This window comes from Streptomyces sp. NBC_00996, from assembly GCF_045162675.1.
GTDB lineage: Bacteria > Actinomycetota > Actinomycetes > Streptomycetales > Streptomycetaceae > Streptomyces.
The window spans coordinates 10309910-10424230 of the sequence record NZ_CP108723.1 but is presented as its reverse complement, the minus strand read 5'-3'; the positions used below and the strand labels follow the sequence as shown (position 1 = coordinate 10424230).

The 114321-nt window shown below is 69.5% G+C and carries 100 protein-coding genes and 10 pseudogenes (1 of these 110 running past the window's edge); 64 read left to right on the top strand and 46 right to left on the bottom strand.

Annotated features, from left to right (window positions below):
* Positions 1-19 carry the 5' portion of an SDR family NAD(P)-dependent oxidoreductase gene (locus OG390_RS48310; protein WP_406177010.1) on the bottom strand. Its footprint begins 773 nt before the window's first position, so the window shows 19 of its 792 coding nt (coding positions 1-19); the start codon lies at positions 17-19; its stop codon lies off the left edge, out of view.
* A gap of 365 nt (positions 20-384) precedes the next feature.
* Here OG390_RS48310 and OG390_RS48305 point away from each other — a divergent pair, with 365 nt between their 5' ends.
* The gene (locus OG390_RS48305) at positions 385-990 is read left to right on the top strand and encodes a TetR/AcrR family transcriptional regulator (protein ID WP_406178307.1); all 606 of its coding nucleotides are present in this window, start codon (positions 385-387) and stop codon (positions 988-990) included.
* 672 nt (positions 991-1662) lie between these two features.
* Entirely contained in the window at positions 1663-2898 is a 1236-nt protein-coding gene (locus OG390_RS48300; protein ID WP_406178305.1) for an MFS transporter, read from the top strand.
* Here OG390_RS48300 and OG390_RS48295 read toward each other — a convergent pair.
* Positions 2853-3094 (bottom strand): annotated as a pseudogene (locus OG390_RS48295) (hypothetical protein); the annotation flags it as partial. The gene OG390_RS48300 and the pseudogene OG390_RS48295 overlap by 46 nt on opposite strands.
* Positions 3095-3424: 330 nt before the next feature.
* On the opposite strand from OG390_RS48295, the pseudogene OG390_RS48290 reads away from it, so the two are divergent.
* Positions 3425-3578, top strand: a pseudogene (locus tag OG390_RS48290) (IS701 family transposase); the annotation flags it as partial.
* 497 nt (positions 3579-4075) lie between these two features.
* Here OG390_RS48290 and OG390_RS48285 read toward each other — a convergent pair.
* Both OG390_RS48285 and OG390_RS48280 read right to left on the bottom strand, forming a co-directional pair.
* The gene (locus OG390_RS48285) at positions 4076-4972 is read right to left on the bottom strand and encodes a YegS/Rv2252/BmrU family lipid kinase (RefSeq protein ID WP_406177008.1); all 897 of its coding nucleotides are present in this window, start codon (positions 4970-4972) and stop codon (positions 4076-4078) included.
* Positions 4973-5044: 72 nt separating this feature from the next.
* Positions 5045-6643, bottom strand: a complete 1599-nt coding sequence (locus OG390_RS48280; RefSeq protein WP_406177006.1) for an FAD-binding oxidoreductase — start codon at positions 6641-6643, stop codon at positions 5045-5047.
* 73 nt (positions 6644-6716) lie between these two features.
* Between OG390_RS48280 and OG390_RS48275 the strand changes: the two genes are divergently transcribed.
* From OG390_RS48275 to OG390_RS48255, 5 genes and pseudogenes are all read left to right on the top strand, one after another.
* Positions 6717-7316, top strand: coding sequence for a TetR/AcrR family transcriptional regulator (locus tag OG390_RS48275; RefSeq protein WP_406177005.1), 600 nt, complete (start codon positions 6717-6719; stop codon positions 7314-7316).
* Positions 7313-8926, top strand: coding sequence for a glycerol-3-phosphate dehydrogenase/oxidase (locus OG390_RS48270; protein ID WP_406177003.1), 1614 nt, complete (start codon positions 7313-7315; stop codon positions 8924-8926). Before OG390_RS48275 ends, OG390_RS48270 begins: the two co-directional genes overlap by 4 nt.
* 112 nt (positions 8927-9038) lie before the next feature.
* Positions 9039-9506 (top strand): MarR family winged helix-turn-helix transcriptional regulator, encoded by a 468-nt coding sequence (locus tag OG390_RS48265; protein WP_406177002.1) that lies wholly within the window; start codon positions 9039-9041, stop codon positions 9504-9506.
* A gap of 168 nt (positions 9507-9674) precedes the next feature.
* A pseudogene (locus OG390_RS48260) lies at positions 9675-10025 on the top strand (MFS transporter); the annotation flags it as partial.
* A gap of 2 nt (positions 10026-10027) precedes the next feature.
* Positions 10028-10678, top strand: a complete 651-nt coding sequence (locus tag OG390_RS48255; protein ID WP_406177001.1) for a cysteine hydrolase family protein — start codon at positions 10028-10030, stop codon at positions 10676-10678.
* Here OG390_RS48255 and OG390_RS48250 read toward each other — a convergent pair.
* Both OG390_RS48250 and OG390_RS48245 read right to left on the bottom strand, forming a co-directional pair.
* Positions 10627-11238, bottom strand: a pseudogene (locus tag OG390_RS48250) (PAS domain-containing protein); the annotation flags it as partial. The gene OG390_RS48255 and the pseudogene OG390_RS48250 overlap by 52 nt on opposite strands.
* The gene (locus OG390_RS48245; RefSeq protein ID WP_406176999.1) at positions 11129-12148 is read right to left on the bottom strand and encodes an aldo/keto reductase; all 1020 of its coding nucleotides are present in this window, start codon (positions 12146-12148) and stop codon (positions 11129-11131) included. The pseudogene OG390_RS48250 and the gene OG390_RS48245, both read right to left, overlap by 110 nt.
* 171 nt (positions 12149-12319) lie before the next feature.
* On the opposite strand from OG390_RS48245, the gene OG390_RS48240 reads away from it, so the two are divergent.
* Positions 12320-12910, top strand: a complete 591-nt coding sequence (locus OG390_RS48240) for a TetR/AcrR family transcriptional regulator (RefSeq protein ID WP_406176997.1) — start codon at positions 12320-12322, stop codon at positions 12908-12910.
* Here the strand turns inward: OG390_RS48240 and OG390_RS48235 are convergent.
* Positions 12882-13253: a hypothetical protein gene (locus OG390_RS48235; RefSeq protein ID WP_406176996.1), complete on the bottom strand. Its 372-nt coding sequence runs from the start codon at positions 13251-13253 to the stop codon at positions 12882-12884. The two genes, OG390_RS48240 and OG390_RS48235, sit on opposite strands and share 29 nt — an antisense overlap.
* Positions 13254-13926: 673 nt before the next feature.
* A complete protein-coding gene (locus OG390_RS48230) occupies positions 13927-14628 on the bottom strand; it encodes a nitroreductase (RefSeq protein ID WP_406176995.1) in 702 nt (233 codons plus the stop codon).
* A 146-nt stretch (positions 14629-14774) separates the two neighbouring features.
* On the opposite strand from OG390_RS48230, the gene OG390_RS48225 reads away from it, so the two are divergent.
* Positions 14775-15425 carry an FMN-dependent NADH-azoreductase gene (locus OG390_RS48225; protein WP_406176994.1) on the top strand — a complete coding sequence of 217 codons (651 nt, stop codon included), beginning with the start codon at positions 14775-14777 and terminating at the stop codon, positions 15423-15425.
* 172 nt (positions 15426-15597) lie between these two features.
* On the opposite strand, the gene OG390_RS48220 is transcribed toward OG390_RS48225, so the two are convergent.
* The 3 genes from OG390_RS48220 to OG390_RS48210 form a co-directional block, all read right to left on the bottom strand.
* Complete coding sequence (locus OG390_RS48220) at positions 15598-16083, bottom strand: MarR family winged helix-turn-helix transcriptional regulator (protein WP_406176992.1); 486 nt, start codon at positions 16081-16083, stop codon at positions 15598-15600.
* A gap of 167 nt (positions 16084-16250) precedes the next feature.
* Positions 16251-17333, bottom strand: coding sequence for a sugar ABC transporter substrate-binding protein (locus OG390_RS48215; RefSeq protein ID WP_406176990.1), 1083 nt, complete (start codon positions 17331-17333; stop codon positions 16251-16253).
* Entirely contained in the window at positions 17330-19879 is a 2550-nt protein-coding gene (locus OG390_RS48210) for a SpoIIE family protein phosphatase (RefSeq protein ID WP_406176988.1), read from the bottom strand. Before OG390_RS48210 ends, OG390_RS48215 begins: the two co-directional genes overlap by 4 nt.
* A 1057-nt stretch (positions 19880-20936) precedes the next feature.
* On the opposite strand from OG390_RS48210, the gene OG390_RS48205 reads away from it, so the two are divergent.
* The 3 genes from OG390_RS48205 to OG390_RS48195 are packed head-to-tail and all read left to right on the top strand — an operon-like array spanning position 20937 to position 24122.
* Positions 20937-22025 (top strand): substrate-binding domain-containing protein, encoded by a 1089-nt coding sequence (locus OG390_RS48205; RefSeq protein WP_406176986.1) that lies wholly within the window; start codon positions 20937-20939, stop codon positions 22023-22025.
* 37 nt (positions 22026-22062) lie between these two features.
* The gene (locus OG390_RS48200) at positions 22063-22845 is read left to right on the top strand and encodes an ATP-binding cassette domain-containing protein (protein ID WP_406176984.1); all 783 of its coding nucleotides are present in this window, start codon (positions 22063-22065) and stop codon (positions 22843-22845) included.
* A gap of 14 nt (positions 22846-22859) precedes the next feature.
* Entirely contained in the window at positions 22860-24122 is a 1263-nt protein-coding gene (locus OG390_RS48195) for a sugar ABC transporter permease (RefSeq protein WP_406176983.1), read from the top strand.
* A gap of 64 nt (positions 24123-24186) precedes the next feature.
* On the opposite strand, the gene OG390_RS48190 is transcribed toward OG390_RS48195, so the two are convergent.
* Complete coding sequence (locus OG390_RS48190; RefSeq protein WP_406176981.1) at positions 24187-25104, bottom strand: hypothetical protein; 918 nt, start codon at positions 25102-25104, stop codon at positions 24187-24189.
* 292 nt (positions 25105-25396) lie between these two features.
* Here OG390_RS48190 and OG390_RS48185 point away from each other — a divergent pair, with 292 nt between their 5' ends.
* Positions 25397-26578 (top strand): PP2C family protein-serine/threonine phosphatase, encoded by a 1182-nt coding sequence (locus OG390_RS48185; RefSeq protein ID WP_406176979.1) that lies wholly within the window; start codon positions 25397-25399, stop codon positions 26576-26578.
* Positions 26579-26642: 64 nt separating this feature from the next.
* Here the strand turns inward: OG390_RS48185 and OG390_RS48180 are convergent, their stop codons facing one another.
* From OG390_RS48180 to OG390_RS48170, 3 genes are all read right to left on the bottom strand, one after another.
* Entirely contained in the window at positions 26643-29105 is a 2463-nt protein-coding gene (locus tag OG390_RS48180) for a SpoIIE family protein phosphatase (RefSeq protein ID WP_406176977.1), read from the bottom strand.
* A gap of 501 nt (positions 29106-29606) precedes the next feature.
* Positions 29607-29825, bottom strand: coding sequence for a hypothetical protein (locus OG390_RS48175; RefSeq protein ID WP_406176976.1), 219 nt, complete (start codon positions 29823-29825; stop codon positions 29607-29609).
* Between the two features lie 951 nt (positions 29826-30776).
* Entirely contained in the window at positions 30777-30911 is a 135-nt protein-coding gene (locus tag OG390_RS48170; RefSeq protein ID WP_406176974.1) for a hypothetical protein, read from the bottom strand.
* Positions 30912-30972: 61 nt separating this feature from the next.
* Between OG390_RS48170 and OG390_RS48165 the strand changes: the two genes are divergently transcribed.
* From OG390_RS48165 to OG390_RS48130, 8 genes and pseudogenes are all read left to right on the top strand, one after another.
* Positions 30973-31572 (top strand): cation transporter, encoded by a 600-nt coding sequence (locus tag OG390_RS48165; RefSeq protein WP_406176972.1) that lies wholly within the window; start codon positions 30973-30975, stop codon positions 31570-31572.
* A gap of 366 nt (positions 31573-31938) precedes the next feature.
* Positions 31939-32186 (top strand): annotated as a pseudogene (locus tag OG390_RS48160) (DNA primase); the annotation flags it as partial.
* Positions 32187-32205: 19 nt separating this feature from the next.
* Positions 32206-32358, top strand: coding sequence for a hypothetical protein (locus tag OG390_RS48155; protein ID WP_406178409.1), 153 nt, complete (start codon positions 32206-32208; stop codon positions 32356-32358).
* The gene (locus OG390_RS48150; protein WP_406176970.1) at positions 32358-33125 is read left to right on the top strand and encodes a GvpL/GvpF family gas vesicle protein; all 768 of its coding nucleotides are present in this window, start codon (positions 32358-32360) and stop codon (positions 33123-33125) included. Before OG390_RS48155 ends, OG390_RS48150 begins: the two co-directional genes overlap by 1 nt.
* A pseudogene (gene gvpJ, locus OG390_RS48145) lies at positions 33122-33250 on the top strand (gas vesicle protein GvpJ); the annotation flags it as partial. The gene OG390_RS48150 and the pseudogene gvpJ, both read left to right, overlap by 4 nt.
* A gap of 52 nt (positions 33251-33302) precedes the next feature.
* Positions 33303-33580 (top strand): annotated as a pseudogene (locus OG390_RS48140) (gas vesicle protein K).
* A 219-nt stretch (positions 33581-33799) separates the two neighbouring features.
* The gene (locus tag OG390_RS48135; RefSeq protein ID WP_406176968.1) at positions 33800-33991 is read left to right on the top strand and encodes a CsbD family protein; all 192 of its coding nucleotides are present in this window, start codon (positions 33800-33802) and stop codon (positions 33989-33991) included.
* A gap of 363 nt (positions 33992-34354) precedes the next feature.
* Positions 34355-34531, top strand: coding sequence for a CsbD family protein (locus tag OG390_RS48130; RefSeq protein WP_399081946.1), 177 nt, complete (start codon positions 34355-34357; stop codon positions 34529-34531).
* Between the two features lie 56 nt (positions 34532-34587).
* Here the strand turns inward: OG390_RS48130 and OG390_RS48125 are convergent, their stop codons facing one another.
* Positions 34588-35127 (bottom strand): CinA family protein, encoded by a 540-nt coding sequence (locus OG390_RS48125; RefSeq protein ID WP_406176966.1) that lies wholly within the window; start codon positions 35125-35127, stop codon positions 34588-34590.
* A gap of 132 nt (positions 35128-35259) precedes the next feature.
* On the opposite strand from OG390_RS48125, the gene OG390_RS48120 reads away from it, so the two are divergent.
* Positions 35260-35628 (top strand): low affinity iron permease family protein, encoded by a 369-nt coding sequence (locus OG390_RS48120; protein WP_399081952.1) that lies wholly within the window; start codon positions 35260-35262, stop codon positions 35626-35628.
* Positions 35629-35701: 73 nt separating this feature from the next.
* Here OG390_RS48120 and OG390_RS48115 read toward each other — a convergent pair whose 3' ends face one another.
* Positions 35702-36682 carry an SRPBCC family protein gene (locus OG390_RS48115; protein WP_406176964.1) on the bottom strand — a complete coding sequence of 327 codons (981 nt, stop codon included), beginning with the start codon at positions 36680-36682 and terminating at the stop codon, positions 35702-35704.
* Between the two features lie 3 nt (positions 36683-36685).
* The gene (locus OG390_RS48110; protein WP_406176962.1) at positions 36686-37558 is read right to left on the bottom strand and encodes a histone protein; all 873 of its coding nucleotides are present in this window, start codon (positions 37556-37558) and stop codon (positions 36686-36688) included.
* Positions 37559-37812: 254 nt separating this feature from the next.
* On the opposite strand from OG390_RS48110, the gene OG390_RS48105 reads away from it, so the two are divergent.
* The 14 genes from OG390_RS48105 to OG390_RS48040 all read left to right on the top strand — a co-directional run bounded on the left by OG390_RS48105 (position 37813) and on the right by OG390_RS48040 (position 46737).
* A complete protein-coding gene (locus OG390_RS48105) occupies positions 37813-38160 on the top strand; it encodes a gas vesicle protein (RefSeq protein WP_406176960.1) in 348 nt (115 codons plus the stop codon).
* A 28-nt stretch (positions 38161-38188) separates the two neighbouring features.
* Positions 38189-38683: a gas vesicle structural protein GvpA gene (locus OG390_RS48100; protein WP_406176959.1), complete on the top strand. Its 495-nt coding sequence runs from the start codon at positions 38189-38191 to the stop codon at positions 38681-38683.
* Between the two features lie 3 nt (positions 38684-38686).
* Positions 38687-39400, top strand: coding sequence for a GvpL/GvpF family gas vesicle protein (locus tag OG390_RS48095; RefSeq protein WP_406176957.1), 714 nt, complete (start codon positions 38687-38689; stop codon positions 39398-39400).
* Between the two features lie 10 nt (positions 39401-39410).
* The gene (locus OG390_RS48090) at positions 39411-39653 is read left to right on the top strand and encodes a gas vesicle protein GvpG (protein ID WP_406176956.1); all 243 of its coding nucleotides are present in this window, start codon (positions 39411-39413) and stop codon (positions 39651-39653) included.
* A 40-nt stretch (positions 39654-39693) separates the two neighbouring features.
* Positions 39694-40101: a gas vesicle protein gene (locus OG390_RS48085; RefSeq protein ID WP_399081973.1), complete on the top strand. Its 408-nt coding sequence runs from the start codon at positions 39694-39696 to the stop codon at positions 40099-40101.
* On the top strand, positions 40094-40903 hold the full coding sequence (locus tag OG390_RS48080; RefSeq protein WP_406176954.1) for a GvpL/GvpF family gas vesicle protein: 810 nt from the start codon (positions 40094-40096) through the stop codon (positions 40901-40903). The genes OG390_RS48085 and OG390_RS48080 overlap by 8 nt, the downstream gene beginning before the upstream one ends.
* Positions 40900-41142 (top strand): gas vesicle protein, encoded by a 243-nt coding sequence (locus OG390_RS48075; protein WP_406176952.1) that lies wholly within the window; start codon positions 40900-40902, stop codon positions 41140-41142. Before OG390_RS48080 ends, OG390_RS48075 begins: the two co-directional genes overlap by 4 nt.
* A complete protein-coding gene (locus OG390_RS48070; RefSeq protein ID WP_406176950.1) occupies positions 41132-41542 on the top strand; it encodes a gas vesicle protein K in 411 nt (136 codons plus the stop codon). Before OG390_RS48075 ends, OG390_RS48070 begins: the two co-directional genes overlap by 11 nt.
* 127 nt (positions 41543-41669) lie before the next feature.
* Complete coding sequence (locus tag OG390_RS48065; RefSeq protein ID WP_406176948.1) at positions 41670-42128, top strand: SRPBCC family protein; 459 nt, start codon at positions 41670-41672, stop codon at positions 42126-42128.
* Positions 42129-42399: 271 nt separating this feature from the next.
* Positions 42400-43389, top strand: a complete 990-nt coding sequence (locus OG390_RS48060; RefSeq protein ID WP_406176947.1) for an iron-containing redox enzyme family protein — start codon at positions 42400-42402, stop codon at positions 43387-43389.
* Positions 43390-43439: 50 nt separating this feature from the next.
* A complete protein-coding gene (locus tag OG390_RS48055) occupies positions 43440-44153 on the top strand; it encodes a HemK2/MTQ2 family protein methyltransferase (protein ID WP_406176945.1) in 714 nt (237 codons plus the stop codon).
* Positions 44086-44337: a CDGSH iron-sulfur domain-containing protein gene (locus OG390_RS48050; RefSeq protein WP_406176943.1), complete on the top strand. Its 252-nt coding sequence runs from the start codon at positions 44086-44088 to the stop codon at positions 44335-44337. Before OG390_RS48055 ends, OG390_RS48050 begins: the two co-directional genes overlap by 68 nt.
* Before the next feature lie 331 nt (positions 44338-44668).
* Entirely contained in the window at positions 44669-46339 is a 1671-nt protein-coding gene (gene ctaD / locus OG390_RS48045) for a cytochrome c oxidase subunit I (protein WP_406176941.1), read from the top strand.
* Positions 46336-46737 (top strand): cytochrome c oxidase subunit 4, encoded by a 402-nt coding sequence (locus tag OG390_RS48040; RefSeq protein ID WP_406176939.1) that lies wholly within the window; start codon positions 46336-46338, stop codon positions 46735-46737. Before ctaD ends, OG390_RS48040 begins: the two co-directional genes overlap by 4 nt.
* On the opposite strand, the gene OG390_RS48035 is transcribed toward OG390_RS48040, so the two are convergent.
* The 7 genes from OG390_RS48035 to OG390_RS48005 all read right to left on the bottom strand — a co-directional run bounded on the left by OG390_RS48035 (position 46655) and on the right by OG390_RS48005 (position 57708).
* Positions 46655-48160: a cytochrome bc complex cytochrome b subunit gene (locus OG390_RS48035; protein WP_406176938.1), complete on the bottom strand. Its 1506-nt coding sequence runs from the start codon at positions 48158-48160 to the stop codon at positions 46655-46657. The two genes, OG390_RS48040 and OG390_RS48035, sit on opposite strands and share 83 nt — an antisense overlap.
* Positions 48161-48441: 281 nt before the next feature.
* On the bottom strand, positions 48442-48654 hold the full coding sequence (locus tag OG390_RS48030; RefSeq protein WP_399082005.1) for a hypothetical protein: 213 nt from the start codon (positions 48652-48654) through the stop codon (positions 48442-48444).
* Between the two features lie 99 nt (positions 48655-48753).
* The gene (locus OG390_RS48025) at positions 48754-49764 is read right to left on the bottom strand and encodes an SDR family oxidoreductase (protein ID WP_406176936.1); all 1011 of its coding nucleotides are present in this window, start codon (positions 49762-49764) and stop codon (positions 48754-48756) included.
* A gap of 34 nt (positions 49765-49798) precedes the next feature.
* On the bottom strand, positions 49799-51583 hold the full coding sequence (locus tag OG390_RS48020; protein WP_406176934.1) for a glycoside hydrolase family 15 protein: 1785 nt from the start codon (positions 51581-51583) through the stop codon (positions 49799-49801).
* 12 nt (positions 51584-51595) lie between these two features.
* The gene (locus tag OG390_RS48015) at positions 51596-52723 is read right to left on the bottom strand and encodes an enolase C-terminal domain-like protein (RefSeq protein ID WP_406176932.1); all 1128 of its coding nucleotides are present in this window, start codon (positions 52721-52723) and stop codon (positions 51596-51598) included.
* Positions 52723-54564, bottom strand: coding sequence for a thiamine pyrophosphate-requiring protein (locus OG390_RS48010; RefSeq protein WP_406176931.1), 1842 nt, complete (start codon positions 54562-54564; stop codon positions 52723-52725). The genes OG390_RS48015 and OG390_RS48010 overlap by 1 nt, the downstream gene beginning before the upstream one ends.
* A 99-nt stretch (positions 54565-54663) precedes the next feature.
* Positions 54664-57708, bottom strand: a complete 3045-nt coding sequence (locus tag OG390_RS48005) for an FAD-binding and (Fe-S)-binding domain-containing protein (RefSeq protein WP_406178303.1) — start codon at positions 57706-57708, stop codon at positions 54664-54666.
* Between the two features lie 1148 nt (positions 57709-58856).
* Between OG390_RS48005 and OG390_RS48000 the strand changes: the two genes are divergently transcribed.
* From OG390_RS48000 to OG390_RS47990, 3 genes are all read left to right on the top strand, one after another.
* Positions 58857-59090, top strand: coding sequence for a hypothetical protein (locus tag OG390_RS48000; protein WP_406176929.1), 234 nt, complete (start codon positions 58857-58859; stop codon positions 59088-59090).
* 396 nt (positions 59091-59486) lie between these two features.
* On the top strand, positions 59487-59984 hold the full coding sequence (locus OG390_RS47995; protein WP_406176928.1) for a phage holin family protein: 498 nt from the start codon (positions 59487-59489) through the stop codon (positions 59982-59984).
* 281 nt (positions 59985-60265) lie between these two features.
* Positions 60266-60529: a DUF6158 family protein gene (locus OG390_RS47990; RefSeq protein WP_399082032.1), complete on the top strand. Its 264-nt coding sequence runs from the start codon at positions 60266-60268 to the stop codon at positions 60527-60529.
* Between the two features lie 927 nt (positions 60530-61456).
* Here the strand turns inward: OG390_RS47990 and OG390_RS47985 are convergent.
* Positions 61457-61612, bottom strand: a complete 156-nt coding sequence (locus OG390_RS47985; RefSeq protein WP_406176925.1) for a DUF6131 family protein — start codon at positions 61610-61612, stop codon at positions 61457-61459.
* A gap of 255 nt (positions 61613-61867) precedes the next feature.
* Positions 61868-62710 carry a LysR family transcriptional regulator gene (locus tag OG390_RS47980; RefSeq protein WP_406176923.1) on the bottom strand — a complete coding sequence of 281 codons (843 nt, stop codon included), beginning with the start codon at positions 62708-62710 and terminating at the stop codon, positions 61868-61870.
* A 124-nt stretch (positions 62711-62834) separates the two neighbouring features.
* Here OG390_RS47980 and OG390_RS47975 point away from each other — a divergent pair, with 124 nt between their 5' ends.
* Positions 62835-63725 (top strand): NAD(P)H-binding protein, encoded by an 891-nt coding sequence (locus OG390_RS47975; RefSeq protein ID WP_406176921.1) that lies wholly within the window; start codon positions 62835-62837, stop codon positions 63723-63725.
* A 259-nt stretch (positions 63726-63984) separates the two neighbouring features.
* Here OG390_RS47975 and OG390_RS47970 read toward each other — a convergent pair whose 3' ends face one another.
* Both OG390_RS47970 and OG390_RS47965 read right to left on the bottom strand, forming a co-directional pair.
* Complete coding sequence (locus OG390_RS47970; RefSeq protein WP_406176920.1) at positions 63985-64479, bottom strand: hypothetical protein; 495 nt, start codon at positions 64477-64479, stop codon at positions 63985-63987.
* A gap of 422 nt (positions 64480-64901) precedes the next feature.
* The gene (locus OG390_RS47965; RefSeq protein ID WP_406176918.1) at positions 64902-66020 is read right to left on the bottom strand and encodes a PP2C family protein-serine/threonine phosphatase; all 1119 of its coding nucleotides are present in this window, start codon (positions 66018-66020) and stop codon (positions 64902-64904) included.
* A 270-nt stretch (positions 66021-66290) separates the two neighbouring features.
* Between OG390_RS47965 and OG390_RS47960 the strand changes: the two genes are divergently transcribed.
* Positions 66291-69050, top strand: a complete 2760-nt coding sequence (locus tag OG390_RS47960; RefSeq protein ID WP_406176916.1) for a SpoIIE family protein phosphatase — start codon at positions 66291-66293, stop codon at positions 69048-69050.
* 171 nt (positions 69051-69221) lie between these two features.
* Here the strand turns inward: OG390_RS47960 and OG390_RS47955 are convergent, their stop codons facing one another.
* Both OG390_RS47955 and OG390_RS47950 read right to left on the bottom strand, forming a co-directional pair.
* Complete coding sequence (locus tag OG390_RS47955; protein ID WP_406176915.1) at positions 69222-70061, bottom strand: TIGR03943 family putative permease subunit; 840 nt, start codon at positions 70059-70061, stop codon at positions 69222-69224.
* Positions 70058-71107, bottom strand: a complete 1050-nt coding sequence (locus tag OG390_RS47950; protein WP_406176913.1) for a permease — start codon at positions 71105-71107, stop codon at positions 70058-70060. The genes OG390_RS47955 and OG390_RS47950 overlap by 4 nt, the downstream gene beginning before the upstream one ends.
* 728 nt (positions 71108-71835) lie before the next feature.
* Here OG390_RS47950 and OG390_RS47945 point away from each other — a divergent pair.
* Positions 71836-72891 (top strand): glycoside hydrolase family 5 protein, encoded by a 1056-nt coding sequence (locus tag OG390_RS47945; RefSeq protein WP_406176912.1) that lies wholly within the window; start codon positions 71836-71838, stop codon positions 72889-72891.
* A 99-nt stretch (positions 72892-72990) separates the two neighbouring features.
* On the opposite strand, the gene OG390_RS47940 is transcribed toward OG390_RS47945, so the two are convergent.
* The 3 genes from OG390_RS47940 to OG390_RS47930 all read right to left on the bottom strand — a co-directional run bounded on the left by OG390_RS47940 (position 72991) and on the right by OG390_RS47930 (position 74507).
* On the bottom strand, positions 72991-73314 hold the full coding sequence (locus OG390_RS47940) for an antibiotic biosynthesis monooxygenase (RefSeq protein ID WP_406176910.1): 324 nt from the start codon (positions 73312-73314) through the stop codon (positions 72991-72993).
* A 101-nt stretch (positions 73315-73415) separates the two neighbouring features.
* Positions 73416-73589, bottom strand: a complete 174-nt coding sequence (locus tag OG390_RS47935; protein ID WP_406176909.1) for a hypothetical protein — start codon at positions 73587-73589, stop codon at positions 73416-73418.
* Between the two features lie 201 nt (positions 73590-73790).
* Complete coding sequence (locus tag OG390_RS47930; protein WP_406178302.1) at positions 73791-74507, bottom strand: YqjF family protein; 717 nt, start codon at positions 74505-74507, stop codon at positions 73791-73793.
* A gap of 213 nt (positions 74508-74720) precedes the next feature.
* On the opposite strand from OG390_RS47930, the gene OG390_RS47925 reads away from it, so the two are divergent.
* The 3 genes from OG390_RS47925 to OG390_RS47915 all read left to right on the top strand — a co-directional run bounded on the left by OG390_RS47925 (position 74721) and on the right by OG390_RS47915 (position 81765).
* Positions 74721-79622, top strand: a complete 4902-nt coding sequence (locus OG390_RS47925; protein ID WP_406176908.1) for a beta-ketoacyl synthase N-terminal-like domain-containing protein — start codon at positions 74721-74723, stop codon at positions 79620-79622.
* Entirely contained in the window at positions 79619-80389 is a 771-nt protein-coding gene (locus tag OG390_RS47920; protein WP_406176907.1) for an alpha/beta fold hydrolase, read from the top strand. The genes OG390_RS47925 and OG390_RS47920 overlap by 4 nt, the downstream gene beginning before the upstream one ends.
* 179 nt (positions 80390-80568) lie before the next feature.
* The gene (locus OG390_RS47915; protein ID WP_406176905.1) at positions 80569-81765 is read left to right on the top strand and encodes a PP2C family protein-serine/threonine phosphatase; all 1197 of its coding nucleotides are present in this window, start codon (positions 80569-80571) and stop codon (positions 81763-81765) included.
* Positions 81766-81855: 90 nt separating this feature from the next.
* On the opposite strand, the gene glpK is transcribed toward OG390_RS47915, so the two are convergent.
* The 3 genes from glpK to OG390_RS47900 all read right to left on the bottom strand — a co-directional run bounded on the left by glpK (position 81856) and on the right by OG390_RS47900 (position 84915).
* On the bottom strand, positions 81856-83373 hold the full coding sequence (gene glpK, locus OG390_RS47910) for a glycerol kinase GlpK (protein ID WP_406176903.1): 1518 nt from the start codon (positions 83371-83373) through the stop codon (positions 81856-81858).
* Between the two features lie 24 nt (positions 83374-83397).
* Positions 83398-84243 (bottom strand): MIP/aquaporin family protein, encoded by an 846-nt coding sequence (locus tag OG390_RS47905; RefSeq protein ID WP_406176901.1) that lies wholly within the window; start codon positions 84241-84243, stop codon positions 83398-83400.
* Positions 84244-84483: 240 nt separating this feature from the next.
* Entirely contained in the window at positions 84484-84915 is a 432-nt protein-coding gene (locus OG390_RS47900) for a hypothetical protein (RefSeq protein WP_406176899.1), read from the bottom strand.
* 320 nt (positions 84916-85235) lie between these two features.
* Here OG390_RS47900 and OG390_RS47895 point away from each other — a divergent pair, with 320 nt between their 5' ends.
* Entirely contained in the window at positions 85236-86336 is a 1101-nt protein-coding gene (locus OG390_RS47895) for a hypothetical protein (protein WP_406176898.1), read from the top strand.
* A 162-nt stretch (positions 86337-86498) separates the two neighbouring features.
* On the opposite strand, the pseudogene fusA reads toward OG390_RS47895, so the two are convergent.
* Positions 86499-88599 (bottom strand): annotated as a pseudogene (fusA, locus tag OG390_RS47890) (elongation factor G).
* Positions 88600-89167: 568 nt separating this feature from the next.
* On the opposite strand from fusA, the gene OG390_RS47885 reads away from it, so the two are divergent.
* Positions 89168-91954, top strand: a complete 2787-nt coding sequence (locus OG390_RS47885; RefSeq protein ID WP_406176897.1) for an alpha/beta hydrolase family protein — start codon at positions 89168-89170, stop codon at positions 91952-91954.
* 179 nt (positions 91955-92133) lie between these two features.
* Positions 92134-92463: pseudogene (locus OG390_RS47880) on the top strand (LLM class flavin-dependent oxidoreductase); the annotation flags it as partial.
* Between the two features lie 219 nt (positions 92464-92682).
* Here OG390_RS47880 and OG390_RS47875 read toward each other — a convergent pair.
* From OG390_RS47875 to sthA, 3 genes are all read right to left on the bottom strand, one after another.
* The gene (locus tag OG390_RS47875) at positions 92683-93963 is read right to left on the bottom strand and encodes an epoxide hydrolase family protein (protein WP_406176896.1); all 1281 of its coding nucleotides are present in this window, start codon (positions 93961-93963) and stop codon (positions 92683-92685) included.
* Between the two features lie 40 nt (positions 93964-94003).
* The gene (locus OG390_RS47870; protein WP_406176894.1) at positions 94004-94450 is read right to left on the bottom strand and encodes a MarR family winged helix-turn-helix transcriptional regulator; all 447 of its coding nucleotides are present in this window, start codon (positions 94448-94450) and stop codon (positions 94004-94006) included.
* A 103-nt stretch (positions 94451-94553) separates the two neighbouring features.
* Positions 94554-95957, bottom strand: a complete 1404-nt coding sequence (sthA, locus tag OG390_RS47865) for a Si-specific NAD(P)(+) transhydrogenase (protein WP_406176892.1) — start codon at positions 95955-95957, stop codon at positions 94554-94556.
* 307 nt (positions 95958-96264) lie between these two features.
* Here sthA and OG390_RS47860 point away from each other — a divergent pair, with 307 nt between their 5' ends.
* Positions 96265-96714 carry a hypothetical protein gene (locus tag OG390_RS47860; RefSeq protein ID WP_406176890.1) on the top strand — a complete coding sequence of 150 codons (450 nt, stop codon included), beginning with the start codon at positions 96265-96267 and terminating at the stop codon, positions 96712-96714.
* A gap of 361 nt (positions 96715-97075) precedes the next feature.
* Positions 97076-98977: an AMP-dependent synthetase/ligase gene (locus OG390_RS47855; RefSeq protein WP_406176888.1), complete on the top strand. Its 1902-nt coding sequence runs from the start codon at positions 97076-97078 to the stop codon at positions 98975-98977.
* A gap of 214 nt (positions 98978-99191) precedes the next feature.
* On the opposite strand, the gene OG390_RS47850 is transcribed toward OG390_RS47855, so the two are convergent.
* On the bottom strand, positions 99192-100238 hold the full coding sequence (locus OG390_RS47850) for an ATP-binding protein (protein WP_406178300.1): 1047 nt from the start codon (positions 100236-100238) through the stop codon (positions 99192-99194).
* 176 nt (positions 100239-100414) lie between these two features.
* The gene (locus OG390_RS47845) at positions 100415-101047 is read right to left on the bottom strand and encodes a DUF6629 family protein (protein WP_406176886.1); all 633 of its coding nucleotides are present in this window, start codon (positions 101045-101047) and stop codon (positions 100415-100417) included.
* Positions 101048-101211: 164 nt separating this feature from the next.
* Between OG390_RS47845 and OG390_RS47840 the strand changes: the two genes are divergently transcribed.
* From OG390_RS47840 to OG390_RS47790, 11 genes and pseudogenes are all read left to right on the top strand, one after another.
* Complete coding sequence (locus OG390_RS47840; RefSeq protein WP_406176884.1) at positions 101212-101679, top strand: ATP-binding cassette domain-containing protein; 468 nt, start codon at positions 101212-101214, stop codon at positions 101677-101679.
* The gene (locus OG390_RS47835; protein ID WP_406176882.1) at positions 101577-102491 is read left to right on the top strand and encodes an ATP-binding cassette domain-containing protein; all 915 of its coding nucleotides are present in this window, start codon (positions 101577-101579) and stop codon (positions 102489-102491) included. The genes OG390_RS47840 and OG390_RS47835 overlap by 103 nt, the downstream gene beginning before the upstream one ends.
* A gap of 584 nt (positions 102492-103075) precedes the next feature.
* Positions 103076-103291, top strand: a complete 216-nt coding sequence (locus OG390_RS47830) for a DUF4177 domain-containing protein (RefSeq protein ID WP_406176880.1) — start codon at positions 103076-103078, stop codon at positions 103289-103291.
* A gap of 196 nt (positions 103292-103487) precedes the next feature.
* Positions 103488-104291: a VOC family protein gene (locus tag OG390_RS47825; RefSeq protein WP_406176878.1), complete on the top strand. Its 804-nt coding sequence runs from the start codon at positions 103488-103490 to the stop codon at positions 104289-104291.
* A 358-nt stretch (positions 104292-104649) separates the two neighbouring features.
* The gene (locus OG390_RS47820; protein ID WP_406176876.1) at positions 104650-105102 is read left to right on the top strand and encodes a cyclic nucleotide-binding domain-containing protein; all 453 of its coding nucleotides are present in this window, start codon (positions 104650-104652) and stop codon (positions 105100-105102) included.
* A gap of 55 nt (positions 105103-105157) precedes the next feature.
* On the top strand, positions 105158-105964 hold the full coding sequence (locus OG390_RS47815; protein WP_406176874.1) for an N-formylglutamate amidohydrolase: 807 nt from the start codon (positions 105158-105160) through the stop codon (positions 105962-105964).
* A gap of 465 nt (positions 105965-106429) precedes the next feature.
* Positions 106430-106657 (top strand): annotated as a pseudogene (locus OG390_RS47810) (amidohydrolase family protein); the annotation flags it as partial.
* Positions 106658-106730: 73 nt separating this feature from the next.
* Positions 106731-107981 carry a DUF4032 domain-containing protein gene (locus OG390_RS47805; protein WP_406176873.1) on the top strand — a complete coding sequence of 417 codons (1251 nt, stop codon included), beginning with the start codon at positions 106731-106733 and terminating at the stop codon, positions 107979-107981.
* A 122-nt stretch (positions 107982-108103) separates the two neighbouring features.
* Positions 108104-109780 carry an FAD-dependent oxidoreductase gene (locus tag OG390_RS47800; protein WP_406176872.1) on the top strand — a complete coding sequence of 559 codons (1677 nt, stop codon included), beginning with the start codon at positions 108104-108106 and terminating at the stop codon, positions 109778-109780.
* Complete coding sequence (locus OG390_RS47795) at positions 109777-111219, top strand: ATP-binding protein (RefSeq protein ID WP_406176870.1); 1443 nt, start codon at positions 109777-109779, stop codon at positions 111217-111219. The genes OG390_RS47800 and OG390_RS47795 overlap by 4 nt, the downstream gene beginning before the upstream one ends.
* Positions 111216-111566, top strand: a complete 351-nt coding sequence (locus OG390_RS47790) for a UBP-type zinc finger domain-containing protein (RefSeq protein WP_406176869.1) — start codon at positions 111216-111218, stop codon at positions 111564-111566. The genes OG390_RS47795 and OG390_RS47790 overlap by 4 nt, the downstream gene beginning before the upstream one ends.
* Before the next feature lie 57 nt (positions 111567-111623).
* Here the strand turns inward: OG390_RS47790 and OG390_RS47785 are convergent, their stop codons facing one another.
* Positions 111624-112115: a VOC family protein gene (locus tag OG390_RS47785; protein WP_406176868.1), complete on the bottom strand. Its 492-nt coding sequence runs from the start codon at positions 112113-112115 to the stop codon at positions 111624-111626.
* A 641-nt stretch (positions 112116-112756) separates the two neighbouring features.
* Between OG390_RS47785 and OG390_RS47780 the strand changes: the two genes are divergently transcribed.
* A complete protein-coding gene (locus OG390_RS47780; protein ID WP_399082165.1) occupies positions 112757-112972 on the top strand; it encodes a hypothetical protein in 216 nt (71 codons plus the stop codon).
* Between the two features lie 173 nt (positions 112973-113145).
* Here OG390_RS47780 and OG390_RS47775 read toward each other — a convergent pair whose 3' ends face one another.
* On the bottom strand, positions 113146-113316 hold the full coding sequence (locus OG390_RS47775; protein ID WP_406176866.1) for a hypothetical protein: 171 nt from the start codon (positions 113314-113316) through the stop codon (positions 113146-113148).
* Between the two features lie 107 nt (positions 113317-113423).
* On the opposite strand from OG390_RS47775, the gene OG390_RS47770 reads away from it, so the two are divergent.
* Positions 113424-113720, top strand: a complete 297-nt coding sequence (locus tag OG390_RS47770; RefSeq protein WP_406176864.1) for a hypothetical protein — start codon at positions 113424-113426, stop codon at positions 113718-113720.
* Here OG390_RS47770 and OG390_RS47765 read toward each other — a convergent pair.
* Complete coding sequence (locus OG390_RS47765) at positions 113707-114174, bottom strand: hypothetical protein (protein WP_406176862.1); 468 nt, start codon at positions 114172-114174, stop codon at positions 113707-113709. The two genes, OG390_RS47770 and OG390_RS47765, sit on opposite strands and share 14 nt — an antisense overlap.
* Between the last annotated feature and the right edge of the window lie 147 nt (positions 114175-114321).

Genomic DNA, 114321 nt, shown 5'->3' with positions numbered 1-114321 from the left:
TTGCCCCAGCAATGTGCACGACTACCCTCCAGTCCTGTTCGTTCGAACGAACAATAGGGAGGACGGATGGTCCTGTCCACCAGTGGTCTCACCGAAGAGTCCGAATCGGCACAGAAGTTGAGAGGGCGTCAGTCCCACCGACGGTGCCGCGGCGTCCTACGCCTTCAGGTGCACCCCATGGACGTCATTCCGGTGCCCATTCAGCGACGTCTAGGTGAGCCGGAGAGCGACCGCAGCACAGTCCCCCGCCACCGCCACCGCCACATCGCAGCGAACCGGGATCGTCTCGTTGACTCGGCCTGCGCCGCCCGTGCGACGCTGATGAGAACGCGGCTCCCCCGCCCCGGTCAGAGGCCGGACAGCTCCGGTGGAACAATGAGCGACATGCCCAAGGCCGCCCTCTCCGCCCCGACGCGTCAGCGCATCATCGCAGCCGTCCTGCAGATCATCGGCGAAGGTGGGATCGCGGCGCTCACCAACCGAAGGATCGCCAAGGAAGCCGGTGTCTCACTCGGCTCCGTCACGTACCACTTCGAGACCCAGCACGATCTGCTGCGCGAGAGCCTGCTGCACTTCGTGCGCGAAGAGGCCCGGCACTTCACCGAGCTGGCCGACCAGTGCCAGACCGAAGGCCTCGACATAGAGGACGCAGCGTCCCTGGCCGGCCAAGTAGCCTGCGGCACAGCGCTCGACAGCGCGCACCTCGCGCCCTTCGAACTGTATCTGCACGCCGGGCGCGACGAACGACTGCGCGAGGCGGCATCGAAAGCGTTCACGGCCTACGACCGGCTCGCCACCCAGATCCTCACCGCCCTGGGCGTCCCGGACGCAGAACGCCTGGCGGCCACGACAGTTGCCGTGGTGATGGGTCTGCAACTCCGGCGCCTGGCGACCGGCAGCCCAGCAGACGACCTGGTCGACGCTCTCCTGCTGCTGACACGGGGAGCTGCCCCCCAGTCACCCGAACAAGGACAAGGTCTCCTGGCGTAACCGAGCACCACTCGCCCGACCCGCCGCAGGCGCAGACCACACGCCTGCAGCGACCCCGCCGCGGGCTGGACTGCCCTCCTCTTCCGGAGCAGAGAGACCCTCGAACAGACCCTGTGCCCCCGAATCCAGGAGGGCCACGGCATACGGTGCGCACAGCAGGCACCGTGCATGTTGATCCATCGACCGACGGATGAGCAAGATCTGCAAGCCGTCACTCGTGGCTCGAGCGGCGCTGGATCATGCCGTAAATCGGTGTCAACGAGACGGCGTGCTCAAGAACATGAGGAAGAAGTCCAGCAAGAGCGCCGAACGCGAGGAGCTGTGGGCCGCGCTCGGCTGCCTCCGGCCCAAGGACACGCTCGTCGTCCCGTCGCCCGGCTCGGCCGCTCCATCAGGGCCCGCGTCGCGATCGTCTCCGGGCTGCGCAAGCCCGCCATCGGCTCACATCGCTCCACGAAGCACTCGACACCACGACCCGCGGCGGACTGCTGGTTTCCACGCCTTCGCCGCCCCGACCCGGAACCCGGGCCACGACCCGGGGTTGATCCTCGCCCAGCACCTGCCCATGCCCTCCACCGGTTCGCAGGAGTACCAACGACGATCAGCAGACGACGGCGGCCGAGCCTCTATGATGTTTGCGTGAACATCCGACGGGACGGGGACGCGCGGAGGATGCCCGTCGGGTTGGTCGCGCTCGCGCTCGGCAGCTTCGGGATCGGCCTGACCGAGTTCGTGATCGCGGGCCTGCTGCCCCAAGTGAGCAGCGACCTGGACGTCTCCGAGGCCGCAGCCGGGTGGCTCATCTCGGGATATGCCCTGAGCGTCGCGATCGGTGCGATCCTGCTGACCGCTGCCACCACCCGCATCCCCCGCAAGGCCGTCCTCGTCGGGTTGGTGGCGTTGTTCGTCCTCGGCAACCTGCTGTCCGCCGTCGCGCCCACCTACACCGTGGCGCTGCTCGGCCGCGTCGTCGCCGCCCTGTGCCACGGCTCTTTCTTCGGCATCGGCTCGCTCGTCGCCCGCCGCATGGTCCCGCCGGAGCGGGCCTCGCGCGCGGTCGCCGTGATGTTCGCCGGGCTGACGGTCGCCAACGTGCTGGGTGTGCCGTTCGGCGCCCTGGTCGGCGAACGCTGGGGCTGGCGCGCCACGTTCTGGGCAATCACCGGGTTCGGCGTGCTGGCCGTGGCCGCCATCGCCGTGTGGGTTCCGGCCTGGGCGGGCGCCGTGGACGAGGCCCACCGGGCGGCCGGCCTGCGCTCCCAGCTACGCGCCTTCCGCTCCCGGCAGGTCTGGCTGACCCTCGCCGCCACCGCCCTCGGCTACGGCGGCATGTTCGGGGCGTTCAGCTACATCGCGTACACCTTCACCGAGGTCACCGGCTTCTCCAGCACCGACGTCGCCTGGCTGCTCATCGTCTACGGCAGCGGCCTGGTGATCGGCAACGTCGTCGGGGGCCGAGCGGCCGACCGCGACCGCGACCGCACGCTGATCGCGTCTCTGGCGGGACTCACCGCCACGCTCGCGGCGTTCGGGCTGCTGGCCGACGGGCGGGTCGCGTCGGTGGTCCTGGTCTTCCTGATGGGCGTCTTCGGGTTCGCCAGCGTCCCCGGCATGATCACCCGCGTCACGGACGCCGCCGGCGGCGCGCCGCTCGCCGCCAGCGCCAACGTCTCGGCCTCCAACGTCGGCAACGCCCTGGGCGCCTGGCTCGGCGGCCTCGCGATCAGCGCCGGCCTGGGCTACTCCGCGCCCCTGTACGTGGGCGCCGCGGTCGTGGCGCTCGGCCTCGCCGTGATGGTGGTCACCGTGCGCACGGGGCGTGCCGTCTCACCTCCGCCGGCCGGCCCTGACCAGGCGGCTGGTTACGCCTGGTTGGACCAGGAACGCCCGCACAGCACGAGCCAGTAGACGGCCGGGGCGGCGGCGGTGACGAAGCGGGCTTCGGCGCGGATGAGCGCGACGAGGTGTGGTGCGTTCACGGCTCGCCGGCGAGCCTGGCGGAACCGACCAGCTCGAAGACCATGCCCAGTCCGGTGGCCCGGCGGCCGGCGCCCTTGGTGACTTTCGTCCGCAGGCGCACCGACGCGAAGGTCGACTCGACAGGCTCTCTTCAAGCCAGGCGCCCGGGGGCGCGCCGACGGCCCGCCCAGCACTTCGAATCCAGGGCGATCGCACGGTCGTCAATGGGGTTCGGAGTCAGGGTGGGCCGCTTCGAGCGCCGCCCGGGGGAGCAACTCCCCAAGCGGTGACAGGAGTACAACACCCAGATGGGGTTGGTGGTCTGCGGGTGGATCCAGTGCTCGGCGGGGAAGTCGAAGAACGCCAGCAGTTCGTCCTCGTCGTCGGTGTTCTTCGGGACGGCCTCGGAGTTCCTGTCGCCTGGCGGGATCCGAGACTGGATCCCGCCTGGTTGCAGTCGCTGTGCGAGGGCCTGATGGCCGACGTGGCGGGCCGGTTCGCCCGAGTGGAACCGCGCCGTCGGGCAAGGCCGTTCGTGCTGGGGCTGCTCGAAGATCTGCCGCGCAAGAACTGCGGGACGCTCGCCGAGCAGGCCGGTGACGCGAGTCCAGTCGGCATGCAACACCCTCAACAGCAGATTCGGAGAGGCAGCCCGAAGGCACCGGGTGAACAACGGGGCGGTACGCGAGTCACGGGCGAAGAGGTCCTTCAGCATCGCGCGGTGCTCACGGTACGGCCGGGAAGGAGTCTCGGTTGTGCTGCTCGGCCATGTCGAACTCTCCGTACCCATCAGGACGCACGCCCGAGCATCGTGGCGGGGCGCGCCCTATAACGTGTCCGATGCCTCGGCACCGGCAAAGTGCGCGCAGAACTGGGCGGAATGCCCAGGATCTACGCGCGCACCGGCCGCCGCCCGCGCCAGGGGGCTCGGCGACGGTCAGCGTCCACGCCGTGAACAGGGTCCTCACCCAATCGGAACACCTCCCCCGACATCCGTGACCGCGCGGAGAGTAGTGGCGATGCGAGGCGCAGTCAACCGCCACTCACCTTCCCCAAGAACTGGGGCGTGGGACAGGCCACAGACGCAGCACCCCAACCACTGGCGCCCGTTGAGCAAGCCCGGTCTTCAGTCCCGGGTCGTTGTACACAGGACGTTGAGCGCCCCGGGCAGCACCCTCGCCGTGACGGGGAGGACGGCTTCGACTTCGCCGTCGGCGCCGTAGGGCACTTCCCGGTCGGCCTCGATACGGATTTCCCGGCCCCGCAGGATCCGGACTTCGGGCCGGCTGACGTGCGCGCCCGTCTCGAGTTCGTTCATCATGGCGAAGAACAGGCGACGCGGGGCCTCGCGGATCATGACAACGTCGAGCAGCCCGTCGTCCACGCGGGCGTCGGGTGCGATGAGGCGACCGGAGCCGTAGTAGCCGGAGTTGGCCGCGACCACCGTGTATCCGCGGTGCGCGTGTTCCTGGCCGTCGACGGTGACCCGGTAGTCCGCCGGACGCCAGGTGGTGACCGCCCGCAGTCCGCCTGCGTAGTAGGAGGCGGCGCCACGCAGCAGTCTCGCACTGTTGGCGTGGCGGTTGGCGAGCGCGTCGACGCCGGCGTACACGCTGCCGAGTACGACGGTGCGATGGTGGACGGCGGACTCCACCTCGATGGTATCGACCGGCCGCGGCTCGTTGAGGAGCAGCACCCGGGCCAGTTCGTCGGGGTCGGTGGGCAGTCCCAGTGCCCTGGCGAAGTCGTTGCCGCGGCCGGCCGGGACCAGGCCCAGCACCGAGCCGGTGCCGCTGAGGGCTCCTCCGATGCCACCGGCGATCCCGTCTCCGCCGACGGCGAGCACCACCCGCCCTCGCTCTCCGGCGCTGCGGGCGAGCTCCTGGGCGTGTACAAGGCTGCGGCTGTACTCGGTCTCCAGCTCGGCCCCCGCCTCCCGCAGCGTTCGGGCCACTCGCAGGAGGGCCGCCGCACCGGTGGATCCGCCCGCGGTGGGGTTGACGACGGCGGTGAACTGTCGCATCGGGGTGCCTCCGAGGCCGTGACGGTTGGGTGGTGGACGGGATCGTGCCGGGAGGGGCGAGGGCGGTTCGGGTCAGTCGGTGGGCAGCAGCACGCCGGGGTTGAGCAGTCCGGTGGGGTCCAGCCGTCGTTTCACGGCCCGCAGGGCCTCGATGCCGAGCGGGCCCGCTTCGCGGACGTACCAGTCGCGGTGGTCGGTGCCCACGCCGTGGTGGTGGCTGATCGTGCCGCCCGCGGCGAGGATCGCCCGGTTGGCGGCGCGCTTGGCCGGGGCCCAGTGCGCCACCGGATCGTCGCCCTGCGCGGAGACGACGGTGAAGTACAGCGAGGCTCCGTTCTCGTAGACGTGGGAGATGTGGCACATGACGAGGGGCGGGGTGCCGGCCTCGGTGAGTGCGGTGGTGAGTGCGTCGCGGACGGACGTGTACAGCTCCGGCACGCCGGACCAGAAGGTGGCGGTCTCCAGCGTCTCGGCGAAGGCTCCCGCGTCCAGCAGGGAGTCGCGCAGGTAGGGGGCCGAGTAACGGCCGTGGGCCCACTTCTCCCCGGGCTCCGCGCCGAGGTATTCGCCGCCGCAGTCGCGCAGTACGGCTGCGGCCCGCTCCCGGCGATAGGTGGTGTCCTCCGCGGTGCCCTCGAAACCGACGATCGCCTGGCATCCGGCGGACTGCTGCGCTCCGGAGCCGCCGATGGCATCGGGCTGGGCGAGGCCGATCAGTGTCTCGGTCTCGTCGGAGAGCCTGAGCACCGTCGGCCGGGGCCCGTCCTGGGCGAGGCGGCGCAGGGCAGCGGTCCCCTCCTCGAACGAGGCGAAGTGCCAGCCTTCGTAGACACGGGTTTCGGGGATGGGACGCAGGCGCAGGGTGACCGAGGTGATGACCCCGAACGCGCCTTCGGAGCCGAGGATGAGCTGGCGCAGGTCGGGGCCGGCCGCCGAGCGTGGGGCGCGGCCGACGTCGATGGTGCCCTCGGGGGTGGCGAGGGTGAGGCCCAGGACCATGTCGTCGAAGCGGCCGTATCCGGCGGACGCCTGTCCGCTGGAGCGTGCGGCGGCGAATCCACCGATGGTGGCCCATTCGTAGGACTGGGGGAAGTGGCCGAGGGTGAAACCGTGTTCGACCAGGAGGGCCTCGGCATCCGGGGCGCGCAGTCCGGGTTGCAGGGTGGCGGTGCGCGAAACCGGGTCGAGGGCGAGCAGGCCGTTCATGCGGCGCAGGTCCAGGGCGACGAAGGGCCTCTGCTGTTCGGGGGCGAGGCCGCCGACGACGGAGGTGCCGCCGCCGAACGGGACGACGCTCAGGCCGTGTTCGGCACACGCACCGAGGACGGCGAGCACTTCGTCATGGCTTGCCGGGAGCACGACGGCCGCGGGGATGTCCTCGACGTCGCCGGCCCGGATGCGCAGGAGGTCAGGGGTGGACTTGCCGCGGGTGTGCCGGACGCGGGGTTCCGCGTCGGTGAGCACATGCGCCTCGTCGCCGCCGACGGCGGCGAGCAGGGTCCGGTGCGCCGCGGAGCCCAGCGGGGAGGCGGGCACGTCGATGTCGGTCAGACCGACCGGTCCGCCGCCCTGCGGTTTCACCCCGAGCAGATCGCGCAAAAGCGAGATCACGGTGTCGGGCAGCGGTGCCGCCTTGGCCGGGTCGCCCCAGCCACTCCACAGTATGTCCATGGCGGTTGTCCTCACCGGTTGTTTCGAGGGATGCCGTCTCCTGCTGCCTCGCAGGGGCGTTACACTGTTACACATGACGCCTATTCGTCACAACCGCGAGGACAGCGATCCGGTGCTCGACGCAGTACGCGACTGCGTCCTGGCCGTCGGTGTCCGGCGCACCACCCTGACCGACGTGGCCCGCCGCGCGGGCGTCTCCCGGATGACCCTCTACCGGCGCTGGCCCGACGTACGTTCCCTGGTGGGCGACCTGATGACGCGGGAGTGGGTGGACGTGGCCACCCGGGCGATGCCCGAGCACCGGACGGGGACCACGGCGCGGACCCTGATCGTCGACGGACTCGTGGCCGGAGTGAAGGCCTTCCGCGCCCATCCCCTCTTTCGCAAGATCATCGACGTCGACCCCGAACTGCTGCTCCCCTACGTGCTGGACCGTCGCGGGGCCAGCCAGGAAGCCCTCCTCGGGCTCATCGCCGAGGGCGTACGGGAAGGCCACGCAGACGGATCGGTGCGGCCCGGTCACCCCGAGCGCCAGGCCCGGTCCCTGTTGCTGCTCGTCCAGTCCTTCACCCTGTCGCTGCGCACCATGACCGACGAGGACGATCCCGACCTGACCCCCGCGGCCTTCCTCGGGGAACTGCGGACCATTCTGGAGAGGACCCTGACCCCATGAGCCCCACCGGCAGCCCGGCCTCCACCACGCCCCCCGCCCCGGCGTCGTCACTGTCCGCCGCCCGCCGTGCCCGCGAGCTGGCCGAGACCTCGGACGGCCCGATCGCCGACGTCCTGGTCGTCGGCCTCGGCGCGACCGGCGCCGGCGCCGCCCTGGACGCCGCCGCCCGCGGGCTGACGGTCGTCGCCATCGATGCGCACGATCTGGCGTTCGGCACCTCCCGCTGGAGCTCCAAGCTCATCCACGGCGGGCTGCGCTATCTCGCCTCCGGCCAGTTCGACGTCGCCCACGAGAGCGCGGTCGAACGCGGCGTACTCATGGAACGCACCGCACCCCACCTGGTGCGCGCCCAGCCGTTCGTCCTCCCCCTCACTCCCCTGGTCTCCCGCGGCCAGGCCGCCCTGTCCTGGGCCGGCTTCCGGGCCGGCGACGCCCTGCGCCTGGCGGCCCGTACGGGCCGAGCCACCCTGCCCGCACCCCGCAGGCTGTCCTCGGTGGAAACCCGGCACCTCGCCCCCGCGTTGCGTACCACCGGGCTCCGCGGCGGGCTGCTGTCCTGGGACGGCCGGGTCACCGACGACGCCCGCCTGGTGACCGCCGTCGCCCGCACCGCCGCAGCGCACGGTGCACGGATCCTGACCCGGGTGCGGGCGCTGCACCTCACCGCGTCCGGGGCCCGGATCCGAGACGAACTCACCGGCGAGGAGGGCACCATCCGAGCCCGCACGGTGATCAATGCGTCCGGCGTCTGGGCCGGCGGCCTGGTCGACGGCATCCGAGTGCGGCCCTCCCGCGGCACTCACCTCGTGCTCCGCTCCGAGTACCTCGGCCCGATGCCGGCCGGCCTGCACATCCCGATCCCCGGGGAGACCAACCGCTTCGTCCTCGTCCTGCCCCAGGGCGACGGCCGGATCTACGTCGGGCTCACCGACGAGCCCGTCGACGGGGAGATCCCCGACGTGCCGGCGGTACCCGAGACCGACATCGGCTTCCTGCTCGACGTCCTGGGCTCCGCCCTGGACGTCCCCGTCCACCGCGACGACGTCGTGGGGGCCTTCGCGGGGCTGCGCCCCCTGCTGGACACTTCGGCGGGAGGCTCCGGCGCGGGCACCCGGACCGCCGACGTCTCCCGCCGGCACGCGGTCCTCACCTCGCCGGACGGCGTGATCACCGTCATCGGCGGCAAGCTCACCACCTACCGGCGGATGGCCGAGGACGCCGTCGACGCCGCCGTCGCCGCTCACGGACTCGGGGCGGGCCCGTCCCGTACCACTTCCGTCCCCCTTGTCGGCGCCGCACCGCAGCACAGGCTCGGCGCGCTGCGGGCACCCGGGCGGCTGATCCAGCGATACGGCATCGAGGCACCGGCCGTCCACGCCCTCGGCGAGCACGACTCCCGCCTGCGCGAACGCGTACTGCCGGGCCATCCCGTCACCCGTGCCGAGCTGCTATGGGCGGCCCGCCACGAGGGCGCGCTCGACGAGTCCGACCTGCTCGACCGGCGCACCCGCATCGGGCTGGTGCCCGACGACCGCGACGTGGCGCAGGACGCGGCACGGGACGTACTGCACGAGGCCCTGGCCGAGCGGAGCACGGACGAACGGACCTGAGGCAGGTCGGGGCGGACCTGAGGCACGTCGGGGCGCGACCTCTGCGGCCCGACGCTCATCATTACTGACATTTGATTGAACAGTCCAGACTGATAAACGTAGCGTTACTACCATGAAGGTGGACGCAGACACAGGCGACGATCACCCCTACTCCTCGGAGTGCGCCGCCGGACTCGCCTCCGCCCTGCGACTGGCGGTGGCCCGGATCACTCGGCGGCTCCGCCAGGCGCATGCCGTGGGCGACGTGTCGCTGTCCGGCGTCTCGGTACTGGCCCGGCTGGCCGCCGACGGGCCGGCCTCGCCCGGGTCACTGGCCGACCTCGAACGCGTGCGCCCCCAGGCCATGGCCACCACGCTCGCCGTGCTGGAGCAGCGCGGGTTGCTCCGGCGAACCCCGGACCCGACCGACGGACGGCGTTCCATCGTGACGGTCACCGACGACGGCCGCGCCATGCTCGCGGCACGGCGCTCCGAATCCGTTCAGCGCCTGGCCGACGTGCTCGACGAGTTCACCCCACAGGAACGGGCCACGCTCGCCGCCGCGCTTCCCCTGCTGGACCGGCTGGCGGAACGCCTGTGAGCGCGCACGGTCCCCAGCACGACGGCGGGCACGCGGACCGCCTCCGCAGTGACGTCTGCGGCTCCGTCCACGGCAGCACGCGCCTCGCCCGCCGCAGCGCCATCCCCGGGCCCCGGCTACAAGTGGGTTGCCCTGTCCAACACCACGCTCGGCGTACTGATCGCCACGATGGACGCCTCCATCGTGATCATCTCGCTGCCCGCTATCTTCCGCGGCATCGGGCTCGACCCGCTCGCGCCGGGAAACATCGGCTATCTGCTGTGGATGATCCTGGGCTACCTGCTGGTGTCGGCCGTGCTCGTCGTCGCCCTCGGCCGACTCGGCGACATGTTCGGCCGAGTCAGGATCTACAACCTCGGATTCCTCATCTTCGCCGGCGCCTCGGTCGCGCTCTCCCTCGACCCGTTCCGGGCCGGAGCCGGAGCCCTGTGGCTGATCCTGTGGCGTGTGGTGCAGGCGTTCGGCGGATCCATGCTCACTGCCAACTCCGCCGCCATCCTCACCGACGCCTTCCCCTCGTCATGGACGTCCAACGCGGAATCGTCGACCGATTCACCGAGGACCCCGCCTACATCCGGCGGCTGCGCCGGGCCGTCGACGCCGCGCACACCGCCGGCATCCCGGTGATCTACGTGGTCATCGGCTTCCGCCCGGGCCACCCCGAGATCAGCCCCCGCAACAAGACCTTCGCGCAGCTGGCGAAGAGCGCCCGAGGCACAGCCGGCGGGTTCACCGAAGGCGATCCGGGAGCCGACGTACACCCGGACGTGGCGCCCGGCCCGCACGACCTGATCGTCACGAAGAAGCGGGTGAGCGCGTTCACCGGCAGCGGCTTGGAGACGGTGCTGCGCGCCGCGGACATCGACTCGCTCGTCCTCACCGGCATGGCAACAAGCGGCGTCGTCGGGGGTGATGACCGCAGGCGGAGGGTGTCCGGCGCAGGCGAACCGGCAGGTGCCCGTGGTGGCATCGACCATCGCCGTAGAGGCAGGTGGTCAACAGAGGGCTGTCCAGTTCCTGCACGGCCTGGTCGAGCTGGGACCAGGAGCTGGGCGGGGGGCAGGTCGAGGTGGGCAAGGGCGCGGACCGTGGTGCGCATCTGGCCCATGACGTCGATGACCGAGACACTGACGCCCACCGGATGGCCGAACCGGTCCTCCATACGGAAGTAGGAGCAGGACCAGACCCGGTCGCGGCCTGGGCCGGCGGGGGTGCCGGCGATCCGGTGGAAGTTCACCACCGGATCGCCGGTCTCCAGCACCCGGCGCATCGCCGCCTCCATCTGCTCGGTGTTCACCCCGGGCAGCACCTCGGCCAGCCGCCGCCCCACATGCCGGGCCCCCGGCAGCCCGTTCATGGCCTCCAGGGCTGGGTTGACCTGTCGAAAGCGCAGCTCGGTGTCAAAGACCGCCAGACCACCGGAGAGCGGGCGAACAGCCCATCCAGCAGCGCATCGGTCCCGCGAGCCTGCCGCACGGCACGGGCGTCGGCGGCCAGCCCCAGAATCACCTCCTCTGCGGGTGCTGGCGAGATGGAGGAAGAGCACCTTCTCGCCGGGCACCTGCGCGATTCTCGCGAACTCGGGAGCTGCGGGAGAGGATGCGGACGCTTCCCTCGGACGATCAGCGGCGCCGCAGTGACGGGTCCAGCAGCGCGGGCGGAGTGTCGTACTTCTCGTGCGCGGCCATGTCGACACCGGGGGCGACGATCGCGTCGAGCGCGTCGAGCACATCGGCGGAGAGCACGGTGTCAGCGGCGGCGAGTTGCGAGTACAGGTGGTCCGGCGTTCGGGGACCGATGATCGCGCTGGTCACGGCAGGGTGCGCGGTCACGAAACCGAGCGCGAGCTGGATCATCGTGAGGCCGGCCTCGTCGGCGACTTCGGCCAGCTGCTCGACGGCATCGAGCCTGGCCCGGTTGGACGGAATGGTGGTGTCGAAGCGTTGCGGCATGAACGTTGAGCGGCTCGTGGTGATGTCCTGTCCCTCGCGGATCGCACCCGACAGCCAGCCCGAGGCCAACGGGCTCCACACCAGCACGCCAAGTCCGTACTCCTCAGCCACGGGCAGCACATGGGTCTCGATCCCGCGCTGCAGGATCGAGTAGCTGGGCTGTTCGGTGACGTATCGGCTCAGGTGATACTCGCGGGCGGCCCACTGCGCTTGCACGATGCGGTATGCGGGAAAAGTTGACGAGCCGAAGTAACGGATCTTCCCGGCGCGCTGCAGGTCGGTCAGAGCCGCCAACGTCTCCTCGTCACTGGTCCTCGGGTCCCACCGGTGGATCTGGTAGAGGTCGACGTGGTCGACACCGAGACGGCGCAGGCTGTCGTCGAGTGCGGTGACCAACCAGCGGCGCGAACTGCCCTGATGGTTGCGCTCGTCGCCCATCGGCATGCTCGCCTTCGTGGCCAGCACGATGTCGTCGCGTCGGCCGGCGATGGCCTTGCCGACCATCTCCTCGGACTGGCCGTCGCTGTACATGTCGGCGGTGTCGATGACGTTGATCCCGCCCTCGAGCGCGGCGTCGACGATGGCGGTGGCCTCGTCCTGGGTGGTGCGCCCGATCGCGCCGAAGTTCATCGCGCCGAGTGCGAGCGAGCTGACCTGCAGACCGGTGCGGCCCAAGGTGCGGTACTGCATGACCGTGTTCCTCCATTGCGGGTGAAGCGTGATGGAAAGGCGTGGCTTGGTGAAAGGTGTGGCTTGGTTGTCGCGCCCCTGCTCTGGCATCATGAGCAAACGGAACCCTGTTCCGGAAACATACGGAACGTTGTTCCGTTTGACAAGCTCGTTTGCGGAGGGAGCGGCGCGGTGAAGGACAAAGACGAGGGCGCAGGACACGCAGCCCAGTCCAAGCGGGCGGACGCCCGGCGCAACAAGGAGACGCTGCTCGACGCGGCCGCAGCGGTCTTCGTCACGTCAGGCGTGGAAGCGCCGGTACGCGACATCGCGGCCAAGGCCGGCGTCGGGCTGGGCACGATCTACCGCCACTTCCCGACACGAGCGGATCTCATCATCGCCGTCTACCGGCACCAGGTCGACGCCTGCGCCGAGGCCGGTCCAGCCCTGCTGGCGACCAGCGCAACCCCTCACGCTGCACTGGGGCAATGGATCAACCTGTTCGTTGATTTCCTGGTCACCAAGCACGGCCTCGCCGCCGTGCTGCAGTCCGACGACGCCGGCTTCGACACGCTGCACACCTACTTCCTCGACCGGCTCGTGCCCGTGTGCGCCCAACTGCTCGAAGCCGCAGCCGGCGTCGGCGAGATCCGCTCCGACATCGATGCATACGCACTCATGCGCGGCGTCGGGAACCTCTGCATCGGCGCGGAGAACAATCCCCGCTACGACGCACGTCGACTGGTCGAACTCCTCATCGCAGGACTACGCCGACCGCACTGACAACCGGCCGGACAACTGATGAGGGCCGGCCGCCTCGGGGCGCGATCAGCGCGGGAGGCGCCACTGCGCGCAGTAGCTCCCGCAGCAGCTGCGATCCCGCCGCCCGGACACCGAGCAGGCGACGGTCGACCAGGTGAGGCCGCTGCCGCTTCGTGAAGTCCCGCCCCGGATTCGTGATGCGCCCGTCGGTCGCCATGACCACCACGTCCGCCTTGTACGCGCGCCGCGCCGTGCCGCCGAGCGCCTGCAGATCAGGCGTACCCGCCGCGGAGCCGCGGTCCCCGCCACGGCGGTACTTCCACGGGATCACCCCGCGGCGCCCGACAGGATCCGTGACCTTCATATCCGCCCGAGACCGCCCCCGACACCGACCCGCATCGCGCCCCGACAACCGTTGCGCCGCAACAGCTTCCGGACCGCGTTCTCGAACTCGCGATGGTGCAACGCGTCGAACTGCGCCAGCACGTACCGCAATTTGCACGCCCGCACCCGCTGCCGACGCGACGGCGCTGAAGACGCCGGTACAGCCAGCCACCGCCAGACCGCCGTTGCTCCGGAAAGCGTCGCCCAGGGATCAGGCCTGTTGGGGGACTCGGAACAGATACCCATGGGCGCGGGTGACGTGGTCGCCGTGACCTGGCCGCTGGGCGACCTGTCCCGCGCGGGCGAGCCGACCCGGGCCGGTCAGCGCCTGCTGATCAAGGACAAGGACCTGACACGGGTCAAAGCGGCGGCCCGCACCGCGAGTTCGGGTTCATGGACCGATGGCGCGGCCACGTACCAAGTGACACCGCGCCCCCTGCTGCCCGGAGAGAAGTCGTGCACGGACGTCTCCTCCCGACACCGGCTTCGGCTTCGGCTTCGGCTTCTTGGGCACGGACGCCGGCCATATGGGCCAGGGCCGCCAGGGTGATGCGCCGGGCGGCGGTCCAGGCGTGCGGCCCGACCGTCCTCTCGGACCACGAATCGACCTGCTCGACCGTCAGCTCATCAGTACGCAGTCCCACCCACGAGCATCAGCCCACCCCTGCACGCCACAGGCGGTGGCCGCACTGGCCCTCGACGAACGTGACTGTCTCGTCGAGCGACGCCCGGCCCGTGCGGGCGTAGTCCACCGTGACGTCCTCGAATCCGATCGACATGCCACAGAAGAGGATGAGGTCGTCCGGAGGTGAGAGGACCTCCGCGACGGTCTTGTGAAACTTCGCCCATGCCATCTGCGGGCAGCTGTGCAGACCTTCGGCGCGGAGCAGCAGCATGACGGTCTGCAGATACATGCCGGCGTCGGCCCATTGGGCCGGGCCCAGGTCGCGGTCGATGTAGCAGAACAGGGCGGTGGGCGCGCCGAAACAGTCCCAGTTCGCGGCAGCGGCCCTTTGGCGCGCCTCGATGTCCTCGCGCGCAATGCCGAGTGCGCCGTAGCGCTGCTCGCCGAAGGCGGATCGGCGCTCGCGGTACGGGGACTTCAGTGCGGGAGGGTACATCTCGTACTCCGGCTCGTCCCAGGGGTCGCCGGTGACCAGGCGCTCGCCCGCGCGCTTCTTGACTTCGGCCAGCGGCGCGCCGGTCAGCACGTAGGCGTGCCACGGCTGGAGGTTCGATCCGGACGGTGACCAAGCCGCGGCGGTCAGCACGCGCTCCAGCACCTCCCTCGGGACAGGCCGGTCGGTGAATCCGCGCACCGCCCGTCGGCTCGTGACCGCCTCATAGGCGTCCAAGATTGCCCACCTCCACTGCTCAACGCGTGCGACTTTGTTTCACTCACGATAGTATCATTCAATACCATCTCGTGTTTGACTATCGTCGAGTACGAATCCTCAGCCCCTGGTTCCCCGCCTCGGGCACCACGTTTTGGAGAAAGTCCATGGCCACGTTGCTGCACATCGACTCGTCCGCATTCCCCGGCGAGGCCTCGTCGTCCCGTTCGATCGCGAGCGCCTTCCGCAGGGCCTGGGAGGAGCAGCACCCTGAGGGCACGGTGATCTACCGCGACCTCGCCGCCACCCCTGTCCCGCACATCACCGCCGACGCCTGGTCCGCCGGTTACACCGCCCCGTCCGAGCGCACGCCGGAGCAGTCCGCCGCATTCGCCGCGCGCGTGAAGCTCATCGAGGAGCTGGAGCAGGCGGACGCCGTCCTGATCGGCGCCCCCATGTACAACTACGCGATTCCGTCGACCCTCAAGGCGTGGCTGGACAACGTGCTCCTGCTGGGCCGCACCGCGGGCGAGACCCCCTCCGCCCAGGGCACCCCGGTCATCGTCGTCGCCAGCCGCGGCGGCTCCTACGCGCCGGGCACCCCGCGCGAGGGCTACGAGTTCGTACAGAACTACCTGGAGGCCGTCCTCAAGGGCACGCTCGCCCTGGACCTCGAATTCATCGTCCCGGAACTCACCATGGCTCCCCGCAACCCGGCCATGTCCGAACTGGTCCCCCTCTACGAGGCCTCTCGCAAGCGTGCCTTCGAAGACGCAACCATCAAGGCCAAGGAAATCGCGGAGCGCTTCGCCGCGTAACCCCCGGGCCATGGACGCCGTGTGACGCCTCGCCCCAGGACGTCACACGGCATCCTCGTCGCCTGCACCCTCTCCGACGGTGACGGTGGCGCACCCCTGGGGGCCGGCGGCTTGGCGCGGAAGACGGCGACGAAGCGTGCCCACGCGGCAGGCAACCGGAACACGGGCGTGCTTACGCCTCACTGTCTGCGGGGTAGGCGAACCGGGTCAGCAGGTCCGTGAGCTGCTCGGGCTCGCCGGGCCCCAGTTCGGCAACCAGGCGCTCAGCCAGCGGCTCGGCCGCCACATGGGCTGCGTCGAAGAGCTCGACGCCCTCAGGTGTGATCTCCACCGCCCGCACCCGCCGGTCCCCCGGAACGCTCTTGCGTACGGCCAGCCGCTTACGCTCCAGGTCGTCCACGACCCGCATGATTCCCGCCTTGTCCGACCCCGTCGCCGAAACCAAGTCCCGCTGCACGGTGGGCCCACGGTCGACCAGCACGATCAGCACGGCAAAATGCCGCAACTCGATGCCGAGCGGCCGAAGCGCCTCCTCCATCACCGCGGCCGCGCGCCAGTGCGCCCGGCGCAGCAGCAGGCCGAGAGCGAAAGGCGAGGCATCCCCGGGGCGGTCGGTCACGCGCGAGGCGGTGGTTCTGCGGGGTACGTCGGCGGGCATGACGGCATATTACCAGCAATCCTTTCATTCGATACGGTATCGTTTGAAATTAAATGCGGCTACGTCTACCGCGGCCGGCCCATGCGACCGCCGTCCGTGCACCTCGCCGCTCACCCCAGGGCGGACGTCGTCTGCCGCGATCGGGCCGTCCCGGCGACCGGTCCTCGTTACCGGGCGAGTCCGGCTTTGTAGCAGGCGGGCCTGAACTCGCGGGTGCAGATCCGGTTGATGGTGTACACGCCATCCTTGACGAGTGTCTGCTTGATGTTGCCGACCGTCACCGCGCGCGGAGTGAGCAGGACGGACGGGATGCGCTTGGTGGTGGGGCTGTCGATCGTCGTCGTGGCGACGTCGCGGAGATCCTCGCCTCGCCCCAGGGCGACGGCCATGGTGACGGCTGCGACAGCTTCTGCCCGGAACGGTTTGTACACCGTCATGTACTGCTCACCCTTGATGATGCGCTGCACAGCGTCGAGGTCGGCGTCCTGGCCGGTGACGGGAGGGAGCTTCCCGACACCAGCGCCCTTGAGAGCGGAGATGACACCTGCGGCTATGGAATCGTTGGCCGCCAGGACACCGCCGATCCTGTCCGGGCCCAGGGCCGCGATGGCTGCGGACATATTGGCATGGGCTTTCTCCGAGCTCCAGTCCACCGTGTCGTACGACCTGGCGATCTTCACCTTGCCTGTGATGACGGACATGGCGCCCCTCCTGAACGACGCTGCGTTGGCGCTGGTCGGATCGCCGTTCATCATGACAACGTTCCCGCCGTTCGCCTTGTCGCCCATGCCTTTCAGGAGCGCCTCGCCCTGGAGCCTGCCGACCTGCGCACCGTCAAAACTGACATAGCCCGAGATCGGGCCTTCGGCGAGCCGGTCATAGGCGACGACGGGAATACCCGCCTTGTCCGCCTCCTGGACCGAGGAGCGGAGTGCCCTGGTGTCGGCGGCGTCGAGGATCAGGACCCTGACCCTCTTGGTGATCATGGACATCACCTGTTGCTGCTGCCGCCCCGCGTCGTTCTCGGCGTTGGCGTACTCCAGGGTGCAGCGGGGACACAACTCCTTCAGCCGCTTCTCGATCAGCGGCTTGTCGGATTGCTCCCAGCGGGGAACCGCTCGGCTCGGGAGCAGCAGACCGACGGCGAAGCTGTCCGTTTCCGCTCGGCCGTCTCCTCCGCAGGCGGCCAGGGACATCGTCATGAGCCCCGCGACGATCGCCGCGACGGCGGGGCCCGTACAGGTCCTCATCGCAGACCCCCCAGCGCCAGGCGGGGCCCCGGGTCCGCGGGAGTCGGCTCGCGCTGCGGCACAACGAGTTCGCTCCACACCTGCTTGCCGCCGGCCACCGGCACCGTGCCGAAGGATTCCGACATGGCTTCGACCAGAAGCAGGCCGCGGCCGCCGGTCGACTCCCAGTCCACGATCACGGGCTTGGCAGGCGCACGCGGCGAGGAATCGCTCACGCAGACTCGCACCCGGTCCCCACGGAGCGTCAGGTCGAGGCGGACCGGTCCCTGGGTGTGCACCAGGGCGTTGGTGACAAGTTCGGACACGACCAGCAGCACCGCATCGGCTGCTTCTTCGACTTTCCATCGCCGCAGAGTGCGCGCGGTGAAACGGCGGGCGTGCATGACGGCGTCGGGCAGCCGCCACACCACCCAACCGGCCCGTATCGGCCGGGTCTTCATGCCGTCGTAGCGCAGCAGCAACAGTGCCACGTCGTCCTCGCGACGGCCGACGTCGCCGAGCAGTTCGTCGGCCATCAGCCCTGGATCCGCCGGATCCGCCGCAGCGAGCGCGGTGCGCGTCCGATGCATACCCTCGTCCAGGGGCAGGTCGACGGCCTCGACCAGGCCGTCGGTGACCAGGGCCAGCACACTGCCGGGGGCCAGTGCGACGGCGGTCATGGGGAATTCCGCCTCCGCGGAAACGCCCAGCGGGAGCCCACCCTCGACCTGCAGCTCCTCCGTGGTGCCGTCGGGATGACGCACCAGCGGTGACAGATGGCCGGCCCGGACGAACAGGATGTTCCCCTCCTCCATGTCCAGTTCGGCATAGCAGCAGGTGGCGAACAGATCGGTCTCCATACCGATAAGGAGGCGGTTGGCGTGCGAGAGGACCACGTCGGGCGGGTGCCCCTCCACCGCGTATGCCCTGACCGCGGTACGCATCTGACCCATGATCGTCGCGGCTCCGGCACTGTGTCCTTGCACGTCACCGATGACCAGCGCCACCCGATCCTCGGAGAGGGCGATGACGTCGTACCAGTCGCCGCCCACCTGCAACCCCCGCCTGGCGGGCAGATAGCGGGCGACGGCGGTCCCCCCGGGCAACTCGGGGAGGCTCCGGGGCAACAGACTGCGCTGCAGCATCGTCGCGAGCTCCTGCTCGGCATCGTGCGCGTGCGCACGTTGGAGGGCCTGCCCGACCACCGCCGCGGTAGCCGTCAGCAGGGACCTCTCCTCGGGGACGAATTCGTGCGGCTGATCCCAGCCGACCAGGCACACGCCGACGACCCGGCCCTTGGCAGGAAGCGGCAGGACGGCCAGACCTCCCGTGCCGATGCCTGCGAGTCCGGGCTCAAGGGCTGTGCCTGCGGGCCACAGATCCATGCGCCCGTCCCGCAGAGCCAGTTGAAGGGTGGGCAGGGCGCTGACCGGTACGTCGGGCCACTCCGAACGCCACGCGGAACGCCACTGGGAACGCCATGTCTCCGGCCAGGCGGCGGGCTGTGGCGGGTCGAGCACGCTGATCACGAGCCGGTCGTCCTGCAACTCGGCGAGCGCCACCCGGTCGGCGCCCAGCGGCTCACGCAGCACGGTGACCACCACTCGGCTGACGTCAGAGATCGTTGCGGCATCATCGAGTGCGGCAGTCAGCCACTGGATCCTGGAAACGTCATCGGCACCCCGGCGCAGGAGCGAGGTCGCCGTCACCATGCCCAGCACCTGCACCGGCCGGTCGTCGGTGCTCTCCACCACCCGGCAACTCAGGCTCAGCCAGCGCATTTCGCCAGTGGGACGGCGGACTCGGAACTCCAGCTCCCGCCGGCCGAACGCCTCGGTGGACGGCCCCAGGACCGACATCAGCGTGGGCATGTCCTCCGGGAGGGCGTGCGCGAGCAGGGTGTCCGCCTTGCCGTCGAAGTCGTGCGGCGTGATACCGACCAGCTCGAGCAGGGTCTCGTCCACCTCGATCAGGCCGGTGTCCGGCACCAGGACGAACGAGCCGACGCGCAGACTCCGCAGGGCGGAACTCAGCAGCGACGACGGCATGGGCCGGCCGGCCTCGGCCTGGAGTACACCGGTAACCGCGTCGGCGTAGCGCTCCAGGAAGCGCCGTTGCTCGGCCTCGAAGGCGTCCTTGGAAGCGCCCACGACGACGAGGCAGCCCAGCCGCCTGCCCTCCCTCCGGAGTGGCAGCGCACCGAGCGACGCCTCCGCTCGCAGCGGCGTCGGCCCGCCCTCGGAGAAGGAGGCGAGTGCCGCGGGACTCAGCCACAGAGGCCGGTCGGTGCGCAAGGCGTGCGCCGCGGGTGACCTACCGGAGAGAGGCAGACGCTCCGGAAGGCCGTACTCGGGAGAAGCGGCGCCTCCGGCCGTTTCCACCAATCGCAGCACTTCATTCCCGACGCCGACGACATAGACCGCTGCCAGCGCCACTCCGGCGAACGTCAGAGCCCGATCACTCGCGGCGGCCCCTGACACCGGAGGCGATGAACCGGTGTCTGCGGCTTCGGCCTCGTTTGCCCGCGGATCCGAGACCTCGGCCCGGGCACGGCCGTCATGAGGCATGTCCGCAACCAACCTCCCGTCCATGCCGCAGGTGCGACAGGTTGAGATCGGGGCACCCTTCAGGTGGAGATCGGGCACCCTTCTTCCAGGGTGGCATACAAGGGCCAACCGGACAGATCCGCTTGATTGCCCTCGACACCAGGCCCGGGCGCCGGATCCGGGGTCCTCGTACGTCGAGCCGAACGGCGAGGGTCCCCTCGGTGCAGGGCGGAACGACCCTCGAAGTGGCGTTGCATGCGACGCCAGGACGCCCCCGTCCGTCCCCTCGGATGTGTCAGATGGTGCAGTGCGGACGGCGGTGCTGCCGATGACCCGGCCGCGAGGCAGCAACCCGCTCCGGTGGAGGGTGACCCACTGCGGCAAGATCGCTTCGGGGCCCCGAGTAGAGCCACGTTCGGAGGATGTACGGGCCCAACAGCGCTGGTCGGAGCCGCTGCGTTCGCAGATGACCGCAGCCGGTGCCACACTGACGACGTGGTCGTCTTGCGACGTCCGCGCGGTCCGTTCGGCGAACGTCGGGCGTCGGCACCGCGGCCGGCTGTCGGCTGCTGGATTTCTGGCCGACACGCGTGGCCCGGTGAGAAGGCCGGGTTGTCGCCATGCTCAATGAGGGATCCACCGGTGCCGGGCTGGTCGGGCCGAGTCTCCGCCTCGCCAGGGCGGGCGATGCCGCCCCGCAAGCGCCGGAGCCGCAGCTGCCCGTGAAGGCAGGGACAGGTGTGCGCCTGGATCTCCATGCCGACGCGGGCACCCGGCACTCAACACGGCCTGAGCCGTCGCGCCACGTAGTACGTGGCCCAGGCGGTCCGACCCCCCGCACACGCACCTTGACACCCGCGATGCACGTCGAGCGGCCTCCCCACGCGCGCACCGTGCCGGCCGGCCCCGACGGGAGACGCCGGTGTGGCCCCGCTGGTCCTCCATCAACCGGCCGCCCACCACCCGGCGTACGCCGACGGGCCGCAGCACCCAGACCCCATACCCGATGCGGGCCAGGCACGGACAACCGTGCGCGCTCCCTGACCACACGCAGGGGAAAGACAAGGGAGGTCTCTCCATGAAGACCTTCATACGAGACGCGGCCATCGCCATGACCGTCGCCTCGACGGCCGTTGCTCTCGCGGCCTGCGGGTCGGGCGCAGGGAACGACCCCCACGGGGGAAACACGCCGAGAATCGGGCTGCTGCTGCCGGACGCCATCACGGCTCGCTGGGAGACACAGGACAGGCCCCTGCTCGAGAAGAAGATCAAGGAGCTGTGCGACGACTGCACGGTCGAGCACGCCAATGCCAAGAACGATGTGGCCACCCAGCAGGGGCAGATGGACTCGATGATCACCAAGGGGGTCGATGCCATCGTGCTCGTGCCCGTCGACGCCAGATCGCTCGGCCCCTCGGTCAGGAAGGCGCACGCGGCAGGCATCCCGGTCATCTCCTACGACCGTCTCGCCGAGGGCCCGATCTCGGGTTATGTCTCCTTCGACGGCGAGGAGGTCGGCCGCCTCCAGGGCAGGGCACTGCTGAAGGCCATGGGCGACAAGGTGCCCGGCGCCCAGATCGTCATGATGAACGGCGATCTCAGCGACCCGAACGCGGTGTCGTTCAAGAAGGGCGCACTGTCCGTGCTCAAAGGGAGAGTGAAGATCGGCAAAGCGTACGACACGCTCCGGTGGAGGCCGGCGACTGCGAACATGAACATGTCCGGCGCGATCTCCGCCCTCGGCGCCGACAACATCGACGGGGTCTACTCCGCCAACGACGGCCTCGCCACCGGCAGCATCTCCGCCCTCAAGGCGAACAAGGTCCACCCGCTGCCCCCCGTCACCGGGCAGGACGCCGAACTCGGAGCCGTGCGGCATATCGTCGCCGGCGATCAGTACATGACCGTCTACAAACCCTTCAGACTCGAGGCTTCCGCCGGCGGCGCCATGGCCGTGGCCGCGGCACGCGGTGAAAACCTCGACCGGGTTGCCACGGGCACGGTGAGGACCCCCAGTGTGAAGGCGGTTCCGGCCGTCATGCTCACCCCGGTGTCCGTGACCGTCGCCAATATCAAGGACACCGTGGTGAAGGACGGCGTGTACACGATCCAGCAGATCTGCACCCCCCAACTCAGGGCCGCCTGCAACAAGGCCGGGCTCACCTGACAGGCCGTTTTGACCAGGTCCGTACCCCGGGAAGGAGATGGTTTCCGTGCCGACTCCCCCGTTGCTGGCGCTGCACGGCGTGTGCAAGCGCTTCGGTGTCGTCGAGGTCCTCACGGACATCGAGCTGGAGATTCACGCGGGCCAAGTCGTCGCACTTCTGGGCGACAACGGGGCCGGCAAATCCACCCTGGTCAAAGTGATCTCCGGCGTCGCTCCCGCGGACAAGGGCGTCATCCAATGGGAGGGGCGGACAGTCAACATCAGGCGCCCCCACGACGCCCGGGACCTCGGTATCGCCACCGTCTACCAGGACCTCGCGCTGTGCGGGAATCTCGACGTCGTCGGCAATCTGTTCCTCGGTCAGGAGATCCGCAGATTCGGGTTCCTCGACGATGTGGAAATGGAGCGTCGCACAAGACGCCTGTTGGAACGCCTGACCAGGAGCGTCCCCGATCTGCGCGACCCCGTCGTCTCGCTGTCCAGCGGCCAGCGGCAGACCGTCGCCATCGCTCGCTCGCTTCTCGGCGAGCCGCGCCTCCTCCTCCTGGACGAACCGACCGCAGCGCTGGGAATCGAGCAGACCACCGAGGTCCTGGACATCGTCGACCAACTGCGTGACCGCGGCCTGGGAGTCCTGCTCATCAGCCACAACATGGGCGACGTGAAAGCTCTCGCGGACCGGGCCGCCGTACTGAGGCTCGGTCAGAACAACGGCTTCTTCGACGTGAACATCACGTCTCACGAGCAGATCATCTCCTCCATCACCGGCGCGGCGGAAAACGTGCCTCGCCGGATGGCCCACCAGGAGTCGGGGTGGTGAAAGAGGTGCACAACATGGCGGACGACACACGGGCTGAACCCGCCACACCCACCACCGAGGCCCGTCAGCCCCACCTCGCGCGGACCATCGCCCGTGCCGTGGAGGGCTGGGTCGCCGTCTTCCGGCGCAAGCTGAGCGCCGGTGAACTGGGCGCGCTCCCCGTCGTTCTGGTCCTCGCCGCGGTCTGGATCGTCTTCCAGGCCCTCAACCAGAACTTCCTCTCGCCCCGGAACCTGTCCAATCTCAGTGTGGACATCGTGGGCACGGGTCTGATCGCGGTCGGCATCGTCTTCGTGCTGCTGCTCGGTGAGCTCGACCTGTCGGTCGGCTCGATCAGCGGCCTCGCGGCGGCTGTCTTCGCTGTTCTGAACGTGAACAGCGGCGTGCCGGAATGGCTCGCCCTGATCGTCGCGGTGCTCACGGGTACCGCGACGGGAGCCGTCCAGGGCTTCTCGTTCGCCAGGACCCGGGTGCCGGCCTTCGTCGTCACACTGGCGGGGCTGCTCACCTGGAACGGCCTCATGCTCTACATCCTCGGGAACAGCGGCACCGTCAACCTCGACGAGAACGGGCTCGTCGCCAAGCTGACCAGCTATTACTTCACCAACAGCGCCGCTGCCTACGCAGTGGCGGCGGTCGCCACGAGCATGGTCTTCCTCGTGTCCTACCTGGGCAGGCGGCGCCGCAAGGCCTTCGGCATGCCGTACCGCTCGCTTCGGGGAATCACCATCCGCACGGGAGCGGTCGCGATGATCGCGTTCGCCACCGCGTATGTGCTCAACCAGTTCCAGGGCCTGCCGCTCGCCCTCCTGATCTTCCTCGTGGTGGTGGCCGGCCTCGACATCGTTCTCCACCGCACGCACTACGGGCGGCAGATCTACGCACTCGGCGGCAGCGTCGAAGCAGCCCGTCGTGCCAGCCTCAGTGTGACGCGGGTGCGGACCGCGGTGCTCGCGGTCTCGGGCACCATGGCCGCGATCGGCGGCCTGTTCCTGGCCTCGCGCATCACCTCGGTGAGCCAGAGCTCAGGCTCGGGCGTCCTGCTGCTCAATGCCATCGCAGCAGCCGTCATCGGGGGCACCAGCCTGTTCGGAGGACGCGGTACGACGTGGTCCGCCGTGCTCGGCATGCTGGTCATCCAGTCGAACGCCTCAGGCATGGCCCTCACGGACACCCCCGCTGCCGTCCAGTTCGTGATCACGGGCGGGGTGCTCTTCGCCGCAGTGGTCATCGACTCACTGTCGCGACGCTCGCAGGAGGCACATGGCCGGGCCTGAGGTGAGACAGCCTGGGTGACGGGGGGACAATGCTTGATGTTGAGCAGGATCCGGTCGGTGCCGCTCAGGTCCTGGCTTTGGTGCGGCCATGGCCAGGATCTTGTGCGGTGAGGCGTTCAACCTGTGCCGCACTGGCCTCAGCGCGGCGCCGGGCCTCACGGACCTGCCGGTCGACCACCCGTACGCGCTCGCGCGCCTTCTGAGCCGCTGCCCGAGCCTGCCGCTGCTGGCTCTGCAGTCGCTGCAGTTCATGGGCGAACTCGCCAACCCGCTGCTGGAGGCTGTTCTCGGCTTCGTCGGCTTCGTTGGCCTCCTGGCCCGCTGTCGCCGCCTCGTCCTCGAGGGCGCGAAGCTCCCGTTCGCTGTCGGCCGCTTCCTGCCGTGCCTGCTCGACAAGGCGGCGGCGCTCCTCGTCGGCTGCGCGGTCCCTGCGCGCCCGGGCAGCGGGGCATGGCGCGGTCGAGGGAGTGGATGCGGCAGGGGCGCGGCGCGGGGCCGTGTCCTCGACTGTGGGGAAGCCGAGTGCCTGGCTGAAGGGCTTCACCAGCCGGCCCGCGGCCCACTCCTGGGCGGCCGATGGGTCGGCGAGGACGGCATGGAGGATGCTTTCGACCTCACGCTGAACGCCGTCACTGATCGGGTGGCCGGCCTCCTTCGCCAGTTGACGGGCCTGCCGCGACAGCGCGTTGATCAGCAGGTGCTGCCGGCGGCTCAGCTCGCGCAGCTGCTCCCCGTCCAGGTCGTGGTGCGCTTGGCGCAGGGCCTGGCCGAGCTGGAGCAACGGCTGGATCTCGTCGGGCCGTTCGCGTACCAGGAGGTTGGCCGCCCAGGCCGACGAGCTGGGGCGACGCAGTTTGCGAATCTTCTCCGCGAGGGGGCGGTCGCCGGCACTGCGGGCCGCGGCCGCACGGGCATCACGGGTGGCGGTGAAGTCCTCCGGCGGCAGCCCGTACAGGTCGTCCGCGACAGCGTCCAGGTTCACTGGTGCCCCCTTCCACGCCATGCCGCTTTTTCAAGTCTCACACCATCCAGGGCACGTATGCCTCGGCGCCCGGCCTCGACCGCCAGACCTGTCCCAGTGTGCGGTGGACCACTCCGGCGCGGATGCGCGCGTCTCGCGAGGGTCCGCTCGTGACGCCCGCGACAAGGTGCGGCACATGCCTCGTGGTTCAAGGCCGGTAATTGATCGTCACGCGGGCTGCGGCTTCGCTCGACCCGAGGCCCGGCCGTGACACGCGTTGGTCAGCGATGCCCGAACGGTGCACGCTGGAGACGTGGACTCCCGGCAGCGTCTGGCCGGACTGCGGCAGCCATGGCAGTCGAGCCACGCCCTGCTGCTGATCCCTCTTGCGCTCATCGTGGTGATCACGGTGGTGGACCTGCTGGTTCCGGCCGATGTCCACCTCGGTCCCCTGTTGGTCATCGCACCTGCTATCACTGCGTCTTTTGCCGGCCCCCGCCTGACCGCGCTGATTGGGGCCCTGGCAGTGCTGGCCCAGGCATTCATCGGCTGGCACTTCGGCGCGCTGTTCACCCGGAATGTGCTGGTGCAGGTCCTCGCCCTGGCGGTGCTGTCCTCGCTGACCGTGTTCTACTGCGTGGTGCGCGAGCGGCACCGTAAGGAGCTGGCCCAGGTGCGCTCGGTCGCCGAGGCCGCACAGCATGTCCTGCTGTGGCCGCTGCCGGAGGAGATCGGCCCGCTGCGGGTTGCCTGCCTCTACCTGGCTGCGGAAGACGAGGCTCAGATCGGCGGCGACCTGTACGCGGCCACCCGCATCGACGGCGGGACCCGCGTGATGATCGGCGACGTACGGGGCAAGGGCCTGGACGCCATCGGGGAAGCCGCCCTCCTGCTCGGCGCCTTCCGCGAGGCCGCCCACAAGCACACCGCCCTTCCCGGACTGGCGGTCGCCCTGGAACAGAGTGTCGCTCGCTATCTGGACGACTTCGAGCCGGAGGAGGAGGCCGGGGAACGCTTTGTGACCGCCTTGCTGATGGAGATCCCCGACGAGGACCCCATCACCCGGATGACCAGCTGCGGCCATCCTCCGCCGCTGCTGCTCAGCCACGGCGACGCCGTCACCGTTCCCGTGCACCCCACACCCCCGCTGGGGGTCGGTCGGACAGGGCCGGCGGACTACACCGTAGATGTGTTCTCCTTCGAAGCCGGAGACACTCTCCTGCTGTACACCGACGGCGTCATCGAAGCCCGCGGCCCGGGCGGCCGCTTCTACCCGCTCACTGAACGGGCTGCCCAGTGGACCGGCCACAGCCCGGAGACTCTGCTGCACCACCTCCGGCGCGATCTGCTCGCCCACGGCGGCGGACGTCTCGGCGACGACGCCGCTCTGATCGCGGTGCGCCGCACGTCGACCGCATGCCCGAGCGCCCCGCCGCGGAAGGGGCATGCGCGCCGACGGGTTCTGCACCACTCCGAAAACGAACCGTCGCACTGATCGCACCGGCCATCCGTTCGGGGCCGCTCGAGAGGGTCACCCGCATGTGGGGATGCCGTGGTGGTTACGGGATCTCCTGTTCGGCCCAGATGACCTTTCCTCCGGGCGTGTACCGGGCACCCCAGCGATGGGCGAGCTGGGCTACGAGAAACAGGCCACGGCCGCCTTCGTCCATGCTCCGGGCATGCCTCAGCCGAGGCGCGGTGCTGCTGGCATCGGCGACCTCACAGGTCAAGCGAGAGTCCCGAAGCAGCCGCAGCCGTACGGGCGGTGCGGCATAGCGGATCGCGTTGGTGACCAGCTCGCTCACGATGAGCTCCGTCGTCATGGCCAACTCCTCAAGGCCCCAGGCTGCCACCTGGCGAGTCGCCCGGGCCCGGACATCACCGACGGCGGCCGGGTCCGAAGGCACATCCCACGAGACGACGTGGTCGGCCCCCAGAGCGTGCGTGCGCGCCAGGAGAAGGGCGATGTCGTCGAGTTGAGGCACGGGCACGAGCTGCTTCGTGGCGGACGCGCACAGTGACTCGAGGTTGGAGATGCGCTGGGACAACACCTGGCTGAGACGAGACATGCCCGGATCCATGGCGCGGTCGGCTCCCTGGATGAGGCCGTCGGTATAGAGACCGATCAGGCTGTTCTCGGCGAGCTCGATCTCGCTGGCTTCGAACGCGAACCCTCCCAGCCCGAGCGGAGGCCCGGCGGGAAGCTCCAGGAAGTGGGCGTGCCCGTCGGGGGCGACGACGACCGGGGGCGGATGCCCGGCCCGGGCCATCGTGCAACGTCGCGTGACCGGATCGTAGACGGCGTACAGGCAGGTTGCTCCGAGGAAAGCCGTGAGAGCCTGGTTGGCCGCCTCGTCGCCGGTCTCCTCCTCGGTCAGCCGAAGCACGAGGTCGTCGAGGTGGGCCAGCAACTCGTCAGGGGGCAGGTCCATGTCGGCCAGGGTCTGCACCGCAGTGCGCAGCCGGCCCATGCTCGCGGCCGCGGTGATGCCGTGGCCGACCACATCGCCGACGACAAGACCCACGCGGGCGCCGGACAGAGGGATCACGTCGAACCAGTCGCCGCCGACCCCGCCCGTGGCGTCCGCCGGCAGATAGCAGGAGGCCACCTCCAGCGCTGTTCCACCCGTGAGGGCGTGGGGCAGCAGACTGCGCTGAAGGGTGACTGCTGCCGTGTGTTCCCGGGTGTAGCGGCGAGCGTTGTCGACGCACAGCGCCGCTCGCGCCACCAACTCTCGGGCCAAGAGGACATCGTCCCGGTGGAAAGAGACGGGATTGAGCGAACGGGCGAACGTGGCGAGGCCCAGAACCGTGTTCCGCGCCCGCATCGGCACGGCGATGAGGGAGTGCAGTCCGAACTCCCGCATGCTTGCCACCCTGGCAGGCTGTTCGGCGATCCACAGCTCGTCGGCCGCGTCGAGCACCGGAATGAAGATCGGATCGCCGTTGATGAGCAGGTTCACGTCGTGCGGCGGGGGGAGGAAGTCGACCTTGGCCCCGATCGGCGCCACAGCCTCTGGGCAGCCCTCGCGCACTGAACTCATGCCGGCCCGGCGCATCGCAGGCTTGGCGGAGGGCGGTCCGGCATCGGTCAACCACGTTCCATTCCCCTCGGCGCTGAGGACCGGCTCCAACAGATCGACGATGACGAAGTCCGCGAAGCGCGGGACGGCGAAGTCGGCGAGCTCCTGAGCCGTCCGCATCACGTCCAGAGTCCTGCCGATGTCGGTCCCGGCCTCATTGACCAGCGACAGGAGCTGGCGGGCGTGCCACCGCTCGGTGACATCCAGGACCATGTAGCAGACCCCGGTGACGGAGTTGCTTGCGTCCACCAGGGGGAAGAAGGAAGTGGAGTACGCGTGTTGACGGTGCGGATCGGCCCAACTCCATCCCGCGTACTCGTAGTCGGTGACCGGGAGTCCGGTCGCCAGCACCTTGCGCATCAGGCTCTCGAGGGTCTCCGCCTGCAGCCCCGGCAGCAGCTCGCTCAGACGATGGCCCAACCGCTGCTCACGGGGCACGCCGCCGAGGCGTTCCAGGGTGTCGTTCAGCCAGACGTAGCGCAGTTGCAGATCCATCACAGCCATGCCGACCGGCGCGCGGGTCAGGAAGCCGTCGAGGATGGACTGGCCCACCGTCCATTGCTGCTTCTGCTCCCGTGCCGAGATCAGAAAACACTCGTCTCCGCCGATGCGGAAGGACGCGGACAGTCTCAGGTCTACTTCGATACGGCCGCCGTCGCGGTGCCGTACAGGGATGAGACCGCTCCACCCCATGCCCGCGCGACACCGCTCCGCGATGCGGGCCACACGCACCGGATCCCCCGGCATCGCCAGCAGCCGCACGGCGGAGCCGCCGACGACCTCTTCGACGGGGTAACCGAGAAGCGCTTCAGCGCCTCTGGTCCAGCCGACCACGACGCCGTCTGCGGACACCACCGCTACCGCGTCAACTGACGCGTCGAACAGATCGCGCGGTTCTGAGGAAGTGGGCCAGTCGGAACCATTGCGCACAGAAGCCATCGTCTCCATCCCTTACACGTGACCATGTTCCTGCTTGGCCGCCCGATGTGCACGGTCTGGGCGCATGGCGGCCGCGACGTCGCGGGCCGACACCCACCGTGCTTCCGAACCCACGCAGAGGCCCGGGACCGGCTCGATGTGATCCACGCAGTTGCCCCTGCCGTCATGACAGCGGGCGGATGCGCCAGGGGCGACTCGCGTTCCGCGGGGGTGCCGTGCCGACCGAGGCCGGCATGGCGGGTCGAAGCCGGAGGGATAGCTGGGAGGATTGAATCCTTCCACGTCAACGGCGCCCGCCCTCCGGGCAGCCTCGACGGGCCGGTCTGCCGAACGTACTCATACGTGGCGAAGATGGAAGGCCGCCGGTGCCTCCACACGCGTCCAGGGCTCCGAACAGGGCACCGCGGAGGTGCCGCGGGAGACGAGCGCCGTCTGCCTCCGTGCACGGGGGCGCCGCCAACGGCCTGCAGTCGGCGGCGGCCTTCGCGGACGTGCTGGCGGCTATGCGGAGTTGTTCCAGTCGTACGGTCCGCCGCCGCGCCACTCGATCAGGTCGGGGTCATCGATGGCCCTGTCCTCGGCGGGCAAGTCGGCGCGATGGAGGAAGTCGAGCACGTCGAAGAGGCTGTAGGCAGTGCCCACATCCTCGCCGTGGATCGTCACTCGCCGCCCACCGTCCGATGAGGGCGGAGACACGACCACAGGGGGGCGATCGTCCATGGCAGCACCATGCACCGCAACTGCTCGTTGTGCAGCTCGACGGCCACGAAGGCGCTCATATCGCGTCACTCGAAGGCACCAGCGGCCCAAGAGGGCGTCGGTAGCCTCGTGCAGGGCAGCAGGGAGAAAATCCCCGCCGTGTCAGTGACGCAGGATCCCCCGTGGGCAGCCGGTGAAGAAGGTCCACGCGGGACCGCCGAATGGGAGATCAGCGGCCCTGACACATCGGTACAGGGCCTGGCCGGGGGGACCGGCCCCAGGCCTCTCAGCCGACTGCGGCGCCGATCCCGTCGGCTACCTGGCCGAGGGCCCGGTCCTCACCACCTTCGCGCTCGGCCGCCGCGACTCGTATCCGGCCTGGCGTGTCCCACGATGGGGTGATGTGACGGTGAGGGGACGCGCGCAAGGAGCGTCCCAGGCTGGTGGGAGCGAAGCGGTTCAGCACCACCTCGCGGTCCCGTTCGTCCGCCGGCATCCATTGCATACGGCGGTGCAGAGATAATCGAACACATGCTTGAATTTCTGTGATGACACACGGCACGTTCCCCGACGATCTGATCGAGACTCAGCGAGACTGGAACCGGACCTACGAAGCCCTCGCGCGCCGCAGTCCAGCGCGCTCAACGGTGCTACGTCGCCGACTTCTGGCACTGTCGTGCCGACTCGTGGGCCATCCGTTTTGGTCGACCCCGACAGGGGGTTCACGGACGTCCTGGGTGGAACTACGGCGTCTGGCACGCTCCCCCTCAGATTCGGAGAGGACGTGACCTGCGCGCTTCGCCCAACGGCCCAGGGCCCCGCCACGCCGTGGGGAACGGATGCCCCGGGTGTTCTTCCGCCGTGGCGCCTGTCCCGATCACACTCCCAGACTGACCAGACTTTCTCCGGGGCGGTGCATGTGACGAGAGGCGAAGTTGAGTAACGGTGCGCGGCCGGGACGCGCACCGGCAATCACGGGATGAGGACACCGGCGCCCAGGTAGGCGCCGTCGGCGTCGACCGGGCTCCGTGGCAGCCCGGTCGCGCCGGACTCGGTGCACGCCCAGCAGCCGTTGCGGCTGCCACGCAGCGGGACGCCGATCGCCACGCGGCGCCCGGGAGATCGAGGCTTCTGCCGGCTGCCTGTGACGGTCTGGGACAATCGTGCGGTGAACGAGGTGAAGGAGATCTCCCGCACGGTTCTGCTGCGCCGCGGCTTCGCGCTGGAATATTTCACCCTGGGCTGGAACGTGGTGGGCATCGTGGTGCTCGCCGTGGCCGCCATCTCCGCCCGATCGGTTGCGCTGGCCGGGTTCGGCCTGGACTCACTGATCGAGGTCGCCGCCTCCATCGTCGTCATCTGGGAACTGTCCGGTACCGGCGAAGCCCGCCAGCGCAGGGCCCTGCGACTGATCGGTGTCGGCTTCGCCGCTCTCGCGCTCTACTTGCTGCTGCAGTCCACCTGGGTGCTGACCACCGGCTTCCGCCCCCACCACTCGCCTTTGGGTATCGGCTGGACCGCGGTGACCGCGGGTGTGATGTTCGCCCTGGCGGCGGGCAAGGCCCGCACCGGAGCGGCGCTGGACAATCCCGTGCTCAAAACCGAGGGCCGCGTCACTTTGATCGACGGTCTGCTGGCCGCCGCCGTCCTGCTCGGCCTGGTTCTCAACGCCACGCTCGGCTGGTGGTGGGCCGATCCGGCCGCCGGCTATGTGCTGGTCTACTACGCCGTCCGCGAGGTGCGGGAGATCTTTTCCGGCGACCGCTGAACCGGCGGGCGGGCCCTCATCACACCGGGCCTTCGCTGAGGCTCTCACGCCACGACGACGATGCCCCCGTGGGCCGGCACAGCGCGCATGCGGCCGCCACGTCGGCGACCGCGAAGTGCGCGAAGTACGGAGTCCCGGCGACGGCCACCTGCGGCACCTAATCGCGGTTCTGGATCACCCTCCGTGCCAGTGCCAGTGCCAGTGCCAGTGCCAGTGCCACGGAGGGTGAGCGACGCGATCGAGCAGGCGCGCACACGACCCTTGGGCAGAAGTGATGAGCAGCGCACGCGACTTCCGCCAGTCCTCGCGCAGGTGACCGCCCCTTCGGGGACCGAGGCGCTCACACCGAAGGTTTGGCCAACAGGCGTGGGGCCACGCGGAGTTCGAGGGGGCCAATGTCGAACACAACAGCTGTGGGACAACCCGCAGTTCAAGGAGACGGGGACCAGCTGCGCGAGGACCTGCGCGGTGTGGGGAAGGCCGCCTCCGGCGCGCTCGTCGAGCGGCAGATCGAGGGCCTCGCCGACCGGCTGCACGGCAGGACCGCTGAGGTACGGGACCAGCTTGCGGGGGTGGTGCCGGATGTGCCGGGGCTCGGCGATGAGGAAGAGGAGAACGGCTCATCGTTGACCCGTGGACAAGACCGAGGAGATGGGCATCGACTGGTGGGAGGACGACCGCGCGCTGTCGTCGCGCGCGAACCACTCACAACTCAAGTGTGAGAACAGGGAGTTGCGCGAACGGCTCTCCGAGTTGGAACGCGCGAGTCCGAGGGAGGAGACCTAGTGAGCGGTCTGCGCTCCATATACGCGATCTGCCGACCCTTCACGGCCGCCCTGCAGGCGCAGCTGACCGGCGTCGCGGGCGTCCCGCCGAAGCTGCTGCACCACGGTGACCTGGTCGCCGTGGTCGGCGCGGTCCCGAAGGAGGACTTCGCCGAAGAACCGCTGCGGGCTCGCCTGGAGGATCTGGACTGGCTGAGCGAGACCGCCTGCGCGCATCAGAGCGTGATCGACGCACTCACCGCTGTCACCAGTCCACTGCCGCTGCGGCTCGCCACCGTGTTCCGGGACGACAGTGGAGTACGCACGATGATGCAGGAACGGCGGGAACAGCTCCTGCGGACCCTCGAGCGGCTCGAGGGGCGGGTGGAATGGCGCGTGAAGGTGTGCGCGGAGGATTCCGGTACCGATGAGCGCCGGGTGCATACGGGTGAACCCGAGAAGGCCGCGACGGGGCGCGACTATCTGCGGCAGCGGCGTATGCGCAATGGTGCCCACGAGGACGTGTGGGAGCGCGCGGAGAAATTCGCCCGACAGTTGCACGACACGCTTTCCGAGTGCGCGGAGGACACCAGGATCCCCGCGCCGCAAAACGCCGCGCTGTCCCGTGCGCCGGGCCGCAACGTGCTCAATGCCGCCTATCTCGTGCCGCGTTCGGACTCCGAGGGATTCGTGGAGCTGATCGAGCGCACGAGGGACGAGGCTCAGGGGATGCGAGTGGAACCCACCGGCCCGTGGGCGGCCTACTCGTTCAACGGGGAGGGGCGATGACCGTCGTGGAACACCGCGAGGTCGCACTGGTCGACCTGCTCGACCGGCTGCTCGCGGGCGGGGTCGTGATCGCCGGGGACATCACTCTGAGGATCGCCGACGTCGACCTCGTAGGCATCGACCTGAACGCCCTCATCAGCTCGGTGAACGCGAAAGTACCCCTTGGCGGGAGTCGATGTGACCGCGAGGAACCGACTGGACCTCGATCCCGACACGGTGGAGCGCGACCTCGTCAAACCGTGCTGACCGTCGTGGAGCTGCTGCGCCAGTTGATGGAACGCCAGGCGCTGCGGCGATTCGAGACGGGAGAGTTGACGGACGACCAGGAGGAGCGAATCGGGCTCACCCTCATGCTGCTCGACGACCGCATGACCGAACTGCGCGAGCGGTACGGACTGCGGCCCGCGGACCTGAATCTGGACCTCGGCCCGCTCGGACCTCTGCCTCCCAAGTAATAGGCTCACCGCCCGTACCGGCGACCCTGTGCGGTTGCCCGGCAGCCGGGTGGTGGACGTCGGTGTGGCGCCGTACGCCTCTGTGCCGTATGACCCCGCCGACCCGCGTGCCTGCCCCCACCCATGATGGCTACGCAACGTGACGACTCGGCGGGCGACGTCTCCCGCAGCCGCTTACGTTGGGCGGGCAAGCGACCTCACCCCCCCAAAGGAGGAACCATGGCCGGCAAAGGCGGCATGGACAAGGCTAAGGGCAAGGCCAAGGAGATGACCGGGAAGGTCACGGGCGACCGCGAGACGGAGATCGAGGGGAAGCTCGACGAAGCGCGCGGCGAAGCCAAGAAGGCCACCGGCAAGACCCGCGAGCACATCGAGGAGACCGGCCGCTCCGCCAAGCGCGACCGCACCTGAGCATGTGTGGGTGAGGGGGCCCCGCAGTCGTGGGAACCCCCTCACCAGCAGGCGGGCTCGTACCTGCCACCGACGGCGGCAGAGCGGCTTGCTCTCAGCGGTCTCAGCGCCGCGCGGACAGACACACACGGCAGCTCACATCAGACCCATCCCACCGCGCAGCCGTGATCAGCGGACCGATCGGCTACGGCTGACGTGCTTCCCGGTCGGGGCATGACCGCCCCGCGAGTGGCCGGCACCGACGCCGCTGACGGCGACATGCTCCCGGTTGCCGCGCCCCGGAGACAGGCGCACGGTGAACAAAGAGGTGGCGGTCCCGGACGGTCCGCGGTCCCCGGCGTCTTCGAGAGGACGACGATTCCGATGGCGAAGAGCACGGCGAAGGTGCAGCAGATCAGGGGCAAGATGAAGGAATCCCTCGGCAAGGCCCTGGGGAACAAGTCAATGCAGCGGTCAGGCCGTGGAGATATGGTGCGCGGCAAGGCACACGAGATCACCGAGAAGATGGCTCACCGGGTCCACAAGCGGATCGGGCACTGACCTGTGGCGTACGGCCGGCCCGGCGCGTCTTCCGAGGACTGCCGCTGCCAGTGCCGTCACTGCGACGGACGGACGTGATCGCGGAGCAGTTCCAGGGCCGCGACCACGGCCGTCTGGCATATGGCCTCTCTGACGTCAGCACCCTCGGTGTCCGGCTCGTCGACGACCGTGCCGGTCGGCCCGCAGACGGCGACGAAGAGCGTCCCGACCTCTTGGCCGTCCTGCGGGGCCGGACCGGCGACACCGGTCGTGGCCAGGCCGTACGAGGCGTCCATCAGGCGCCGCACGCCCTGCGCCATCTGAGCGGCCACTTCGCCATGGACAGCGCCCTGCGAGGCCAGCAAGCCACGCTCCACACCGAGCACCGACGCCTTGACTTCGGTGTCGTAGGCGATCACGCCGCCACGGAAGGTCTGCGACGCACCGGGCGCGGCCGCCAGTGCGGCGCCGAGCAGGCCCGCCGTGAACGACTCGGCCACCGCGACGGTGTGCCCGGACGCTGCCAGGGCGGCGTGCAGCTGTCGCGCGAGCAGTTCCTCGCGGGTCAGGCCGCGGTCCTCGTCCGCAGGGCCGGAGGGGAAACGGTTGCTGTCCACCTTCACATGGTGAGGTCCGTACTGACGTCTCGCCTGCTGGAGCCCACTCGTAGGGCCTTCCGACACTGCCCAGATGGTGACCGCCTGTCAGCAGCACCTCGGCACGCAACGAGCAGTGGAGGATGCGAGCCCATGGCTCTTCAGCATCCCGCCGACCGCGGCGGAGACAAACGCGGAAGGTTCGAACGGCTTGCGGGCTCCGTCTCGAACTTCACCAGTTCAGCGGCATTCTTCGTGTTCTGCCTCGGGCTCGTCGCGCTGACGCTCGCCGTCCATGTCGCCGGACTCGGGTCGGCGTGGCTACTCCTCGCCGGCGATGCCATGACCGCGGTCACCCTGCTGCTTCTAGCACTGCTGAAGAACTCGGAACTGCGGGCCGAGCGGGCCATCCAGCGCAAGCTGGATGCCCTCGCCGCCGCCCTGCTGGAAGCGCAGGAAGGAGAGCCTGGGAAGGCACACGAAGACCTCAAATCGGTGATCCGCATGGAGGACGAGATCTGAGAGACCGGGGCCACCGGCCGCATCGCGGGGCGCGTCATGTCGAGGGTTCGCTCCTGGCTCCGCGGCGGCCGCGTCAGCCCTCCTCTTCGTCCTCCTGGTACTCGTCGTACTCCTCTTCGTCTTCCGGCCCCTCTTCTTCGTCTTCCTCTTCGTCGGCGCCCTCTTCCTCGGCGCCCTCTTCCTCGGAACCCTCTTCGTCGTACTCCTCCTCCCCCTCGTATTCACCTGCCGCCTCTTCCTCTTCCAGCGCTTCCTCGTGGCTCCGGACCACCTCACCATCGCGGATTTCTCCGCGCCAGCCCTCAACTTCCTCGTCAGCAAACGTGACATGCCGTTGGAAGTTCTTGAAGTCCAGCCGCAGGCGACGCCCTTGGGCGCGCCACAGGTTGCCGGTCTTTTCGAAGAAACCCGAGGGGTAGTACTCGACGACAAGCACAACGCGCGTCAGGGTGGGCGTGAGTTCATGGAAACTGACACAGCCGTGGGTAGTGCCCTTGGCGCCCTCGGAGGACCACACGATGCGCTCGTCAGGTACTTGTTCCTGAACGGTTGCCTTCCAGCCACGCGTCGAGGGGCCGACCTTCACCTTCCAGTCGCTGGTGGCCTCGTCGTTACGGGACACACTGCGTACCCCTTTGGTGAAGCCGCTGAACTCTTCGTACTGAGTCCAGTAGTTGTAAGCCGTGCGGATGGGCACACCCACATCCAGCACTTCAACGATGTTCATCACCTTGGTGCTGCCGGCCTTGCCTCGTTTACCCCCGCCGAACACGTTCTTGACCTTGTCCATCACGTTGTCTTTGAGATCCTTGGTCTTCTCGCCGACGAACGCTTTCAATGGGGAGTCTCCTTGGAGAATGCGTCCGCCAATGCGGGGAAGGGGTCCGCCGTTCTCGGCGGCGTCAAGGAGTTGGTCGGTGACATCCCCCAACTTCTCCCCAGCTCTGTCGACCAGATGCTCCACTTGAGCACCGAGATAGTCGGCGAGCTCATCGCGCAGAAGTTCCAGACCCGAACCATCTGCGAGGTTGGTGACACGCTCTTTGCTGGCCATGACCTACCTCCGCCGCGCGGCAGTCTTCTTGGTGGCCGTCTTCCTCGCCGAGGCCGTCTTCTTGGCCGGGGCCTTCTTCGCGGCCGCCCTCTTGGCCGTTGTCTTCTTCGCGGCCGTCTTCTTCGCTGCCGCCTTCTTCGCAGGGGGCGGAGACTTCTTCGCGGTCTTCTTCGCCGGCGCCGCCTTCTTGGCGGCCGTCCTCTTGGCCGCGGGCCTCTGCGCTGCGGCCTTCTTCCCTGGAGCCCTCTTCCTGGCGGGAGCGGCCTTCTTCGCAGCCCTCTTACGGGGAGCGGGTTTGGCCACGCGCTTCCTTGCCGTGGTTCCAGCCGGGCGCCGGCGACGCCGTGGCGGTGCTTCCTCAGCCTCTTCCTCGGGTTCTTCCTCTTCGGCTTCTTCTTCGGGTTCCTCCTCTTCTGGTTCCTCCTCTTCGGGCTCTTCCGCTTCGGGTGCTTCCCCCTCGGGCTCCTCCTCTTCGGGCTCTTCCGCTACTTCCTCCTCCTCTTCTTCCTCCTCGTAGCCCTCCTCGCCGTCCCCCGGCTCTTCCTCCTCCTCTTCCTCCCGCTCCTCACCTATGCGAAGCGTGCGCTCGTGGAGGGAATCGGCGAGATCGGCGAGGCGCCGATCGGCGGTGGCGGCCAGAGCCTTACGTCCGGCGTCCAGTAGCTCGCCGCGCACCTGCTCGTTCAGCTCGGAGACCCCTGGAACGTCGCCGAGTTTGCGCAGGCCTGTCGTCATCAACTGCTGCGGATCGAGCCCAAAACGACGCCCGGCGAGATAGGTTGCCATGCCGAATGCGAGACGGCCTTTCTTCGTACGCCCCAGCACGTAGCCAGCTGCGACCGCGGCGGCGAGGCCGATCTTGGTCGTGTCATTCATGAGCCGGTTCCCTTCGGAATAGGCAGGTGAACACGCCCGAACACGTGCCAACGCCCCCTGCCCAAACCGCGATTGACACACCATGTGGATCGCACGCGCGGAGTTGCACAGTCCGCCCCGCCCCGCACCTGCCGCGCAGCCCCCTCGGACAGTTCACGTGAAGGCATCCACCGCTCGGGTGATATGTCCCTATATGATGGAATTATAGTGTTCACCCGTGGAATATGGCGCCCGCTCCGACCACCGGAGAGACCATGGCCGCAGCAGAACCCCGGCGACGGTCCAGCAGTAGCCGCAGCACCGACCGAGGTCCCACAGACGGCCCCCGGCGCCGCTCCGGCAAGGCCAAAGCCGCCTGGGCCATCCGTTCCGCCGCCGAACAACTTCAGGAGTTGCTCGGGCGGGCCCCCGAGTCCGTCTCGGCACTAAAACCGACGGAGGACGGTTGGGAGGCTGACGTGGAGGTACTCGAGGTCGAGCGCGTCCCGGAAACCACGAGCGTTATGGCTACCTACCGCGTGACGCTGGACAAGGAAGGCGATCTGGTGGCGTACGAAAGGACGCGTCGCTATACCCGAGGCCAGATCGACCGGCGGGGCTGAGACGGCACGGCCGGTGAAGGGAGGCACCATGACAGTGGTGCCGCAGGGTGGAGGCGGTGTCGCCCGAGGCGGCGGAACCGGCAACCTCTACGACGTCCTGGAACTCATTCTTGATCGCGGACTCGTCATCGACGTATTCGTCCGCGTGTCGCTGGTAGGGATCGAAATCCTCAAGATCGACGCTCGCATCGTCGTGGCCAGCGTCGACACCTATTTGCGTTTCGCCGAAGCCTGCAACCGCCTTGACCTCGAGGCCGGGAGAAAGGCACCCACCCAATTGACCGACATCGTCGGAGAGTCGGTGGAGAGCGGAGCAAGAGGCAAATCCAAGGGAGCCCTCTCCGGCGCCGTGGAAGCGGTGACGGATTCCCTCAAAGGCGTCACCGACCGTGACAACGGCGACGAAGAGTCCGAGGAAGAAGACGAGGACAAGGAAAGGGAACCCGTGGAGAGGCGACGGCGGCCGGTTCGGCGCACCCCCCGACGTGAGCGCGAAAGGGGCTCGCCCCGCGAGAAGGAATGAGCCATGGCCGTATACATCTACTCCATCACCGGCAAGCAGCACCCGCTCCACATCGACGACCTCAGCGGTGTCGGTGAGTCATCGGCCGGCTTGCGGACAGTGACTGCTGGACCGCTGTGCGCTGTGGTGAGCGACGCCCCGGAGGATTTGCGCCCCAAGCGCCGCGACATCATCGCCCACCAGGAAGTGCAGCAGCACCTCATGGCAGACGGCACTGTCCTGCCTATGCGGTTCGGCCTCCTGGCCGCGGACGACGAGGCCGTACGACTTGCCCTGGAGCAGAATTCCGAGGACTACACGGACAGGCTTCATGTGCTGGAGGGGTGCGTCGAATACAACCTGAAGGCATCGCAGGAAGAGGACGCTCTGCTGCGTCAGATCCTTCGGGAATCGAATGTGGCACGAGAGCTCAATGACGAGATCCGCCGCGGGACCGCAGGGCCTGACGCGTCAATGCGGCTCGGCGAGCTGGTCGCCCAGGAGGTACAGGCACGGCAGGAGGCGCTGGCCACGGGTGTGCGCGAAGCACTGCGCCCCTTCGCCCGACAGATTGAATCCTCCCACCCGACAGGTTCCGACTTCCTCAGTGTGTCGTTCCTGGTGTCCGAGGACCAAGAAGAGGCATTCCTCACTACGGAGTTGAGCGTCGCCCACCAGTTGGGTGACGACTTCGACTTCCGGCTCAACGGTCCCCTTCCTCCCTACAGCTTCGTCTGAAGGAGTTCTCATGGGCCTGTTCACGCAGCTGGTCACCCTTCCCATAGCGCCCGTGCGTGGCGTCGGCTGGGTCGTGGAGCGCGTCCTGGAGGAAGCCGAGAACGTGTACTACGACCCCGCACCGGTGCACCGCGAACTCGCCGAGCTCGAGCGGCGGCTTGTCGCGGGAGAGATCGACGAGGAGACGTTCGACCGGCGTGAGGACGAACTGCTCGACCGGCTGGAGGAGATCCGAGCCCGACAGCAGGGCTGACATCCCGGCATCCGGCACGAGGGAACATGAGGCCGCCACCGTGACTGAACCCCTGGCCAACAGGCTTGGTTCCTACCCGTCCAGAGCCGCGCCGCCGTACGGGCAGGGCTCCTCCGCCAATCTCGCCGACATCCTTGAACGGGTGCTCGACAAAGGCATCGTCATCGCAGGCGACATACAGATCAACCTGCTCGACATCGAGCTGTTGACCATCAAACTGCGACTCCTGGTCGCCTCCGTCGACAAAGCGAAGGAAATGGGCATCGACTGGTGGGAGCACGACCCCGCGCTCTCTTCCCGGAGCAGGGACGAACACTCTCTCGCCGAGGAAAACCGCCGTTTGCGGGCCGAGATCGACGCCCTCCGCGAGGGAACCGAACTCCCCTCGCACGAGGAAGCGCACCGGGACACCGGAAGCCGTCGCCGGGGAAGTGCTCGCGATGAGTGACCTGATGACCTACGCGTATGCCGTGGTACCCCGGGCCGAGGGACTGCGGGAGGCAACCACGACGCTGCGGGGTGTAGCCGACGCCCCCGTCCGCCTCGTCGCCGACGCGCGCGACGACCGGGTGATGCTCGTGGTGAGCCATGTACCCGCCCAGGACTTCCAGGAGGGCGCTCTCAAGCAACATCTCGAGGATCTGGAATGGCTGGAGGCGGTCGCCCGCGCCCACCACGGTGTCATAGAGGCGTTGGCCGCGCGCACCACCGTCCTTCCGCTGCGCCTGGCGACCGTCTACCTCGACGACAACAGAGCCCGGGACGTGCTGGAAGCGGGCCGGAACATGTTCGCGGAGCGTCTGGCCCGACTCGCCGAACATGTCGAATGGGGGGTCAAAATCTATGTCGAGCCCTCGGCGGCCCCAGCAGCCCCGGCTGCTCCGTCGGCAGACCTGCCCCCTGGGCGCGCCTACCTACGCGACCGCAGGCAACAGCAGAGTGTGCGCGACAGTGTGTACCAGGCGGCGCAGCAGGCCGCCGAGCGAGTGGAGACCGCGGGGCGCAAGCACGCCGCCGAGCGGGTCCGGCATCGTGTGCAGCAGGGCGCTCTCGCCAACGCGGCCGGCGGGGGCGAGAACGTCGTCAATGACGCGTACCTCGTGTCCCTGACGCGTTGCGAAGAGTTCCTGGCCGATGTGACACACGCCGCCGACGGGCTGCCAGGGGTCCGAGTCGAGGCCACCGGTCCCTGGGCGCCGTACTCATTCGCCATGCCCCTCAGCGGTGCCGCGGAGAGCGTGCCGCCATGATCACGCCTGGCCCGCCGCCCCCGGCAGAGCGCCTGCCTCAGCGGCAGGTCGCTCTCATCGATCTGTTGGACCGACTCTTGAGCGGTGGGGTCGTACTCACCGGTGACGTGATGCTGTCCATCGCAGACATCGATCTCGTACGTGTTTCGCTGCGAGCCCTGATCGTTTCCATCAGCGCGCGGAATCCCTCACCATGGGCGGGGACGGACCCGCTGCGAGGCGGCGACCATGACGCTTGATGGGGACAGCCGGCCGCCACGTCGCGCCGACGAGGTCGCGGAGGCCGCCGCACGTGCTTTCCGGCTGCTCCCTGCCGCCCCACGCGACTTGGGCCCGCCCGCCGGCAAGGGCTCGCGTTCCCCGGCTCGGCGGATCAGCTCCGATCCCGACACGGTGGAACGGGACCTCATCAGGCTGGTCCTCACTCTCGTGGAGTTGCTGCGCCAGCTCATGGAGCGACAGGCATTGCACCGCGTCGACCAGGGAGACCTCAGCGACGAGCAGGAGGAACGCCTGGGAGCGACGCTCATGCTGCTCCACGACCGCATGAGCGACCTGTGTGCTCAGTACGGACTGACCATGGAGGACCTCAACCTGGACCTCGGGCCGCTGGGCACATTGCTCCCGCCCTCCGACTGAACGCCGGATTTCGGGATGAGGTGCCATCCGGGCCGTACTGTCCCCGACAACGGGTACTCGCCTTTCCGTGCCAAGTCCGCGCGGCGGTACCGCGTCCGTGCGGTGGATACGCGAAGGAGGCGCAGCGATGAGCATGGTGAAGGAATCGGTCGAGGTCGATGTCCCTGTCCGTACCGCGTACAACCAGTGGACGCAATTCGAGGAGTTCCCGAAGTTCATGGAGGGCGTCGAGAAGGTGACACAGCTCGACGAAACCCACAACCACTGGACCACCAAGATCGGCGGCGTGCGGCGGGAGTTCGACACCGAGATCGTGGACCAGCTCCCGGACGAAAGGGTCGCCTGGCGCACGATCAGCGGCGACATCCAGCAGATGGGCATGGTGCGATTCCAGAGCCTGGACACCACACACACCCGTGTGGAGCTCGTCATGGACATCGAACCGAGTGGGGCGGCCGAAAAGACCGCGGACGTGTTCGGAATGATCGATCGTCGCGTCAAGGGCGACATGCGGCGCTTCAAGGAATACATCGAAGAGCACGGCGGCGAATCCGGTTCGTGGCGCGGCCGTGTCACCCCGGGATGACCGCTCCATTCGTGTCACGCTCCATAAGCCCTACCATCTCTTCTCACGCTCCCTAAGCCCTCCCGTCGGAGGTGTTCCCGGCGCGGGGCCTTCGGCGCGATGAGCCGCATCGCGCGAGGGCTTGGGGATCGATGGCGCCGCCTCCGGCGGTCGGCCACGCGGAACCCCCACGAGGACACCGCGCCACTTTTGCAGGGCGCGAGTGTCCTCGCCCCCGTCGCGGATGAGAGCGGCCATGTGAGACGTTCTGGATCGCGGGTACTTCGTACCCATGGATTTCTGGCCGAAAGAACCACCGTTGCCGCCGAGCCGAGGCAGAATCTCTGCGGCGATCACCGAATACTTGAGGAGTACAGGGCCGCCCCCCGATGACAAGACGATTGCCGACGCATTCCCCTTTGGCGATGACTGGCAACTCGGCCTGTATCTCTGTTACGAACTGCATTACCGAGGTTTCGCGGACGTAGCCGCCGCTCGGGAATGGGACCCCGACCTGCTCAGGGTCCGTGCAGCACTGGAGCAGCCGTACCTCGAGGCCCTGCGCGACAGGGCGGCATGGCACGAGCGCGCCGACGAGGCACTGGACGAGCTGGTCGTCGAGCCCGTCGCCGGCAAGGGTGTCACGCACTTCCTCCAGGACGACGGCGAGCTGTGGCAGCTGCGCGAGTACGCAGCCCAGCGATCGCTGTACCACCTCAAGGAGGCCGACCCGCACGCCTGGGTACTGCCCCGATTGTGGGGCCGAGCAAAGGCGGGCATGGCTGCCGTCGAGTTCGACGAGTTCGGGGGCGGCCGGGCCGAGCGCGTGCACGCGCGACTCTTCGCCGACCTCATGGCGGACCTCGGCCTGGACACGGCCTACGGGCACTACCTCGGCGCCGCATCCGCCGAGGCCCTCGCCGTCGTGAACCTGATGTCACTCTTCGGCCTGCACCGCGCACTGCGAGGCGCCTTGGTGGGTCACTTCGCCACCGTCGAGATCACCTCGTCGCCCGGTTCGCGGCGGCTCGCTCAGGCCATGCGGCGCACCGGCGCGGGACCGGCCGCCGAGCACTTCTACGACGAACACGTCGAGGCCGACGCCGTGCACGAACAGGTCGTCCGCCGTGAGGTCGTCGCGGGCCTCCTCCAAGAGGAACCCCACCTCGACGGCGACGTCGCGTTCGGCGTGGACGCCACCGGCTACGTCGAGGACCGCCTCGCCGACCAACTCCTCCACGCCTGGCGGGCAGGCAAGTCATCTCTGTACGCACCCGTCTGACCAGCCGACCGCCGAACAGCTTTACCGACACCGAGCGAGACGAAACATCCATGATTCCCCTGTCACTTCCCGTTGCACTTCCCGGGGTCTACACCCCCCAGCGCGACACCGAGTTGCTCGTCCGAACGCTGCGTCACGAACCTCTTCCCCCGCTGGCTGAAGTCCTCGATGTCGGCACGGGAACAGGCGCTGTCGCTCTGGCCGCCGCGCGGCTCGGCGCGCACGTCACAGCCGTCGACATTTCCTGGCGAGCGGTTCTCAACGCCAGGGTCAACGCCGTGCTGGCGCGCCTCCCACTGCGCGTCATGCGCGGCGACCTGCTGGCTCCGGTGTGGGGCCGGTCTTTCGACCTCATCTTGACGAACCCGCCGTACGTGCCGACCCCCGACGCCTGCTGCCCCCGACGGGGGGCGGCCCGGGCCTGGGATGCCGGATACGACGGCCGCCTCGTACTGGATCGTCTCTGCCAGGACGCTCCCGCGTTGCTTCGGCGGGGCGGGGTGCTCCTCCTGGTCCAGTCCACCCTGAGTGGTGCGGAAAGGACGCTGAGGCAGTTGCGGGCGGCGGGCCTGAGCGCGGGCATCGTAGAACAGCACCGCATCGCTTTTGGGCCGGTCCTGCGCGCACGGAGCGCTTGGCTGCGCAACCACGGCCTGGTGGACGGCAATGAGGAGAAGGAAGAGCTGGTGATCATTCGTGCAGAACGACCCCGCGGCACGACGCCGCCGCATCACAGCCCCACGCGCTGGGCCCCTGCTCGTTGAAGGTCCGGTCGACGTCACCCTCGACGACGGCACCACCATGTCGTCCGACCGGTTCTGCGTGGCCCTGTGCACCTGCCGCCGCAGCCGCATCTACCCGTGGTGCGACACCAGCCATCGGCGGTCCGCGAGGCCGAGCCGACCGGACAGCCCAAGGTCCGAACCGGCATCTGAACCACCTCCCTGATCCGCGCCGATACCGTCCGCGTTCCCCGGTGTGCGGCGGAGCTCGAATCGAGCGGGCGCCGACCCCGCCGGGGTTCCCGACAGCAGACGGTAGGGCGTGGCGTGGGCGACTGGCGATGCGACGCCGGTAGCGTCGCCACCGACGATCACGATCCGTACTCGGCCGATGACGTCATGTACGGAAGGGTCGTCGGAAGAGTCGAGGGCGTATCCCGCGTCACGGGGTCCGGATTCCCGGCCGAGGCGAGGGCACTCGCAAGACGCTTTTCCGTCGTCCGGCCCGTACCCCCGTACACCATCGGGCCGGGGCAGGCGGTCCGCGTAGGAGGACGATGACCGAGCTGTCAGAACGGGGCGCCGGCACCGAACAGGCCGTCTCCCGGCCCTCTCTGGGGCGAACGCTGCTGCGCTGGACGTCGACGACCGATCACAAGGTGATCGGCAACCTGTACATGGTCACGGCCTTCTGCTTCTTCCTTTTCGCCGGCCTGCTCGCGCTGGCCATGCGGGCCGAACTGGCCCGCCCTGGACTGCAGTTCGTGAACGAGTTCACCTACAACCAGTTCTTCACCATCCATGGCACCATCATGATGCTGCTCTTCGCGACGCCCATGTTCGCCGGTTTCGCGAATGCCGTGATGCCCCTGCAGATCGGCGCACCGGATGTGGCCTTCCCCCGGCTCAACGCCCTGTCGTACTGGATGTATCTGTTCGGCGGCCTGATGGTGGTCTCGGGTTTCGTGGTGCCCGGCGGGGCCGCCGCGTTCGGCTGGTTCGCCTATGCGCCGCTGAACAGCGCGTACTACTCCCCGGGCGCCGGGGGTGATCTCTGGGTGATGGGACTGGTGGTCACAGGCGTCTCCACGACGCTCGGCGCCGTCAATTTCATCACGACGATCCTGTGCCTGCGCGCCCCCGGAATGACCATGTTCCGGATGCCGGTGTTCACCTGGAACGTGCTGTTCACGTCGATTCTGGTACTGCCCGCCTTCCCCGTTCTCACCGCGGTGCTGCTGGTCCTTGAGGCGGACCGAAAATTCGGGGCGCACGTCTTCGATGCCGCCAACGGCGGCGCCATTCTGTGGCAGCACCTGTTCTGGTTCTTCGGGCATCCGGAGGTCTACATCGTCGCCCTGCCGTTCTTCGGGATCATCTCGGAGATCATTCCGGTGTTCTCGCGCAAGCCGTTGTTCGGCTATCTGCCCATGATCGGCGCGACGATCTCGATCACCATGCTGTCCGCCATTGTGTGGGCCCACCACATGTTCGCCACCGGCGCGGTGCTCCTCCCGTTCTTCTCCGTGATGTCGTTCCTGATCGCCGTGCCCACGGGCATCAAGTTCTTCGCCTGGATCGGGACGATGCACAAGGGGTCCCTGTCGTTCGAGACACCGATGCTGTGGGCGATGGGGTTCTTGGTGTCGTTCCTGCTGGGCGGGCTGAGCGGGGTGCTCATCGCCTCCCCGCCGCTCGACTTCCACGTCACCGACTCGTATTTCATCGTGGCGCATCTGCACTACGTGCTGTTCGGCACGGTGGTCTTCGCGATGTTCGGCGGTTTCTACTTCTGGTGGCCCAAGTTCACCGGGAAAATGCTCGACGAGCGCCTTGGCAAGGTGCATTTCTGGCTGCTGTTCCCGGCGTTTCAGCTCACCTTCCTGGTGCAGCACTGGCTCGGAGAAGAAGGGATGCCACGCCGGTACGCCGACTATCTTCCGGCGGACGGCTTCACGCTCCTCAACACCCTGTCGTCCGTCGGAGCGTTCTTGCTCGGTGTCTCGACGCTGCCGTTCCTGTACAACGTGTGGCGCACGGCCCGGTACGGACAACATGTCACCACGGACGATCCCTGGGGTTACGGGCGCGGACTGGAATGGGCGACGTCGTGTCCGCCTCCGCGCCACAACTTCCAGGCGCTGCCGCGGGTGCGGTCCGAGGCCCCGGCCTTCGATCTGCACCACCCCCGCATCACCAAGCAGGCGCAGGAGGAGGGTCTGCGATGAAGGTCGAAGCACTGCTCTTCGGCGGCGTCGCGGCGTTCTTCGCGGGTGCCGCCGCACTCTACGCCGCCTGGTCCGGCGATCCGACCGGTACGGCGGCCCTGATCGTCGCCTTCGCGATGGCCGCCCTGGTGTCGTTCTTCTGCACGATGCACTACCGGCGCAAGGGGCGCCGCCCCCAAGACCGTACCGATGCCGAGGTGGCGGACGGCACCGGGCCGGTGGAGTTCTTCCCCGCCGAGAGTTCGTGGCCCGTCATCACCGCGCTGGGATTCGCTGTCGCCGCCATCGGAGTGGTTTACGGTCTGTGGCTCTTCCTCATTGGTTTCGGTGTGCTGGTGCGTGGTGTTCTGGGGATGACGTTCCAGTACGTGGACCGGGGGAGTCATCAGCAGGGGTGAGCGGGGACCGGGGCGCTCCCGGCCGGAACCTCTCGACCGGCCGGTGGCCACTTTCGTAGCCCCCCTCGACCGTCTGCCGCACGTCGCCCGTCTCCTCGCCCTGCGCCAGGCGTTCCCGCTCGGCGCGCACGAGGGCCTGACACAGCCGCCGGGTCAGCATGAACGCCAGGATGGGCGCCACCACGAGGGAGATGCGCAGCAGCCAGGTCAACGTGTTGAGCGAGATCCTGAACGTCTGGGCCACCACGTCGTTGCCCCCGGCCAGCACCAGCACACCGTAGAACGTGATGCCGGCGACGCCGAGGCCCGTCCGCACGGGCCGTTCACGCGGCCGGTCGCACAGGTGCTGCTCCTCCTGCGCTTCGCCCGTCAGCCGCTGCTCGACGAACGGGTACAGGTACAGGACGAGGAAGAGCAGTCCGGGCAGGACCAAGGCCGGGAGCAGGACGTTCCACATGATGGTGTGTCCGAGGACGTTCGTCTCCCAGGGCGGCACGAGCCGCAGCGCCCCCTCCAGGAACCCCACGTACCAGTCGGGTTGCGAACCGGTCGACGCCTGGTCCGGGCGGTAAGGCCCGTACGTCCACACCGGATTGATCTGGGCAAGACCGCCGAGCAGCGCCATGACGCCGAAGACGGTGAAGAACAGGCCGCCCGAAGACGCCATGAACTGGGGGAAGAGGGGCTTGCCGCGGACGTTCGCGTTGGACCGGCCCGGTCCGCGCCACTGGGTGTGCTTCAGGTAGAAGACCAGGATCAGATGCACGGTGAGCAGGGCGATCAGCGCACCGGGCAGCAGCAGGATGTGCATGCCGTAGAGGCGGGTGACGATGTCCTCGCCCGGGAACTGGGATCCGAACGCGAACATGCTCACATAGGTGCCTACGACGGGGATCGACAACATGATGCCCTGGGCGATACGAAGTCCCGTCCCGGAGAGAAGGTCGTCGGGCAGCGAGTAGCCCGCGAAGCCCTCGGCGAGCGCCAGGACGAACAGAGTGAGGCCGAAGACCCAGTTCAGTTCGCGGGGCCTTCGGAAGGCGCCCGTGAAGAAGATCCGCAGCAGGTGCAGACCGATCGCGCCGATGAAGACCAGCGCCGCCCAGTGGTGCATCTGCCGCATGAGCAGACCGCCGCGTACGTCGAAGCTGATGTGCAGCGTGGAGTCGAACGCCTCAGACATGAGCACACCGCGCAGCGGCAGATACCCTCCGGCATACGTCACCTCGCGCATCTCCGGCTTGAACCAGAACGTCAGCCACACGCCGGTCAGCACCAGGACGATCAGGCTGTAGAGCGCCAACTCGCCCAGGAGGAACGACCAGTGGTCGGGGAAGGCTTTGCGGAGCAGTTTGCCGCCGCCGTCCGTGGTGGGCAGTCTGGCATCGACCGCGTCGGCGAAGCGTTCGCCGCTCGAGCTCACGGATGCCTCCCTCCGCACGGACTCACGGAAGCCTGTCAGTGCACGGATCTGTGCACGGGCTGAGCCCAGCTTTCCGGTCCTCCCTGCCCCCAGTCAGCCGGCGAGTACTCACCCCCGCGAAAAACGCGCCTTCGCGGGTCCTCTCCCCCCACCATCACCCGAGGCCGTGTCGCACGACATTGCTGCGCGTCCGAACGGGCCCGCACCGGCGTGCGTGCCGCGGCCCCGGGCGTGCGGCACCGCGTCATGAGGTCCGAGGGTTTCCGGCGAGCTGCACGGGCTCAATCGGGGTGGTACTCGTGCGGCCGACCGCCCTTCCACTCGACCCACACGGGATCGTCGAGGACGTCCTTGCTCAGCGCCAGGCCGGCGAGGCGTATGTACTCCACGACGTCCCCGTCGGTGTGCGCCAGGCCGATGACCTCGCTGCGCACGACGACGGGGCGGCCGCCCGACGCGATCGGCCGATGCACGACGATCGGCACTCCTGCCACTCCTCCAGCGTGCGACGCATCCGTGTCGTCTGTCGAGTCGCGCGCTCACCCGCCACGCCTCATCCCGGTGATCCGGATGTCTGAGGCCGACGGTGTGCGCTACCGGAGACGCCTGCGGCGCACAATCGCTGTGAGAGCCGCGGCCACCGCTCCTGTCAAGGCTGCCGACACGAGCACCGGGTGCCGCGCGAGCGCGGCTTCGGGAGACAGTGCGTGGGACGTTTCGTCGAAGACACCGTGAGCTCCGTGGTCGTATTCATCGGCGTCGTCCACCGGTTGCCAGAGGTTGCTTGCACGGTTGTCGGCGACGCCGTCGTCCGTCTGCTGCGACGCATAGCCGGTGCGGGCGAGGTAGCGGTCGAGCAAGGCGGGAGCCAGCTTGTCGGCGAGGATGGTCGCGGCCGTGGACGCGCCCACGTAGTACTGCTTTCGGTTCGGATGGTCCGCCGCGTGCAGGACAGCCCGGGCGGCCACTTCCGGCTGGTAGATCGGCGGGACGGGCTGGGGATGCTTCGGAAGCCGGGACTTCACCCATGAGAACTGCGGGGTGTTCACCGCCGGCATCTGCACCATGGTGATGCATACCCGGCTGCGTTCGTGCAGGAGCTCGGTGCGCACGCTCTCGGTGAAGCCGTTGACGGCGTGCTTGGCACCGCAGTAGGCGGACTGCAGCGGGATGGCGCGGTCGCCGAGGGCCGAGCCGACCTGCACGATCGCACCGGCGTCGCGCGGCAGCATGCGCTTGAGCGCGGCCCTCGTGCCGTGCACGAAGCCCAGATAGCTCACCGCGGTGACCCGCCGGTACTCATCGGGCTCGATCTCCATGAACGGTGCGAACACCGACGTGAAGGCATTGTTGACCCAGACATCGATCGGACCGAAAGCTTCTTCGGCCGCCGCCGCGGCCGCTTCGACCTGCGTATAGACGGAGACGTCGGTGGGCAATGCGAGCGCACGGCCGCCCAGTGCCTCGACATCGGCGGCCGCGGCGTCGAGGCCTGCTTTACCTCGAGCCAGCAGGACGACGTTCGCACCGCGCTGGGCGAAGAGCCGTGCGGTGGCTCGGCCGATTCCGGCGCTGGCACCGGTGACAACAACGGTCTGGGTCATGATGCTCCTCTTCGTCGTGCGAAAGGGTGCCGCGTCAGGTAGGGGCGCCGCGGCCGAGGCCTACCGCGGTCTCGAGCATGAGCGCGTGGACGAAGGCCTGGGGCAGGTTGCCGCGCAGCTGCCGTTGGGCGATGTCGTACTCCTCGGAGTACAGGCCCGCCGCCCCGCACGCGTGGCGGTTGCGTTCGAACCAGCGGTAGGCCTCCACCTCTCGTCCCTGGTGGTACTCGGCCAGTGCCATCACAAAGCCGCAGAGCAGGAAGGCTCCCTCCGCTTCCTCCAGCGGCCGTTCGTCGTGCCGGAAGCGGTAGGCGTAGTGGCTACGGGTGAGCTGGTCGGTGTAGACACGCAGGGTGGCGCGGGTGCGCGGATCGTCGGCGGCCAGCAATCCACGCACCGGGGGCAGCAGCAGGGCCGCATCCGATCCGGTGTCGTCCGGGGCGCGTTGCCAGTGGCCGTCGGGGTGCACCGCGTTCGCCGCGGTGTCGGCGAGGATCGTGGCAGCCAGGTCGGACCACTCCCGGCAGCGGGGGCCGCCGGGTGCCGCCTCCGCCATCCCCCGGAGTCCTGCGGCGCAGATCAGACGACTGTGCGTCCAGGCCCGGGCGTCCAGTTCCCAGATGCCCGCGTCCGCTTCCCGCCAGCGGCGGGCGATGGCGCCCGCCGCGATGTCCGCGGCCTGCCGGCCGTCCTTGTCGAGTCGGTCGTGACGTGCGGCGGCCGCGAACAGCAGCAGTGCTTCACCGAATGCGTCGAGCTGGAACTGGCGATTGACATGGTTCCCGATCCGGTCATGGCCGCCGGGGTAGCCGGGCAGGTCGAGCTTCCGCTGATCGGGGACAGGACCACCACTGACCGTGTACGCCGGTCTCAGCTTCGGCCCGTCCTCGTGCAGGCGGGCGCCGACGAAGCGGACGGCCTCGTCCAGCAGGGGATGAGGACCTGCCGCTGCCACGGCCTGACCCGCATAGCACTGGTCACGGATCCATGCATAGCGGTAGTCGTAGTTGCGTCCTTCTTCGGCTCGCTCCGGAAGGCTCGTGGTGGCCGCGGCGACCATGCCTCCAGCTGCGCTCGTCATACCGCGCAGCACGGCGTACGCCTGCCGCGAGTCGCCGGCGGCGACCGTGCAGTCCAGGGCGGGTACGGCTGCGGACCAGGCCCCTTCGGTCTGCGACCAGGCCTTGGACGGAGCGAGGGGCGCGTCGTCGTGCGGGGGTGTTTCGCTGAGCTCGAGCATCAGGTCGTGCCGCTCACCGGAGGCCAAGGACAAGTCGAGGGTGAACCGCGCGCCCAGAGAGTCGGCTTCGGACAGGGAGGCGTTGCCGCCGCCGGTCCAGCGCAGGTGCAGATCGCCCAGCCGTGCGGTCCATACGCCGGTCTCATCGCGCTGCGCATCGCGCACTGGCTCGGTTCCGTATCCGGCGAGTGGGTGCAGTACCACGCGGACCCGAGCGGGTGCGTCGAGGGCCAGCACGCGCCGCAGCAGCACGAGTCGACTTGCGGCGCCTGGAAAGGCCAGCGCTTCGCGGCACTCGACGATTCCGGTTTCGGTGACCCAGCGGCTGCGCCAGATCAAGGAGCCCTCCTCGTAGTAACCGCCCGGCACGAAGCGCCCCCTCGGTGTCACCGCGTAGAGGCCCGCCCCGCCGATGAGCGTGGAGAAGACGGCGTCGTCGGCCCAGCGGGGTGCGCACAGCCAACAGATCTCCCCGCGCGGGCCGATGAGTGCGCCGCGCTCACCGTCGGCGAGGAAGGCGTAGTCGTGCAGGGCCTGAGGCGGGTAGGCGCCGTGCTCGCTTGATTCGACCGTGCTCATGGCTCTTCGTCCCTACCCGGTGCGATACCGCTCCGCCTGCTCGGTGCGCAGCGTCAGACCGTGGCCCGGTGTGCCGTCACCGCCGGGACGGACGCTGCCACCGCTCGGGTCCAGGGCCCCGTCGAAGAAGAGGCCTTCGATGCGCACGTGATCGTGAAACCACTCCAGATGGCGCAGGTTGGGGACCGCGGCCGCGGCGTGTGCGTGGACGTGCGGGGCGCAGTGGCCGGAGATCTCCAGTCCCGCGGCCTCCGCCAGGGCGGCGACCCGCGTCCACACGGTGATGCCGCCGCAGCGGGTGGCATCGGCCTGAAGGCAGTCCACCGCACCGGCGCCGAGCATGTGCCCGAAGTAGGGAAGGGTGTAGCCGTACTCGCCTGCCGTCACCTCGGGCAGGACAGCGGCCCGGATCCGCGCCAGGCCGTCCAGGTCGTCGGAGGAGACCGGCTCCTCGAACCAGGTGACGCCCTGGTCGTGGAGGTGCCGGGCGAGCCGGATCGCCTGTTTGCAGGTGTAGGCGCCGTTGGCGTCCACATACAGTTCCGACGCGTCGCCGACGCTGCGGCGCGCCCATGCGATCCGCTCCAGGTCGCGCTGCTCGGCCCGGCCCCAGGACTCCCCGATCTTGATTTTCACGCGTGGGATGTCCTGCTCCTCCACCCATCGACGCAGCTGACGGTCCTGCTGTTGCTCGTCGTAGGTGGTGAAGCCGCCACTGCCGTACACGGGCACGCTGGTGCGGCTCGCACCGAGCAGCCGCACAAGCGGTACGCCGAGGAGGCGGGCTTTGAGATCCCACAGGGCGATGTCCACGGCCGAGATCGCTCCGGCGATCAGGCCAGGGCGACCGGCGTTGCGCACCGCCCGGTTCATTGCCTCGTTGGCGGCGGGGACATCCCACACGCACCGTCCGCCGACGACGTCGGCCAGCTGCCGTTCGACGACTTCAGCGGTTGCGGCCGCGCCGTAGGTGTAGCCCAGTCCCGTGGCATCGCCGGAGCGCGCTTGGACGATGACCATGGTGGTCGAGTCCCAGGCGAGTGTGCCGTCGCCTTCCGGCGCGTCGGTGGGAACGGTGTACACCGCGGTCCCGAGCCCGTCCACGAGGGGCTCGGTCCCGTCGGCGGTGCGAGAGGCCATCAGCCTTCCTGATCCGGCGTACTCGGTCTGTCGTCGCGGTGCTTACCACCAGGGAGCAGTTCCTGCACCTTCGCCTTCAGTCCTTGCCGGATCATGCCGACACGATCGCTGTCCCCCTTCACAATGGCGGAGGCCGCGGCCTCGATCTGGTCGAGACTGGCGTGCGGAGGGACCGGCGGTACGGCGGGATCGGTGCGGAAGTCGATGACGAACGGCCGGTCGGCGCCGAGCGCCTGCTGCCAAGCGTCCTCCACCTCCCCCGGCTTCTCCACCCGTACCCCGCCGAGGCCGATGGAGCGCGCGAAGTCGGCGTACGGCACGTCCGGGAGTGCCTGGGAAGGCAGGAACTGCGGGGCGCCGGACATAGCACGCATCTCCCAGGTGACCTGGTTGAGGTCCTGGTTGTTGAGGACGGCGACGATCAGCCGCCGGTCCTGCCACTCGGGCCAGTACTTGGCGGCGGTGATGAGTTCGGCCATACCGTTCATCTGCATCGCTCCGTCCCCCACGATCGCCAGAACCGGACGGTCGGGGTGGGCGAACTTGGCACCGATGACGTACGGCACACCCGGCCCCATCGTGGCCAGCGTGCCGGACAGGGAGCCACGCATGTTTCCGCGCATACGCAGGTGCCGTGCGTACCAGTTCGCCGCGGAGCCGGAGTCGGCGGCCAGAATCACGTTGTCCGGCAGAAGTGCGTCGAGGGCGTGCACGACGTACTCCGGGTTGATCGGGTCCGCGTCCACGGCTGCGCGACGTTCCATGACCTCCCACCAGCGAGCCGTGTCCTTCTCGATCTTCTTGCGCCACTTGCCGTGCTTCTTCCGCTTCAGCTGAGGCAGCAGAAGCTTGAGTGTTTCCTTCGCGTCGCCGACGAGGTTGACCTCGAAGGGATAGCGCAGCCCCACCATGAACGGGTCGATGTCGATCTGTACGGCACGGGCCTGCCCGAACTCCGGCAGGAACTGTGTGTAGGGGAAGCTGGAGCCGATGACCAGCAGGGTGTCGCACTCCTGCATCAACTCGTACGAGGGCCGGGTGCCGAGCAGCCCGATCGAGCCCGTGACGTACGGCAGGTCGTCCGGGAGGGCATCCTTGCCCAGCAGGGCCTTGGCCACCCCCGCGCCGAGCACGTCGGCGAGTTCCTCGACCTCGGCGCGTGCGCCGCGCGCTCCCTGACCGATCAGGATGGCAACCTTCTCCCCCTCGTCGAGCACCTGGGCGGCACGAGCGATGTCCGCGGCGGCCGGGACCGGGGCGTAATGAGCCATGCCGAGACTGGAGGGGACCATCTTGAAGGCGTGTGTCGGCGCGGAGTAGTCGAGCTCCTGCACGTCGGCGGGGATGACGACCGCGGTCACGGTCCGCTTGGCGTAGGCGGTGCGCATGGCCCGGTCGATGACGTTCGGAAGCTGTTCCGGGACTGTCACCATCTCGCAGAACTCGGAGGCGACGTCCTTGTACAGGCTCAGCAGATCGACTTCCTGCTGGTAGGAGCCACCCATGGCGCTGCGGTTGGTCTGCCCGACGATCGCCACGATCGGGACATGGTCGAGCTTCGCGTCGTAGAGGCCGTTGAGGAGGTGGATCGCTCCCGGACCGGAGGTCGCGGCGCAGACGCCGACCTTGCCGGAGAACTTGGCGTATCCGACGGCCTCGAAAGCGGACATCTCCTCATGCCGTGACTGGACGAACTTCGGCTTGTTGTCGGCTCGTCCCCAGGCGGCGAGGAGACCGTTGATGCCGTCGCCGGCGTAGGCGAAGACATGGTCGACATCCCACTCGCGCAGTCGCTGGAGGATGTAGTCGGACACCTTGATCGACACAGGAGTTCCCTTCATTGCACCGGTCGTCGATTCCGGCACCGGTAGTCGTAGTGGTTCCTCGGAACGGTCAGCGAGCCGCGCACGCCGTCCTCCGAGGTGATTCGCCCGTCCGGCTCATCTGCGCCACCGCCGTGTCCTCCAACAGGCTCCGGCTGCCGCCGCTGCGAGGACGGCGGCGGTGCTCGCGGTCAGCAGTCGGCTGTCGAGGGTGGAGGCCTCGGGGCGGTCTGCGAACTGTTCCGGGTAGTCGGCCGGCAGGTGCTCATCCATGCCCATCGCGAGAACTTCGGCCAGGTGCACGGCCCGTCGGCCGGTGCCTCCCTGGTCGATCTGGGTGCGGCAGCTGAACCCGTCCGCGATCACCAGGGCACTGGGGGCGGCCTCCCGTACCGCGGGCAGAACGCCCTGCTCCGCCACGGTCATCGAGAGATCGTGATGGCCGCGTTCGAAGCCGAAGTTACCGGCGAGCCCACAGCATCCGGCGTCCAGGACATGGGCGTCGATCCCGGCACGCTTCATCAGTTCGCGGTCGGCGCCGTCCTTCATCACCGCGTGCTGGTGACAGTGCGTCTGAACCGTGGCCGGCCTGGTGAGCGGTCGAGGCCGCCAGCCGTCCGGCACATGGTTCAGAAGCTGCTCGGAGAACGTGCGGAACTGCCGGGCCAGCCGTTGGACGTCTTCGTCGTCGGGCAACAGCTCGGGGGCGTCGGCGCGGAATACGGCGGTGCAGGACGGTTCGAGGCCGACAATGGGCGTGCCGGCCGCGAGCCAGGGGCGGAGTACATCCAGGGTTCGGCGCAAGACCCGTTCGGCCGTGGCCAGTTGACCGGTGGAGATCCAGGTCAGACCGCAGCAGACGGCCCGGGTGGGCACGGCCACGTTGAATCCGGCGTCCTCCAGCACACGGATCGCGGACTTCGCGACATGCGGGTGGAAGTACGTGCTGAAGGTGTCAGGCCACAGCAGGACGGTGCGAGGATCGGCCGGGTCGGGTTCGGGGGTCCCCCGCGCGGCCCACCACTGGAGGAAGGACTCCTGGGCGAAGACCGGCGCGTCCCGCTCCGCCGCCACGCCCGCCAGGCGCTTTCCGAGGCGCGCGAAGCCTGGCGCATCGAGTGCCGCATTGACCAGCCGCGGAGCCAACCGGGACAGGCGCGCCCACAGGGGCAGCCAGCCCATGGAGTAGTGCGCGGCGGGCCGTAGCCTGCCCGCGTAGTGGTGGGAAAGGAACTCCGCCTTGTAGGTGGCCATGTCGACACCGACCGGGCAGTCGGACTTGCAGCCCTTGCAGGCCAGACAGAGGTCGAGGGCGTCGCGGACTTCGGTGGAGCGCCAGCCGTCGGTGATGGCCGAGTCCGCATGCCCGTCCAACATCTCGAACAGCAGCCTGGCCCGGCCGCGGGTGGAGTGCTCCTCCTCACCGGTCGCGCGGTAGGAGGGGCACATCACCCCGCCCTCGTGCGTACGGCAGTTGCCGACGCCGACGCACCGCATCACCGCCCGGGTGAACGAGCGGTCGTCGTCGGGATAGCCGAAGTGGGTGTGGTGGCTCCGCGGGCGCCAGTGGGGACCCAGGCGGAGATTCTCGTCCACTCGATACGGGGAGACGACCTTGCCGGGGTTCATCCGGTCGCCCGGGTCGAAGAGGGCTTTGACCTGACCGAACGCGGCCACCAGATCCTCTCCGAACATGCGCGACAGGAGTTCACCCCGAGCTTGTCCGTCACCGTGCTCGCCGGACAGGGACCCTCCGTAGGACGCCACCAGGTCCGCGGCCCGGAAGAGGAACTCCCTGAAGGCCGCGATGCCTTCGGCGCTCTTGAGTTCGAAGGGGATACGGGTGTGTACGCAGCCCTGGCCGAAGTGCCCGTACAACGAGGGGTGGTCGTAGCCGAAGTCGGCGAAGAGCTTCTTCAGGTCACGCAGGTAGTCGCCGAGCCGCTCCGGTGGCACGGCTGAGTCCTCCCAGCCCTCCCAGGTCTCGCGGCCGTCCGGCGGCCGAGCGGTCACTCCGAGCCCGGCCTCCCGCGCCTTGAGCATCTTGTGCTCGCGTGCGGGATCGTCGGAGAACGCCACCGTCGCGTCGTCTTCGCCGCGTCCGAGAGCCCGGAGCAGCTGATGGCCCTGCTCGTCGACTGCCTCCTGGCTCTCCCCCGTGAACTGCACCAGCAGCCAGCTCTCGCCCTCCGGGAGCTCGCGCAGCGAGTCGAGGTAGGCGCCTTCCTCGCGCATCAGGTGCGCCATCCGGCCGTCCAAGGCCTCCAGTTGGGTCGGAGTGCTGTGCTCCAGCAGCCGCGGCACATCATCGGCAGCCGCACAGATGTCGCCGTAACCAAGAACGAGGAGGGCCTCGTACGGCGGAACCGGCACCAGATCCAGCTCGGCGTGAAGAACAGTGACGAGCGTGCCCTCACTGCCCACGAGCGCACGAGCGAGGTCGAACCGGTTCTCGGGGAGCAGCGAATCCAGGTTGTACCCGGAGACCCGCCGTGGGATGCGCGGAAAACCGCGACGGACAGCAGCCATGGTGCGGTCGATGATCTGCCGCAGCCCCTGGTAGATCTCGGCCCGACGTCCGCCGCCGGCAACGATCTCCTCGTACTCGTCGTCCGACGTGGGCCCGACCCAACACCGTGTCCCGTCGTACGTCAAGATCTCCAGACGCCGCACGTTGTCCACCGTCTTGCCGTACGCCTGAGCCGAACCCCCGCACGAGTTGTTCCCGATCATCCCGCCCAGCGAGCAATGGCTGTGCGTGGACGGCTTGGGTCCGAACTGGAGCCGATGGTCGGACAGTTGCCGGTTGAGCTCGTCCAGCACGATGCCCGGCTCCACCACACACGTCCGCTGCGCCACGTCGACCGACACCAACCGATGGCAATACTTGGTCCAGTCGATGACCACAGCTGTATTGGTGCATTGGCCGCCTAGGCTGGTCCCGCCACCCCGGGACAGCACCGGCGCCCCGAACTCGGCGCACGCCGCCACAGCATCCGCGCCGGCCTCGACAGTCCTGGGGACGACCACCCCGATCGGTACCTGCCGGTAGTTCGAGCCGTCCGTCGCGTAGGCGCCCCTGCTTCCCGCATCGAATCGCACTTCACCCTCGACACGCTCACGGAGCGCTTTCTCCAAGGCACGCGCATCCCATCCGGTCAGCCCGTTCGATGCGACAGATCCTGCGCCATGCCCCGTTCCCGATTGACGCGCCGTGGCCACGACCGACTCCCTCCGCACCCTCGGTGGCTGAGCGACGGTCGGATCCACTGGCCCGCAGCACAGCCGACGAAGTGCGCCTCGACGAACGCGCCCGTCTGCGGATCGCGGGACATGAGCGAAGTCAGCCTCGCGGCGCGGCCGGTACGCCTGGTTGCCAAGGGACGAGTTCCCGAGAGTCGGAGCCGCTAACGTCTCATCCGGGCGGATTGGGCCGGATGCCACCAAAACCCGGCGCACTGACCGCTGCTGGCGCGCGCCCGAAGGCCGACGCGTCCGGGCGCGACCAGCGACTCGAACGCGCGGCGCCCCAGGCTCGCGTACGGCGTGCCCTGCCCTTCCAACCCGGTTCCGACGGGGATCACGCAGTCCTGCGGGCACCGCTCCGCACTGGTCGCCGGCCTGGAGCTCGTGCCACTGTTCGCGCCCTCGCGGTGATCGCTCCGTTCCGAGCCGGATCACAAGCCAGGCTGGGGCCCGCCTGCCCGCCACCGCCGGGCTGTGCGCGGCGGCGGGGCCGGCGCTGCTGAGGCGGGCCGAGCCCCACTCCGGCTACGGGGTGCTGCCCGCGCTGTTCGATGGCGACGTGCTGTATGAGGCGATCAGCACATACCTGCAGGCCAAGACCCCCCTGCCTCAGCAGGAGACGCAGGCCGAACGTCTGAGCGCTGCGGCTTATGGCGAAGCGACAGGGGCACCCGGGGCAGGAGCCGAGTGTTCAGGAGAAGTGAGGCGGCCAAGGCCGCGGTCGTCGATTCCCGTTCTGAACAGTGGCCGCACCCCGTCCGGGGTCATCAGGCCCTCGACATGCTCAGCCCTGACCTGAGCCTCGTTCACGCCCGCGACGTCGAAGGGCGAGAGCTACATCCACCTTCCCCAGCAGGGACACCACAGCACTACAGCCGGAGATCGTTCAAAGTGATCCGGCGGGGGCTCATGATGAGCCTCAGGCGGTGCGAGCTGCGGGCAGTCATCGGTTTCCCCGCGGCCGGCTCGCACGGCCGATAGGCGGGCCGGCAGGAGCGGGACGTTGCGGGGCAGGGACGTCGGACTCCTGGGGAGGCGAGTAGCTGGAGAAGGGAGCAGTTGGCATGAACGAGAAGAGCGCGAAGCAACCGGGCACCGCCGCCAAAGTGCCGAGGGACTTGCCTGAGCCGTCGGATGAGGCTGCCCTTGAGGACGAGTTGGTCGAGGTTCCGGCGGGTGATGACGAACCTCCCGAGGTCTATCCCGACCCGGACGAGGCCGGCTCCGGGCCGCGCCAGGGTACTGCCCATGACGACTCCCCCGACGAGGAGTCCACACCTCAGGAACAGCCGGATTGACAGCAGGCGCGGGCCACAAATGGGTGCCCGGGGATCAACCGCAATCTGAACTCGGGGCCAGGAACGACATCCGGAAAACTGCCCCGCAGGGAGCTTCGCGACGACGTGCGCCGCGGCAAACGACGGCCCGGACAGATCCGGTCAATGTCGGCCAGGAACGAGATCGCTTGAAGGGGATCCCGCCTCCGACCCGCCTCGATGGCTGCCACCTCGTCGAGCAGTTCGCGGATCCTCGAGTGCTGCGGCTTCAACAGCTCCACGACGTCGGTGGGTTCGGCATCCTCGCTACTCTCCCTCTGTGCAGGGGGTGGTGCGAAGCCGGGCGGGGTCCCTCGGCAGCGGCACAGGGCACTACGTACGGCGTTACGGCCGTGACCGGTCGGGTACCCGCCCACCATGGACCGCTTGGATCATCTGGAACATCTGGACAAGGACCTGGTCGACGAGCTGGCACAGGTTGCTCGTGAGACCGTACGAGACGAGCTGCGGGAGCAGACCCGCAAGCAGCGCCGTACGGCCACGCTGTATGCCGCATCCGGTGCCCTCGCCCTGTATGCGGGCGCCGCACTGGCGCTCGCCCTCGGTTTGGCACTCGCGCTGGGCTTGCCCGGCTGGGCCGCTGCGCTGATCACCGCCGCGGTGCTCGGCGTAGCCGCGTACGTGCTGCGGGGCATGGCCCGGCCGTCCGCGACCGGGACCGCGCCGACACCCACGAGCGAGGCGACACCGATCGGCCACGACCGTGTCATCGGCGGGACCGCCCCGGCAGCGCCGCCGAGCGGCCTCGGCATGCCCTACCCGCCGGTTCCGCCGGTCGCGCCCGGTGTCCCGGGAACGGGCGCGACACCTCCGAGCGACGCGGACCCCGAGGCACCGCACCATCGAGCCCGGTGAACCGTGGCCCGGGCGCCGCAGGCCCGTCGTGGTGACGGAGCCGGCTGCGCCTTGGGCCGGGCCACGGCCCTGCCCCCCGCGCCACCTGCGCCGGAGCTCGCGGGCCACGACGACTGGCGACTGCTTGTCAGCCTCCGCTCGTGGGTCGTGGCCTTCGCATGGCGAGGCGTCGACGTCTGCGGAGGCTCAGAGCTCCGGATGTTCGTACAGTGGAGAAAAGTGACATCCATGGCTCCCTCCCGGATGCCGCTTCGGGGCAACGATCACCGAGCGGGTACCGCATGGAGGAAGACGACGAGCGGGGTATCACCATGAACGGAGTCGCGCCGGGCCGCTTGGACGACCAGCAGCTCATGATCGAGCTGGAGACGATACATCGCACGCGCCACGACACCCTGCTGCATGGGTCGAACGACGCACTGCGGGCCCACAATGAGCGCATGGCACAGCTGGAGGGCGAGTACCTGCGCCGCCACCCACGCCGCCCGGTCGCGGCGGCCCGGACGCGTGAAGGAGCCCGGGAGCGAGCCTCCAGCAGCACATGACGCCATGTGCAGGACAACCCCGGCACACAACAACCCGGTGCCCACCCGGTACGCGGAGGCACCGACCTGTTCTGGGGCCACACCGTCCAGGACGGTCGGTTGGACGCGCCGACACTCTGCACCAACTGGTGCGTGACCTCATCAATCATCTCGTGTCCGAGCCGCTGTATGGGCCCCCCGCTGCTCCGGGACGGCGCCATGATCGACGCAATCGGTGACACCGACGGCGACAGGCTGGGTCGCTGCACGGCCGCCCCGTGGGGCACAGCCGCCCGCTCCGTGCGTGACGCGTTCGCCGCCCCTGGTGCTCTCGACGGCAAGGTCCACCTTTCCTACGGCCATGCGGCGACCATCAAATGCTGCTCCCAGATGAGCATCGACCTCGTCGTGCGCTGGTGCGCCCCCCCCCACGATCGGCGTCGACAAAGCAACTCCCGCGTGGGTCGAGGTGCCGACCGTGGTTCCCCACCGCCGACCGGCTCCCCTTTTCAGGGCCCTGATGTGGGAGGAGTCGACCACGCAGCGGGACCATTCCGGCTTCGCCGCGGCGTTCGGCTCGGCGTGCAGGACTTCGTACGGCGACTGCCAGACGCCACCGTCGTTGCAGTCCCGCAGCCTGCGCAGGCACGTCATGCCCGAGCCGAAGCCCCCCAGACGACGCGACGGTGGGGCCGAGTTCCCGCAGGGGCGTTTGGGAGTGGCGGCCCCGAGGCACGACAGGACCTCGAGCAGGTAGGTGAGATGGCCCCGTAAAGCGTGCGGGCGTCCGACCTCCTCGGTGGGACGCCCGACGGCTCCACCAGAAATCAGCCACAAGCGGCCGGCGAACCGTAACCGTGTGGACCACGAGAAGCCGGTTCGCCGGCCATGCTGCATTGCCGCAGGTGCGCGGCGGTGCGTCGGCCGCGCCTGTTCTGTGAGTGGTCCTCACCAGTAGTGACGACGCCCACCCACAGCGTGGCCGACCCCGCCAAGAATCCAGAGGACGAGGCCAATGACCGCAAGGACGATTCCTATCGTCCATAGGATGCCGATTCCCGTAAGGAATCCAACGACGAGCAGAACGACTCCCAGGATGATCATGCTGGCCTCCAGGGCACTAACTCTCCCTGGCACCGGGTACCCCTCCCGGAATCGCCAACACCGCCGCAAGCCAGTTGGGTCCGTACCGAAAACTGCAGGCCGAAACCATCGAGAAGCACCGTTGCCCGGTACGAGTCGCCGGCGGTGACGCCTGGAGATCTCACGGCGCCCCGCCGCTGGTCCGGCGGCGAAGGAACGGCGTGATCGTGCACGAGGGCGTTCCCGATGACGTGCCCCGCAGGGACAACGAGTTGGTCATGCGGGCCGGTCCCGCCCGGCGTCCGCCACGGACGTGGCGGCGCGGACAAGCGCAGCCGTGGCCATCGAACGGGACTGCTGCGGCCAGGCGATGGCGAGGACCGCGGGCGGGGCGTCCGCGACCGGCCGGTAGACGACGCCGGGCCTCGGGTAGCGGGCGGCGACGGAGGCGGGCAGCAGGGGGATGACGTCGCCCAGTGCGACGAGCATGAGCAGTTGGGCGAGGTCGCGGCCCGCACCGCGGATCTCTTCGAGGTAGCGGTGCAGGTCACCGGGACGCAGGCCGAGATCCGCCAGGACCAGGCTGTCCCGGACGGCGAGCGGGTGGGTGGCGGCGAGGGCCGCGACGCGCGGTTCGACGGTCAGCGTCTCGGTGTCCAGGCCGGTGTGGTCGAAGGGCTCGTGGACCAGGGCCGCATCGGCTTCTCCCTGGCGCAGGAGTCGCGGCTGTTCGTGCCAGGCGCACAGCCGCACGGCGACGGGTACGGCCGCCTGCTCGGACGCGAAGCGTGCCAGGATCGGCTCCAGCAGTCCCCCGTCCCCGTCGGCCTTGATCGCCAGGATCAGCTTCCGCTCCGGGGCGGCCGCGCGCTGAGCGCGACGCTCGGCTGCCTGGAGCGCGTCCAGCGCGATCCTCGCCTCCGCCAGGAGCACCGCTCCGGCCGGGGTCAGCGCCACGCTGTGGGTGGTCCGCTCGAAGAGGGTGACCCCCATCTCCGACTCCAACTGGCGGATCGCGCGGGACAGCGGCGGTGGGGAGATGCCCAGCCGCTCGGCGGCGCGGGCGAAGTTGAGCTCCTCGGCGACGGCGACGAAGTAGCGCAGCGGGCGGGATTCCACGCTCTCCCCCTCCGTTCGGTATTGCCCTGAGGGTAACAAGCGAGAGCGGATCGATCCTTCAGTTCGGGCGCGCCGCGCAGCAGGCTCGACGACATCCAGTGAAGCATCCCGCTTGGAGTTGTTCATGATCGTCGTCACCACCCCGACCGGCCAGATCGGCCGACAGGTCCTCGACCGTCTCCTCGACGCCCCGGACGGCAGGGCCGGGATCCGGGTGATCGCCCGCGACCCCGCTCGCCTCTGCGCGCGCGTGCGCGAACACGTCGAGGTCGTACGGGGATCGCATGCCGATCCCGCCGTTCTGAAGGAGGCATGCGCGGGCGCCGACCGCCTGTTCTGGCTGGTACCCCCGACCCCGTCGGCCGACAGCGTCGAGGGCCACTTCCGCGACTTCACCGAGCCACTGCCCGAGGTGATCGGGCGCCAGGGCGTCGAGCGGGTCGTCGGTGTCTCGACGCTGGGCCGCGGAGTGGCGAAGAACGCCGGGCAGATATCGGCTTCGCTCGCCATGGACGAGGCGATCATGGCCACGGGCGTCCACTACCGGGCGCTGTGTCCGCCGTTCCTGATGGAGAATCTGCTGGGCCAGGCCGATTCGATCCGCGAATCCGGTGTGTTCTTCCTGGCGGTGGCGGAGAACTGCGTTCTGCGCACCTGCGCCACCCGCGACATCGCCGCCACGGCGGCCCGGCTGCTGCTCGACAACTCCTGGACCGGACAGGACGACATCCCGCTGGTAGGCCCGGACGACCTTTCTGCCGAGGGCATGGCGCGGGTCGTCTCCGAGGTGCTGGACCGTCCGGTGCGCCTCCAACGGACCGGCAGCGCGGACTACAAGGCGACGGCGCTGCGCTTCGGCGCGAGCGAGGCCTGGGCGCAGGGGCTGGCCGACATGACGGAGGCCCTTAAGGACCAGGGTTTCTATGGTGCCCTCGCGCCGAACACTCCTCAGTCCGCGCCCACCGGCTTCCGCCAGTGGTGCGAGGAAGTACTCAAGCCGACCGTACTCGCCTAGCTAGGTGTACTCGGATCAGGGCGGGGCCAAGGCGCGATACCCGACGAGTGCCCGTGAGCGGGGCTTGACGCGTGCGGTTGCACGGCGGAGGAGGACGTCGACTCGACGGGTCCCGTCGTTCGGGCGAAGTCCCGAACTCGGGGGTCCGCAATCGACGACAACGCAGGGGTGGCTGTCTGCTACACCGCAGCCGCGAGCTCGGGCCTGCGTGCCGAGCCCCGCCGTCCTGGGTGACTCACAAGACCCGTGCTAGCCCGTGCTAGCCCCGGAACCCGTCCCGGTCCTGTCGGCCTTGCCGGCGCTGAGGGTGGCCGCCACGCCCACCCGAACGACGACGTGACGGCGCAGCGGGCGTGTCGGCGCTGTTGAAGCCCGGTCCGGTCGGAGCACTGAAGCCGCCGGGTACCACCGGTGCCGTCGCCGCGGCGGTGGGCGCGGATGTCTGCGCGGCCGCCGCGGCCGGGTTGCGCGTGCGGGGCAGGGCGTGGCCGACGATGCGGGTGTGGGTCATCAACGGGGCGCAGGCCGCGCAGACTTCCAGCAGGGTCCAGACCTGACCCACGGCCGGGTCGTGGCGCAGCACCAGGACCACACTGCCCGCGCAGTGCACCTGACTCCCCTCGTGGGCCGCGCACTGTGCCTGCCGGCAGGCACAGGCGGCGTCCGGGTGCACGCTGGCCGCCCGAGCGTGCGCGGCGGCGTGGGCTTCGGCGAAGCGGCGCAGTGCTCCCAGGTCGCGGGAGCGGGGCGGCATGCTGCACGGGGAGGAGCACGTCACGGAGGCGGTACGGTCGCTGTGGCCGGAGACCCGAATGGTCCACATCCGTCCCGGGCGGCGTGCGGCAGGAATTTCGGGGTGCGCGAGATCCAAGATCGACAGTCCTTCGGCAGAGGAGTGGTGTGCGCGACGGCGCTCGGAACCATACGTACCCCGCCCTCCGGTCTGTCATCTAGCGATTGCGCCGCAGGCGCGCGCAAGGAACGACTCGTAACGCGGGGTCCGGAATTCTGTCCGGACGCCGTGATCATCCCATAGGTGACTTCGACCCGGCGAACATGCCCGCCGTGCCCTCTGCTCCGTCCTCGCCGAGTCGTGCCGGCTCTGCTCCGGTCGTACGGGCTGTGACCCCGAGTACAGCGCCCGGCCGATCGGCGAGTCTCATCGCATCCGGCCATCTACGCCGGGAACTCCTGGCCCTGGGTGCTCGGGCACCTCACCGCGAGGGCCGCGATGTCGTCGTCGAGCCGTCCGCCGCTGTACTCGAGCAGGTCCCGGTGAAGCCGGTCGAGCAACTCGCGGGGCGGCTCTGGGCACTGCCGCTGCATCCAGTCGGGCAGCGGAAAGAACTCGCCGGTGCGGTCCCGGGCTTCCGATACGCCGTCCGTATAGAGCAGCAATTGGTCGCCCGGGCCGAAGGCGAAGGTGTCGACCCAGTAGTGGTCACCGATGAGCGCCGCGAGGTTGAGGGGCGGCGAGGGGGTGGTGGGCTCCAGGACGCGGATCTTCCCGCGATGCGCAAGCAGCGGCGGGGGGTGCCCACAGTTGAGAAGCCTGACGTGGCCGCCACCGCGCGGGATCTCGGCGATGAGAGCGGTGGCGAAGTGCTCCGGCCGGTCCTGGGTCGGAAACGCAGCACTGTGGCGGGCGATGCTGGTCTCGAGACGATGGATGATGCCCCTCAGGTCGGGCTCGTCGTACGCGGCCTCCCTGAAGCAGTTGATCACTGCGGAGGCCGCGCCCACGGCGGACAGACCCTTGCCCCGAACGTCGCCGATGAGCAGCCGGACCCCGTACCGTGTGCCGGCCGCTTCATAGAAGTCGCCCCCGATCCGGGCCTGCTCCTGGGCCGCCAGATACAGCGATTCCATCTCGACGTTCTCGATACGGCGCGGCAGGGGACGCAACAGCACCTTCTGGGCCGCGTCGGCGACGAGCCGGACCTGGAGCAGTATCTCCTCCCGCTGGAGTCGGACATGGCTCGCGTATGCCGCCGCCAAGGTGACGGCGATGATCGCAGCCCCCGTGTACTGCGTCCCCAGGTCGGTGTAGAAAAAGCTGAGGCTGATCATGACGAGCAGGCAGAACGTCCCCAGCAGGATCGTGGGGAGCACGGGCCACATCGCGGCGGCAAGGGCGGGTGCGGCGGGCAGGAGGCGACTGACGGCGATCTCCCTCGGCGTGGAGAACGCCAGGCCGGTGATGAAGACGGTCAGGATCACCGGTGCCAGCCGGGCAACTCCCCATTGGCCGCCGTAAGGGGGACGACGGTGCCGCAGCCGTCCAGACATGATCACAAAGTGCATCATATCGGTCAAAGGGCGCATTGGGCCCTGGTGGATCACGCACTTCATGCGCGGCGATCAGCCGATCGCACCGCGGATGCGCGGTCCACTCGGTCGAGAGAGCGGCCCGCTCGAACGAGAGACACGGCAGCGCGACGAGAATTGCCCGGGTGAAGAAGTCACGCAACACCGGCCCGAGCAGGCGCCCGAAGCCGAGCCAGGTGGGGATCACTCCTCGGAGGGACCATGGCCACCCGGGATCACCAGTGCTAGAAAGGTCACATGGCGAAACGATTCGCCGGTTTTCGACGCATCTCACTCCGGCCACTGGTCAGCAAGAGCCCGCGCAGCGTAGCCGGGCAGGTGCTGGTCTTCCAGGTGGCCCTGGTAGTGCTGCTCGTGGCGTGTGGCGTCTTCGCCCTCGCCCTGCAGTCGAAACGGGACACCACAGCCGAGGCCGTGCGCCGCTCCATAGCCGTGGCGCAGACCTTCGCACACTCTCCCGGTGTCCTGGCGGCACTACAGGCCCCCGACCCGAGCAAGATTCTCCAGCCGCTCACCGAGGCAGGGCGCAAGGCCGCCGGCGTGGACTTCATCGTGGTCATGGACACCAAGGGCATCCGCTACACCCACCCCCTGCCGAGCCGAATCGGCAAGCTGTTCGTGGGCAACATCGGGCCGTCGCTGGCGGGGAAGGTCTACACGGAAAGCGTCCACGGTCCGCTCGGCCACGAGGTCCAGGCCACCGTCCCCATCGAGAACCCGAACGGCAAGGTGGTGGGCCTCGTCTCCGCCGGGCTGAAGGTCAAAAACGTGACCCTTCAGGTGTGGCGGCAACTGCCGATCATCCTGGGCGCCGGGGCCGGAGCGCTCCTGGTGGCCACAGGCGGGACGGCACTGGTGGGCAGACGGCTGCGGCGGCAGACCCACAGCCTGGCGCCGGACGAGATGACCCGCATGTACGACCACCACGACGCGGTACTGCACTCCGTGCGCGAAGGGGTGCTCATCGTCGCCGACGACGGACGGCTGTTGCTGGCGAACGACGAAGCCAGACGGCTGCTGGAGCTGCCCCCCGACGTCGAGGGACACCAGGTGTCGCAGCTGTCGAGCCTCGACCCCGAGACGGTGGCACTGCTCGCCTCCGGGCGCGAGGCCACTGACGAGGTGCACTTCGCCGGAGAACGGCTGCTGGCGGTCAACCAGCGCCCCCTGGAGCGTGACGGAGGCCCCAGGGGAACGGTGGTGACACTGCGCGACTCCACCGAGCTGCAGGCGCTGACCGGCCGGGCCGAGATCGCACGGGAGCGGCTCAAACTGCTGTACGACGCCGGACTCGGCATCGGCACCACCCTGGACGTGCTGCGTACCGCCGACGAGCTGGCGCGCGTCCCCGTCCCCCGCTTCGCCGACTTCGTCACCGTGGACCTGGCCGACGCCGTGCTGCACGGCGAGGAGCCGGCCCCCACGGCGACGGACATCCGACGCACCGCCGTGTACGGCATCCGGGACGACCATCCGCTCTACGAAAAGGGCCGGCTGATCGACTTTCTGCCCTCCACGCCCCAGGCGCGCGGCTACGGCAGCGGCCGCTCCGAGCTGGTGACCGACCTGTCGACCGCCACGGGATGGCACGCGCAGGACCCGGAGCGCACCAAGCGGATCATCGACTACGGCATCCATTCCCTCATCGCCGCCCCGATCCAGGCCCGCGGCGTCGTACTGGGCATGGCCAACTTCTGGCGCTCCAAGGAGCACGAACCCTTCGACGAGGAGGAGCTGTCGCTGGCGGAGGAACTGGTGGCCCGTGCCGCCGTCAGCATCGACAACGCCCGCCGCTACACCCGCGAGCACGCCCTGGCGGTCACCCTCCAGCGCAGCCTGCTGCCGCGGGCCCTGCCCGAGCAGAGCGCCGTCGACGTCGGCTACCGCTACCTGCCCGCCCAGTCGGGCGTGAGCGGCGACTGGTTCGATGTGATTCCCCTGCCGGGGAGCCGGGTGGCGCTGGTCGTCGGCGATGTGGTCGGCCACGGCCTCCACGCGGCCGCCACGATGGGGCGGCTGCGGACCGCGGTGCACAACTTCTCCACCCTCGATCTGCCGCCCGACGAGCTGCTGAGCCATTTGGACGACCTGGTCGGCCGCATCGACCTGGACGAGGTGGGCACGGAGAGTCACACGGGCGTCCTGGGCGCCACCTGCCTGTACGCGATCTACGACCCCGTGACACGCCGCTGCGTCATGGCGCGTGCCGGGCACCTGACGCCCGCGCTCGTCCACCCCGACGGAACCGTCACCTTCGCCGACGTACCGACCGGACCCCCCCTGGGCCTCGGCGGCATGCCCTTCCAGAACGCCGAGTTGGACCTCGCGGAGGGCACCCAGCTCGTCCTCTACACCGACGGCCTCATCGAGGACCGCAGGCGCGACCTGGACGTGGGAATGGAAATGCTGCGCACAGCCCTGGCGGGCCACCCCGACCGGCCGCCCGAGGACAGCTGCCAGGCCGTGCTGGACGAGCTGCTGCCCGGGCGTCCCAAGGACGACGTCGCCCTGCTCATCGCCCGCACGTGCGGCCTGCCGCCCGACCGGGTCGCCGACTGGGATGTGCCGCTCGACCCTGCCGCCGTCGCGGGGATGCGCGACGCCGTCTCCCAAAAGCTCGAGGAGTGGGGCCTGTCCGAACTCGGCTTCAGCATGGAGCTCGTCCTGAGTGAGCTCATCACCAACGCCATCCGCTACGGCTCCGAGCCGCTCCACGTGCGGCTGATCCACGACCGTACGCTGATCTGCGAGGTGGCCGACGGCAGCAGCACCTCCCCGCACCTGCGCTACGCCGCCACGATGGACGAGGGAGGCCGGGGCCTGTTCCTGGTGTCGCAGATGACCGACCGCTGGGGCACCCGGTACACACCCCAGGGCAAGGTGATCTGGGCCGAGCAGGCGCTGCCGGACGCCAACGAGGGGCCCGGCCTGTCGCTGGCCGAGGCGGAGGCGCTCTTCCCGGACGAGGAGGCAGCCGACCCGGGAGCCCCGGCGTGACCACGGCTCGCCCAGGACAGCACCGCTGTACTCCCGGATACACCGAGAGCACGAGCATGAGCAGCCACGGGTATCTCCTCGCCGCTCAGCCTGCGGCTCGCGCCTCTCGGTCGAGGCCACCCGACGCCCCGCCGCCTCTCGGGGCATGGGGCAAGGCATCGTCCCCCAGGGTCAGGACGGTGTGAGCGGAAGGGTGTCCGTATACGCGTTCACCGGTGGCGAGATCCGCTGGGTGGCGCTGACGTCGAGGGCCGGGACTGCCGACTTCGTGCCGAGCGTGCCCTGCGGGTGCCAGGTTCCCGTGACGGAGACCCAGGTGTCGTGGGGCAGTGCGGGGGCGCCGTACACCCGGATCCTGATGGACTGCGAGTCCGCGGCGCAGCAGTTGAAGATGATCCGGGTCAGATACCAGCCGCCACCCTGCCGCGCGGGCGTGACGAAACCCGTCATCCACAGGCTGCGGCCCTCGATACTGCGCCCCCGGTCCTGCTGCACCCGCTGGGTGAAGTCCGTGAGGGTGATGGGCAGCGGCGAGGTCGCCGGCAGCTGGTCGAACCGGCTCTGCTGCTTGACTGCCTTCTCGTTGGCCCGTGAAGCGGTGTACGCGCCGAGTGCGGGAGGCGCGTAGAGGAGCAGGCTGAGGGCGGGAAGGAACAGCAGCCAGGCGATCCGGGGCGTGGTCGAGTGGTCGTGATGACCGCCATGACCGTCTCCTCCATGACCATGACCGACGACGCGGTCGTGATCACCATCGTGGTCATGGTCATGGTCATGGTCATGGTCGTGATCGTGGTCGCCCTCACTGCCGTCGTACGCGGGCTCGTGCACGTCCGCCCGTCCGTCGAGGGCCGCCGCCAGCAGGCCCAGTACGAGGAGCAGTGCGCCGGAGGCGATGAGCGCCGGGCGCAGGCCTGCCTTCACGTAACGCAGGTACAGGTCCGAGAAGAGGGAGACGTGCAGGAGGCCGAGGCCGCAGAGCACCAGGAGCAGTGCTTGTACGCGGTGTCTCACAGCAGGGCTCCTCCGATCAGCACGCTGCACACGACCGCCACGACGACGGTCGCGGTGGAGAAGCGGAGAGCGAACGCCCGGCCGAAGGTGCCCGTCTGAAGGGCGATCAGTTTCAGGTCGACCATGGGTCCGACCACCAGGAACGCCAGCCGCGCGGTCGGCGAGAACCCGGTGAGCGACGCCGCGACGAAGGCGTCGGCCTCGGAGCAGACCGCGAGGACGATCGCCAGTCCGGCCAGGAACAGCACGGAGAGCCAGGGTGAACCGGAGAACGTGTCGAGGACGGAGCGCGGCACGGTGACGTTGAAGGTCGCCGCCGCGGCCGCGCCGAGGACGAGATAACCGCCCGCGTGCAGGAAGTCGCGCTGAAAGCCGCGGCGGAACTCGTTCCAGCGGCTGTGCCCAGGGTGGTGACCGGTGTGGCGGGCCGCGGGCCGCAGCCACTCCTCGCGCCCCAGCCAGAGCCACAGCCAGCCCATCACGGCGGCGGTGACGAGCGAGGCGAGCAGTCGGGCGGCCACCATGGCGGGGCTGCCGGGGAAGGCGACGGCGGTGGCGGTCAGGACGACCGGATTGATGGCGGGGGCGGAGAGCAGGAACGCGAAGGCCGCCGCCGGGGTGACGCCCCGTCGGATCAGGCTGTTCGCCACCGGCACCGACGCACACTCGCAGCCCGGGAGGACGACACCGGCGGCGCTGGCGACCGGAACGGCGAGTGCGGGGCGACCGGGCAGGGCCCTGCTGAACACAGAGGCCGGCACGAAGGCGTTGATCGCGCCGGACAGGGCGGTGCCGAGCAGCAGAAACGGCAGCGCCTGGACCGTGATGGCGAGACACACCGTCCGCCAGGCCCCGAAGGCCGGGGCGCCCAACCACCCGGAGCGGGCGAGCTCGGCCGCCGCGTACGTGCAGCCCCAGCCGACCGCCACCCCCAGCCCGACGACAAGGAGACGGCGGCGGGGGACGCGGGCCCGCGATGCGCCGCTGGGGCCCCCGGGCAGCGCGGCCGTGTGCGTCGCCCCGACCGCCTCATCCGTCTGATGCATCACCACTCCGCCCGCAGACATTCCGCCGGATACATCGCGGACCGTACTAGCAGGACTTGGGTCAAGTTGGTAACCATGACGGGTATGTCGTGATAGCGACTGAGGCCGAGATGCCCGGCCGAGACCGCGAGAAGGGCCTCCAGTTCACGGACGGCCCGGGGTCGCCGGTAACGGAACCAAACGCTCCCAGCGGGTACGAAAAACGGGCAACAGCGGGGCGCGCACCGGGTGTTGAGCGCAGAACCCGCCGCTCGCGCCCGTTCGAGTCCATCACCTCACCCTTCCCGCCCCTCGAACTCGGGTCCGAGAACCCGCGGCACGACGCAACGACGTTACGCGCGGGAAACCTTGACGATCGCTGTGCCGGATGCCACGATTCCGGCGCCGCCATGTTTACGTAAACATTCTCTCGAGCCGAGCCCGAGCCAAGCCCTGCCGATGCTTGTTTACGCAAACATGCACGTCGAGATGGGCGAAGCAGAGAGGACTTGACCTCAGAACAAGCTGCCAGGCCGGAGGCCTTCGTCACGTAGCACCGGAGGCGCGGGTGCCCGGACCGCACCCTGTACTCCCCCGCGCCAGGCAAACCGGTACACCACCGGTCACCGCCGGGCCCACCAGCGGCGAGTCGGCACCACCCGTCCGGCCCGGCACACCTTCCGACGGCCGCTCAGACGCGCACAGGCTCCGCCCTGCGCCGAGTCGCCATCTCTTGAAAGGGCAAGTCGATGCGCAAAACCCCCGCCAGAACCCGCTTCACCCCACGACTGCGTGCCGCCTTCGTGGCGATCCTGATCGCGGGCACCAGCGGCACCACCATCGCCGGCAGCCCCGCTTACGCCGCGCCGAGCGGAGACACGACCCAGTTCAAGGGAGTCAACTGGGCCGATCCCCGCGACAACTTCGCCGACGACCCCGTCGTACTGTCCGGCCTGTCGACCTCCGACAGCTACGCCCAGACCTACGCCAAGGCGAGCCGGGTGATCTCGGCATTCCGCGCGAACCTGGACGCCAACACCGTACGACTGCCCATCAACCCGTATACCGTCAACGGCGCCTATTGGAAGTCCTATCGCGGGGTGATCGACGCAGCGTCGGCCCGCGGCTTCAAGGTCATCCTCTCGTACTGGGAGGGCACGGGCTCACGCAAGGACGGCTTCATCGACGACCCTGCCACCTACTGGCCCATGTGGAACACCGTGGTCGACGCGTACAAGGACGACCCGCGGGTCTACTTCGAGCCGATGAACGAGCCCCACGGCTACACCGACGCCGAGTGGGCCGACATCGCCGCGCGGTGGCTGGCCACCTACCCCTCGGTGCCCCGCGACCGGGTGTTCGTCAGCGGCGCCGGCTACAACGACCACGTCACCTCCGTCTGCGCCGACCCGCGCCTGAAGGGGACCTACCTGTCGCTGCACCACTACGGTTTCTGGAAGGACTACGCCACGTACGACCAGTGGGTGGCCGATCTGAAGGAGCGCATCGGTGACTGCGCGAACCGGACCGTCGCCGACGAGTTCGGCGCCCCGATGACCACCGGCCTCGACTACAACAAGCCGGCTCCCTCCAACAACTACATCAACTACGTTCAGGCCGTCACCGACACCTTCCGCAGGCTCAAGATGGGGTCCGTCTACTGGCCCGGGCTGCGTACCGACGACACCTACTCGCTGCAGACCCTGACAGGCGATCCCAACCGGCCGTGGCTTGCCACCGCCAACCAGTCCGGCGCCGACCGGCTCGCCTGGGGCTGGGGACGCGGCAAGCCGGTCCGACCCTGACCAGGTCTTCGGCGTAACCGCCGACCTGCCGCCATCGACGCTCCGCCCCGACCATCGGGGCGGAGCCGGTGCCGTCGCCTCCGGTCAACTTGTGGCGTATCAGGCAGCGCCTGCCTCGTTGTTGTGCGAGGGGATCTTGGCAGCGACTATCTCGGTGTACTCGAACTTCGGCTGCACGGCCAGGTGCTGTGCAGCTCCCTCGGCGAGCCTCGCCACGCCGGCTTCCAGATGAGCCTGTCGACCGGCTTCATGCGGGAACGCGTCCACGACGGCGAACGTCGACGGGCCGAGGCGGAGCGCGAGCCAGACGGTGGTGTCCGCTTCCTGCTCGACCTCGGCGAGAGCCGCCGCGAGCTGAGCCTCAACTGCCGCTTCGTGTCCGGGCTTGGCCTCGATCCGAACGAAGAGCCCTACCTTGACCATGATGTCTGCTCCTGCCTGTACCGAGTGCATCGGATGGGGATTCTTGAATCAGGAGTACAAAATCCGTCCACGTCAACAACACGCTTGCGCGCAACGGGGATTCACAGGGTGGTGAGTGTCGCGTCGACGATCCTGCACAGACGCTCCGGCTCGTCGACCGCCTCGGCCGGTAATCTCACGCCGGCCAGCAGTTCGTTCGAAGCCCCGACTCGACGCTCGCCGTAACAACGCACCGCGCCGAAAGCCACGTCGGGCTCGGACTCCGGCCACGCCATGCGAGCAACCGTAACACCCTTCTGTACCTTCAGGTCCAGTACCGAGTTCGGAGTTTCAGTTCCGTCGAGGTGTTACCCCGTCGCCGGCCCGGGCACCGAGAACGCGGCGGCAGTCCCTGCTACCGGTAGGAACAGCCGCCGTCGCGAGCTTTCGGCGACACGGCGTATTGCGGCGCGGTGCGCCGCTCTCGCAACCGGCGCTCAGGGGGTCGGGATGCCACCCGGCCGGGCCGGCCGCCCCAGGCGGACCGGGACACCGGGCGAGTACAGGACGCTGACCGGTTCGCCCGGCGGTGTGGGCGCGCCGGCGGCCGCGAGCAGGTTCTCCTCGCAGGCGAGCAGCTCCGCGCGGTGCAACGGCCAGCGCGGATGCTCGTTCGGCAGGTATCCGGTGTCGCCGAAGAACGTGTTGTGCATGCCCCAGCGGGCGGTCAGGAAGTGCTCCAACTCGGTGGGCTCCGCCACCGGTTCGCCCGGCCGCAGGACGATCCGGCTGTACGCGCCGCGCGGGCCGGGCCGGCGCCGGGAGCTGGTGTAGGTGATGACGTCGTCGCCGGCATGGACGGCCATGCGGGACCACTTGTACGGAAGCCGGAAGCCGGCCCGGCCCATCAGTACGGGCACGAGCCTGGCGGCGTCCATCGACCGGAAGACCACGCCGCGCCGGCCATGCGCGTCCACCGAGTACAGGCGCACGTTGGTCTCCGGGAACGTGCCCAGATACGGCACCCCGGGCGACCCGAGCCAGCCGACCCGGTGCATCCGGAAAGCCACCAGGCCGATGTAGGTGATCCCATCGAGCACGTCCGGGACGGTTCCCTCAGGCAACAGCCCGGCAACATCGGTCGGGTCGACAGCCCAGTGCACGAAGGCGAGATCGAGCCACTGCTGCGTGAGCAGCGGCCGCTTCAAGGCCATGGGCGCGTCCGGGGTGACGGGCTCGGGTATCCGCGCGGTGGTCGACACCCCTCCAGCATCCCAGACAGCCGCCCGTCGACCGCAGCCCGGAGGTGAGCCTCACGGGGTCGCCGCGTATCCGGGACGATCACGAGGACCGGGGCGCGGGCGCACTGAGCGCCCGTTCGACTGACGTACGGTTGCCGGGAGCGAGCCATGGTCGAAGGGGCGGGGATGGCGGATTTTCAGGGCGAGTTGGTGCGTGCGCTGCCCGGCACCTTGAGGCAGCACGCGGCTCGGCTCGGAGACAAGACCGCCTACCGGGACGCCCATCGCTCCGTCACCTACGGGGAGTTGGAGGAACGTACCGGACGGTTGGCGGGGCACCTGGCCCGGCTCGGGATCCGACGTGGGGATCGCGTCGCGATCCATCTGGGCAATCGGGTGGAGGTGGTGGAGGGCTGTCTCGGCGTGCTGCGGGCCGGAGCGATCGGCGTGCTCCTCAACCCCGCCGCGTCCGACGAGGAGTTGGCGTACTTTCTCGACGACAGCGGCACGGTCCTGGTCCTCACCGAGGAGCAGTCGCTGCCGCGGGTGGCCCGACCGGCGGCAGGGCGGCCCGGGGTACGGACGGTGGTCGTCGGCCAGGGCGCTCTGCCGGCCGATGCCCCCGCGGATGCACTCGTCTTCGAGGACCTGGCCGGGACGGATCCGGGCCGAACGCCCCGCGACGACCTCGGCCTCGACGATCCCGCCTGGATCCTCTACACCTCGGGCACCACCGGGGAGAGCAAGGGCGTGGTCTCCACGCAGCGCTCCGCCCTGTGGTCGGTGGCGGCGGCCTACGTACCGGCGTACGGGCTGCGGGAGCGGGACCGGCTGCTCTGGCCCCTGTCGATGTTCCACTGCTACGCCCACTCGCTGTGTCTGCTGGGAGTGGTCTCGGTCGGTGCCAGTGCCCAACTGCTCGACCGGGGCGCGAACGTCGCTCAGGCTCTCGTCGAGCAGCCGTTCACCCTGCTCGCCGGAGTGCCCGCCACCTACCGACTCCTCCTCGACTCGCTGCGGGAGACCGGCGATCCGGTCTCCGACTCCCTGCGGGTGTGCGTCACCGCGGGCGCGCCCTGTCCTCCTGAATTGCGGGCGGAGGTCGAGGATGTGCTGGCCGCTCCCCTCCTCGACGGCTACGGATCCACCGAGACCTGCGGGAAGATCGCGGTCAACCGGATCGACGGGCCCCGGGACGACGCCTCCAGCGGCCCACCGCTGCCGGGGCTCGCTGTGCGGCTGGCCGATCCGTCCACCCGTGACGAGGTCGGCGACGGGGAGGAGGGGGAGATCTGGGTTCGCGGCCCAGGCCTGATGACCGGCTATCACAACCGTCCCGACGCCACCGCCCAGGCCTTCACGGACGGCCGGTACCGCACCGGGGACCTCGGCCGGCGGACGGCGCAGGGCCATATCCAAGTCACCGGCCGCGTCAAAGAATTGATCATCCGCGGTGGTGAGAACGTCAACCCGACCGAGGTGGAACGGGTACTGCTCGCCTGCCCCGGTGTCAGCGACGCCGCCGTCGTCGGCCGCCCGCACGACGTCCTCGGCGAGGTGCCGGTCGCCTTCGTCGTCCCCGGGCCGCACGGGATCGACACGGCGCGGGTGCTCGCCGACTGCCGGGAGCGGCTGTCCGCGTTCAAGGTTCCGGACGAGATCTACGAGACCGTGTCCGTCCCCCGTACCCCCTCGGGCAAGATCGTCCGGCCCTCGCTCGCCGAGGAGTTGGCCGAGCGGCTCGCCGGGCAGCGGGCGAGCGCCACGGCCGCCCTGCGCGAACGGCTGGCGGCGGTGTCCGACGCGGTGCTGGACCTGGTGCTCGAAGAGACCGCGCGGACGGCCGGGGTGCCTGCGCACGCGGTCGATCCCGACCGGCCCTTCACCGAACTCGGGCTCACCTCGCTCGGCGGTGTGCTGCTGCGCGACCGGCTGGGCGCGGCGACCGGTCTCGACCTGCCCGCGACACTCGTCTTCGACCACCCCTCGCCCGCCGCCGCGGCGGCATGGGTGCGCGAGGCGCTGCGGGACGACAGCCGGCCACAGCCCGCAGGTACGTCCGGCGGCGGACCACGTACGGAGCCCGGGGAGCCGATCGCCATCGTCGCCATGGCCTGCCGCTACCCCGGCGGCTGCGAGTCCCCGGAGGATCTGTGGCGGCTGCTGGCGGACGGCACCGACGCCACCTCCGAGTTCCCCGACGATCGCGATTGGGACGTGTCCGAGTTGTACGACCCCGATCCGGACCGGCCGGGAACGTCCGTCACCCGCAGGGGCGGTTTCCTGCACCGGGCAGCCGACTTCGACGCGGCCTTCTTCGGTATGTCGCCCCGCGAGGCGCTGGCCACCGATCCACAGCAGCGGCTTCTCCTGGAGACCGGCTGGGAGCTGGTGGAGCGGGCGAGCCTCGACCCGTCAGGGCTGCGCGGCAGCGACACCGGTGTCTTCGTGGGCGTGATGCACTCCGACTACGCGGGCCGTCTGCTGCACCGGGCCGGACACGAGCTGGAGGCCCATCTCGCGCTGGGTTCGGCGGGCAGCGTGGCCTCCGGCCGGATCGCGTACACCCTGGGCCTGCGCGGGCCCGCCGTGACGGTGGACACCGCGTGTTCGTCGTCGCTGGTGGCCCTGCACACCGCCGCACGGTCGCTGCGCGACGGCGAGTGCGCGCTGGCCGTCGCGGGCGGGGTGACCGTCATGGCCACGCCCGCGCCGTTCGTCGCGTTCAGCAGGCTGCGCGGGCTGGCCCCGGACGGCCGGTGCAAAGCCTTCTCCGCAGCGGCCGACGGCACCGCCTGGGGCGAGGGCGTGGGCCTGGTCCTGCTGGAGCGGCTGTCCGACGCACGGCGTAACGGACATCCGGTGCTCGCGGTGCTGCGCGGCTCCGCCGTCAACTCCGACGGTGCGTCCAACGGGCTGACCGCGCCCAACGGGCCGGCGCAGCAGCGGGTGATCCAGGCGGCGCTCGCCGACGCGGGGCTGTCACCTGCCGATGTCGACGCCGTGGAGGCGCACGGCACGGGCACCGCGCTCGGCGACCCGATCGAGGCGCAGGCGCTGCTGACCGCGTACGGGCCGGGTCGGCCGGCCGAACGCCCGCTCCGGCTGGGCTCGTTGAAGTCCAATCTCGGACACACCCAGGCCGCGGCCGGTGTCGCCGGCGTGATCAAGACCGTACTGGCGATGCGGCACGGTCGGCTCCCCCGCACGCTGCACGTCGACGAGCCGTCGCCCCGGGTGGACTGGTCGTCGAACGCCGTGCGGTTGTTGACCCACGACGAGGAGTGGCGGCCCGTGCCCGGGCAGCACCGCCGGGCACGCGTGCCGGCGTTCGGGATCGGCGGGACCAACGCGCACGTGATCCTGGAAGAGGCAGAGGAAGGCGCGGGCGTACCGCCCCGTCGCCGCACGGCGGCACGGCCGCTGCTGCTCTCCGGCGCGAGCAGCGCCGCCCTGCGGGCCCAGGCCGCCCGGACCGCGGCCGCACTGCGCGAGCGGCCCGAACTCGACCTGCTGGACGTGGCGTTCACGCACGCCACCACCCGGGCCGCACTCCCCCACCGGGCCGCCGTCGCATCCGATGACCGCCAGGGGCTGCTGAGTGCCCTGGACACCCTGGCGGTGTCGGCCGCGCCGCACGCGGTGGGGTCGACCTGTCGAACGGCCCTGCTGTTCACCGGTCAGGGCGCACAACGACCGGGTATGGGGCGGCAGTTGTGCGAGGCCTTCCCGGTCTTCTCGGCTGCGGCCGACGCCTTGTGCGAGCGCTTCGACGCGCATCTGGAGCGTCCGTTGCGCTCGGTTCTCTGGGGCGCATACGAGGGCGGGCTGCTGGATCGTACGGACTTCGCCCAGGCGGCCCTGTTCGTGTTCGAGGTGGCCCTCTTCCGGTTGCTGGAGTCCTGGGGCGTGCGGCCGGACTTGCTGGCCGGGCACTCCGTCGGAGAGCTGGCGGCGGCCCACGCCGCGGGCGTCCTGTCCGAGCCTGACGCCGTCGAACTGGTGGCGGCCCGCGGCCGGTTGATGCGCCGACTGCCGGAGGGGGGCGCCATGGTGGCGCTGGACGCCACCGAGGCGGAGGTGAGCGGCGAGCTGACCGAGGGGGTCACGATCGCGGCCGTGAACGGCCCGCGCGCGGTCGTCGTCTCCGGCGAGGAGGGGCCCGTCCTCGCGCTCACTGAGCGGTTCGCCGTACGGGGACGCCGCATCGCCCGGCTGCGCGTCAGCCACGCCTTCCACTCCCCGCTGATGGAACCGATGCTGGCCGAATTCGGCCGTGTCGCGGCGGCGTTGGCGTACGGCGCACCCCGCATCGCGGTGGTGTCGGGGCTGACCGGACGTCCTGCCACCGGGGACGAGCTGCGGTCGGCCCAGTACTGGGTACGGCATGCCCGCGAGGCTGTACGGTTCGGGGACGCCGTGCAGTGGCTGGCGCGCGAGGGGCGGGTGACGGCGTTCGCGGAGATCGGCCCGGACGAGCAGCTCACGGCCCAGGCCATGACGGGTCTGGCCGAGGCCGGTGAGGAACCGCTGTTCACCGCCGCCGCCCGCCGGAGCGCCACGGAGCCCGAACCGCGCACGCTGTTCAGCGCACGGGGTCAACTCCACGTCCATGGTGTGCCGGTGGACTGGCACCGGGTGTATGCGGACAGCGGCGCCCGGCGGGTCGACCTGCCGACGTACCCCTTCCAGCGGCAGCGCTACTGGCTGCCCGCGGGCACACCGGCACCAACCGACCCGGCCACCCCCACCCGGACCGCCAGTCCCGCGCCCTCGGCGGATGTGGCGTCCACTCAGGCGGGGAGTGCCGGGGCCGCGGCCGCGCAAACCACCGGTCCTGCGCCCTCGACGACCGCCCCGTCCACACCGGCACCAACCGACCCGGCCACCCCCACCCGGACCGCCAGTCCTTCGTCCTTGGCGAACGTCCCGGCCGCTCCCCCGCACTTCGCCCAGCCCGCTCCGGTGCGGTCTCCGTCGCCGGGCCCATCAAGTCCGCGCGGCCCCCGCGCAGGTCAGTCCCTGCCGCCCTGTACCGCCGGGTCTGCGAGACGGGCGACGTCGTCTCGGCGATGCACTTGCTGGTGACTGCGTCGCTCGGCGCGCCCTCCTTCGGCCCCGACGACAGCGACCGGCACGCGGTGTCACCGTTGCGGCTGGCCACGGGCGCACGCGGCCCGGCGCTCGTCTGTGTGCCGGGCTTCGCCACGCACCTCGGCCGGCTCTGGCACGCGGGGCTCGCCCCCTGCTTCCACGGCGAGCGGGACGTCTTCGAGTTGCGGCACCCCGGGGTCGACCACGGGGACGCCGTGGCGCGGGATCTGGCGACGCTGACCGGGCTGCATGCCACGACAGTACGGCGCCACCTCGGCGACCGTCCGTACGTCGTCGTGGGCCACTCCATGGGTGGTTCGGCCGCGCACGCAGTGACGACTCGTTTGGCGGCCGAGGGCGCTCCCCCGACCGGGCTCGTCCTCGTGGACGCCCACCGCATCACCCCGGCCCGGGAGGCCGAACCGTCGCTGCTGGCCCTGCCCGCCCGGATCCCGCTGGCGGTGGGCGAGCGGTTCGACACCGCGGTGGACGACCTGACGCTGCTGTCGCTGGGCACGTACACCCGGATATTCCGCGGCTGGCAGCCGGAACCGACCGAGGTTCCCACCCTGCTGGTGCGCGCCACGCAACCGCTGCCGCACATGCCGGAGCACTGGCCGTCGTGGTCGTCCTGGCCTGGACTCCATGACACGGTGGACGTGCCCGGCAATCATCTGAGCGTGCTCGACGAACATGCCCCGACGACGGGCGAGGCGATCCGCGCGTGGATCGAAGCGCTCGGCCGCCCAAAGGCCGGCTGACGGCGGCCGACACACGGCAGACCACGGCAGACCACGGCAGACCACGGCAGACCACGGCCATTGTGGGCAGGTCGCATGGCGAGGGCCACGCGATTCAGCCGACCGTTCCCCCGCCTCCACCAACCCGGTCACGCCATCGGGTGATGCGGAAAAGCGGGCGCCCGACTCCCCGGGGCAAAATGGGAGATGTGGGCGTCCGGCGTGTGTCAGTGGACCGCCTCGTGGAGCAGTCGTCGGGCCGCGGGCTGGTGGCGATTCCGCTCGCGCTGATCGTTGTGATCACCGTGGTGGACATCCGCTCCCCGACCGATGTCCATCTGGGGCCGTTGCTGGTCATCGCACCCGCGCTCACGGCCTCCTTCGCCGGGCCGCGGCTGACCGCTGCGGTGGGGGCTCTGGCGGTGGCTGGCCAGGCGTTCATCGCGATGCTCCACGGCGGGCTGACGACAACCAACCACATCGCGCAGATCATCGCTCTGTGTGTGCTCTCGTCACTGGTGGTTTTCGTCTGCCATGTGCAGGAGCGACGTGCTCGGGAGCTGAGCCGCGCGAGATCCGTCGCCGAGACGGCGCAGCGGGTCCTGCTGCGGCCGCCACCGCGCCGGATCGGACCGTTGCGCGTGGCCTGGCTGTATCTGGCCGCCGAGGACGAGACCCAGATCGGAGGCGACCTGTTCGCGATCGCCCGCGCCGAAGATGCCTCCACCCGGGTGATCATCGGAGACGTCCGCGGCAAGGGCCTGGCCTCCATCGGTGAGGCATCGGTGGTGCTGGGCGCCTTCCGAGAGGGTGCCCATCGGTACGCCACGTTGCGCGAGCTCACGGCGGCCCTGGAGGTGAGCGTGTGCCGCGATCTGGAGGACGTGGCCGACACCAAGGAGGACCCCGGCGAACACTTCATCACCGCGCTCGTCATCGACATCCCCGACGACGGCTCACAAGCCGAGTTGATCAACTGCGGCCATCCCCCGCCCCTGCTGCTGCACGATCACCAGGTCACCGCCCTGCAGTCCCGACACCCCATGCCTCCGCTGGGCATGTGCGCACTGCCCGCCGCAAGCCACCGCCCGGACTCGTTCACCTTCGAAACCGGCGACATCCTCCTGCTCTACACCGATGGCGTCATCGAAGCCCGCTCACCGGCAGGTGCCTTCTACCCTCTCGCCGAGCGGGTCGCCTCCTTCCCCACCTCCAGCCCCGACACGCTGCTGCACCACATCCACGACGACCTGCTCGCCCACGTCGGCGACCGACCCGCCGACGACGCCGCCCTCCTGATCATCGAGCGCACGGCCTCCCACCACCTCCATTTCACCCGCACCGTCGACGGCCACCATCGGCTCCACAGGAGACCCTCCCAGCCCACAGAACACTGATCCCCTACTCACCTCCCCACCCACAGAACACGCACAGGGGAAGGTCCTCCGGTTACCGGAGGACCTTCCCCTGTGCGACCTTCGATCGGTCTATTCGACGGTGGCCCAGTCGAGCGTGCGCTCCACCGCCTTCTTCCAGCTGGCGTAGCCCTCCGCGCGCTGGTCCTCCGACCACTCGGGCTCCCAGCGCTTGGACTCCTGCCAGTGGGTGCGCAGTTCGTCGGTGTCCTGCCAGAAGCCGGTGGCCAGGCCCGCCGCGTAGGCGGCGCCGAGCGCGGTGGTCTCGGCCACGACCGGCCGGCTGACCGGAACGCCGAGGACGTCGGCCTGGATCTGCATGCACAGGTCGTTCGCGGTCACGCCACCGTCGACCTTGAGTACGTCGAGGTGGACGCCGGAGTCCTGTTCCATGGCCTCGACGACGTCACGGCTCTGATAGCAGATGGCTTCCAGGGTCGCCCGGGCCAGGTGACCGTTGTCGTTGTACCGGGCGAGGCCGACGATCGCGCCGCGGGCGTCGGAGCGCCAGTACGGCGCGAACAGGCCGGAGAACGCGGGGACGAAGTACACGCCGCCGTTGTCCTCGACGGTGCGGGCCAGGGTCTCGCTGTCGGCCGCGTTCTTGATGATCTTCATCTGGTCGCGCAGCCACTGCACCGCGGAGCCGGTGACCGCGATGGAGCCCTCCAGGGCGTAGATCGCCGGGCTGTCGCCGAACTGGTAGGCCACGGTGGTGAGCAGGCCGTTCTGCGAACGGACCAGCTCCGTGCCGGTGTTGAGCACCAGGAAGTTGCCGGTGCCGTAGGTGTTCTTGGCTTCGCCGGGCGCGTAGCAGACCTGTCCGACCGTGGCCGCCTGCTGGTCGCCGAGCACCCCGGCGATGGGGATGGCGGCCTGCAGTGGCCGGGTGGTGCGCGTCACCCCGTACGCCTCCGGGTGGGACGAGGGGTTGATGGTGGGCAGCATCCGCCGTGGGATGTTGAAGAAGCCCAGCAACTCGTCGTCCCAGTCGAGGGTTTCCAGGTCCATCAGCATGGTGCGGCTGGCGTTGGTCACATCGGTGGCGTGGATGCCGCCGTGGGGGCCGCCGGTCAGGTTCCACAGGACCCAGCAGTCCGTGTTGCCGAAGAGGGCGTGTCCCTGCTCCGCCGCCTCGCGGACGCCGTCGACGTTCTCCAGGATCCACTGGATCTTGCCGCCTGAGAAGTACGTCGCCGGCGGCAGCCCCGCCTTGCGGCGGATGACGTCGCCCTGGCCCGAGCGTTCCAGGGCCGCGGCGATGGAGTCGGTGCGCGTGTCCTGCCAGACGATGGCGTTGTAGTAAGGACGACCGTTGCGCGGATCCCAGACAACGGTGGTCTCCCGCTGATTGGTGATGCCGATCGCCGCCAGATCTTCCGGCGACAGGTTCCCGTGCCGCAGAGCGTTCTGCATCACGGAGTTGGTGCGCTCCCAGATCTCCACCGGGTCGTGCTCGACCCACCCGGAGCGCGGAAGGATCTGGGCATGCTCCAGCTGGTGCTTCGCCACCTCGTTGCCGGCGTGGTCGAAGATCATGAAACGAGTGCTGGTGGTCCCCTGGTCCACCGCGCCCACGAAGTCCGCCATGGCGTGTCGCCTCTCTGGTGCGTGTCAGTCCTCGGGTACGGGGACACGTCCGGGGGGCTCAGGCTCCGCCGTGGGCAGGAACCGACCGATGAAGACTTTGTACACGCCGGCGCCGAGCACACCACCGATCAGCGGACCGACGATCGGTACCCAGTAATAGAGGTTCCCGTACTGATCTCGCCATGCTCCGCCGTACCCCGTGATGAAACTGGCCAGCCGGGGACCGAAGTCACGTGCCGGGTTGATCGCGTAGCCCGCAAGGGTGCCCCATGCCATGCCGATCCCCACAACGACCAGGCCGATGATGAACGGGGCCATGTTGGCGCCAGGAGGCGTGTTGAGCAGGTCCGTGATCGCCAGGATCAGGAGCAGCAGAATTGCCGTGCCGATGACCTGGTCCCGAAACGCGCCCCACTCGTGGACCGGCAGGTTCGTATTGCCGTTGGCGGGGAGCGTCGAGAACACGAACTGCGTCTTGAGGGTGTGTCCGGGGTCTGCCTTCGCCAGCGCCTCGGTGTAGTTCCAGCGCACGATGAGAGCCCCCACGAAGGCGCCGGCCGTCTGGGCCAGCACATAGGGCACCACCTTTTTCCAGGGGAACCCCTTGAACGTGGCCAGGGCGACGGTCACCGCGGGATTGATATGCGCACCGCTCAGCCGTGCTGCGACATAGACGCCCATGGTGACACCGAGGCCCCATGCCCAGGCGATGCTGTCGTGGTTACCGAGGCCACCGGGTGGCGTGGTGAGCGCTCCACCTGCGACCACTTGGGCCACCACGCCGACGCCGAAGAGGATGAGAATCATGGTGCCGAGGAATTCGGCCGACACCTCGCCGATCAGCCCCAGCCTTTTGAGTCGCTCAGCCATGGAAGCCCGCTTTCCCGCCGGCTCAGGACCGGCCGTTGAGTGCCCGAGTCCTCCGGACATCAGCATAGGACGATCTAGAAACAACCGCACAAGAAACGAAATAACACTCTTTAGCACGGTTGTATTCGACCAGAGCGGTTGCAGTCGACGATCCGCAGGCGGAGGTCCCCCCGCCCGTGCGTACCTCGCATGCCGCCACAGCGGCGTTCCCGACCGGCCGGCCCGGCACTGCGGCGGGCGTCAGACATCGGTGGGCAGGCCACTCACTTCCGCGATGCCGCGCAGCTCCTCGTCCTGGCGGTGCCGTTCACCGATGAAATCGGCGATCTCCTGGCACCGGGCGGGATCGGCCGCGGTGCCCGAATCCGTGACGACCCTGACGGGCCCGGTCTCCTCGGTCTCGATTTCGACGATCTGGTTGTCCATGCGCCCCGTGACGGCGACCGCGACGACGAGCGACGCCTCGTCGCGTACCTCCTGCGAGACGCTGTCCGCCTCCGCGCCTTCCAGACTCAGCTCGATCGGCCCCGCGCGCTGCTCCTGGATCGCTTTGAGTACGGGGTCGACCATGCGGCGCAGCAACGCGAAGTCCGCAGGGGCCATACGGAGGCGGAGCCGGTCGAGGTACAAGTCCACGGGCCGGCCTTCCGGCGAAAGCTCTGATTCGCTCATGGGATTCGACTTCCCCGATGTGGGCGACGTGATCGCATCTCTATCCAGAATGATGGGATTCCTTGCCCGCCGCCGCTCAGGGATCCCGGTAGGGCTACGGGGGGGGCGGACGCCGGAGGCTCAAGGAGACAGACCCCGGCCCGGTAATCCATGGACAGGGAACCAATCCGCCGGGACTGGCCAAGGACTAGGGGACAAACTCTCCCATAATCACCTGAGAGCGGAGATCCGTGATCTCCGCTGACCTCGACTCCAGACCCGCGAGCCGCACTGACCATACTGGGACACGCACGCCGCCGCCCTCAGATGCAAAGTGATCCATGTCGAAGTCCCGCACAGTCCGCACGACGGCCCCCGAAACCCTCTGGCTGACCGGCGGCCGCCACGCCGGGCCGGCCCCGCAAGAGGCCCTGCGGGAGCACCTGCGCAAGCTCAAGGCCGACGCGACGATCCACGACTTCCTGGAGACGGAGAACTCCACGGAAGCCGACGGCCACGTCTTCGAGGCCCGGTGGCTCGTCGACGATGCCGTCACGGTGCGGGCCCGGCTCGCGACCGACGGGCGCGACCCCGTGGACGCAGAGCGGCGCTGGACTCTGGCGGCCGAGGCGGAGCGACCCTGGGACCCCGCATGGCCCTCCCCCGTGACCATGTTCTGGCCCGAGGAGAGCGAGATCCCCTGGGCCCACGACATCGTCGGCGGCCTCCGTCTGCAGGACATCAACCCGCTGCCACAGGACGACAAGGCCCTGCGGCGCCTGCTCAAGGACGCCGCGCGAAACAGCTGGAGCATCAACGTCGTCGTCCACGAGGCGATGACTCCCGGCCAACGCGGTCGCCTGCCGCTGGCGCGCCTGCTACCGCCCGGACTGCGGCACCGCGTCGTGGAACACCGCGCCGCGCCTGAGCAACTCCAGGCCGTCAACTGGGCGCTGTACGACCTGGGCGTCCGCGTGCCCCGGGGCGGCGCCGTGATTCTGCCCGGCACTCCTGCCCGACCGGGGTACGAGGAGCAGGACTTCACGGTGCGCAGCGTGTTCCTCGACGGCTCGGAGCCGAGGGAACTCCTGGACAAGGTCGAACGGTACGCCGCGCTGCCCTGGCCTCTGCCGGAAGCAGCGGAAGCAGCGTTCACCGTTCTCCGGCAGAACTGGCATCTGCTGACCCTCGAGGAAGAACTCGCCCACGCACGCGCGCTCGTGAGTGCCTACGCCGAAGCACTCGACGCCATGACCGAGTCGCGCGACCGGTACCGCGAGGCGGCCGACCTCGCCCACGCCGCGTTGGCCGAGATCAAGGAATTCCAGGGCACGGATTCCCCCGCACGCGAGGAGTCCCCTCAGCACGACGGGCACTCGCTGCACCCGCTGACGAAGACGTTTCAGCGGGTCGCGGACAGCCTGAGACCACGGTCCAAGTGACCCCGAGGCTCAGCGGATTGGGCACCTGGCACTCTGCCGGGGCAGGAACTGGTCGGCGCGGTCGCCACCCACGCAGGCCGGCCTCGGAACCATGATGCTGCCGGGCCGGCCCCGCCCGGGTTCGGGCGGGGCCGGCCTTTGGCATCGGGGGCGTCCTCGGGGCTACCCGGACGCCGTCCCGTGGGATGCCCTGGACGGTGCCGGAGCATAGCCGGTGGGGCGGGTCGTGAAGACTCCCCGGCCTTGGGTCCGGCTGCGCAACCGCGTCGCGTAGCCGAACAGTTCGGCCAGCGGCACGGTGGCCGTGATCACCGCCGTGCTCGCTCGCGCGAGCGAGCCGGAGACCCGGCCGCGCCGTGCCGCCAGGTCGCCGAGCACTGCGCCCACGGCGTCGTCGGGCACCGTGACGGTGACTTCGACGACCGGTTCCAGTAGCCCCATCGCGCCGGCGCGCAGTGCAGCGCGGAGCCCCAGTCGGCCGGCCGTGCGGAACGCCATCTCCGAGGAGTCCTTCGGATGGGTCGCCCCATCGGTCAGCGTGACGCGCAGCCCGGTCACCGGGTGACCGCCGAGCGGTCCCTCGGCGAGCGCGTCCCGGCAACCGGCCTCCACCGCGCGGACGTACTCCTGCGGTACCCGGCCACCGACGACGCTCGAGCGGAACTCGAAGCCCGTCGCGCTCCCCTCGACGCCGCTCGGGTCGGCCTCCAGCGGCTCCACATCGAGGACGACATGGGCGAACTGACCGGCGCCCCCGTCCTGCTTGACGTGCCGGTACACCAGCCCCGACACCCCTCGCGTCACCGTCTCCCGGTAGGCCACCCTCGGGCGACCGACGGCGACCTCCAGCCCCTGGGCGCGCCGAATCTTCTCGACCGCCACCTCCAAGTGCAGCTCGCCCATCCCCGACAGCACGGTCTGACCGGTCTCGGGATCCGTCCGGACCGTCAGCGAAGGATCCTCCTCTCGCAGACGTGCCAACGCCGACACCAGGCGGTCGGTATCGATGCTGCGGCGGGCCTCGACGGCCACGGAGACGACCGGATCGGCGACGACCGGCGGTTCCGAGCAGCAAGGGAGCCTCGGGTGCGCACAGGGTCGCCCCGGCACGAGCGGACTTCGGGCCCACCAGCGCGACGATGTCACCGGCCACCGCCCGGTCCAGCTCCGCGTACCGGTCGGCCTGGACCCGCAGAATCCGGCTGATGCGCTCCGTGCGCCGCGCGCCCACGTCCCACACCGCCTCTCCCTTGTCGATCGTTCCCGAGTACACCCGCACATACGTCAGCCGCCCGGTGGCGGTCGCGTTCACCTTGAACACCAGACCGGCGAACGGTGCCTCTGCGTCGGCGAGTCGTTCCTGCGCCTCGCCGCTCCCGGTGCCGCGCACGGCCGGCACGTCGAGCGGCGAGGGCAGGTAGGCCACGACGGCCTCCAGCAGCGGCTCGATCCCGCGGTTGCGGTAGGCCGAGCCGCACAGCACCACCACGCCCTCACCGGTACGGGTCAGGTCGCGCAGCGCGGAGGTCAGCGTCGCCGCGGAGACCGCGGAGCGGGCGCAGAACTCCTCCAGCGCGACCGGGTGGAGTTCCGCCACCGCCTCCTCCAGCAGCCTGCGCCGCCGGTGCGCTTCTTCCCACAGGGCTTCCGGCACCGGGCCCTCCTCGACCGTGTCGCTGCCGTCCGCCCAGACCAACGACCGCATACGCAGCAGATCCACCACCCCGGTGAAACCGTCCTCGGTGCCGATCGGCAACTGGACGACCAGCGGGGCCGGATGCAGCCGCTCCCGGATCGACTCGACCGCGGTGTCGAGGTCGGCACCGGCGCGGTCCAGCTTGTTGACGAAGGCGATCCTCGGCACCCCGTGCCGGTCGGCCCGCCGCCACACCGACTCGCTCTGCGGCTCTACGCCGGCCACGGCGTCGAACACCGCGATCGCACCGTCGAGGACCCGCAGCGAGCGCTCCACCTCGTCGGAGAAGTCGACATGGCCCGGCGTGTCGATCAGGTTGATCCGGTGGCCGTCCCAGGCGCAGCTCACGGCCGCGGCGAAGATGGTGATCCCACGATCGCGCTCCTGGGAGTCGAAGTCGGTGACGGTGGTGCCGTCGTGGACCTCACCACGCTTGTGGGTGGTCCCGGTGAGGTACAGGATCCGCTCGGTGACGGTGGTCTTGCCGGCGTCGACGTGGGCGAGGATGCCCAGGTTGCGGACGGCGGTCAGCGGACTGGTGAGGTGACGGTGCAGGTCGGTACGCACGACCCATGGCCTTTCGGGTGATACGGAACGGGCGGCGCAATTCCCGGACGAAAGGCCTGTGTTCAGGCAGCGGTGAGGCCTCTTGAGCAGCGCACGGCATCGTGGCGCGCGCATACGGCCGAGTCGATGCCGAGCAGGCAGAGGTCAGGAGTTCGTCACGGGCATCCGGTTCCGGCCGCGCAGCCGGCACCGGGCGTGCGAAGACACGAGGATCACCTCGTAGCGCGACGGGGGAACGACGACAGCGGTGCGGTAACGCACGGCCCGGCTCCCCTCACTCGTCATGGCGCGCGCTGCGATGTCATTGCGGCGCGCGGTTCGTGGCGAGTGTAGGGAATCCCGCACGGGCGGGGCATCGCATTTTCCTCCCGGGCCCCGGCTGCGGCGTCGTCCCTCCTTGCCGACGCGGGCACGCCCCAGCAAGCAGTGGTTCCACGGCAGTTGAAGCGGCGATACGCGGGTGACGTCAGGCAACCTCTCGGGCTCGGCTGCCGTCCTCGTGGGACGGGGAGTGCTCCGGGATGGCTCCGGGGCGCACGGGGAGCATGCCGACCGAAGGAGAAGAACCTTGATCCGAGTCCGGCGAATAGGGATCGCCGCGGCTGCGTTGTTCGCAGTGGTCGCAGGATCGCCAGGATTAGCCCATGCCCAGCCGGTGACAGCCGGATCGGCACCGTCCGCGCCGGTCGCGGATTCCGGCGGAGAACTTCCGGCGGGCTGGCAGATCACCGGAGAGGGGGCCGCGAGACAACTCGTCTGGCGTGCGGACGATCCGGTGCCCGTGAGTGACTCCGGCGTCGAGTTCTACGCCGGCGACCGTTTCCTGGGCCGGCCGGTCGGCGGGCACGACGGCCGTACGTTCCGGCTCGCGCTGCACGGGGCCCGGCTCGGGGAGTTGTCCGACCTTCGGGCCCTGACCGGTCAACGCCGTCCCGACGCGGCAGCAGCCGACGAGGACCGGCCGAACCGACGCCCCGTGGTCACGGCCCAGCCGCCAACCCCGCTTCCGGCCAACGCGGTTGACCCTGGAAAGCCTGGCTCGTATCGGACCATCAGCGGCGAGTACACGCTCAACTCGGTGCGATTGCCCGGGTTCGCCGCAGCCGTGGAGATGCGCGCGGTCGTGGTCGCGCCCACCAACGCCTCGGGCCACCGCCCGCTGGCGCTGTTCCTGCACGGCCGTCACGCCACCTGCTTCACGGGTCACGGCGACGACGTGACCGGCGAGTGGCCCTGCCCCACGGGTTCGAAACCGATACCCAGTCACCGAGGCTATCTGCGCGACCAGAAACTGCTGGCCTCGCAGGGATATGTGACCGTGTCCATCTCCGCCAACGGCATCAACGGTCAGGACTACGCCGCGGAGGACGGCGGCGCACAGGCCCGGTCGTCGCTGGTGCGGCAGCACCTGGCCCGCTGGGCGGACTGGGCGGCGCACCCCGCCTCGGCGCCCCGGATCGTACGGGCCTCGGCTCCGGCCGACCTCTCACGCGTCCTGCTCGTCGGCCACTCACGAGGCGGCGAAGGTGTGAACCGGGCCGCCATGGACAGCCTGTACGCCCCGCCCGCCGACCAGGACGGCTACCGGGGCCCGGTGCGCTGGCACATCCGCGGCACCGTCCTCATCGGCCCGACCATCTTCGGGCAGAACCCGACTCCCGACGTACCGTCGACGACGATCCTGCCCGGCTGCGACGGCGACGTGTCCGATCTGCAGGGCGAGATGTACGTGGACGGCACGCGCGGTGTCAGCCGCGGCGCCGCCCTGCACAGCGCCGTGTACGTGATCGGCGCCAACCACAACTTCTTCAACAGCGAGTGGACTCCGGGACAGGCCCAGGCGCCGGCGGAGGACGACTTCTGGGCCGGGGACCAGCCGGACCGGGTGTGCTCGCCGGGCACCGCGACCCGGCTGACGGCCCACCAGCAGCAGGCCGCCGGTGCGACGTACATCGCCGCCGCGGCGCGGCTGTTCGTCGCGGGCGACGACCGGGTGCGCCCGCTGCTGGACGGCTCGAATCGGCGCGCGCCCTCGGCCGATCCCGCGCGGGTGCTCACCCACGCGGTCGGCGCACACCGGACGCCGGCGTTCCTGCCGGACGGCTCGGTCGCCGTGGACGGCGGCCGACTGTGCGCGGAGGTGGACACCGACGCGGCTGCGGCCTGCCTGAGCTCCGACGCGCGAGGCGTCTCGCCGCACTTCGCCCAGTGGGAGACCTCGAAGGAGCCGGGCCGGCGCGCCGTCGCGCTGCGCTGGACGGCTCCCGGCTCCGCGGCGCGCGTACGGCCGACGCGGGCCGTCTCCGTCGACGGCGCCGAGGCCCTGGCACTGCGCGTGATCGTGCCGCCGAACAGCAAGGACACCCAGCTCGACGTGACCCTCGCCGACGCTTCCGGCCGCCGGGCCACCCTGGGGCGGGTTCACCTCGACGGTCTGCCCGGAACCGACCGCACCGCCTCCTTCTGGGGTCAGGAGGTCCGCGTCCCGCTGGCCGCCGCCGCCCGCGCCGGACTCGATCTGCACCGAGTGACGGCCCTGGAACTGACCCCGCGCAGCCGTTCCGGACAGGCCTGGCTGATGGACGCCTGGGGCTGGCGCCCCGGCACGGCGACCGTCCGACCCACCGTGCTGCCCCGTGTCGACATCGGCCGGCTGACGGTCAAGGAGGGCGACTCCGGAGTCCGGACCTACCACGTGCCGGTGCGGGTCTCCGGGCACGGCAGCGGCACCGTCCGTCTCTTCGTCGCCGATCCGGCATCGGACCAGGCCACAGGGCGTGAGGTGACGGTGCGGCCCGGGAGTCAGAGCATCGACGTGCCGATCAAGGTGCGGGGCAATACCCGTTTCGGATACGACATCTCGCACGACGTCTTCGTGAAGGCGGTCCACGGCGCGGTGGTCGGCGCCCATCGCGGCGGCGTCACGGTGCGGAACGACGACCCGATGCCCACCATCGAGGTGACGCCGGTCGCCGACCAGGTCACCGAAGGCCAGAGCCTGACCTGGCGGGTGTCCCTCTCCGCCGTGGCAGACACGGACATCGAGGCCTACTTCAGCGTCCTGCCGGTCACCGGCGGCGCCGAACTGTCCACCACGGATGTCGACCCCCAGTGGCTGCTGGAGAACTCCGGCGAGTCGCCGCAGCCGTCGCGGCCTCTTTCCGCGGTGCGGGGACTCTCCCTCTACGCCACCGTCCCCGCCGGCCGGTCGAGCGCCCAGGTGACCATCCCCACCGTCACGGACGCCCTGACCGAGCCGGAGGAGGCGGTGCGTCTCCAGGAGACCGTCTACGACGAATCGGGTGAGCCGCACGACGGTCCGGTCCTCACCGGAAAGGTCAGCGACGCTTCGTAGGTCCGCCCGACCCTGCGCCGACCGGGGCCGTGTGAAGGACCCGGTCGGCGCCCTCCCGGACAATGTCGTCGATCGAGGAGCAGCCGCTGGGTGTCGTGCCGTCGTCGTTCACTACGCTCAGCATGGACCTGCCTTCCCCGCCGGTGCTGCGAACACCGGTCCTGCTTGGCGACCTGTCGATCAGTGACCCGGTCGCCGTCCTGGCGGCGGCCTCCCAGCGCACCAGCCGTATCGACCTGGGCACCGCGGTCATCCCGGTCGGTTGGGAGAACCCGCTGCGGCTCGCCGAAGACCTGGCCACCGTCGACGTCCTGTCCTCGGGCCGCCTCAATCCGGGTGTCAGAGTCGGGCCGCCGATGCACTACGAGCAGGTCAAGCACGCCCTGTACCCCGACACCGCCGACGCCGAGGACTTCGGATACGACCGCGTGGCACGGCTCCTGGACTTCGTACGCGGCGAAGCGGCCACCGATTTCAGCGGGATCGAGGGCTTCGAGGTGTTCTCCGACACATCGAGCGGGCTGTCGGGGGTGCGGGCGATCCTGTCGCCGTGGTGGAGGTACCGGTCGTGGACAACGCGTTGGGCGTCGATCAGCCCCAGACCGCGGGAGCGGCCGGCTTCGAAGACGACGCGGACCGCCTGAAGATGGGCGTCCTGGAGGACGTAACCGTCGGCCTGTTCCCGGATGCCGGCCGGCAGCAGTTCCCACCACTCGCCCGTGGTGATGTCAGTCATCCGCAGTGCCCTGTCTCGTGTCGCCGTGCGGCGGCGTCCTGCCGCGTCGGTTGTGGAAGGTGCGCCGCAGGTCGTCGACCCAGGCGTCCGGGGTTTCCCAGGGAATGAAGTGGCCGCCGTTGTCGTGGGCGGTGAGGTTGACGTGGTTGTACCAGTCGGCGCGGTCACTGGCGAGCCAGTTCTGCAGTCGCTGTTCGGTGTTGGTGACGCCAGGTGGGTTCTCGTAGCCGACGAAGGTGATGCCGGCGGGTGCCTCGACGACCGGGCGTCGGTCGTGCGAGGGGGTCCAGGGATAGCGGTTGGCGTTGGCGTAGTAGCGCATCGAGGTTCCGATGGCGTTGTTCACCCAGAAGATCGTCGCGTGGGTGAGGAGGTCGTCCTTGGAGAAGACGTTCTCCACGTCGCCGTGATGGTCGCTCCACTTCGCCCAGCGTTCCAGGATCCAGGCGAGCAGCCCGGCCGGTGAGTCGGAGAGCCCGTGGGCGAGGGTGCTCGGGGCGAGGACGTGGGCGGCCAGGTGGACGGCGAAGCGCCGCTCGAAGGCGACCAGTTGCCGGTGTGCGGGCTCGGGCAGGCCCTCGGGAATCGGTTGCCCACCACTGAGGTCCCAGGCCCGGTCGCCGTTGAACAGGGTGAGCTTCAGGCCGGAGCCGATATGGATGCCGTGCAGTTCGTCGGCGTACTTGTGACCGAGCTGGCCCGTGACGAGGGCGCCGACATCGCACCCGCCGGCGGCGTACTTCTCGTAGCCGAGCGTGCCGGTCATCAGGGTGTGCCAGAGGTCGGCGACCTTCCAGAAGTTCATGTCGGGGTGGTCCGGCAGCGGGGTGGAGAAGCCGAAGCCGGGCAGGGACGGGACGATGACGTCGAAGGCGTCGGCCGGGTCGCCGCCGAACGCGGCGGGGTCGGCGAGCGGGTCGACGACCTTGGACCAGTGCCAGAACGTCCACGGCCAGCCGTGCGTGAGGATGAGCGGCGTGGGGTCGGGGCCGACGCCCGGCCTGCGCATGAAGTGGACCGGAACGCCCTGGACGGTCACCTTGTAGTGCTCGTAGGCGTTGATCGCGGCTTCGGCCTTGCGCCAGTCGTACTGATGGAGCCAGTGGTCGGCGAGCTCCTGGAGGTAGCGACGGCTGACGCCGTAGTACCAGTCGTCGTTGCCCGCGTCGTCGGGCCATCGCGTGAGCCGCAGCCGCACCTTGAGGTCGTCGAGGACCGCGTCGGGGACGTGGAGGGGCGCCGGTTCCAGCGGGAAGCGCGCTGTGGCTGCCATGAGGTTCCTTCGAGTCAGGGAGAAGCGGCCGCGCCGGCGGTCAGCGCTCGGTGTCCATGAGCGCGGCCATGCGTGCCAGCGCGGGCAGGGCGGCGCCGATGGCGTGGCGTTCCTCGGGGGTCAGGGCTTCGAGCAGCTGCGAGAACCGGCGGACGCGGTCCTGCTGCCGGGTGCGGACGATCCGGGCACCGGCCGGGGTCACCTGCACGAGTACCGCCCGGCCGTCTTCGGGATCCGGGTGCCGCTCCACCAGCCCATCGCGTTCCAGCCGGCGGACCAGCTGGGTGATGGCGGGCTGTGTGATCTGCTCGCTCGCCTTCAGGGTGGTCAGCCGCATGGGGCCCTTGTGGGCCAGCGTGCGCAGGACCGACAGTGTGGTGAAGCTGTGCTTCTCGGTCGCGGGGAGTCGGATGGACCCGCGGGTGAACTCTCCGAGCACGGCGGCGAGGTCTGTGGCGCCGAGATCCTGCCGACTCTGTGGTGCCATGACAGGAATGTATCACCGATTTATTTAAATTACTTATGCAATATGCCACGCCGAGGAGCCGCCAGGTCTCCTCGGCTCCTCCCCGTCGGAGGCGGCGTGGCGGTCAGTCCTTGAGACGATCGATCTGGCGGATCCTGTTGGTCGCGTCCAGGGCGGCGACCTTGTAGGACTCGGCGAGCGTCGGGTAGTTGAACACGGCGTCGACCAGGTAGTCGACCGTGCCGCCGCAGCCGATGACGGACTGGCCGATGTGGATGAGTTCGGTGGCACCTGTGCCGAAGCAGTGGACGCCGAGCAGCTTGCGGTCCTCAGGGGAGACCAGCAGCTTGAGCATGCCGTGCGAGTCGCCGATGATCTGGCCCCTGGCCAGTTCGCGATAGCGGGAGATGCCGACCTCGAACGGCACGCAGTCTTCGGTGAGTTGGTCCTCGGTGCGCCCGATGAAGCTGATCTCCGGGATGGTGTAGATGCCGATCGGCTGCAGGTCGTGCATCCGGTTCACCGGCTCGCCGCAGGCGTGGTAGGCCGCGGTACGCCCCTGCTCCATCGACGTCGCCGCCAGTGCGGGGAAGCCGATGACGTCGCCGACGGCGTAAATGTGCGGCACCTCGGTGCGGTAGTGCTCGTCGACCGTGATACGTCCACGCCGGTCGGCGGACAGGCCCGCCTTGTCCAGGTCGAGTTCGTCAGTGAGACCCTGTCGGCCCGCCGAGTACATCACGGCGTCCGCGGGGATCTTCTTGCCGCTCTCCAGGATGGTGAGGGTGCCTCGGGGATGCCGTTCGACCGCGGCCACGGTCTCCCCGAACCGGAAGGTGACGGCCAGATCCCGCAGGTGGTACTTCAGCGACTCGATCACTTCGACGTCACAGAAGTCGAGCATCCCGGGCCGCTTCTCGACCACCGTGATCTTACTGCCGAGAGCGGCGAACATGGAGGCGTACTCCATGCCGATCACACCGGCCCCGACGATGACCATGGAACGCGGCACCTGCTCGAGGTTCAGTACGTTGTCCGAGTCCATGATCGTCCGTCCGTCGAACTCGACGGTCGTGGGCCTGGCCGGCCGGGTACCGGTGCCGATGACGATGTGCTCGGCGCTCAACTGCCGTTCGTCGCCGTTCACTTCGCGCAGGGCGATGGTGTGCGCGTCCACGAAGCGGCCGGTGCCCGCGAAGAGAGAGACGTGATTGCGCGACAGCTGACTGCGGATGACATCGACCTCACGGCTGACCACGTGCTCGGTGCGAGCGGTCAGATCGGCGACGGTGATGTCGTCCTTGAGGCGGTAACTCTGGCCGTACAGATCCCGTTGGGTGAGACCCGTGAGATACAGGACCGCCTCACGCAGGGTCTTGGAAGGGATGGTCCCGGTGTGGATGGAGACCCCACCGACCATGTCGGGGCGGTCGATGACGGCGACCCGACGGCCGAGCTTGGCCGCAGCAATGGCGGCTTTCTGGCCGCCCGGGCCGGATCCGATGACGAGCATGTCGAAGTCGGGCACCCTCCGGAGTCTGTCAGCCCGAGGTCTTCCCTCGAAAGGGTGAACCGGGGATCTTTCGCGATGCGTGGAAGCAGCTCCCGTTCCAAGACGTCGCCCCGGCGGGCTCGTTGAGGGGTATCGATCGAGCCGCGGTGCGACCCGAGTCCCCTGCCGTACGGGGTGGCGGTGGCACCATCGGGTGGGAGCGGCGTAACGCACATACTCGTGGCGGGGAGCGGCGTATCGCACGCGCTCGCCCCGTTCGATGCGAACTCCGCGACAGCCAAAGGTCGTTCGCCGAGCGCAGTCGGATCTCCCGGAGGCTTTGATGCAGATCGCTTCGTTGCCGTACGTCGATGAGCACGCGACGGTCATCGTCGCGGGGACCGACGATGTCTGGCGCAGTCTGGGCGAAACGCTGGATCGATCCTTCTCGCGGCCCGGTGCCGCCGGCTACGCGAGGCTGCTGGGTTCTGCCCCCTGCGCGGCGTCCGGGCCGAGGCCACTCGCCGAGGGATCGACGATTCCCGGTTTTCGGGTGGTGGCCGCGGTCCCGGGGCGAGAGCTGGTCCTCATGGGGAGTCATCGTTTCTCGTCCTACGCCCTGACCTTCCGCCTCGAACAGGTCGGTCCGGGCCGATCGCGGTTGCGGGCGGAGACCCGGGCCGCCTTTCCCGGCCTGGCCGGCGGCCTCTATCGACGTCTCGTGATCGGGACGGGCGGGCATCCGGTGGGCATGCGGCGCCTGCTGTCAGCGATTCGCCGGCTGTCCGAGTGACGCCTGGGCGACGGTCGCGGGCCTCGGCTGCTGCATCGGCACGGCACTCGGCTGCGGGATCCGAAGCAACGGTTCGTCATGCGAACACCGGGATTTCTCACCGGGCCCTCCGAACCCACTTGTTGGCAGCGCTCCGCGCTGCACGGCACGGCGGCGCTCCGCGCTGCCCAGCTCAGGATGCAATTCCTCCCGGGTGTGAACGCCCGGGGTCCCTCGCAAGATCATGCTGAAACGGAATCCGAGCGGTGGGCGAGCTGCTCGGGAATCGTGTACGGCCGCTCCCCGTGTGGGCTACATTCGGGAATCCTCGACACCGGCGGCTCTGGGTGAAGCCACGTTGAGGAGAATTCCGGAGCGGCGAATGCACCAGTCCGAACTTTCTCCACCGGCCACCGCACTGATGCAGGGGGGACTCGCCGACAGTCTCTTCGACGCGGCTCGCCACACACCTGACCTTCCGCAGATCGCGCGCCGCCCCGACGCCTCCACCATGGCTTGGACGCCGGTGACCGCCGCCGAGCTGTGGGGCGAGGTGGTCGATCTGGCGCGCGGGCTGGTCACGTCCGGCATCCGCCCCGGTGACAGAGTGGCCATCATGGCGCGTACACGCTACGAGTGGACGGTGCTCTGCTATGCGCTGTGGTCGGTGGGCGCCGAGATCGTTCCGATCTATCCGACCTCCTCGCACGAGCAGGTCGCGTGGATTCTCAAGGACGCGCAGTGCGTCGCCGTGGTGGTCGAGGACGAGCAGGGCGTCATGACGGTCGGCTCCGCCTGTGCCGCCCTCCCGTTCCTGCGCCACGTCTGGCAGTTGGACACCGGGGCGCTGGCGCACCTCGTCGAGCGGGGCCGGGCGATTCCGGCGACGACGGTGGACTCGCTCCGCCGGATCGTGCTGCCCGACTCGACCGCGGTCATCGCCTACACGTCCGGCACGACGGGATCGCCCAGGGGCTGCGCCCTGACGCATCGCAGCCTGGCGAGCCCCTGCGACACGCTGATCGCAGGCTGGCGACACATGGCGGCTCCGCCGGGAGCACAGCCGGCCATCCTCGCGTTTCTCCCCTTCTCCCATGTGTACGGCCTGATGATCCAGGGGCTCTGTCTGCGGGGCGGCATCCTGATGGGGCACGAACCCGACCTGCGCGACGAGGCGCTCTCGGCGGCCCTGTTGTCCTTCCGGCCGACCTACCTGTACGCCGTTCCGTTCGTCTTCGAGAAGATCTACAAGAACTTCCTGCGGGCGGCCCAGCAGACGGGCCGTCGCACGCTGTTCGAGCGTGCCGTCCGCACCGCGCAGGATTTCGCCCTGGCCGAAGAACGTCACCGGCTGGGCAGGGGCTCGGGTCCCGGCTTCGATCTGCGGCTGCAGCATTCCCTCTACGAGAAGACGGTGTACAAGAAGCTGCGAGCCGCGCTGGGCGGACGGGTGTGCGGCGCCGTGTCGGGCGGCTCGCCGCTGAATCGTGAACTCGCCCTCTTCTACGCCGGAATCGGGATCCTCGTACACGACGGATACGGGCTGACGGAGACCAGCGGAGGTGTGACAGCGCAGCCTGTGGGACGCGAGAAGTTCGGAACGGTCGGACGCGCGCTGCCGGGTACGGACATTCATGTGGCCGACGACGGGGAGATTTTCGTGTCGGGGCCTTCGGTGTTCCAGGGATACATCAACGACGCGCCGGCCACTCAGGCGTCGTTCCTGGACGGTTGGCTGGCCACGGGCGACATCGGGCGTCTGGACTCCGAGGGATATCTGACCATCACCGGCCGCAAGAAGGACATCATCATCACGAGCGGCGGAAAGAGTGTGGCTCCCGCGGCTCTTGAGGAACGTCTGCGTGTCCACCCGCTCATCCACCAAGCAGTGGTGGTGGGTGACGATCGCCCGTGTGTAGGGGCCCTCATCACGCTGGATCCCGAATTCGTCGCGCACTGGCGCGCGTCCCGGGCCAAGGGTGAAACCCCGGTCCGGGACGCGCGCGAGGAGAACGAATTGCGGGAGGAGGTCAGACGCGCGGTCACCGCGGCCAACAGCACTGTGTCCCGCTCGGAATCCATCCGGGTGTTCCGGGTGCTCCCGGAGCCCTTCGATCTGGCCAATGGACTCCTGACGCCCTCGATGAAGTTGCGCCGGGACGCCATCGTCCGGCGGTTCGCCGCCGAGATCGAGGCGATGTATCAGACGTCGTCGCGGGTCCCGCGGGAGTACTCGACCAGTGAGCCCTCGATCTGGGAGGACTCGGACAACGTATTCCGGTGAACCGGTCGTGTGCCGCCACGACGCGGGACGTATGTGCCGCCCAGGAGGGACCTCAGAGGTGTGACGCGGCTCCTGGCTTCCGGCTGCTTGGTGGTGGTGTTCATGCGTACACCATGTGCCGAAGGAGTCGGGGCAACCAGATCCCTGCCGTGAGCAGGACTGCTGGTCCTGGTACCGGCGCCACCACGGTCGGCGGGAATACGCCGGTCCCGGGTCAGTCGGCCTCGACGGCAGGAGAGACGTGAGCCGTCGTGCAGGGTAGCCGCAGGGTGAAGACCGAGCCGACACCGGGTTCGCTGTTCACCGTGACGGTTCCGCCGTGCGCGGCGACCAGTTGGCGGACGATGGGAAGGCCCAGGCCACTGCCGCCGGTACGTCGACTGCGGGACTTCTCGGCCCGCCAGAACCGGTCGAAGACGCTGGGCAGGTCCTCCGGGGCGATACCGGTACCGGTGTCGGCCACCTCGAAGACCACCTGACCGTCCCGGCCGCGGACGGAGAGGGTGATCGTGCCGTCGGCCGGGGTATGGCGTATCGCGTTGGACACCAGATTGCCGAGCGCCTGCCGCATCCGCACCGGGTCCGCGTCGAGCCACGGCGTACCGTCCGCCGAAGTGAGCAGGCGGATGCCCGCCGCCTCAGCCCCCACACGGTGTGCCGCGGCGACCTGTTCGAGCAGTTCGTCGGCGCGGACCTCCCCCCGGTGCAGCTTGAGGGCGCCCGCGTCGCCGGCCGCGAGGTCCTGGAGGTCGTCGATGACACGCTGGAGCACGACCGCCTCCTCGTGCAGGGAGGCGAGCAGTTCCGGGTCGGGGTCGACGATGCCGTCTCGGGTCACTTCCAGCCAGCCGCGGATGTTGGTGAGCGGGGTGCGCAGTTCATGGGCGATGTCGGTGACCATCGCCTTGCGCTGCGCCTCCATCCGTTCGCGGCGCTCCGTCAGCTCGTTGAACGCCACGGCCAGCGGCTTGGTCATGTAGTCGTCCGCGCCGAGCTCCAGGCCGAGCAGAATGTCGTCCTCCGTGGAGCGGGCGGTGAGCATGAGGACGGGGATGTCGTCGCTCTGCCGCAGCATCCGGCACACGCCGAAGCCGTCGACGACCGGGAGCATCAGGTCCAGGACGACCAGGTCCGGCCGGTGGCGGCGGGCCTCGGCGAGTGCGGCCCCGCCGTCATGGACCACGGTGGCGGTGTGTCCCTCCTTCAGCAGTGAGCGGCGTATCAGCTCCGCCTGCTTCTCGTCATCCTCCGCGACCAGCACATATGCGCACACGCGGCCGATGCTAAGCGCCCGGGGCCGACGGGAGTGCGGGTGAGAGGTGCTTGCCACACGCTGACACCTTCCTCACATCTGCCTGCGACGCTCGCGGGCAGTACCGCTGCGCGCCGGCCCGTGGACGCGGGCAGTACCGCTGCGCCCCGGCCCGTGCGCGCGCCTCACCGCGGTGTGCCGGCACCTGCCCGCGGGCGCCCGCGCACCCACCACCAAAGGGCCACGGAGCACACCGCCGCGAACGCGCACCACGTCGAGACGAACTCCAGCTCCCACAGCGCCCAGCAGATCAGCGCCCCCACGGCGACCAGGGCACCGAGCAGCAGCAGTCCGCGATCGCCGGAGAGCAACAGCGCGCCGACAGTGGCCAGGAGGTAGCCCGCGATGAGCCATTCCGCGTGGGACAGGTCGACGACGTAGCCCATGGTGTGGCCGCGGATCTCGGCCCTGACGGGACGTGCGACGAGGGCGTACACGAGTGCCGTCGCGGTCGCGAGGCCGCCCACAAGAGGGAGCACCAACCGGCGCCGGGCGTGCCGCGGCGCCGCGCACACCACGCCCACCGGTACCCACACCGCCAGCACCGGAAGGGCGATCACGGCCCAGGCGACCGTCGCGGGGCCACTGCCTCCGCCCGAATCCCAGACCACGGACTCGACGATCTGGTGGGCTCCGAGCAACAACGGCAGTGCGGCCAACGGGAGATCCCCCGCCCTGCGTACCTGCGCCACACAGGCCACCCCGACAGCGGCGATACCGGCACCGGCTGTCAGATCGGCCGTCGCACTCCAACACATCGCGTCACCGTGGGTCCGCCGTCACGAGATCCCGCCTTACGTGCACAACGCTACGGCGCCGCGATGCGATGCCCGTCGTGGACACGAAAGCCTCCCGGACGCCGTTCATCGCGTTCCCCACACGCAACGGTTCATACGGACCATCCCCCTGGCATGCTGCCCTCATGCCGACTCCCATGCGCCCGAGCCCGTCCGCGGCCGCACACGGCCCCCTCGCCCCGGTCGACGGCCTGTGCGTACAGACGCGTCGGGTGAGCCAGCAGGTGCGCGGGGCGGGGCGGGTGCTGCGCGACGTGTCGTTCGACGTCGGCCCCGGGCGGCTCACCGTGATCGCCGGGAGCAGCGGGGCGGGCAAGACGATTCTGTTGCAGACGCTGGCGGGGCTGCGCGCGCCGGCCGAGGGTGAGGTGCTGCACGACGGAGTTCAACCCGGGCCGCCCGGGCCGGAGTTCGGGTTGGTGCCGCAGGAGGACATCATCCACCGTGAGCTTCCGCTGCGCCGGACGCTGGTGTCGCGGCGGGCCTGCGCATGCCTCCGGGCACTGCGACCGAGACCGTCGCCGCGCGTGTGGACCGGGTCCTGGAGATCCTCGGCCTGTCCCGTCGGGCCGCGACGCCCGTGCGCGCACTGAGCGGCGGTGAGCGCAAACGGGCCTCCATAGCGGTCGAGTTGCTCACCCGGACGCGCGTGCTGTTCCTCGACGAGCCGACCTCCGGGCTCGACCCGGTCACCGGGGCAGCCCTGCTGCGGACCCTGCGCGCGCTGGCCGAGGACGGTACGACCGTCGTGCTCACCACCCATGTCCTCGCGGATCTGCACCGCTGCGACCAGGTCGTGTTCCTCGCCCCCGGCGGCGAGGTCGCGTTTGCGGGTGAACCGGGCGCCCTGTGCGGGGCGTTCGGGGTCGGCTCGGTCGAGGAGGTGTACCAGGCGGTGGCCGAGGGCGTACGCGTCCCGCAGGCCGCCGCTGAGGAGGTACGCCTGGCGGAGCCCTCGTCAACTCCCCGGTCGAGGCCGCGTGTCGGGGCCGTACGCCAGTGGGCGCTGCTGACCCGTCGGGGTGCGGCGCTGCTGCTGCACAACCGGCTCTCGGCCGCGGTCCTGGCCGGTTCGCCGGTGATGATCGTGGCGATGTTCGCGGTGCTGTTCCGCGTCGGCGCGTTCGACCGTGCGGCGCCGGACCCCGGATCGACCGCGATGATCATGTTCTGGATCGCGTTCGGCGCGTTCTTCTTCGGGCTGACGTACGGGCTGCTGCAGATCTGTACCGAGCTTCCCGTGCTGCGCGGCCCCCAGTCGCCGCTCGTCGATCTGCAGGCCTGGCCCGTCCACCGGCACGTACGCCGTCGCGGCTCCCCGGCCCGCGCGTACTCGCGCAGCCCGTTCACCGAGTTGTGGTTGTCCAGCGACATCACCAGTCTGCTGCCGCGCGCGAACGGATAGGCCTCGCCGACCGGGCGCAGGGCGCCCGTCGCGTTGAGGGTGAAGATCACGGCGTACTCGGCGGGGTCGGCGTTGAAGTGCCGCAGGACCGCACGGCGGGCCTCGGCGAGCAGGCGTCCCGAGGCGCTGGAGGCCGGGCTCTCGGAGTGCGGGTTGCCGAATAACCCGCCGGTGATCCGCTCGGCGCTCCCCGTGGCGAGCGAGCGCGGGGGCAGCCCGGAACCCGTGTGGTCGAGGTAGGTGTGCCCGCCCTCGTCGAGATAGCCGAACTCGCGCGCCCGCAACTCGGCGAAGCCGCCCCCGCCCGTGCCGGAGGTGTCTCCGGCATCGCCTATGTGCCCCGTGGTCTGTGTCTTTCCCATAGTTCCCCCTCCGCCCGGCCGGTCCCGTCCGATACTCGGCGGACCGGCTTCCGATCGGCCCTCATCATCCGCCCGCGCGAGCGGAGTGACACGGCTTCCCAACAATCGCTGAAGCCTCAACAAAGCCCTGTCTCAGGCGGGCCCCTCCCCTGTGCCGCGCCGCCGATGAATGATTGGGTGGGCCCGGCCACGCCAATCGAACCGCAGGAGAGCGTCACAGTCATGAGCAGCCCCTTCACGTACGAGTACAAGGTCGTCACCTTCCGGGAGTCGCTGATCGGCGACGCGCTGGACAGCGACAAGCTGGAGAAGGTCCTGAACAAGCACGCCGAGGACGGGTGGGCCCTGAAGGCGATCACATCGGCCGACGTCAAGGGCCGCATAGGTCCCGGCGCCGTCGAGGGGCTGCTCCTGACCCTGGAGCGGCCGCGCCGATAGCCCACGTGCGGTGCGCGGTGCCCCGAGGCGAGGGATGCTGTAGCTGATGGGACAGCGGATCCGCAGGTGCTACTGATGCCGTCGGAGGCCTCCCGGGCCGGGAGGCCACTGACGGCTGGGTTGGTCCCGGAGGCCTGCCGAAGGCCTCGCACCCGCCTCCGACCGCTGCCGGCCAGTGATGTCAGGACGGTACGGCATGAAGAGCGACGGAACGCTTCGCAGTGAGGTCATCACCAGTCACTCGGTGTTCGGCGCACCGTGCTGGGTCAGTCTGTCCACACGCGACCTGAAGGTCGCGGAGGCGTTCTACCATGCCGTGCTGGGCTGGACCTGGCACTCGGGCCGCAAGATGGGCGACCAGTACCGGATCGCGCGCGTGAACGGAGTCCCCGTCGCGGGCGTCTCCGAGGTGGACTTCGTCGCGAAGACCGCCGTCGCGTGGACCCCGTACTTCGCCGTCGCCAGCGCGGACGAGACAGTGTCCCGCAGCCAGGAACGCGGCGGTACGACCGCGGTGGGGCCGATCTCGCTCCCGCCCGGGCGGGTGGCGCTGCTGGCCGACCGGGACGGAGCGGTCTTCGGTATCTGGGAGGGCGAACTCGTGGCCGGCTGGGAAACGTGGCGGCGCGCGGCACCGGCCTTCATCCGACTGCACACGCGCGACGCCTTCGACGCCGCCTTGTTCTACGGAGAGGTCCTGGGTTGGGCGGCCTCGGAGGCCGGATGCTGCGCAGTCGACTACGAGGAGAACGAGGTCGTGCTACGCAGCCGGGGAGACGTCGTGGCCCGGATCCACTCGGGCGCGCTGGAGGCGGCGCCCGACCCCACCATCAGGCCGCACTGGCAGATTCACTTCGCGGTCCCCGACGTGGACGCCTGCGCCCGGGCCGCGCGGGCGAACGGCGGGACGGCTCACCAACAGGGGGTCGGCTCGACCGAGGCGGTGCTCAGTGACCCCGACGGAGCGCGCTTCACCGTGACCTCCAAGATCGGCGCTTAGGTCGGACCCCCACCAGCGCGTCCCCCCGTGCCGTGCACCCGTAGCGGACGTCGCGGCCCCCGCCGGTGCGACACCAGCGGCCCGCCTCGCGCAGTACCCACACATGGGCCGAGAGCCGTGGCGGTCGGCCGGCGCCGGGGGCGAGGCGGGAGTGCGCCCGAAGGGGCGGGGACGCGGTGCCGAAGGGGCGGGGACGCGGTGCCGACGTGGCCCGTGCACCCGCCGCCGGACGAAGTCGGCCCGCCCACGACGCGACGGAAACCGTGGATCGGGCTCCAATAGAGGGTGACGGGATACAACCGGTACGACAGGCGCCGCCGAACCCCGCGGTCCCCGCGCGGCGCGATGGAGGTCCGCGATGCCCACTGCTCTCCGGCTCCTGCCCGCCCTCTCCCCCGACCATCGCGAACAGCTGATGAGCGTGGCCCGCGAGGTCTCGTTCCCCGCGGACGGAAGGATCTTCGAGGCAGGAGGGGTCGCGGACCGTTTCTGGGTGATTCGCTCCGGGACCGTCTCGCTCTACCAGCAGGTCATCGCGAACAGACGAATCTCCGTCGCGACCCTGGGACCCGGTGATCTGCTCGGCTGGTCCTGGTTGTTCCGGCCCCACACCTGGGACTTCGGCGCCGAGGCCTTCAGTCCCGTACGCGCCTACGAGTTCGACGCCGCTCAGGTGCGGACTCTCTTCGACGCGGATCCGACGCTCGAGCTGTCCATGACCCGGACGATCGGCGCCATCCTGGCCCATCGGCTCGAAACGACACGCGCGGCGCTGATCGAGCACTACGCGCGCCACGGCGGTGGCGGATGACGACAGGTCCCCCCGGCTTGCGCACGCGCAAGCCGGGCTGGGATAGGAATCTCGTATGGACGACACCCTGGATGCCCTGGATTCCTTCGAACTCCTGCCCGGCGCGGCCCACTCGCCCGTGATCCTGCATGTCCCGCACTCCTCGCGGCGGATGCCCGCGCCGGTGCGCGAGGGCATCCTCCTCGACGACGCGGCGCTGGAGTGCGAGTTGGACCACATCACGGACGCGCACACCGCGGAGCTCGCCGCGGCCGTGGCCGAGGAGGCCGGGGTCACGCCGTGGCGGTTCGTCAACCGGCTGTCCCGGCTGGTGGTCGACCCCGAGCGGTTCCCCGACGAGCGCGAGGAGATGCTGGCCGTGGGGATGGGCGCGGTCTACACGCGGACCACGCACCGGGCACGGCTCCGGCCCACGGAGGCCGACCCGCAGCCGCTGATCGACCGTTACTTCCACCCGTACGCACGGGCGATGACGGCGGCGGTCGCCGACCGGCTGGCCGCGACCGGGCGGGCCGTGATCGTCGACGTCCACTCCTATCCGACGGCTCGGCTGCCCTACGAGCTGCACGGCGACGGGCCGCGGCCGCCGATCTGCGTGGGGACCGACTCCTTTCACACGCCGCCCGAGCTGGTCGCCCTCGCGGAGAAGGCGTTCGCGGGCGTGGGGACTGTGGGGATCGACAGCCCGTTCTCCGGGGCGTACGTCCCACTGCGGTACTACGAGAGGGAGCCACAGGTGACCGCCCTGATGGTGGAGATCCGCAGGGACACGTACATGACCGAACCGGGCGGTCCGGCGGGCCCGGGGTTCTCGCGCCTCGTCTCGGCGCTGACGGCTCTGGTCGATGCCCTGGCCAGCTAGTGCGCTGCGCCAGAAGTTCGTCGGTGGATTCGCGCCTTGCCCGGCCGGGTTGGTTGTCCGCCCATCCAGCCCCGGCCTGCGAGTATTCGGCCAAGTCGGCGGCAGTGGGGCACCAAGAACTAACGACGAATTGATGGCGCAGGACACTAGTGCGCTGCGCCAGAAGTTCGTCGGTGGATTCGCGCCTTGCCCGGCCGGGTTGGTTGTCCGCCCATCCAGCCCCGGCCTGCGAGTATTCGGCCAAGTCGGCGGCAGTGGGGCACCAAGAACTAACGACGAATTGATGGCGCAGGACACTAGGTCCACGGCCTGTCTTTCGGATCACGCCTGGGCCGCGGGGCTCGGCGCGCACAGCTGCCGCGTTGTCGTCACTCGCCGACTCCCTCCTCCGCCTTGCAGCTGCACGCACCAAGCCCCGCTCACCGGCAGTCATGAGGCGCCGCAAACCCCGACAAGCACGCGAACGTCTTCATCGACACCAGCGCCTACACCGCGCGCCGCTACCCGCCCGAGCCGGTGGAGTACCTGCGCGGCAGGGGCCGGCGGAAGGTTCTCTTCGGCAGCAACTACCCCATGATCACGCCGACTCGGGCGCTGGAACACCTCTTCGACCTGCGCCTGGACGAGGAGACCACCGAGTTGTTCCTGTCGGGCAACGCCCGCCGCGTCTTCCACCTCCGGGATCATTCATAGATGCTTGAGCCGGATGTCGGTCGACCCCGAGGTCCGGACAGCGCTTCGACCCTGAGGTGAGGGCAGCCCAGCCATGGCTTTGCAGATCAGCGCCACCAATCCGGAGCACCCCGCGCTCCTGCTCGAACTGCCCTGGCAGCTGCCCCTGGAGGAGTGGCCCGAGCACCACCTGGTGCCGCTGCCGCGCGGCATCTCTCGGCATGTGGTGCGCTACGCGCGGGCCGGGGACGAGGTGGTGGCCGTCAAGGAGCTCGCCGAGCGGCCCGCCGTGCGCGAGTACGAGCTGCTGCGCAGTCTGGACCGGCTCGGCATCCCCGCGGTCGATCCGCTCGCCGTGGTGACGGGGCGCATCGACGCAAAGGGCGCGCCGCTGGAGCCCGTGCTGATCACCCGGCACCTGGGCGGCTCGATGCCGTACCGCTCGATGTTCGAGACGACGATGCGGCCGGCCACCATGCACCGGCTGATGGACGCGCTGGCCGTGCTGCTGGTGCGGCTGCATCTGGCGGGGTTCGCGTGGGGCGACTGCTCACTGTCCAACACGCTGTTCCGGCGTGACGCCGGGGCGTACGCGGCGTACCTGGTGGACGCCGAGACCGGGGATCTCCACCCCCAACTCAGCAACGGACAGCGCGGGTACGACCTCGATCTCGCCCGGGTCAACATCAGCGGCGAGCTGCTGGACCTGGAGGCGGCCGGAGCCCTGCACCCCTCGGTGGACCCGATCGAGTTCGGCATGGAGATCTGTGCGCGCTACCGGGGGCTGTGGGAGGAGCTGACCCGTACCTCCGTGTATCCGGCGGGCAAGTACCACTACATCGACCGCCGCATACGCCGCCTGAACGACCTCGGTTTCGACGTCGCCGAGATGCAGATAGCGCACTCCCCCAATGGCGACACGGTCACCTTCGTGCCCAAGGTCGTCGACGCGGGCCACCATCAGCGCCAGTTGCTGCGGCTGACGGGGCTCGACACCGAGGAGAACCAGGCGCGTCGGCTCCTGAACGACCTGGAGAGCTGGATGGCCACCCAGGACGACTACGCGCCCGGCGACCCCCTCGCCGCCCGCCCCGAGGTATTGGCCCACCGCTGGGTGCGGGACGTGTTCCGGCCGACCGTCCGCGCCGTGCCGCCCGACCTGCGCGGCTCCATGGACCCGGCCGAGCTGTACCACGAGCTCCTCGAACACCGTTGGTTCCTGTCCGAGCACGCACAGCGCGACATCGGCCTGGACACGGCTGTCGAGGACTACGTGGCGAACATCCTTCCCAAGGTCCGCGACGCCCTGCCGCCACGGGCGGACGCCCCCGCGCCGCCCGCGTGAGTACCCGGTCCCTGAGCAAAGGTGGCCGATCGTACATACGATTGATGCCTGTACCGGTCGAACGATTCGCCACGGCGTCCGCGCGGCCGGGACGACACTGACCTGCTCGGGGTGGGAGACACATGGCACAGGCCGCCAATCCGGCGCGGACCGTCATTCTGACCGTCGATGACGATCCCGGTGTGTCGCGCGCCGTGGCCCGCGACCTGAGGCGCCGCTACGGCGAGGCGCACCGGATCGTGCGCGCCGAGTCCGGGGACGCCGCAATGGACGCGCTGCGGGAGCTCAAGCTGCGCGGCGACCAGGTGGCGGTGATCCTCGCCGACTACCGGATGCCTCAGATGAACGGGATCGAGTTCCTGGAGCAGGCGCTCGACGTGTATCCGGGCGCGCGGCGCGTACTGCTCACCGCCTACGCGGACACGAACGCGGCGATCGACGCCATCAATGTGATCGATCTGGATCACTACCTGCTCAAGCCGTGGGATCCGCCGGAGGAGAAGCTCTATCCGGTCGTGGACGATCTGCTGGACGCGTGGCGGGCCAGCGACTACCGGCCCGTGGCGACCTGCAAGGTGGTCGGGCACCGGTGGTCGGCGCGCACATCGGGCGTACGGGAGTTCCTGGCCCGTAACCAGGTGCCCTACCGCTGGTACTCGTCCGACACCCCGGAGGGTCAGCGGCTGCTGTCGGCGGCCGGGCAGGACGGGGAGCGGCTGCCGCTCGTGATCACACCGGACGGTACGCCGCTGGTGGAGCCCGAGGATCCGGATCTGGCGGCCCATGTGGGGCTGGCCACGACGCCGACGGAGGAGTTCTACGACCTCGTCGTCATCGGCGGCGGTCCGGCGGGGCTCGGAGCGGCCGTGTACGGCGCCTCCGAGGGGCTGCGGACCGTGCTCGTGGAGCGGTCGGCGACCGGTGGGCAGGCGGGACAGAGCTCGCGGATCGAGAACTACCTCGGCTTCCCCGACGGCGTGTCCGGGGCGCAGCTCACCGACCGTGCACGGCGGCAGGCCTCGAAGTTCGGCGCCGAGATCCTCACCACGCGTGAGGTGACCGGGCTCGAGGTCACCGGGGCATCGCGCACCATCCGCTTCTCCGACGGCTCCGCGATCGCCGCGCACTCGGTGATCCTGGCGACCGGCGTGTCCTACCGGCAGCTGGCGGCTCCGGGGCTGGACGATCTGACCGGGTGCGGGGTCTTCTACGGTTCCGCACTGACCGAGGCGGCCGCCTGCCAGGGCCACGACGTGTACATCGTGGGCGGGGCGAACTCGGCCGGGCAGGCCGCCATGTACCTGGCGCGGGGCGCGAAGTCGGTGACCATCCTCGTACGCGGCTCCTCGCTGTCCGCGTCGATGTCGCACTACCTGATCCGGCAGATCGAGGATGCGCCCAACATCACGGTGCGCACCGGCACCGTCGTCGAGGCCGCGCACGGCTCGGACCATCTGGAGCAGCTCACCCTGCGCGATGTGGTGAGCGGGCACACCGAACTCGTCGACGCGCAGTGGATGTTCGTGTTCATCGGCGCGGCGCCGCTCACCGACTGGCTGGAGGGGACCGTGCTCAGGGACGCGCGCGGATTCATCATGGCCGGCCCGGACATGACGCCCGACGGGCAGCCGCCCGTGGGCTGGGAGCTGGACCGGCCGCCGTACCACCTGGAGACCAACGTGCCCGGCGTGTTCGTGGCCGGGGACGCGCGCGCCGAGTCCGCGAAACGGGTCGCGTCCGCGGTCGGAGAGGGAGCCATGGCCGTCATGCTCGTCCACCGTTATCTGGAGCAGTCATGAGCGGTCAGCCGCAGCCGTGCAGCCCTGCGGAGCTCAGCACGCTGTTCCTGTTCGAGAAGCTCGACGCCGACCAGCTCGGCCGCCTCTGCCAGGAAGGCCGGGTGGAACTGTTCGAGCCCGGCTACGTGTACCAGGAGGGCGAGCCCGCCACCTGCTTCTTCGTGCTCCTCGAAGGCACGATCGTGATGTCACGCCGGGTCGGCGCCGACGACGTGGAGATCAGCCGCACCTCCCAGCGCGGGGTGTACGCGGGGGCCATGCAGGCCTATCTGGCCCGACCGGACCAGGCCGGCTACAAGGGCTCCGCACGGGTCACCGAACCCTCACGCTTCTTCGTCCTGCCCGCCGAGACGTTCTCCGCGATCCTGCGGGACTGGTTCCCCATGGCCGTCCACCTGCTGGAGGGGCTGTTCTTCGGCAGCCAGAACACCCAGCGGGCGATCGGCCAGCGCGAGCGGCTGCTGGCGCTCGGCTCGCTGTCGGCCGGGCTGACCCATGAGCTCAACAACCCGGCCGCGGCGGCGGTCCGGGCCACGTCCGCGCTGCGTGAGCGGGTCGCCAAGATGCGGCAGAAGCTCGGCGCGATCGCGCACGGCCCGTACCAGCGCGACACGCTCGAAACGCTCGTCGAGATCCAGGAGCGCACCGCCGAGCAGGTCGCCAAGGCGACGCCGCTCAGCCCGCTCGAAGCCTCCGACCGGGAGGACGCCCTCGCCGATTGGCTCGACGACCACGACATCGCGGGCGGCTGGCAGCTGGCACCGACGTTCGTACAGGCGGGGCTCGACACGGACTGGCTGGACCAGGTCGCGGCGGCCGTGGACGAGGAGACGCTCCAGGGCGCGGTCCACTGGCTGAACTACACCGTGGAGACCGAGCTCCTCATGAACGAGATCGAGGACTCCACATCCCGTATCTCGCACCTCGTGGACGCGGCCAAGCAGTACTCACAGCTCGACCGCGCGCCCTACCAGGTCGCCGACGTGCACGAACTGCTGGACAGCACACTCATGATGCTCTCGGGGAAGATGGGCTCGGGCATCAAAGTCGTCAAGGAGTACGACCGTGCGCTGCCGCGGATCCCCGCCTATCCGGGCGAGTTGAACCAGGTATGGACCAATCTCATCGACAACGCCGTCTCGGCGATGGACGGCGAGGGCACACTGACGGTGCGCACCGGCCTCGACAGGGACCAGTTGCTCGTCGAGTTCCGTGACACCGGACCCGGGGTGCCCGTGGAGATCCGCGACCGCATCTTCGACCCGTTCTTCACCACCAAGCCGGTGGGTGAGGGCACCGGGCTCGGTCTGGACATCTCCTGGCGGATCGTCGCCAACAAGCACCACGGAAGCATCCATGTGGAGTCCGTCCCCGGCAACACCCGCTTCCAGGTACGACTTCCCCTGACCGCCACGGACACCTCCGAGGAGCCGTCATGACCACGCCCACCGGAATCGATCCCGCCGTTTCGCCCAGCGGCACCGGCTGCACCGAGTGCGACGCCGCCGGCGGATGGTGGTTCCATCTGAGGCGTTGCGCCCAGTGCGGTCACATCGGATGTTGCGACGACTCTCCCGCGAAGCACGCCACCGCGCACGCGCAGAGCACGGGGCATCCCATCATCCGCAGCTTCGAGCCCGGCGAGAACTGGTTCTGGAACTACGAGACCTCGGAGCTGTACGAGTCGGGGCCCGACCTCGCTCCCCCGGTCAGCCACCCGGCCGACCAGCCGACGCCCGGCCCCGCCGGCCGGGTCCCCGCGAACTGGGCCGAGACACTGCGCTGACGGCAACTACACGTCCGTGCGGTGCTGGGCACGCTCCGTGAACCACGCGCGGAGCTCTCAGCGCACCGACCTGCCGTACATCTCGCCGAGCGGTTCGGCGAGCAGTTCGACGCGGGCACCGTCGGGGTCCCGGAAGTACATCGACGTGCCGCCTTCCTGCACGTACTCGACTCCGGCGGCGTCCAGCCGCTCGCGCAGCCGCTGCCAGGTCATGGGGTCGACCGAGATGGCCAGGTGGTGCAGTCCGCCGAGGACCTCCGCGTACGGGCCGAGGTCGAGGCCGGGGAAGTCGAAGAAGGCCAGGAGGTTGCCATTGCCGAGGTCGAAGAAGAAGTGGGTGGAGCCCTTGTAGTCGCGGTTCTCGATCATCTCGGTGAGAGGGAACCCCAGGACGTCCTGGTAGAACCGCACGGTCCGCTCCACGTCCGAGGAGAGCAGCGCGACATGATGCACCCCGCGGGCGGAACTGGCGGGCCTCTCCTCGGTCAGATACGCGTCCCGGATCCGCTGACGCTCCGCCTCGATCGCTGCCAGGTCCACCGCATCCATCAGGAGCTCCTCAGGTAGGGAGTAGCCACTCTTGGTGCCGAGTTCAACCACTTTGTAGTCACTCTAGACCTCCCCCGATCCCGGGTCCGGCCCGGTTGACGCGGCGCGCCCGCGCTCGGATTCCGTGCGCGATCTCCATGACCGCGAGCGCAGTGAGCCGGATTCCGGCGGCCGGCGTCAGCGCGGCGCCGAAGCAAAAGGGCGACACGATCAGCACAATTCCGCCGAGGCAGGTGGGATGCCGAGCTCGGCCCGCCGGCCGCGGGTCGGCAGGTTTCCGCGGAGAGCCCCGGCCGCGCGTCGGCAGGTTTCCGCGAAGCCCCCCTCGCGCGCACTGCCCGGCCGTGCGCCCGCCCCCACCCCGCACTCCGGGGTCACGCTCCGCACGTCCGCGCCTGGCGGCGCGGCCGCGGGTCGGCGGGGTCTCCGCGGAGAGCACCGCCGCCGATCCCAGGCCAGGATGTGTACGCCCAGAGCGAGCGTGACTACCCCCATGGCTACCGCAGCCCGAAATAGCGCCCGCCCACGCCCCCGACGAAGGGCGAGGCTACCCGGGGCACGTGGCCTCGTCGCTGAACTCGTCCGGAGCGGTTTGCGGCCGTCCGGATGCGGAGCGCGGCGCTCAGGACGATGCTGGATACATGTCCGGACGGGCTCCTTTGGTAGTGCATCCCACCTTCGGCACCGGCGGCCGCGAGGTGACCGCGCGGGGCGAGAACCTCGGCGTGGCGTTCTCGGACGAGGATCTGATCGAGTTCCTCGGCCGGGCGGGTCTGCCCGACGCGGAAGACCTCTTGGACGATCCCGCGTGGGTGAAGTGGCGTGGGGGCCAGGCACACTTCTACGGGGCCACGTAGTAGGCGGACATCGCCCAATCGGCATCGGTCCGCCGCTCGCAGAGCCCGGTGGCGATGGAGTGCGCGTCCGGTCAGGGTGGTGCCATGGATTGCGCCTCCGGTCGGGGCGGTGACATGCGACGACGTATGCCCCTCGCGGTGCCGGCTTCGCGGCCTCCCAGGGCACCCCGACATCACTGCTGACGCGCCTGGAGCGGGCTGGGCCGCAGGTGCAGCAGACTCTCGCGGAACTGGCACCCCAGCCCCCTCGCCGACTCGCCATCGAAGGCGACCCCTCCGTACAGGTTCACGCCCCCGACCTCACGATCGGCGGGATCCGGCTCGTCGTTGGCCGGATCGAGCACGGGTGAGTCGGTTCCGCCATTGCTCCGAACGGGGGGCGCGCTCACCCGACCCGGTGGGTGGCGGCCAGGATGCGTATCACCGGCGTGCACGCGAACGTTGCACCGACATGGACAGTACTCACACAGCACTGCGCCGCGTTCCGGCCCGCGCACGCGTCGGCGGCCCGTATGCCGAACTGACCAACGACTACCGGAGCAATGCGCCGATCTACGCTCAGCTCGTTGCGGAGTGGCGGGCCGAGGGCCGCGTGATTCCTGAGCGTCGCGACGTGCGCACGGTGCTCTGGGCCACCTTCGCCGCACCGGCTCCGCAGACGGAGGCGGACGTGGAGGCAGCCGAACCCGTGCCCGCGGTTCCCGTGCCCCGCGGTCTCCCCGGCTGGGTGAGGGTCACTCCTCACTGACGGGCGCCAGAATGGCGAGCGTTCCGTTGGCCTGACGCAGCGCCAGCTCCAGAGGGAGGGCCGGATGCAGCGCACCGGTCCCGTCCGGCGGGATGATCCACTCCAGGGGTCCCGCGGACCGGTACGGCGGTGGTACCGCGATCCAGGAGCCCTTGCCGAGGTGGCGGAGTCCGGACCCCACCCAGCGGCTGGCGGGGTCGGGCGACAGGAAGAAGCCGACGCGACGGGCCGAGGAGTCCACCAGCGTGGGCCCCGGCACCTGAAGCGGGTTGGACCACAGTATGTCCAGGGCGAGCAGCCCCAGTTGTTCGGGAACGCTCAGCACGTCCCAGAAGCGCCCGGCCTCCAGGAGCGCGCCGCCACTGCCCTGGTCCCACTCCCGTTTGCACGCCCGCGGGTCCTTGGCCGCTGCGGCGAGCCACTCCACACTTTGCATCCACATCGCGTTCGTCATGGCCCACCCCGGGGATATTCCGCTCCGCTCGGCACGCGCGGAGAAAGACGCAGCCAGCGGGGACTGCGACTGTCCATCAGCCCCGCGGCATATGAATGTTGGTAGATATTTCTACGTGGCGGAAGGGGTGGCGCGGTCTGGCGTTTC

Bases quoted from the DNA above. Each gene is read 5' to 3' on its own strand.
- OG390_RS48305 (WP_406178307.1), top strand. From the start codon at position 385: ATGCCCAAGGCCGCCCTCTCCGCCCCGACGCGTCAGCGCATCATCGCA.
- OG390_RS48300 (WP_406178305.1), top strand. From the start codon at position 1,663: ATGCCCGTCGGGTTGGTCGCGCTCGCGCTCGGCAGCTTCGGGATCGGC.
- OG390_RS48285 (WP_406177008.1), bottom strand. From the start codon at position 4,972: ATGCGACAGTTCACCGCCGTCGTCAACCCCACCGCGGGCGGATCCACC.
- OG390_RS48280 (WP_406177006.1), bottom strand. From the start codon at position 6,643: ATGGACATACTGTGGAGTGGCTGGGGCGACCCGGCCAAGGCGGCACCG.
- OG390_RS48275 (WP_406177005.1), top strand. From the start codon at position 6,717: ATGACGCCTATTCGTCACAACCGCGAGGACAGCGATCCGGTGCTCGAC.
- OG390_RS48270 (WP_406177003.1), top strand. From the start codon at position 7,313: ATGAGCCCCACCGGCAGCCCGGCCTCCACCACGCCCCCCGCCCCGGCG.
- OG390_RS48265 (WP_406177002.1), top strand. From the start codon at position 9,039: ATGAAGGTGGACGCAGACACAGGCGACGATCACCCCTACTCCTCGGAG.
- OG390_RS48255 (WP_406177001.1), top strand. From the start codon at position 10,028: ATGGACGTCCAACGCGGAATCGTCGACCGATTCACCGAGGACCCCGCC.
- OG390_RS48245 (WP_406176999.1), bottom strand. From the start codon at position 12,148: ATGCAGTACCGCACCTTGGGCCGCACCGGTCTGCAGGTCAGCTCGCTC.
- OG390_RS48235 (WP_406176996.1), bottom strand. From the start codon at position 13,253: ATGAAGGTCACGGATCCTGTCGGGCGCCGCGGGGTGATCCCGTGGAAG.
- OG390_RS48225 (WP_406176994.1), top strand. From the start codon at position 14,775: ATGGCCACGTTGCTGCACATCGACTCGTCCGCATTCCCCGGCGAGGCC.
- OG390_RS48220 (WP_406176992.1), bottom strand. From the start codon at position 16,083: ATGCCCGCCGACGTACCCCGCAGAACCACCGCCTCGCGCGTGACCGAC.
- OG390_RS48215 (WP_406176990.1), bottom strand. From the start codon at position 17,333: ATGAGGACCTGTACGGGCCCCGCCGTCGCGGCGATCGTCGCGGGGCTC.
- OG390_RS48210 (WP_406176988.1), bottom strand. From the start codon at position 19,879: ATGCCTCATGACGGCCGTGCCCGGGCCGAGGTCTCGGATCCGCGGGCA.
- OG390_RS48205 (WP_406176986.1), top strand. From the start codon at position 20,937: ATGAAGACCTTCATACGAGACGCGGCCATCGCCATGACCGTCGCCTCG.
- OG390_RS48200 (WP_406176984.1), top strand. From the start codon at position 22,063: ATGGTTTCCGTGCCGACTCCCCCGTTGCTGGCGCTGCACGGCGTGTGC.
- OG390_RS48195 (WP_406176983.1), top strand. From the start codon at position 22,860: ATGGCGGACGACACACGGGCTGAACCCGCCACACCCACCACCGAGGCC.
- OG390_RS48180 (WP_406176977.1), bottom strand. From the start codon at position 29,105: ATGGCTTCTGTGCGCAATGGTTCCGACTGGCCCACTTCCTCAGAACCG.
- OG390_RS48175 (WP_406176976.1), bottom strand. From the start codon at position 29,825: ATGGACGATCGCCCCCCTGTGGTCGTGTCTCCGCCCTCATCGGACGGT.
- OG390_RS48135 (WP_406176968.1), top strand. From the start codon at position 33,800: ATGGCCGGCAAAGGCGGCATGGACAAGGCTAAGGGCAAGGCCAAGGAG.
- OG390_RS48130 (WP_399081946.1), top strand. From the start codon at position 34,355: ATGGCGAAGAGCACGGCGAAGGTGCAGCAGATCAGGGGCAAGATGAAG.
- OG390_RS48120 (WP_399081952.1), top strand. From the start codon at position 35,260: ATGGCTCTTCAGCATCCCGCCGACCGCGGCGGAGACAAACGCGGAAGG.
- OG390_RS48115 (WP_406176964.1), bottom strand. From the start codon at position 36,682: ATGGCCAGCAAAGAGCGTGTCACCAACCTCGCAGATGGTTCGGGTCTG.
- OG390_RS48110 (WP_406176962.1), bottom strand. From the start codon at position 37,558: ATGAATGACACGACCAAGATCGGCCTCGCCGCCGCGGTCGCAGCTGGC.
- OG390_RS48105 (WP_406176960.1), top strand. From the start codon at position 37,813: ATGGCCGCAGCAGAACCCCGGCGACGGTCCAGCAGTAGCCGCAGCACC.
- OG390_RS48100 (WP_406176959.1), top strand. From the start codon at position 38,189: ATGACAGTGGTGCCGCAGGGTGGAGGCGGTGTCGCCCGAGGCGGCGGA.
- OG390_RS48095 (WP_406176957.1), top strand. From the start codon at position 38,687: ATGGCCGTATACATCTACTCCATCACCGGCAAGCAGCACCCGCTCCAC.
- OG390_RS48090 (WP_406176956.1), top strand. From the start codon at position 39,411: ATGGGCCTGTTCACGCAGCTGGTCACCCTTCCCATAGCGCCCGTGCGT.
- OG390_RS48080 (WP_406176954.1), top strand. From the start codon at position 40,094: ATGAGTGACCTGATGACCTACGCGTATGCCGTGGTACCCCGGGCCGAG.
- OG390_RS48075 (WP_406176952.1), top strand. From the start codon at position 40,900: ATGATCACGCCTGGCCCGCCGCCCCCGGCAGAGCGCCTGCCTCAGCGG.
- OG390_RS48070 (WP_406176950.1), top strand. From the start codon at position 41,132: ATGACGCTTGATGGGGACAGCCGGCCGCCACGTCGCGCCGACGAGGTC.
- OG390_RS48065 (WP_406176948.1), top strand. From the start codon at position 41,670: ATGAGCATGGTGAAGGAATCGGTCGAGGTCGATGTCCCTGTCCGTACC.
- OG390_RS48060 (WP_406176947.1), top strand. From the start codon at position 42,400: ATGGATTTCTGGCCGAAAGAACCACCGTTGCCGCCGAGCCGAGGCAGA.
- OG390_RS48055 (WP_406176945.1), top strand. From the start codon at position 43,440: ATGATTCCCCTGTCACTTCCCGTTGCACTTCCCGGGGTCTACACCCCC.
- ctaD (WP_406176941.1), top strand. From the start codon at position 44,669: ATGACCGAGCTGTCAGAACGGGGCGCCGGCACCGAACAGGCCGTCTCC.
- OG390_RS48040 (WP_406176939.1), top strand. From the start codon at position 46,336: ATGAAGGTCGAAGCACTGCTCTTCGGCGGCGTCGCGGCGTTCTTCGCG.
- OG390_RS48025 (WP_406176936.1), bottom strand. From the start codon at position 49,764: ATGACCCAGACCGTTGTTGTCACCGGTGCCAGCGCCGGAATCGGCCGA.
- OG390_RS48020 (WP_406176934.1), bottom strand. From the start codon at position 51,583: ATGAGCACGGTCGAATCAAGCGAGCACGGCGCCTACCCGCCTCAGGCC.
- OG390_RS48015 (WP_406176932.1), bottom strand. From the start codon at position 52,723: ATGGCCTCTCGCACCGCCGACGGGACCGAGCCCCTCGTGGACGGGCTC.
- OG390_RS48010 (WP_406176931.1), bottom strand. From the start codon at position 54,564: ATGAAGGGAACTCCTGTGTCGATCAAGGTGTCCGACTACATCCTCCAG.
- OG390_RS48000 (WP_406176929.1), top strand. From the start codon at position 58,857: ATGAACGAGAAGAGCGCGAAGCAACCGGGCACCGCCGCCAAAGTGCCG.
- OG390_RS47995 (WP_406176928.1), top strand. From the start codon at position 59,487: ATGGACCGCTTGGATCATCTGGAACATCTGGACAAGGACCTGGTCGAC.
- OG390_RS47990 (WP_399082032.1), top strand. From the start codon at position 60,266: ATGGAGGAAGACGACGAGCGGGGTATCACCATGAACGGAGTCGCGCCG.
- OG390_RS47985 (WP_406176925.1), bottom strand. From the start codon at position 61,612: ATGATCATCCTGGGAGTCGTTCTGCTCGTCGTTGGATTCCTTACGGGA.
- OG390_RS47975 (WP_406176921.1), top strand. From the start codon at position 62,835: ATGATCGTCGTCACCACCCCGACCGGCCAGATCGGCCGACAGGTCCTC.
- OG390_RS47970 (WP_406176920.1), bottom strand. From the start codon at position 64,479: ATGCCGCCCCGCTCCCGCGACCTGGGAGCACTGCGCCGCTTCGCCGAA.
- OG390_RS47960 (WP_406176916.1), top strand. From the start codon at position 66,291: ATGGCGAAACGATTCGCCGGTTTTCGACGCATCTCACTCCGGCCACTG.
- OG390_RS47950 (WP_406176913.1), bottom strand. From the start codon at position 71,107: ATGCATCAGACGGATGAGGCGGTCGGGGCGACGCACACGGCCGCGCTG.
- OG390_RS47945 (WP_406176912.1), top strand. From the start codon at position 71,836: ATGCGCAAAACCCCCGCCAGAACCCGCTTCACCCCACGACTGCGTGCC.
- OG390_RS47940 (WP_406176910.1), bottom strand. From the start codon at position 73,314: ATGGTCAAGGTAGGGCTCTTCGTTCGGATCGAGGCCAAGCCCGGACAC.
- OG390_RS47935 (WP_406176909.1), bottom strand. From the start codon at position 73,589: ATGGCGTGGCCGGAGTCCGAGCCCGACGTGGCTTTCGGCGCGGTGCGT.
- OG390_RS47930 (WP_406178302.1), bottom strand. From the start codon at position 74,507: ATGGCCTTGAAGCGGCCGCTGCTCACGCAGCAGTGGCTCGATCTCGCC.
- OG390_RS47925 (WP_406176908.1), top strand. From the start codon at position 74,721: ATGGCGGATTTTCAGGGCGAGTTGGTGCGTGCGCTGCCCGGCACCTTG.
- OG390_RS47915 (WP_406176905.1), top strand. From the start codon at position 80,569: ATGGGAGATGTGGGCGTCCGGCGTGTGTCAGTGGACCGCCTCGTGGAG.
- glpK (WP_406176903.1), bottom strand. From the start codon at position 83,373: ATGGCGGACTTCGTGGGCGCGGTGGACCAGGGGACCACCAGCACTCGT.
- OG390_RS47905 (WP_406176901.1), bottom strand. From the start codon at position 84,243: ATGGCTGAGCGACTCAAAAGGCTGGGGCTGATCGGCGAGGTGTCGGCC.
- OG390_RS47900 (WP_406176899.1), bottom strand. From the start codon at position 84,915: ATGAGCGAATCAGAGCTTTCGCCGGAAGGCCGGCCCGTGGACTTGTAC.
- OG390_RS47895 (WP_406176898.1), top strand. From the start codon at position 85,236: ATGTCGAAGTCCCGCACAGTCCGCACGACGGCCCCCGAAACCCTCTGG.
- OG390_RS47875 (WP_406176896.1), bottom strand. From the start codon at position 93,963: ATGGCAGCCACAGCGCGCTTCCCGCTGGAACCGGCGCCCCTCCACGTC.
- OG390_RS47870 (WP_406176894.1), bottom strand. From the start codon at position 94,450: ATGGCACCACAGAGTCGGCAGGATCTCGGCGCCACAGACCTCGCCGCC.
- OG390_RS47860 (WP_406176890.1), top strand. From the start codon at position 96,265: ATGCAGATCGCTTCGTTGCCGTACGTCGATGAGCACGCGACGGTCATC.
- OG390_RS47855 (WP_406176888.1), top strand. From the start codon at position 97,076: ATGCACCAGTCCGAACTTTCTCCACCGGCCACCGCACTGATGCAGGGG.
- OG390_RS47845 (WP_406176886.1), bottom strand. From the start codon at position 101,047: ATGTGTTGGAGTGCGACGGCCGATCTGACAGCCGGTGCCGGTATCGCC.
- OG390_RS47840 (WP_406176884.1), top strand. From the start codon at position 101,212: ATGCCGACTCCCATGCGCCCGAGCCCGTCCGCGGCCGCACACGGCCCC.
- OG390_RS47835 (WP_406176882.1), top strand. From the start codon at position 101,577: ATGCCTCCGGGCACTGCGACCGAGACCGTCGCCGCGCGTGTGGACCGG.
- OG390_RS47830 (WP_406176880.1), top strand. From the start codon at position 103,076: ATGAGCAGCCCCTTCACGTACGAGTACAAGGTCGTCACCTTCCGGGAG.
- OG390_RS47825 (WP_406176878.1), top strand. From the start codon at position 103,488: ATGAAGAGCGACGGAACGCTTCGCAGTGAGGTCATCACCAGTCACTCG.
- OG390_RS47820 (WP_406176876.1), top strand. From the start codon at position 104,650: ATGCCCACTGCTCTCCGGCTCCTGCCCGCCCTCTCCCCCGACCATCGC.
- OG390_RS47815 (WP_406176874.1), top strand. From the start codon at position 105,158: ATGGACGACACCCTGGATGCCCTGGATTCCTTCGAACTCCTGCCCGGC.
- OG390_RS47805 (WP_406176873.1), top strand. From the start codon at position 106,731: ATGGCTTTGCAGATCAGCGCCACCAATCCGGAGCACCCCGCGCTCCTG.
- OG390_RS47800 (WP_406176872.1), top strand. From the start codon at position 108,104: ATGGCACAGGCCGCCAATCCGGCGCGGACCGTCATTCTGACCGTCGAT.
- OG390_RS47795 (WP_406176870.1), top strand. From the start codon at position 109,777: ATGAGCGGTCAGCCGCAGCCGTGCAGCCCTGCGGAGCTCAGCACGCTG.
- OG390_RS47790 (WP_406176869.1), top strand. From the start codon at position 111,216: ATGACCACGCCCACCGGAATCGATCCCGCCGTTTCGCCCAGCGGCACC.
- OG390_RS47785 (WP_406176868.1), bottom strand. From the start codon at position 112,115: ATGGATGCGGTGGACCTGGCAGCGATCGAGGCGGAGCGTCAGCGGATC.
- OG390_RS47780 (WP_399082165.1), top strand. From the start codon at position 112,757: ATGTCCGGACGGGCTCCTTTGGTAGTGCATCCCACCTTCGGCACCGGC.
- OG390_RS47770 (WP_406176864.1), top strand. From the start codon at position 113,424: ATGGACAGTACTCACACAGCACTGCGCCGCGTTCCGGCCCGCGCACGC.
- OG390_RS47765 (WP_406176862.1), bottom strand. From the start codon at position 114,174: ATGACGAACGCGATGTGGATGCAAAGTGTGGAGTGGCTCGCCGCAGCG.